The sequence below is a fragment of the Paenibacillus sp. M2 genome, from assembly GCF_046713495.1.
Classification (GTDB): domain Bacteria; phylum Bacillota; class Bacilli; order Paenibacillales; family Paenibacillaceae; genus Paenibacillus; species Paenibacillus amylolyticus_B.
Genome location: NZ_CP169648.1, coordinates 6,103,208 through 6,218,550 on the forward strand (window position 1 = coordinate 6,103,208; position 115,343 = coordinate 6,218,550).

Here is a 115,343-nt window from a genome sequence, read left to right on the forward strand (position 1 = left end):
TACCAATGACCGCCATAATGCCATCCATCAGGAACCCAAAGAGTCTGCCTGCTGAACGCGAAGCCCCTCTGGACCACCCCTGCAATAATGAAGCAGCCACAATCAGCAACAGCATAATCGTGATGCCATTCAATTCCTTCAGGCTGTCCAGCCAATTCTGCAGCACGTACCGATTCCCCCTTTACTACGATGCTGGTGCTGTTTTGTTCTCCTGTGCCTGTTCGACAAACGTACGTATAGTTTCATTGTCGAGTTTCCATTCGCCAAGTGAAATTCCGCGGAAGGTCACATCAACTTTATCCGATTGAGTTCTACCCTTAATCTCCACATTGGGACTTGTGATGGTGAACGCTCCATCCTGTCCTTTGACGTATTTCGCTTTGGAAGCCTCCTTGAGCATCATGCTGGTTGCTTCCTTCTTCAATGTGTCCATCGTGCTGGATTGTACGTCTGTCACTGTCTGTTTGATCTGATCAATGGAGATGCCGCTGTATATCAGTAGAGCCGCAATAATGATGATGGCAATCGCCCATTTCAATACGGTTTTGACCACATTCAGAACAAAGAACAATATGATCAATGCAACCACGATCACCAGCCAGTTCTGCATCACAAACTCTTTGATTACTTCTATGTTCATGACTACACCTTCCGTATTAGAATTCATTCGTAACACTCCCGAATATTATACATGATTTCCGAAGCTGCTGTCAGCTAAGCCCTCCCCCTTAAAAATAAACGGTCTAAGTTCGTCCCGCCGGGCGTACAAGTAGTACCATGAGGTTCTGCCGGGCGAACGGGGAACACGTTCAAGACCTGTAGTTTGAACATGCATCGCTTAACAAGGAGGGGCTTATGTGAAAACGGCCATCTGGCTATACCTGTTTTTGTTCCTTGCCGTATTTGATTTGCACGCCCAGTATCCCATTCTGACCCCTTTTGCCATCTCGCTGGGAGCCGCCCCTACTTTCATTGGCTGGATGATGGGTATCTATTCCTTAACGCATCTTCCTGGCAATCTGATTGCTGGAACACAAATCGATAAACATGGCAGTCGCCGCTACATTGTATTCAGTCTGCTCGGTGCAGGATTCATCCTGCTCCTGCAAGCCTATGTCCAAACACCATGGCAACTGCTTGCTCTGCGTTCCATCAGTGGGTTTGTACTGGCCTTCCTGTCTCCTGCATGTCTCGCCCTGCTTGCACAGTTATCCAGTGATCCGGTGAAACAGGGGAAGTATATGTCGGGTCACGGGGTAGTGCATACACTCGCGTCTGTGGTATCACCAGCAGCCGGTGCGATCATTGTGGGTTCCATGGGATTCTCTGCTACCTTCTCAGGCTTGGGTTACTTGCTCATTCTTACAGGTGTGATTGCTTTCATGACGATGCCCCGTGGCATCGTCAAGCAGCATGAGAGAGTGACTGAACCTGCCAAACCTGACGTTTCACCAGCAGATGCCACAAGTGCATTCCTGCCGGTGTCCTGGCGATACTTTGCCTTGCCTCTGGTGATTGCCTGTGCTCAAGGGATTCTCTTCTTCGAATTACCCCTGCGGGGCGGAGGACAATCGTCCATCATGTCTACCGGACTGCTGTTCTCTATAATCAGTATTGGGGCACTCTTCACCCTCAGCATGTTATTTCTCAACCGGTATTCCCCCAAACTGCGTCTGGTTGCGGGCGTGCTGTTAATGTCCTTGTCTTTTTTTGTGATGGCAGCCATTCCGCAAGTTCCCTTGTCCACTGTATTATTTGTACTTGGGATGTCCAAAGGCATCATCTTTCCAGCTATGGCAACCCTATTTATCCGGCTGAGCGGAGGAAGCAAGTTGGGCCGCATTTTCTCGCTGCAATCCATTGCCACCTCCATCGGCTCTTTCATCGGCCCCATCACAGCCGGCCAACTTCGTGTCGGGTTGTCACCCTATTTCATCGCGTTTCTTTTGTTAATGATTGGTATGCTACTGCTTCCATACTATACATCCAGACGCGAAGCATCCCTCACCGATCCCAAAAGTATATTAAATTAGGCCTGTATCAAGCTCTTCTTCCCTACCGTTATGACAGCAATTAGGCCTGTATTTTCATTAGCTTTGCATCATTCCCCCATTTACAGCTAAACTATATAAAATGGACTAACGTTTTACACGTTAATAAAAGCTAACTGGGAAATCTATCTTTTACAATCACTGAAGGTTTTATCTTATTGAAGATCATTAAGGTTGAACAATTAGCCAAAAGTAGTGAAGGGGACGGAATCGATTTTGAAGAAGCGGTAGCGTTCGCCTTTGTCTCCAAATATTAACTTTATAAAAGTAAATCAGAAATATATGGAGACAACAGCGATCGGAAGAACGATCCGTAACCGGAACGGCCACTGCTAGCTATTACTGACCTAATGATGCACATGAGATAAGATTTCAGAGAATTGTCTTGATAGGTTGTTCTATTCAGTTAGCAAACGTGTAAAGAAAGGAGTCCATTTTATATAATCAGTCGATTTTCGCTGCAACATTTCCCGGGGAATGTCGACATAAGCTCTCGAACAAGAGGTGAATATCATGCCTATTCATGTCATTGTGGAAGGTAAGAATGACCGAAGCAAACTGAAACGTTTGGTTGGACCCGAAATCAACATTCTATGTACGTTTGGAACGCTTAATTCACTTAAGCTGGAGACATTGCGCAAACAAGTCGGATATGATGAAGTTTATTTATTTATGGATAATGACAGTTCCGGCAAAAAAATTAGAGGTGTGCTTCGGGATGCTTTCCCGGATGCAGTACAGATGTATACACGACGAGGATATGCGGGTGTGGAAGGAACACCTGATGAGTACATCATTGCCCAGCTGGAGAAAGCCGGGTTAGAGACATACATCCAATACCCTGAACATCCTTCCTTTTAAAATGAAATACCAAAAGGCTGCCTTTGGGTTGATATCCAACCTGAAGGCAGCCTTTTCAGTATGATGATCAGATGATTATTCCTTGATCAGATTGCGAATATCCTCGGCAATGACAGCAGGCACAACGTCCTCTGTATTAAATGCGTTATATACCTTGCGCAGCTGGTTATTCTGATCCACCAGACCTATCATGTTCATATGGGCAAAATCATCCTTACTCTCCCCATCGATTAGGATCTGGAATGAATCCCTGGCCAACTGTTTGGTTTTGTCCATATCCCCTCGCAAGAAGTACCATCCGGAATAATCCGCGTGGAAGCGGTCCGCAAACGTCTTAATCTTCTCTCTTGTATCGACTTTCGGGTCGAATGAAATGGATACAAATGAGACATCTTTACCGAAGGTGTCGTCCTCTTTCAACAGATCCTGCACCTGAGATAACGTAAACGTCGTAATCGGGCAGACATCCGGACAACTGGTGAAATAAAAGTAGAACAATCGGACTTTCCCTTGAGTATCCTCCAGTGATACCGTACTGCCATCTACATTTTCCATGGAAAAGGATTGGATTTCACGAATCTCGGGTAATTTTTCCTTACTGGCAAATACGGTGCCCCACATTAGATACACAGCCATTATCAGTGCGAGCCCGAGCAGCATCCATGTCCATTTGTACTTTTTCAGCATCTTCCTCATCCCTTCTGTATCTTCTCTTATGAATACGCATACATATGTGAACCGAAAATCACGTTTGTCTCGCTTCATCCATCTACTGTGACATATGTATTCAAAGAAACCTACTTATTATGAGATTCTATATTATTGTAACGGTTAAAAGGAACAATGCCCATAAATTATTTTAGTGTTGTATATCATTCGAATAGTATCGTACGTTCTCTGGCGCTTTTTCTCACTGTATCCGATATAAAGTTTATCATAGGAACTGCCAAAATAGTTTGACAAACTACGTACATTTATTGGGTATGTCACAGGAAATTGTCATAACTTTGAAATTAGGGATGTTTTGCATCCTGACAGACGGATATTATACACTATATATGGGTATCACCTAGATAGAGAAGTAATATGCCTTAGAACGATACACCACACAAAGGAGACGTTTATGGATACCTCTACACATTTTGTCATGGGGATTGGTTTAGCCGGTCTGGCTTATGTCGACCCTGTTGTCGCGGCTAGTCCCATGCTTGCAGCTGCGGTAATGGTTGGCACGATCGCCGGTTCCCAGGCCCCTGACATCGATACTGCGTTACGTCTCAAAAGCAATTCGCTTTACATTCGGAATCATCGGGGCTTGTCACACTCTCTGCCATTTCTCCTGTTATGGGTTTTGCTCATCACAGGCGTCATTGCACTGATATTCCCTGGTGTCCCTATTGGACACGTTGCCACCTGGACAGCTGTGGCCGTAGGCTTTCACGTATTCACCGATCTGTTCAACACCTATGGAACCCAAGCCGCCCGGCCTTTCACGGAACGCTGGATCGCCTGGAACATCATTCATATTTTTGATCCGTTTCTATTCACTACACATGTCATAGCTATCTTGTTATGGGCCTTTGATCTGATCGCCCCTGCACCACTCTTCGTTACGTTGTATAGTTTGACCGGTTTATATTATATATGGCGAACGATTGCTCGTGCACAAGCAGTCAGAAAAGTTAGACGTCTCGACAACAGCCCAGAGCAGGCAAGATACATCGTCATTCCAACGATATCCTGGAACCGCTGGCATGTGGTTAAACGAGTTGAGGACGGCAGTTATGTGATCGGTAAAATGGATGGTTCTAATCTGGTATGGAGTCTGCACGCTTCGTCTTCTACTCATGCGGCCGTTGCTGCTTCACGCAAATCACCGGAAGTCAGTGCCTTCCTCTATTTCACCTCCTATGCGGTGGCAGAGGTTGAAGAACTGCCTGCCGGTTACAAGGTCCGTTGGGCAGATGTACGTTATCGACACCGAAAACAATATCCATTTGTCGCTGTAATTGTGATGGATCGGAATTTTGAGACGATTGATACGTATGTAGGCTGGTTAAGCGATGAGAAAATGGATAAAAAACTTTTATCTGCACGCCCTTGACGAAGTGAGCATGGCAAGGCACAATCAGACATAGGAACTGATACGCGAGAAAGCCCGGAGCGTTTCCGCTCCGGGCTTTCTGTTTATCCTGTTTTGTTGCTGTTGGTTAAAATAAATTATTTGCCAGACCCAGCCAGAGACTGCTCAGCGATTTGTACCAGACGTTTGGTGATATATCCACCCAAAGATCCTGTTTCACGGGAAGTGTAGTTACCATAGTAACCGTCTTGTGGGATAGTTACACCCAGTTCCTGTGCAGCCTCGATTTTCAATTGTTGCAGTGCTGAATTTGCCTGAGGTACCACCAAGTTGTTAGAACGAGATCCTTGAGCCATATTTATAATCTCCCTTCAATCTGTGTCTGTAATGTAATTGCAAGCTTGCAAGATTATTATGGCTCGTAGGCTACAGGTTATACGGAGTTTTACTAAATTTGTAGATGGAGGTTTTTCCCAATGAGTAAAGGCTTGTCTTTATGGTTCGCATTCTCTTCGATTATTTTGTTAACGGTTTCAGCAATTATGATCTCCTACTCCGGTTGGTTTGCTGCACTACTGTTTGTCCTGTCCATTGCCAACATTGGCTGGGGATTTGTGATTCGCGCCAAAAAAGAACGTCAGGAAGTTCGCTCGGCTGCTTCAGAGCCCACTTCTTGAGCAGGTCATTTGATAGTTCAATAATGAACGCACAAATAAAGAGGAGTCCTTCAATAGGGCTCCTCTTTATTCATGTTAACTATTCATTGCGTGAAATGATTATATTGTTCAGGACTAATGTTTACGTCTCGGGACAAATCCCATACGTTCTTTCACTGCATCCAACGTTTGAGCTGCAACTTCTTCTGCACGGCGGGCTGACGTATCCAGAACATCCGCCAATTCGCCAGACTCGCGAATCTCATTATAACGTTGTTGCAGGGGTTCAATAACAGACACAACCACTTCAGCCAGTTCTTTTTTGAACGGACCGTACATCGTGCCTTCATAACGCTCAGCTACTTCCTTAAGCGTCATACCCGCACATTCCGCGTAGATACTCATCAGGTTGCTGACTTCCGGTTTGTTTGCCGGATCATAGACGACTTCACGTCCCGAATCTGTAGTGGCTCGACTGATTTTTTTGCGAATCACATCTGGCGGATCCAGCAGGGCAATATAACTGCCAGCGTTAGGGTTACTTTTGCTCATTTTCGAAGAGGCATCATCAAGTGACATTACCCGTGCACCTACCTGTGGGATATACGGATCTGGAATGGTGAAGTACTCCCCATAACGGTGGTTAAAACGTCCTGCCAGATCACGTGTCAGTTCCAGATGTTGCTTCTGATCCTCACCTACGGGTACAAGGTCAGCATTGTATAACAAAATATCAGCCGCCATTAATGATGGATACACAAACAGTCCAGCACCAACGGAATCTTTACCGGATGATTTATCCTTAAACTGAGTCATGCGTTCAAGCTCACCCATGGAGGTCAGCGTTGTCATCAACCAGCCCAATTCCGCGTGCTGCGGTACATGGGATTGCAGAAATACGTTAGATTTCGACGGATCAATACCTGCTGCAATAAACAGCGCAGCTACCGCTTCCGACTGTTCACGCAATGCTGCTGGCTCCTGAGCCACGGTGATGGCATGAAGATCAACCACCATGAAATGACATTGATAGTCATGCTGGAGTTTTACAAAATTTTTGATTGCACCAATATAGTTGCCCAATGTGAGCTTACCGCTTGGCTGAATACCTGAAAGTACTGTTTTCATTACACATAACGCCTCCCTGATTGTATATAAAAAACTCCTGCCATTCTCTGCGAACGCAAAAAGGCCCCACATCCGCAAGGGACGTGAGACCGTGGTGCCACCCTTATTCGCTTTTCTTCTATTGCTCCTGACCCTGAATCAAGTCAAGCCGAAGAAATGCCTTCATTGTTCCGTAACGTGGATTAAACGGCAGACTCTAGTGGGGCAAGCCCATCTCCGGCTTAACCTGTTCAAACCTACACTCAAGGGTCCATTCGGTACAGAGCTCACACCGGTTCACATCAACCACCGGCTTTCTGAAGAGGATTCTCTTGGCCTACTTATCCCTGTCATCGATTTCATGTCATTCAATTCTAATAAATGCTTTCAGAGTTCCATCTTAATGCGCACAGGCGCGAATGTCAAAATGAGTTGAACTTTTTTACCCGAGACATCAAAATCTGTTATGATGGAATTGCTTATCCTGTTGTCTGCTTCACACGAAATAGCGCAGGAAATAGCTGGCATGTACACAACGACACGCCTGCAGCAGTAGCTTCATCATAACTGCTTGCAGACAGATTTCAAGTGGGAAAAGGAGCATCGATATGAAACAAGTGACCAAAGGCCAATGGAATGGTTACGACACGTATATCCTACATAGCCGTGAATTGGAAATCACCCTGCTGCCGCGTCTTGGAAATAATATTATTTCTATTCGTGATTTAGTGCAGGACAGAGATGTCGTTCGCCGTCCGGATGAAGACGATCTTGCCTTTTATCTGCAGAAGCCGTACCATTTTGGCGTTCCTCTCCTGATACCACCAGGCCGCATTCATCGTGGACAATTCGAATATGAAGGCGTTCATTACCAGTTCGATCAGAACACGGCGAATGACAACCATATTCACGGTCTCCACCGTACCCAATCCTGGTGTGTCAGTGACATTGAGGAAGATGAAGACGGCTGTGCAATTACGACTGAATTACTGACCGAAAATGAAGAGCATTGGATGGCTCAATTCCCGATTCCCCTGAAACTTGAGATGACGTTCAGTCTGCAAAACGCTGTATTTAGCCAGCGTCTGCGAGTCACCAATCTGAGCTCAACACCTGCTCCTTTTGGGATGGGATATCATACATGGTTTTTGTTAGACGGCAAACCTGCCGACTGGACACTGCAACTGCCTGTTTCCGGAATATACGGACAGAATGAAGAACAATTACCGACAGGTGAACTGGAATCTCTGGGTGAATGGTCTGCTCTGAACGAAGGCATCAATTTGCAGGGACGTAACTGGGATACCCTGTTGAAAGCTACCGAAGCTGAACCGGCTACGGCTTACTTACGCAGGCAAGATGGATATACATTGAAATATTCAGCAGATGAAGCATTTTTCAAACATTGGGTTCTCTTTACCAAAGGTGAATCCGATCAGTTTTTGTGCATTGAACCGTACACTTGGCTACCAGATGCACCTAATTTGGCTTTATCGGATGAACAAACCGGGTTGATTCGCTTGGAACCGGAACAGCCTGTTGAGTTATTTACACGTATTGAGGTTATATCTCCTACAGAAGACTAAGCAAGCTGATCACTCTCTATACTGCTTTTAAGCATATCACCAACTATTTTGATATCCAAATACAACTTGCCGACCCGAATTGGGTCGGCTTTTTTATGTGTCCTGTGCACTGATAGTTATCCATATTTTCCCTTACGCCATATCATGTATATTTCCGTATTCTCTAACCATACTAACATCACCAACCCATAAGGAGGTGACACATATGTACGGAGGTCAAAACCAAGGTAGCGGTAGCCGCTCCAACAACCTGGTCGTTCCCCAAGCAACAGCAGCATTGCAACAATTGAAAATGGAAGCTGCACAAGAGCTGGGTGTAACTATTCCACAAGATGGTTACTACGGTAACTATACTTCCCGTGAGACAGGTTCTCTGGGTGGATACATCACTAAACGTCTGGTGCAAATCGCTGAGCAGCAATTATCGGGTCGTTCGTAAGCTCGTAATTATTGCTTAAGCTAAGCAGGATCCAAAAGCGGCCTTCTTCGGAAGTGCCGCTTTCTCTTGTGCAACGAATTATGAGGTCGACTCCATATCTGAATCCTTGTATGTATTGGTTCTAGGGTAACGAATCATGAGGCTCGCCATATTGTAATTAGACTCCATCGTTGCATCTACCAAAATCATACCTTGTCTTACTGTGAAGTCGTATGATATCTCGCCATGCGTCCAATTGCGTTTGAATTTCAACGTCTCCAGTGCCATTGCCCGGAAAGAAGTTCTCTGGGTTTCGTTTAGCCCCTCTTCCTCCACATCCATCTGCCCATCTCGTCCAGCTATCGGATTATGTCGAATACCGAATTTCCCAATTACGTTGTTTCGTATTTGCACAAAAACCACCCCTGAATCTAACCCTGATAACTCATGATCAAGTTCTTTGAACACCAGATCCAACTGTCTCGCTAATGAAAGCTCATCAATTTTCATATTAACACTCTCCTTATATGCTTATAGTCCTATACATCAAGGACTTACGACTCATTATATGACATCATATGTGATCATTCAACAAATAACGGCAAAGTTGGGTATTTCTAACTATGATTTGCACAATTAATTGCCATTCGACTCCCTTAAACTGAGCTTTTTCTTTCATTTGCGACAAAATATTTAAACCTTAAAAATTTAGATCGCGAACAAAAAGAGGCTGCAATCCTGTGTCTGTTAACAGGGGATTGCAGCCTCTTTCATATATATTCAACCTATTTTTCGGTCGCCGTCATCTGTAGAAACTGCTCAATATCGGCAATAACCAAGTCCGCAGCATTTTGCCAGAATTCCGGTTGTGTCAGGTCCGTACCCAGATGTTTCTGGGCAAGTTCTTCGACCGTCATACGCCCTGTATCCCGCAGCAAATCATCATATTTATCTGCAAATGCTGTACCTTCCTGCTGCGCTCTTGCATAGATTCCCGCACTGAACATATACCCAAACGTGTATGGGAAATTATAGAATGGCACACCAGTCAGATAGAAATGCAGTTTGGATGCCCAGAAATGAGGATGATCTGATGCAAGTGCACCGCAGAACGCTTCCTGCTGAGCATCCACCATTAATTTGGATAGTTCATCCGCGTTAACCAGACCTTTTTTGCGTTGTTCATAGAATCGATTCTCAAACAGGAACCGGGCATGGATATTCATAAAGAAAGCCACACTTCGCTGTATCTTATCTTCCAACAACGCCAGCTTCTCTTGCTCATCTGTTGCCGCCTGCACCAGGGCATCTGCTACAATCAATTCAGCAAACGTGGACGCTGTCTCAGCCACATTCATCGCGTAACGTTGATTCAACGCAGGCAACTCTTCCATAATGTGTTGATGATATCCATGACCAAGTTCATGCGCAAGAGTCGACACATTAGATGGTGTCCCGGAGAAGGTCATGAAAATTCGGGTTGCTTTGCTAAGTGGCAAAGACGTACAGAATCCGCCTGGACGTTTGCCAGGACGGTCTTCTGCTTCGATCCAGCGTTTCTCAAAAGCCATCTCTGCAAACGAGGAAAGTTTAGGACTGAACTTGGCAAACTGTTCAACAATATTGATGGCTGCCTCATCGTAAGTGATTTTGCCACTCGATTTACCTACAGGTGCATCTACGTCACTCCAGCTGAGCTTGTCTACCCCCAGCAGTTCTGCCTTGCGCTCCAGATATTGAACAAGCGCAGGTTTTGCACCATTAATCACATTCCACATCGTATCCAGTGTCTGACGTGACATCCGGTTGATGGCCAGAGGTTCTTTGAGGATATCATCCCAGCCACGTTTCTCATATAACTTCAGACGGAATCCCGCGAGGTGGTTCAGTGTATCTGCACAGAAATCTTCGACATCGGTCCAAGCCTGCTCCCAGTTTGCGAATACCGTCTCGCGTACATTCCGATCACTATCGCTCAGCTTGTTGGCAGCCTGTCCTGCGGATAACATCACTTTTTCCCCATCTTGCTCAAATGGAATGTTTACCTTGCTGACAATCGTGTTATAGAATTTGCCCCAACCATGATAACCATCCACACCCAGATCCAGAGCAAGACCTTCCAGTTCCGGCGACAACTTCTCACGTGCCAGCGTGCGACTCTCGTTCAGTACAAATGCCAGCGGCTGAATATCTTCCCGAGCAATCCAAGCGTCCCACACCGAATCTGATGTCTGACTGAGTGTATTATCGAACTTCGATTTGCTGCCGTTCAGCATCGCTGCAATAGAACTGATGGCGCCTTGAAGTTGCGTTGCCTTTTTGTCCTTCTGGTTTTGCGATGAGAGACAGGATACAAACGCAGAACCTTCCGATATGCGGATATAACAGCTTTGCAGCAGTTCCAAAATCGGATCAAATGCTGCCGTCTCTTCTATTGAAGTCGGTGCAGGTGTTTCGTTCAACAGATGTTGCAGTTTACGTACATCCTCTTCCAGTTCAATAAGATACGAAGCGAATGATTCGGAGGAAGAACCTCCACTAAAAATGGACTCCAGGTCCCATACGGGGTGTAATGGCGTTTTCATTTAATAAGGCACCTCTCTCTATAAATTGGATGGTTAGGATTGAATTAAAAACTGGTTTTATGCGTGTCATATCTCTATACTAGAGAAATAGCTACAGAGGTTGTTCAAAAAGTCCACTTTTGATTACGAATCATGCCTAACGGCATTATCAGCATCGAATATGAAATTCAGCCGAAATAAGCGGATGCTTACGAAGGTTGTTTCCTTTGGAAACAATGTAGTTGCTCACGTAGTTCTCCTACGCTCCGCTACTCCATTTCTAGCTTCATTCCATCTTCTCGGTACTGAAAACCAGTCTTTTTGAACAAGTATTTATAGTAACTTTCAGGAGGTAATTGTATGAAACCTTTACAAGTATCGGCTGATACAGCCGTCAAATTAGCAGAATCCTTAGGCGTACCTTTGGAGCACCTGATGCACATGCCCCAACATATCCTGATGCAGAAGATTGCGGAACTTGCCAAACAAGAAGCCTCCAAACCTTCCGAACCAGAAGGCGAACAAGAATGATTCCGTTTGAGAACAGCTGGCCTTACGATATTGTGATGGGAGACATCTATGTACAGCAATGTCCCTACTGTCATGCAAGCAACGTGCTGCTCCCCCTCAAACCCAAAGAGCTTGTGCTCATTCGCGAAGGCAAAAAGAAATTACTCGTCTTTCCCTGCTGTAATACAAGCATGACCGTGATCGACAACGACAGTGATTATTTGTTATCCAGCCGTCCTGTCCGTAACTAATGTAGATCAACCTAGAGGGGGCTGCGCTTCGCAGCCTCTTTGTCTGTTTCCAGCATCTCTTCAGGGAGTTCCAATTTACTTGAAATCATCTGCTCACGCAGCACGGCCCACTGTTCCCTTGAAGCACGAATCATGGCCGCATCTGTGATCCGCTTGTCATGAATGACCTTGCTAAACCATTGCACTGCTTCATTAAACCGTCCTACCCTGCGGTTCAATTCCCCGAGCAAATACAACAGTTTGGCTTCATTGCCACCCGTTCCTTCACGTTCGAACACCTTCACATAGGCTTCAAGGCTAAATTCAAGGAAACGATGTTCCTGTGTATGGTCCTCCATATAACGATACAACCAAGCTATATGATGCAACAGACCAGCGACGACACGATCTTTCTCCTGGATAACCTGTGCGCACAGCAAGGCAAGCTTGTACGTAGCCAACGCCTGTTCCAGTGTTCGTGCTCCGCTATAATCACGTTTAACCCAGCGGTTACCGATATGTTCCTTAAAAGCCTTGCGCTGAGCATCATTTAAATGCTCCGTTGCGTTCTCCGTCGTGGCAAACCCGCACTGCGGACAGATGCGAACCACATAAAAATCTGGATTCTCCAGCTTGTAGTACGCACAAAAATCCGAATCCGTCCGGTAGGGCCTTTTCAAACTTGGTCTTACCCGTGAGGTTTCATACTCGGTTTCGCAATAATGGCAGGTCACTTTCACCTTATACAGCGGCTCTAATTCCAATCTCTTCCATCCCTCTCCCGTATGCTTATAATCATATTCGGAACTACGGTGTATTCACAAAGTGATGTGCAGGCCCGGATAAACGCTGCAGGATAAACGAATGCAAGGGCTCCTCCACACCAATCTGTGTTAAGGCTTGATCCATACATGCAAGCCAAGCCTCAGCCCGTTCAACCGTCACTTCAAAATGCATATGACGCGCACGCATCATTGGATGTCCAAATGCCTCGGAAAACAGCCCTGGTCCTCCGAAAAACTGAGACAAAAACATATACTGCTTGTCGATGACCGGCTGAATATCTTCCGGGAAAAGCGGAGCCAGCTGCTCATTCTGCTGAACGATCGGATAGAAAGCCTCGACCAGTGCGCGAACACCTTTCTCACCGCCAAGATTGTCATAAATACTCAAACTGGGATTCATTCGTCTGATTCCCCTTTCTAATGTCGAATTTTGCCATATATTACACGTTCCGTGAACATTGTGAAAACAGTAACAATATCCAGGCCACAGAAGCCTTTATCTCCATTCTATCAAAAAAAACCAAAAAGTCCTATATAACATGAAATCATCAGGACATGTAACCTGCCATCTGTATATAGGACCTTATTCAAAACGTATCACAAAAAAAGCGCCAACCGCTTGGGTTGGCGCACTAGATATTTCATTAATAACTCCGCCAGTCCTCTTCCTCAGAGCGTACCAGCGAGGCACGTATCACATATACAAAAGCACAGACCAGGATTCCGGTGACAAGACTCATGATCATCACTCCATCCGAATTGAATTCCACCTTGGAGACAATTAGGTGACGTTCAGGCGTTTTTCTCATTTTAGCACACATTAATCAAAAACACAGCCACTTTTGCAAGCGCTTTCTACGTATAATTTTGTACTGTTTGTTCACTTTTTTTCATATATTGATGGCAATAACACCACAGACTTCCGCACACCGACCATTCCAAATATAAAGGAGAAGAATTCATGGCTGCTTCACAACGACTCACCCATGTCCTGGTCACACTCGCTCTCCTGATCCTTTGTGTGTTAATGGTCTTGTATCCAGCGGAAACCTGGCATGCAGGTGTACGCGGACTGTCCATCTGGTGGGACGTATTGTTTCCCTCCCTTTTTCCTTTTTTGGTGCTGTCCGAGCTGCTGCTCGGCTTTGGCATTGTTCATTTTCTGGGCACATTGCTGAATCCACTGATGCGTCCATTGTTTCGTGTTCCCGGAAGCGGTGGTTTTGTATTTGCCGTGAGCTGTGCATCCGGTTATCCTACAGGAGCGAAACTGACCGCCCAGTTATGGGAACAAAAGCTGGTTACCCGGGAAGAAGGAGAACGGCTCGTTGCCTTCACTACATCATCCGATCCGATCTTTATGATTGGAGCCGTATCGGTTGGGTTCTTTCATAATGTCGCCATTGCTCCAGTATTGGTTGCGAGCCATTACGCTGCAGCTTTTCTCGTGGGCATGCTCATGCGTTTTCACGGGGGTACAGCAAAAGGCTCACACCCAGACAGTTCTTCTGGATCTCCATCGGAGGGGATACCTAGAAACAGACTGGTCCGGGCCATCTATGCGATGCATGAAGCAAGAAAAGCTGACGGACGGGCATTCGGTGAACTGCTGCGCCAGGCAGTCTCCTCATCCCTTCGCCTTATTATTATCGTAGGAGGGCTGGTTGTATTCTTCTCGGTCATGATGGAGCTGCTTGTCCAGACTGGTTGGCTTGGCGGTTTATACGGCATAACCGAACAATTGTTACGACATAGCGGACTGCCTCCATCCTTATCTCCTAGCTTGGTCGGTGGACTGTTTGAAGTAACGCTGGGGAACAAAGAGGCTGGGAGTGCCGGGGCATCCATCCCACTCGTCTATAAAGTAGCAGCAGCAGCCTTTGTTCTCTCCTGGGGCGGATTATCAGTCCATGCACAGATTATGAGTGTTCTTAGCAACACACCCATGAGATACGGTCCATTTCTATTTGCCAGAGCGATTCATGCGCTAATCGCACCTGTGCTGGTCCTGCTCTTATGGACACCCATGATGGGGCGATCCTCTTCACCCGTTCTCATGGAGCCCGGTTTCTTCCCATCGTTATCAACGTATACACCGGACTGGGGACTGATTTTCTTATCAGGAATGATTGTTTTTGTAAGCCTCATCGTGTTGTTGTTATTCCTAGCGGTATTAAGTTCCATTCTCAAGCCTAGACGACATGCCAAAAAATAAGTCAACGATTCATCTATATTTAACTGAATATGCGCCCAAACGTTGTGTTCTTCCGCGGAATTGATTATCATCGGTAGTATAATGACCACAAAGGAGCTTTCATCTTGAGATATTATGTTCAAGACCGCGGAGACCAGTTATCGATTGATCTCAGTCAGCAGTTTCATGCGCTGGCGAAGGAAGAAGGGTTCAAGCTGGATGCAGAATCGCCGGAGATTGTTATCTCCATCGGGGGCGATGGTACGATGCTGCAGGCATTTCACAATTTCATCGACCGTATTCCGGATATTGCTTTTGTTGGGGTTCATACAGGCCATCTCGGCTTTTACGCCGATTGGAAGAAGGAAGAATTACGGGAGTTAGTCAGGCTGATGAGTGGCAAAGGAGATCCGGAGCGTCTCAAACCACGCATTGTACAATACCCGCTATTGGAGCTTGAGATCCGGAAAAAGTCGGGGAATTCCTCTTACATCGCCCTTAATGAATTTACGTTAAAAGGTGTAGACGGTACAGTCGTGGCCCAGGTCGATATTAACGATGTGACATTTGAGATGTTCCGTGGGGATGGCATCTGTGTATCCACGCCATCAGGCAGCACGGCATACAACAAGGCCCTTGGCGGTGCCATGGTTCATCCAACCATTGAGGCCATTCAGATTGCTGAGATTGCATCGATTAATAACCGGGTCTATCGGACACTTGGTTCACCGGTTATTTTGCCCAAGCATCATCATTGTGATATTTTCTCCCGCAAGGATCAGCGGTTATTGATGACGATTGATCATGTAAATGTGATGGTGGAGGATCTGATCTCCGTCCGTTGTCAGGTATCCAGTCATAAGGTCAGTTTCGCACGTTTCCGCCCTTACCCATTCTGGAACCGGGTTCGCACGGCATTTCTTGACTAAAATAACACACCAAAAAAGCGGTCCTTCTCAGGAACCGCTTTTTGCTTTGGCTTGAGGTTGATCTTTGCTCTTCTGAAGCACAAAGTACGCACAGCCAAAGTTACAATATTCATTGATATAATCGACCATACTGGCGATTGTAGAATCCTTCGTCGCTTTTGGATGGTTATCACGGTAAAAACCTTTTAACCTTAACTGGCTATAACCCCAGTCTCCGATAATATAATCATAACGCTCCAGCACTTCACTGTAACGGTCACGGAAGACCTCTGGATTCCAGCCCTCTTTGTGGTTCTGGACGATTTCATAATTTTTGCCGCCGATCTGTACAATGACCGGTTCTTTGGGCTTTTCTTCAACTGACTCAACAACCGGTTCCTGGATCTGTTCCTGAAGTTGCTCCTGAATCTGTTCTGTGTTTTTTTCTTCTTCCAATCCGGTATCCTCCATCACGCGTGTGTTGCCGCCTGTTCAGCATGTTTGGTAGCCGATTTCACCTGTTCATGCGCATGGTAGGAGCTGCGTACCATCGGGCCAGATTCGACGTGGCTGAACCCACGTTTTAATCCTTCCTGTTTCAATGCAGCGAACTCCTCTGGCGGATAATACTTTTCAACATACAGATGTTTCTCCGAAGGCTGCAAATATTGACCTATCGTCATAATATCACAGTTCACCGCACGAAGATCATCCATTGTTGATAAAATTTCATTATATTCCTCACCTACACCAAGCATAATGCTTGATTTCGTAGGGATGTTAGGTTGCATTTCTTTGGCACGAGCAAGCAATTCCAGTGAACGTTTATATTTCGCCTTGGCACGCACTTTGTCTGACAACCGCTCAACCGTCTCAATATTGTGATTCAGAATGTCCGGTTTGGCATCCATTACAATCTGCAAAGATTCCAGATCGCCCAGAAAATCTGGAATGAGTACTTCAACGCTGCACAATGGCAACCGTCGCCGTACGGCCTTCACCGTCTCTGCAAAGATCGTAGCTCCCCCGTCTTTCAGGTCATCACGGGCTACACTTGTAATTACGCAGTGTTGCAGATTCATCTGCTCTGCTGCTTCCGCCACACGTTCTGGTTCCTGCAAATCAAGCTCCGTTGGCAAGCCTGTATTCACCGCGCAAAAACGGCATGCCCTTGTGCAAATATCGCCCAAAATCATAAAAGTGGCCGTTCGATTGGCCCAGCATTCATAAATATTCGGACACCGCGCTTCCTCACATACCGTATGCAGCGTTTTGGAACGCATCATCGTTTTCATTTCCTGATAGTTATCGCCGGTTGTCAATTTGATCCGAATCCAATCCGGCTTCGGTTCTTTAACACGTTTAGCCAATGCATAAACCTTCTTTCTACTGAAGTTAGGCTGTTGCTCGGAACATATTATACCATGAAAGCGCTGGAAAAACCCCCATTTGTCACATCTTGTGCATTCATGCTCGATATGGACAATTTGTATAATTGGATTCCCCCCAAGAGCTTACATGGATAAAATGAGAACTTTTGAAGAACGCTAACCCTTAGCTTGGTTCATCGGGTACCTTGTATTATTCTAATGGAAAGGGGCTGCTTCCCAGTGCAACAACGCTTGACCTTCAGGCACACGTACCGCTTTTGGATCAAAACATTACTTGCAGGTACTCTGCTTCTCCCATTCTTGCCTGTTGAAGTTTACAGTGAACCCGCCCAGGCCACTCCCAAATCACAGGCTGCCGAGTTAAAACCCGCAGAAATTTTCGCTGCACGTCGCCATTTATATGAAACCATCGGTCAGATGACCCAGATTCCCTGGTACAGGCTTGCTGCCATTGATCAGTATGAACGGACGATTACTCGTGCACATCCAAAGGATCGCAAGCATCCGGAGCGGCTTACGGGTATCTTCATGACCCCTCCGGCCTGGAGAGGATGGCTAAATCCCGATGAGACGGATCAACATCCGGAATCCATTCTTTTTTTCAAAGGATATGGACGTGATGGTTCAGGAGACGGTATAGCGGATGCCAACAATGATCAGGATGTGCTGTACAGCATGGCTTCTGTTATTCAGGGTTACGGGAACAAACAAGAGGACTTCAACATTGCCTTGTGGGAATATTATCACAACTCCCGTGCTGTGCAACGAATACAGCAATTCGCGAAGTTATATGAGCATTTTGACAATCTGGATCTATTCGGACATGCCTTTCCGGTCCCGCTCGGAACCAACTACTCCTATCGCAGTACCTGGGGGACAAAAAGAAGCTGGGGCGGTTATCGCATTCATGAGGGAACAGATATTTTCGCTCCGCATGGCCTGCCTGTGCGCAGTACCTGTTACGGGGTCGTGGAAATCAAAGGCTGGAATCCGTTTGGTGGCTGGCGCATCGGAATTCGGGATTTGAACAATCATTATCACTATTACGCTCATCTTTCGGGTTTTGACAAAAGTGCACGCATCGGTGAAGTGGTAATCCCCGGTCAGGTTGTAGGTTGGGTTGGCAGTTCGGGTTACGGGAAACCCGGGACACAGGGCAAATTCCCTCCACATCTGCACTATGGGATCTACCGGGACAGCGGACTGCACGAATGGTCGTTTGATCCTTATCCACAGCTGAAACATTGGGAACAGGATGAACGCAAACAAAAGAGCAAGAAAAGCAAGTGAGACGAGAATATGCACGATCAGCAAAGCGAAAAAGGGACCTCTTTAATTGAGGCCCCTTTCTTTGCTTTACAATTCTAATTTGTGTGTATCATGGGTGCGCGTCCTTATTGAGCTGCAACCCCCCATTCACATCAGGCAGATCATCCGGCTCAATTTCAAGTTCATTCCCTTGCAAAGGGTCTGACGGCGTCTGTTGCTGGTTCTGGCTAGGGGGATTCGTAGTTACTCCATTACCGCTTGATACACCTGTATGACCTGATGGCAGCGCAATAGCTGGGGCATTACTGCCGTTACTACCCACTGGCTTGCCCTGATTATCGTAATAATACATTGGCACATCTCCGACAACCAAAAGGTAGGAAATCGGGATTTCCGTATCGACCGTTTCGGGTTCCATGTCGAAGGGCACCACGACCGCGACCTCAGCAATAATGTGAATGTACACTTCCACCAAAATCATGTTAATACCCGCATTCTGTTGACGGGTGTTCAGATCCACTTTGACAGCACCTTGGGGCTCAATACGAACCGGTATACTCGGGCCAAATGAAGCCAACACCGGACTGCCGAGCGCCTGACCCAGTGGGATTTTTTCTTTTAACATGTGTACATTTTGCAGCGTGGATTGCACAATATTCATCGTACTTGCGGTGATCCGCATATGCTCATTGTAGTTCAGCATGAAACCGGACACCTTCCCGGCGGTATCCGTCTTCCAGTCAATCAGTCCTTCGTTGGTTTTGCCATCGGCAACCTGTGCTGTAATCGCCTTGTTGATCGCTTCGGTCGCAATCTGCTTCACTCTGATCTTGGCCAAGTGCATGATGGGGGGCTTCATCTTTTTATCCACATAAGCAAAGCCCTGCATCAAACAAAACGCGGTGACCAATAAAATGATCAACCACATTTTGCGCTTGCCGCTTGGCGGCTTACGGCGTCTCCGGCTTCGCCATTTTCTTCTCATCATCGAAGTGTCCCTCCCCTACGGGATGAGCTATAGGCTATATGTTAACCTTATGCACCGTTGTCCCAAAAAAGAAGGACAGTACGTGTACACTCTATAGAAAGTAACAACAACATAATAAACAGAGATAAAAAAACCTTTCGCCTGCAGATTACTCTGCAAGACGAAAGGCTTTATGTTCAGACCACCCAAAGATTCAGGCATGTCTATCCTTTTATTTCGGAACAGATTCCCAGTCTTTCAGGAAACGTTCAATCCCGCTGTCCGTCAGTGGGTGTTTCCAAAGTGTCGGCAGAAGCGAACCCGGAATGGTGGCAATATGCGCACCGGAAAGGGCTGCATCCTCTACATGTTTGATATTGCGAATGCTTGCTGCGATAATCTCGGAAGGCAGATCATACATGTCCAGAATCAGACGCAGATCACGAATCAATTTCATACCATCCACAGCAATATCATCCAAGCGACCAACGAATGGACTGATGTAGGTTGCACCGGCTTTCGCCGCCATCAGGCCCTGTGCTGCGGAGAAAATCAGCGTAACATTGGTTTTGATCCCTTTTTGCGTCAACTCATGACAAGCATACAGCCCATCTTCGGTCATCGGCAATTTAATGACTACATTCGGTGCCCATTCTGCAATTTCATAAGCTTCCTTCAACATATCCTCGGCTTTGAGACCGATGACTTCAGCACTGACCGGGCCTTTAACAACGCCACAGATCTCCTGAATGACTTCTTTAAATACGCGACCTTCTTTGGCAATCAAAGACGGGTTAGTCGTGACTCCATCCACCAGACCCAGACGTTCGATCCGTTTGATTTCTTCCACATTCCCGGTATCCAAGAAAAATTTCATGATATGTTCCCTCCACTTGATGAATTCGTAAACACGATATAAGTCATTACCCGATTCTCATCATATGTTAACAGTTATATATAAAATTAATTTTTCTCTACAGCGTGACCGCCAAATTCATTACGCAATGCTGCTACCACTTTACCTGTGAATGTGTCTGTCTCCAGGGAACGATAACGCATCAGCAAGGACAACGCGATAACCGGTGTAGCGGTTTGAAGGTCAAATGCCGTTTCTACTGTCCAGCGTCCTTCGCCGGAAGAGTGCATTACACCTTTAATCTCATCGAGGTTTGCATCTTTGGAGAAGGCACGTTCTGTCAGCTCCATCAACCAAGAGCGGATAACGGAACCGTTGTTCCATACACGTGCTACTTGTTCGAAGTCGAAATCAAATCCACTTTTCTCCAATACGTCAAAACCTTCACCGATGGATGCCATCATACCGTACTCGATACCATTGTGAACCATTTTGAGGAAGTGACCGCTGCCCGCTTTACCAGCATACAGGTAGCCGTTCTCTACGGAAGTATCTTTGAATGCCGGTTCAACGATTGCCCAAGCTTCCGGGTCCCCACCGATCATATAACATGCTCCATTACGTGCGCCTTCCATACCGCCAGATGTACCTGCATCCATGTAGTGAATGCCTTTGGTTTTCATCTCTTCATAGCGACGGATGGATTCTTTGTAGTGGGAGTTACCCGCTTCAATGATGATGTCACCTTTGGACAACAATGGGCTAACTTCAGCCAGTACAGCATCTACCACGTTGTGAGGAACCATGATCCACAATACACGTGGGGATTCGAGCGAAGCCACCATCTCTGCGTATGAAGATACGCCTTCAGCGCCGTATTCTTTCATTTCATTTACTGCTTCAGCGTTCAGGTCAAAAGCAACCACTTCGTGTTTGTGGTCAATCAAGTTTCTACCTAGGTTCAATCCCATTTTTCCTAATCCGACGAGTCCAAGTTTCATTTTAAAATCCTCCTGTTATGAACAATGTTTAAATTTTATTTGCGCTCAAATATTAATTAAGGTTTGCTTTATGCAGCAACCGTTCCGGTGATGGATCGTTCTTATGATCGCTGTTGTATCCAAATTTTTTTAACTATTTTTCTTATAGTTAAAATTCGGATACAAAGGCGAACGCTTCGCTTCTTCAGAATCGATTCCATCCCCTACACTACGGCACTACACCAAAAGTTAATTAATTTGAACACCTCTATATTAAAAAATTTTCACTGCCCTTCCGGCAAACATAACCGGAAGGGCTTATGCAAAATTGGAACGGTATAATTCATAAAAAATGAGATCTGTATACATCATAAAAGCTACTTCATCTATATCAGCATTTTGCATCATTTCGATCAACTCGCTTCCGAATACAAGTTCTAGAAGACGAAAAGAACCATTTCGTTTCATATCCTGTTTACTTGAAAGACGGTCTTTGGATTTGTGCAAAATGTTCATTGGTAAACACAATGGATTGCACTTTTGTGTTCTCAGATGATTACTCTGTTGTTACACTTACCACCAACGGTAGCCATCTTCGGCTGTCAGGCGATCTGCTGACTCTGGTCCATGCGAACCTGCACTGTACGTATCCAGTGGCACGTTGCCCGCTTCGAATGCTTCCTGAATCGGTTGCACCCATTGCCATGCCAGCTCCACTTCATTCCAGTGAGCAAAGAAGGTGGAATCTCCACGCATCGCATCAAAGATCAGATTCTCATAAGCTTCAGGGATGTTACGTTTACCCGAGTTGAAGGTCATATGCATTGGTTCCACTTCACCATGGTTCAATGGATTCTTCGCATTTAATTGAAGCGAGATGCTTTCTCCCGGACCAATTTCAATCGTCAGCAGGTTAGGTTCCGTTGTATTTTCGGATTCATGACCGGTCTTCAGTGGAGCCTTGAACTCAACAACGATTCGAGTGGATTTCTCAGCCAGGCGTTTACCTGTACGGATATAAAATGGAACCTCACTCCAGAACGGATCATCGATCCACAGTCTTGCGGCAACATAGGTCTCATTCTGCGATCCGGCAGGGATGCCAGGCTCGTCCAGATATCCAACAACCGAAGTGCCTTGCAGCTCACCTGCGGCATATTGCGCACGAACGACTTCAGAAGCGACGTTTTCTTTCGTCAAAGGTCGAAGTGCTTCAGCAATTTTTTGCTTTTTGAATTGAATTTCTTCCGGTGTGCAACGTTTTGGCAAATGCAAACCAATCATCATCAGCAACTGAAGCATATGGTTTTGGAACATGTCACGAAGCGCACCACTTTGGTCGTAATACGCCGCACGTTCTTCAACACCCACCGTCTCACTTGCCGTAATCTGAACATTGGCAATATAACGGTTAGACCACAACGCTTGAATTACCGGATTTGCATAGGTGAGCGTCTCAATATTTTGAACCATTGGTTTACCAAGGAAATGGTCAATACGGTAAATCTCTTCTTCCGCAAACGTATTGCTCAGTTTTTCGTTCAGATCACGAGCGGATTGCAGGTCGTGTCCGAAAGGTTTTTCGATAATCAGTTTCTTCCAGCCTTTGGTGTTACCCAGGCCACTTTCTTGTATGTTTAATGCGATTGGCTCAAAGAATTCCGGTGCCACCGACATGTAGAACATGCGGTTTTCGGGAATGTTAAGCTCTTGTTCACGCTGTTGAACCAGTTCCAACAGTTTGGTGTAATCTTCAAGCTTCGTATTATTTAAAGAACAATAACGGAAAGCTCCAATGAAATCCCGAACCTGAGATGCTTCTTCCGGCGTCTGACGTGAGAATTCATGCAGTGACTTTTCAACATTCGCCTGAAAGTCCGTATCCGACAATTCACGTCGTCCCAATCCGATAACAGAGAAGGATTCCGGCATTTTCTCATCCATGTACAAGTTATATAATGCAGGGTAAATCTTGCGTTTGGCTAAATCGCCTGTTGCCCCGAACAGGACAAATGTCATTGCATCCATTGGAGTGCCTCCTGTGATCTGTGCAGTATAGTATATGATGTTGCAAAATGTTCAAATCCAAGCATGACAAAAGACGGAATAAGTGGGTGTGTTCCCCGCCTTGCCTCCGTTTATATAACACACCTGAATTTAACCATGGAACATTCCTTCTCTCCACAACCTGTATTTAGGTTATAAATTGTAACCTTTTGAATTAACGTTACCCATATTACACCTGTCGTCACAATTCGTCAATAATCGTGTCGAACCTGTGAACTCCAGTGTTTATAGGCTTTTTATTTGATGATAACGCTTTATGTGGTAAGATTAAGAACAATTGGTATGTGACATTTTACACATATGGCCTGTGGACAAGTAGGTTACAATAAGTATACTAATGATATTACAGGCAATACTAAACCGAAGGAGCACAATCATGAGCGATGATGAGAATGCCAAGCAAATATGCACAAAAGTGGAACAATCTTATCAGATCATTGGCCGAAAATGGGTAGCCCTCATTATTCATGCATTGATGGAGGAGCCCAAACGCTTCAGTGAGATTCACGCTTATATCCCTGACTTGAGTAAACGCGTGTTAAATGAGCGAATGAAGGAATTGGAGGAAGAAGGACTCGTGGTTCGCCATGTGGTCACGGAACGTCCAGTTCGGACTGAATATATGTTGTCACGAAAAGGTACGGAACTGGGGAGAGCGCTAAGCGCCGTGGAACGTTGGGCTGATAAGTGGCTGTAATATTTTGAGGAATCATTATGGTTTATTTAGCTTAAAGGTAACGCCCATAATCCCGGAGGTGGAGTATCGCATTTAGCAACTGGCTAGTGCAATCCACATTCGGGATTTTTTTACTTCAAACGGTAAATACTAATTGTGTATAGAGACGTAATAACGCTATTTTTTTATAATTCAAAATAATGCTTACTGCACCGTTCAAATTGTTGTCGATACTGAATTGGGATCGTCCCAGCAGTTTTGCGAAATAACTGGATGAAATACGGTCCATTTGGAAACCGGCGCGTCTGCCCCTCCTCTTCCACCCAAAGTGATGTTGTCTCAAGGAGTAAGTAGTCCTGCTTCAACCTCTGGATTGTGATGTAGTTCGATGTTGCTATCTATCTCTTGATGAAAAACGCAGGAAGCATACGATTTGGACAGGTGAACATCTGCCGCCATCTGGTCCAATCTCATCTCATCTTCGAAATGCTCTTCAATCCAGCGCATCATCTTCTCCAAGTGTCTAAAATGACGTGAACCCGCTAACCGTGAAAGCGCTACATTTGCACCCTCTTTCTGTTGATCCAATCCCTGATTATGGAGATTATTATCTTGAAGCGATTGCGAATTAAATGGATGGAAAAACCGGGGGGATTAATTTTTATGGTGATGTAGGTGTAATCGACCTAGTACAAAAAAGATGCCGATCACACTGTGATGTGAGGGGGCATCTTTTTCACGTAAAATACTACGAATCCAACTTCCTCCCGAGTGTAATACTCGAATCCTCGAAGTTTTCCACCGTCGTCTTTTTTTCATAAAAGTGTACGGCATGTTGCATAATTCCTTCTCTTGTGTAAAACGCGTCTTCGGCCTCTAGTGGAAAAACAACCTTTTCTCCCGTACTTGCCGACCTATAGATACCCACAATCAGTTCTAGTGTATTCCGACCACTTTGGCCATCCACCAGAAGGGGAGATCCTGTCTCAATAGCATTTAACACATTCTCAACTTGCCCAGCGTGACCGACATGAGTAACATCCGGTAATTCGTCAGCGAGCCTCTGGATCTGTTCTTCCAACTCTCGATTTGATTCCGGAAATCCGTTATTTCGCGCGGTAGAAGCAACCACTTTCCAAGGTGCAGATACTCGGGCTTCCTTCCCCTGAAAAATTAACTGCTGCTCCTCTCCGTGATGTACGACGGAACTGGTAATCATACCAAGCGCCCCTTCCTGAAATCGAAGCATTGCCATGGATATATCCTCAACTTCGGCATTATCATGTGCGGTATTCGCCATCATGGCCTGCAATTCCACTGGAGGTCCCATCATCCAAAGCATGGCATCAATATGATGTACCGCATGATTGAGGGTACAGCCTCCGCCTTCTTTTTCCCATGTCCCACGCCACCACAGATCATAATAATTGTGACCCCGCCACCAGAACGAATCAACCTGCACATGGGCGATGGGGCCCATCCTTTTACTGTCCAGCACACCTTTCAGCTTCATCATCGGCGTTGTAAACCGATTCTGTGCTACTACGGATAGTAACTTGCCACTTTCTTGCGCTGCTCTCAACATCAGATCCGCTTCCTCCAAGGATGAGGCCATCGGTTTTTCAACCAACACATGCACACCTGCTTGCATGAAATCACACGCAATTGAAGCATGTGTATACGGCGGCGTACAGACTGATACCAGATCAATATTTTGGGCAAGTAACTCTGTGTAATCCGTAACGGCTTGTGCACCTTCCAGTCCATATTCGTTAATTCGCTTCTCTGCCTTATCCACGTACATATCGACCACAGCAACAATCTGACATCGCTCAGGGAACGCCAAATATGCTGAGATATGTGCTCCACTAATTGCACCTGCTCCGATAATCGCTACTTTTAACATCGTTGCATACCTCCCTTATTCCCTTCACAATACACAATAATAAAGCGCTTTTATGCGTTCATCTTGTGCTAAAATAAAACTATCTTGCGCATGATAAGGGAGGCATTCATGAAGTCCATCTTTCTGGGAGAACAATTTAATCTGGTCTGTCGTCGTACATCCAACACTACGTCTCGCGAAGTGTTCCATGCTCATTCGCAGCTGGAGATAACCTATATTCACGAAGGATATGGGCAGTTGATAACCGAAGGTCAGGTTTTCTCCCTTGAACCCGGTATGCTCATGATTTTTCGACCTTTTCAATTGCATCACATCCAGATTCAAGTATCCAGACAGCAGCCTTTCATTCGAAATGTACTCATGGTTGAACTTGATCTACTGAAGGCACATTGGCCCCAATTTATCGTTACTCACGACTTCATACAGGATCTGCTGGAAGAGCAATCCCCCATTCAGCCCATCCGGCTTGCTGCCACATCCCCACTCGTTCAACGAATGGAACAATATGCAGATACGTCTCCAGGTCTGCTTCCTCATGAAATAGAGGAGGATACACGCCTTTTTTTATTGGATCTGCTCGCACAACTTCGCTATCTGTGGCAGGACGGGCAGCAACACCGCTCCCAAGATGTACTCTCATCCAGTGCAAACGTTCTTCCCCCTCATGCCGAAGCCATCATGCAATGGATTGAGCAGCATTACCAGGAGCCTTTTCGTTTGGAGCATATCGCAGATACACTTCATTTATCTCCCTATCATCTATCTCATGTATTTAAAAAAGCGACTGGCACCACCATCGTTGCTTATGCTCAAGCTACCCGCATTCGTCATGCCTGTGTGCTGCTCACTCGGTCCTCCCTTTCCGTTCCCGAAATCGGTCACCGTGTTGGTATGACCAGCCCCTCCTACTTTTGCAAAGTATTCCGTACTGCCACAGGCTCTACACCGCATCAATATCGGCTGAAGATGCAGGGGAGGAAGTAAAAAAAGAGCGAGAGGAATTGGATCTCCTCTCGCTGCTAAAAACAATACTATTTTAAATCTACATACATTGTATATCCACTTGTAAGGCTTAATTTAAATTGTCCAGGTTGTAAATCACTTGTATCGAATTCGAAAATTTCTCCTTCAAAACGTTGTGGTATAACTAATTTCATACCATGGCCATCAGTGACTTCCTTATCAAAATTTGCATATGAACCATAAGTATCCCTATAAACTAAATATGCTGTATCCCCACCATAATTAACTGTGAATTTAATTACAGTTCCTACTGGGACTTGAATAGTTGATTTAGTCGGATAATCTACAAAAACTGGACGAGTGAATGAAACAAATTTAGATGACGTGAATACTTCGTTTCTGTACACGCTGTCTGTTGTTGAAACTGCACCTTCTAATATTCTAAAATAAGTACTTTTCCCTAAGTTCATCTGTTTAGGGTTTATTTTGATTTCATTGTATCTTATTGAAACCACATCTTCTGGATCCAGAGAAACGAATACAGGTGTTTGAGAGTTCGTAGATACCTGAATATGATCTCTTAGACTGCCAAGTTCGGATTCCATAATCATACGATTAAAAAAAATTGAGTACGTTTCTATGCTATCACTCCAGCTTCCCCTCATACTTGATCCGTTTTGAACTAAACGTTGATTTGGGCCATCCAATACTGTCACATATTGAGTTTGAGAACTCTTATCTTGTGAATCAAGAACGAAAATTCTAAGTTGTCCATATTTTGTGATTAGCGTTTCGGTTTGGATTTCAGTTCTCTCGTTTGCAACGATAGGAAGCTTCATAGCTGCGCCAGCATTAACTGCTTCTTCAAGGAGGATAAGATTACTTCCATCAATATTTTGAGTAGTCACATATGCATAACCACTTCGGGGACTGTATAAATATACTGATTCCGTTACTGTTATTGTGGTTGACTCTACACCGAGCAAGAAGAATGAACCACCCTCATAACTACCGTATTCATTGCCCGGTAAAGGAGTAGTTGGTGTAGTTCCTCCGCCATTGCCCGTACCCGGATTTACAGGAGTTGTACTACCACCGCTTCCTCCTGATGAGCCTGAGGATGATCCTTCACTGGCTGATGGAGCAGGCGTAACTGGAGGTGTAACTGAAGTCACGGGTTTATTTGTCCCACCAATTTGTACCGTTGTATCAGCAGGTATGCTCTCTCCCAAGTTAACCTTATTTGGTGCTTTCTCCATGGTCACGCCTACAGCGTTAACTGTAGCCTGCTCAATGGTTCCTGTCCCTAGCATTCTTACAGCTGCATTAAGAATAGCTGATATAATTTTGGCTTCCTGATTAGTCTCAACCGTAGTCCCTGATGCAGAATCGTCAACGTTCAGTTGATTAATCGTACCCGATGGAATTTGAATGTTAATGCTTTTGGCAACCACATTAACCGTTTCGAAATTACCTTTAAGGTATACTCTTGATTTTTCTGGAAGTGCCTCGGACAACGTCAGTTTGTCGATCTTTGCCCCCATGTCAGACTCAATGTTGGCCGCCGTTTGAACAGTGATTTCCTGAACCTCTGTTTTTCCTGTTGCAACCAAGCGCACAGTACCATCCTGTTTATTCACAATAACCGTCAACAGGACCGAATCTTCCAGATGTACGCTATTTTCACCTCCACCATATACATATGTTTTTCCCTGCACAGTTACGTTTTTAAGGAACACATCTCCATCACCGACAGCTTTACTAATGATCAAATCACCTGTAATATTCATATTTTGAAGTGTAACGCCTGATGTACCTATCACTACACTGCCAGATATCTCTTCCCTTTTTTCTGTAGATCCATAGGTTCCTTCTTGCCCATACCAACTGCCATATGTACTAAAAGCTCGATCCAAAATCTGTACTGCTTCAGCTCTAGTAATTGCCTTGTTCGGCATAAAATTGCCGTTACTATAACCAACGATAATCTTTTTGTCAGCTGCTCCACTTACTGCTTCTTTACTCCAACTTTGGATATCCTTATCATCGGCAAAATTAGACTCCCCACTTCCCTGCAGTTGCAGTATCCGTGAGATCGTAGCTGCTGCTTCTTGCCTTGTCACTGAACCAGTCGGCCGAAATGAGTGATCTGCATATCCTTGGATATATCCGGCTTGTACTCCTTTAGCAATATCTTGAGCATACCAACCCGATGATGTTACATCTGAAAAATTAGCATTGCTGACCTCTTCATACTGGAAAATTCGGTTAATCATCGCGACCCACTCAGCACGCGTAACTTCTCCTTTGGGCAAAAACGTATTCCGTTCATTTCCTTGGACGATTCCACGGTCAGCCCACTTTTCAATTACTTCCTGAGCCCAGTTGCCCTCCACGTCTTTGAAAGAATGTTGAGCTGTTTTTAAGGATGATTCATTCCCAATCCATCCGTCTTTGGTTACTTCAGCCTGTACTGATGTAGTAGCCATACCACTAAATAACAATACTCCTGATAAAAATAGACTTCCCCACTTTTTCACGTCGCAATTTCGCCTCCATTGGTTTTAATTCCATAGACCTACTACTTTAGTATCATAAGCCTCTTAAAAAGGTATCACAGAATTTCATAACTAACAATATTTTCATTCATTTGTATACTTTATTTTTTAAACCAATAAAAAAGATCTTCACTTAACTAAAAACATTTAAAGTACTTATTATGTCTTTCTCATCAACCTCCTTTCTTTTCTATTTCCGCACATCGCAATAAAGAATAATCATAAACTCATGATTATCCTTTATTGCCTAACTCAACGCACATTGAGCTCCAATCGTTTCAAATAGGGAATTAGACGTCTCTCTAGCTGCCTCAAATCATCCTTTTGCTCCGCTGACAAGCGTTCCTCATGGATGCTTCCATCCTTGTCCAATATCATCGCTTCATACTTCTTCATTTGTTCATAGACAGACTTAAACTCACGATATTGTTCCTTGGTAAATGTCTTCTCAGCCCGTTCCAACTGCTCCGTCCAGAATTGTTGCTCGTCCATCAATTTTTTGGAAGACCCTTCACTCACAGCTTCCAGCTTCTCGAAAAACGGTTCCAGCTCAGCTACAAGAAGGTTATATTGTTCCTGCTCCTCTGTACTCCACTGCTCAGGATGCATGTTGCCTTGAGAATCGGCATACTTCACGGCCATTTGCCCCATTTTCTTCAGCAGGGCCATGTATTGAATAAATTCTCCTTCACTGAAATGCGTCTTGGCCGTCTGCAGTTTCGCTTCCAACCTCATATAATCCTCAGCTGTTCCCCCCATAGCAGCGATATTTTCCTGTGAACCATATATTCCGTCTGCGAGATAGGTGTACCCTGCGTAGGCTCCGGTGGGGATAATGAGTACAACAGCCAATAGCCCAGTGACCAGCCATCTTTTTTTATTTCTTCTAATGTGAGAATCACTTCGAATACCATCCATCATTTTATGTTTAATTCTCGCAGGAACGGACCATTCTTTAGTCTCTTCCTGGTAGGCTGTCCGCAACTGTTCATCGAGTTTCATGCAAATCCTCCACCTTTCCCCGCAACCTTGGATTCATCTTCTCTTTTTGTCTCAACTTTGCCAGTGCCGCATGTATACGCGATTTCACGGTTCCAAGTGGAATCTCCAATATGCCAGCAATCTCCTCTTGCGTGTATTCGTTCAAATAATGAAGTGTAACCACCTGCTGCAGCTTGTACGGCAAACGGCGCACCTGTTGCAGCAAAGGACGATTTGCCAGTTTGTTGATCAGATCAGTGGAAAAATCATATTCCATTCCCACGTCAGATTTTTCGAGCCGCTTGCCAAACCGAAACTGCATCAATCTTTTGCGTCGATAACTCTGAACCTGTCGCATCGTCACCCCCATCAACCAGGGACGAAAAGCACGCTCCGTATCATATCGCGCCAATGATCGATATGCCTGAATGTAAATCTCCTGTACTACATCCTCCGCGTCAGACTTATCCTTGATGAGAAATCGCACAGTGTGATATATCCTCGTCACTGTTTTCTCATATAATTCTCCATATGCTTCTTCATGCCCCGCCCGTATTAACGTTACAAGTTCTATGTACTCATCTTGCTCACTCATTATCCATCCCCCTCCTCCTTACACTATATATTGGCATGCCAGCATCATATCGTTCGATTTATTTATTGAATGAGTAGGTACGGCTGAATCTGATACAAAAATGTCCTCTGGTGTTTATCATGATATAATATACCTAATTTTGATATAATTGGAGGTTCTGCATCTGAGTTATAAGATCCCCTTTGGTCTTTTGATATTATCTATATCGATCGTCTGATTTATAATCTCCAGAACAAACCTTGAGCCCTACCCCACGGGATACAGACTTGTTGGGATCTTGGTTATCTTATCATCTCTTTTTCTTTCGAAAGCGGTTATAAGGGAGTAACTTAGCAGGGGTGGTCACTACTGTAATGAAACTTTTCAGCAAATTGTACTCAGAATATCTCCTGATTCCACGACCTTTACGTTTGTTGTTTTTGTGGGGGTGGATTGTTTTGTTTTTTATTGCTGGTGCCAAACTCAGATGGTTCTACTTCCTACAATAAACTGATTTTAAAGAAGTCTACTCCCCTGGGACATCAAAAAGAGCTGAGTCGTCATTATGACATCTCGGCTCTTCTTTGATGCTCATCCAATTCCTTGCATATAAAGATATAGGTATTCAACTCGAGCTCGCTCATACGTTCCTTTTGGAGACAAACTTTATTTGATATTCAGAAATCACTTGATCACCGCTCCTGAATTGTTCTACCTGTTCAAGTCTTGCCATTAATTTGGCAAGGCTTTTTTCTCTTAAACGTAAGTTATTTGGCCTTGCTTATGTATTCTTTAGATTTTCTTCAGAATTATGCTCATTAATTCCTTAGTTTTTTTCATTAAGATTGCTATATCGACAAGAGAGGAGGCAAAACAATGATCAGTAATACGATCTTAGAGCTACTACATCAGTATGGATATCTGATTTTTTATTTTGCCTTCTCATTAGGGCCTTTCGGAATTCCAATTCCAAATGAAATCACGATTATCAGCGGTGCCATTTTGAGCCACACAGGAGTTATCAATTCATGGATCACATATTTCTGTATTTTATCAGGACTATTAACGGCCATTACCTTTGCCTATTTTGCAGGGAAGTTATTTGGAACCAAGATAAAACACAGATTTCAACATCATAAACACTTCGTCAAGGCTGAACTCATCCTGAATAAGAGTGGCAATTGGGCGATGTGCATCGGTTTGTTCATTCCAATCGTGCGGTATGTTCTCCCTTTGGTCATTGGGCTGAGCGGCGTCCAGTATAGAAAATTTGCTATTATCTCCTATTCCAGTGCTTTGTTATGGACCATAACGTATTTTACAGCGGGAATTTACTTCGGCGGCCCCATACTATCGACGCTTCATTTATTACATTTCTAACTGGTTTGGATAACATAACATCACATTATGGAGGAACCCCTATGAATTCCAATGAACCTGTTTTATTTTTGAAAAGCTTTCTGCAAAGCCCTAAACATGTCGGCAGTATCATACCCAGTTCCCGGTTTCTCGCCAGCAAAATGGTGAAGCAAGCCTCTTGGCTAGAGGCAAAAGCAGTCGCCGAGCTTGGATCGGGTACAGGTCCTATCACTCGCTATATTCATCAACAAGTACAGGATTCCACCAAAGTCCTATTGTTTGAGATGAACGAAACGATGAGGAATACTCTTAAGATGGCATACCCGGAGTTCTCTTGTTATCCAGACGCCGCTCGATTGGTAGAATCTATGAATCAAGAGGGCGTTCAGCAACTCGATTACATTTTTAGCGGGTTGCCCTTCTTCAACTTTGAGCCTGAATTAAGAAATACGTTGGTAGAGCAGATCCATAAGGCACTAAAACCCGGAGGATTATTCATCGCCTTTCAATATTCACTTCAAATGAAAAAATTATTATCCGAACACTTTATCATCGAAAAAATAGAATTAGTGCCTTTGAATATCCCACCTGCGTTCGTTTATGTCTGTCGCAAAAAGGAAACAATTTAAACATTCCTGGCTATCGTTTACACTGATGTTATCCTAATTTTTAAGGAGTGTTGAATCATGAGTACCATTCTTGTTGTTGATGATGAACCCGATATCCGTGATGTCATTCATGTCTATTTACGTAACGAAGGATATCAGGTCATTGAAGCAGCCAATGGTGAGGAAGCGCTAAATATTATCAATACAACATCGGTTCAACTCGTTATTCTGGATGTTATGATGCCCATTATGGATGGAATCAAAGCCTGCTTCAAAATAAGAGAAGTATCACCCACTCCCATTATTATGTTATCCGCCAAGGAAGAAGACATTGATAAAATCACGGGCCTAACTACCGGGGCCGACGATTACATGGTCAAACCGTTTAATCCGTTAGAATTACTGGCTCGCGTTAAGGCTCAGCTCCGACGTCAAACACTCATTGGCAAAGCTGAATTTGATTCACTTCTCCTGATTAAAGACCTTGTCGTTGATACGAGTAAACATTCTGTTAAGCTCAAAGATAATGACATTTCACTTACACCACTGGAGTTTTCCATTCTGGTGCTGCTCGCCAGCCATCCTGGACAAGTATTTAGCTCCGAGAAAATTTACGAAACCGTATGGAAAGAACCTTACGGGTATTCGGATAATACGGTGATGGTTCATATTCGTAACCTGCGAGAGAAATTGGAAGCAAATCCGCGCGAACCTCAGTACATTAAAACGGTATGGGGAGTGGGATATAAAATTGATTAAACCATTACCACATTTTAAAAAAAAGATACAGATTAACATCCTATATCAAATGTTGATCAGTTTATTGATTTCATTTGTTGGCTCTGTGGGTGTAAATAATATGTTGATCATAGCTGCCGCAGAAATTAGTGAAAGATTTAATTGGCCTTCACTTCTTCACATTTTTCCTTATGTTTTAACACCAATCTTCATCGTAATTTTCACGTTAATTTTTTTGTTTTCCACACGAAAAATTGTGAGAGATCTCATTACATTAGAGAAAGGGCTTCAATTCATATCCGAAGGAAATCTGAATTACAGGGTGCCCGTTAATCGACAAGATGAACTTGGGCGAGTCGCTTCCAACATTAATCACATGACTGAACAGTTACAGATGCAGATCATCAAGGAGCGCGAACTGGAGCAATCCAAGATGGACATGATCACTGGCATCTCACATGACCTGCGTACACCGCTTACCAGCATAATTGGTTATATTGAGCTTCTCAAATCAGAATCATTTCAAGACAAAGCAGAGTATGATCGTTTCATCCAGAACACCCATAACAAAGCAACGCATTTAAAGAAGCTGCTTGATGATTTATTTGAATACACACGTCTTAACGCAGTGAATACCCAATTGAATTTGAAAAAGGTTGACCTACGTCAGCTATTGGATCAATTGTTGTTTGAATTCGAACCTTTAGCTCAGGAACATGGGATTCGTATTGAAAAAAAACTTGGTGAGGCTCCGATTATGGTCTCTCTGGATAGTGATAAGATTGCACGAGCCATCGACAATCTCCTCATGAATGCACTGAAGTATTCCTTTAAACCGGGCACAATTCATGTTCGAATGAGTGTGCAGCCTAATCACGTTACCATTGAAGTAGAGAATAAAGGCATGCCTCTAACGATAGAACAAAAGAACAGACTGTTTGATCGCTTTTATAAGGTGGATTATTCGAGGAATAGCGAAGGCATTCAATCAGGATCTGGTCTGGGACTTTCTATTGCGAGAAACATTGCGGAGTTACATCAGGGGATTCTAACACTAGAACATACGCGTAACGTATTTATATTCCAACTAAGCTTGCCTTCTAACATCCAGTGAAACATCAATAGCATTGATAATGGAGGAAACCGCAATGAAAACATCTGAACCACTCCTTTTTCTGCAAGGATTCCTGAAGAACCCCAAACGAGTAGGCAGTGTCCTCCCCAGTTCCAAATTTCTAGCCTGTAAAATCGTCCAGTCTGTACCATGGGATGAGGTTAGAACCATCGCTGAACTGGGGCCAGGAACAGGAGCCATCACACGTCTCATGAGAGCACAATTACCGAAATCGGCAACCGTGTTTTTATTTGAAAGGGACCCCAAAATGAGAAGTAATCTGAAGAACACATATCCTGAATTCATGTTCCATTCGAATGCATCTTATCTATCAAAAAGGATCAATCAAGAACATGTTCATCAGTTGGATAGCATCATTTGCGGACTGCCCTTTTTTAATTTTTCCAGAGAAATGAGACAAAACATCCTGTCACAGATCCATACAGCGCTACGACCTGGAGGCACATTAGTTTTATACCAGTACTCTCTTCATATGAGGAAACACTTAGCTGAGTTATTTGAGATGGAGAAAATTCAATTTGTGCCTTTCAACTTTCCTCCTGTTTTTGTGTATGTTTGTCGTAAAAGACAAGATGAAGGACACACTCTATAAATGTTTAATGTCCTGTTTTGTCCTGTGAGGATCTAATCATGCGGGTCATCATCTTGCGCGGCAACAACCGCGGCATAAACGCGATGAATCGGTTTCGAGCACCAGGCATAATTAACGTCTTGCCACGCAAAAAACCTCGATACCCTTCTTCGGCCACCTGTCCCGCTTCCATGATTGGGCCCTGCAACATCTTCGAGACACCCATACCCGAACGATCCACAAATCCGGTAGATGTCAGACCTGGACACAGTGCTGTCACCGTAACACCAGTACCGTTTACTTCATTCTCCAAAGCTTCAGTGAACGATAGCACGTATGCCTTTGTTGCATAATATACCGACATCATCGGTCCAGGGAAAAAACCTACCAACGAAGCCACATTCATCACACCGCCGTGTCCACGTTGTATCATATCCGGCAAGAATAGCTTGGTCATGACGGTTAAAGCCTTGATATTCACGTCAATCATATTAACTTCTTGTTCCATATCCGTTTCCATAAACGTACCAAACAGACCGAAACCTGCATTGTTGACAAGATAGTCAACAACAATGCCCTTTTCCTTCAGCTCATGATAAATCTCCTGTGGTACCCCAGGTGCCGCTACATCTTTGGCAATAACCGTTGCCTGAATGCCATACTTTTTCTGATACTCCTGAGCTAGATCCTGTATTTTACCCTCGCTTCGTGCTACCAGCACAATATGATGTCCACCTTTGGCAAATCGATCTGCTAACTCTTTACCGATCCCGCCCGATACCCCTGTGATTAGAACTGTCTTTCTCATATCGTTACCTGCCTCTCTTTTCTATAAAATATGTTTCATCTGGAAGATCAATTAGAATGAACATTCTATAATGGTGAAAAAATAGACTACTTCAGTATGAGATCCATAGATAGTGTCGATATACGAAGAAGTTTTTCCTTTGTCGTTGAAGTCTTGGCCATCACCCTTAGCCCAACCCCTACATTATGCAGATATTCCGCCAATACCTCGGCGTTGTACTCCGTTGTGAATTCACCTTCTTGCTGTCCCCACACCATAATGTCCTTGATTAGTTTCTCCGTATTTGCAAACATCTCCGTTGATCGGTTGTTCATGTCTTCATCGCGTGACGCCAATTCTACCGTCGAATTAACAATGAAGCAGCCTGATGCTGGAGATTCCTCTCCATGCATTAAAGAACAAAATATAAACTGAAGTGCTTCCGTTGCCGTTTTGGAACGCTTTACGCCTGCTGCAAGGGCAGAGCTGATTTTGTGATCATACAGATCTACTGACTTCAGAAACAAGGTATGTTTATCGCCAAATGTGTCATACAAGCTTTTACGATGAATTCCCATATGATTAACCAGCTCCGTCATAGACGTCTTCTCATAGCCTTTTTCCCAAAAAAGTCTCATCGCTTTATCCAGTACAACAGACTCATCGAACTCTTTGCTTCTCGCCATTAGCTTCCCTCCTGTTCAGAAAACGAACATTGAATAACATACGTATGATCTTAACGAGCCTTTAAAAGGTAAGAATGATTTTGCCCTGGGAGTGACCCGTTGATACTTTGATCAATGCCTTTTCAATGTCCTCAAACGTATACGTAGAATCGATCGAAGGTTTAATGTCTTCTTTTTCCACAAGAGCTGTGATTTCTTGCAATTGAACTCCACTGGAGTGCACGAATAAAAAACGATATTCATTTTGATTCTTACGCGCTAAAGAATCCAGGCGTGCACCTACGAGACCGAATAATGCTCTTTTCCACAACGGGAATTGACTGTCCACTGCAAAGCGATAATTGGGTCCTGCCTTCAAAGAGACTAACTTGCCCTGTGGTTTCAAAATGCTAAGTTCGGCTTTGATCTCATCCGCACCCAAGGTGTCGATCACATAATCGATATCGGACAGAATGTCAGCATAATGTTGAGTTTTATAATCAATGAATTGATCTGCTCCAATAGATAGTGCACGTGCTCTGCCTCTTTCGCTTCCGCTTGTAATCACTGTTAATCCCATGGACTTGGCAATCGGGATAGCCATCGAACCGAAACCGCCGGTTCCACCAGGAATGAACAACTTTTTATTCGGTTCAGCTCGGAGTACATCATGCAATGCTTGATACGCGGTCAGGGCAGTAAGAGGTACTGCAGCAGCTTCGATAAAAGACAGATTTTCAGGCATAACGGATAAAGCATCCTCATGTACAGATGCATATTCAGCAAAAGCACCAATTTTATTCAGAGGTAACCTTGTGTAGACCGAATCGCCCACTTTAAAATTCAAAACATCATCACCAACAGCTTCAATGACACCTGATAATTCATTGCCTAAAGTTAGAGGTAACGAATAGTCAGCAATCATCCGAACACTGCCATTCATATTCAAGATATCCAGCGGATTTACACCCGCTGCTTTTACTCTGACAAGGACCTCATGGCTCTGAATCTGAGGTATCTCGATATTATTGATTTCCACTTGGATTTTTTTGGAGTATTTCTGTATTTGAGCTGCTTTCATCATTTATCCTCTTCCTTTGCTTATAAACTATATAAGTTGAACTAAAGATTATTTACACTGACACTACGATGACAGAACAACCCTCCAATCGCTGTTATCCCCAGATTTTTTTGATCCCCTTTCTAAAGGGAAAATCCGGTGATAAAGGCGAGGTGTATGCTTCCGAAGTAGCTTTCTTTCAGAAAGCTTGTAGCTTCGCTTTTTCAGGTTCTTTCTGTCCTCTACGTTATCGTGTAAATGATTCGTTCAACTTATGTAGGAACATGGCGAACAAGGTTCAGTTGTACGCCATGCTCCATGGTTGGTGCTAGTGTTGCCCCTCTTGTGACTTCAATTCATCCAACGTAGGATAATCTGTGTACCCTTTACTTCCTGAACCAAAGAAGGTTGCAGGATCTGCTTCATTCAGTGATGCACCTTGTTGAAGACGTTCCACCAAATCCGGATTGGCCAAAGACCATACACCAATCGGTACCAGATCAGCGAGACCACGATCTAGATCTGCACTGAGATCTTCTAACGTTCTTCCGGCCCGGTTGACCAACAATGGATTCTGCCAAATTGAACGAATGTCTTGCAGCAGGTCCTCGTCTCCAAGATGCATGATGTGAAGGTACGCCAGATCCAATTGAGCTAATTCTTTTACAAGGTAGCGATAGAGTTCAGGACCTTGTTCACCATCCTGAATACCGCCCAGTGGTGTCCCAGGCGAAATTCGGAAGCCAGTTCGTTCTGCACCTATTTCCTCCACGATGGCTTTCGTTACTTCAATCGCAAAGCGAGCACGATTTTCAATAGACCTGCCATACTCATCTGTCCGTGTATTTGAATTTTCTCCCAAGAATTGATTGATCAAGTATCCGTTGGCCCCATGAATCTCAATGCCATCCGCCCCTGCTTCGATCGCTGCGGCAGCTGCTTTTCGGAAATCGGCAATGGTCGTTTGAATATCCTCCTGACTCAATTCCCGGGGAACGGGGATATCCTGCATCCCTGTAGCCGTAAACATTTCTACACCCGGTGCGATTGCAGATGGAGCAACCGGTTGGCGATGATGCGGGGTATTATCCGGATGTGACATGCGACCTGCATGCATTAATTGGATATAAACATATCCGCCAGCTTCATGCACCGCATCCGTTACCTTTTTCCATCCTTCAATATGCTTATCGGTGTAGATGCCAGGTGACCACAAGTATCCCTGTCCATCATCGGAAGGTTGTGTACCTTCCGTAATCAGAAGTCCCATCGTCGCACGCTGAGCATAATAAAGTGCCGCCAACTCTCCAGGTGTACCATCTTCTTGCGCCCGACTGCGTGTCATAGGGGCCATCGCTAGTCGATGAGGCAATTCCATGTTGCCAACCTTTGTTTTACTCCATATCTTTTTCAATTGGATGTACTCCTCTTCTTATTTGAAATTTGGTGAAGGATGTATTGGTGGATGCTTCTGAATTAACCTAGTTCTGAAATCACCGGGTAGATTGCACCTGTCAGTTGGAAATCATAGTTCTGGTCTACAATCCCCACAACCACATCGTTGCGATCATACAGATCGATCATGAAGCCTGCCATTTCTTTAGCAGTATGATATTTGGACATATTCGCTTTGTAATCAAATCCTTCAGCATCTATTGATTTTTGAACAAATTCTGTTTCCGTGATCGCTGGTGCCAGGATCTTCGCTTTTAGTTTTGCACCTTTCAGATCCAGTTCACTGGCAAGACCTTCGGTGAAGGCACTTACGTAGTATTTTGATGCAGAGTAAGCAACACTGCCTACAGCAATGGCATATCCAAGTGCGGATGAGACGTTAATCAATTGTGTCCCTTCGACATTCGCATAATCTCGCACATACAGTGTAGAAAGGATGGTCAACGATTCGATGTTAACACGCAGCATGGTCTCCACTTTATCCAAATTCTGTTCAGCAATGAACGAGCCTTCTCCAAGCCCTGCATTGTTGATCCAAGTCTCAATTTCATATTCCTTCAAATCGTTATATAGCGTGTACGCCTCTGCGCTAACAGACAGGTCACTTGTGTGAACGATAACACTCACATTAGGATCGATACCCTGAATAGTCGATTTAAGCTCTTCAAGCTTATCTAATCTTCTAGCTACCAAAATCAAGTGTTTGCCCCGTGCTGCAAATGCCAATGCCGTTTCATATCCAATCCCTGAACTTGCTCCTGTAATTACGGTGTATTTCATCTCATTCTCTCCCTCATATTCTTTAAATTAGTGTAATTTCAGTTTTGAGAACGATCGTTCTTTATTGTGCAAAAAAAACAGTTAGAACTAACTTGCTGTTAGCATATCATTTCTAGAACGAACAGTAAAGAATTATTTGTTTAAAGAATCTGCTTCGAACGCACTCACATGAGAATTAAAAAAGACTGGAATTGGTTTAATCAATCTTCAACCAGTATCCAGTCTTCATACATTTTTCACAAAATGTGAGCTATATTACTACCTATCTCATCCGCTGTCTCATGGCCTCAAACAACAGAATCGTTGCCGCCATTGCCGCGTTAAGCGACTCTGCCTGTCCCTGCATCGGGATCGTAATCGCATCATCCACCAAACTTGCCGTAGCGTCCGAGATACCCTTGCCTTCGTTACCAATGACAAGCCATACCGACTGCGTAAAATCATAACTATAACATGAATGCTCTGCCTGCAAAGAAGTACTTACCAGCTTCACGCCCGCTGCCTTCGCTTCGGGAAGCAAGGATTCCAACTGGCCCTCCACAATAGGCAAATGAAACAATGACCCCATCGTCGAACGAATCGTCTTCGGGTTATATACATCAGCACAGCCCGCGCCAAGTACGACCCCAGCTGCACCAGCTGCATCCGCACTACGAATAATGGTTCCTACATTCCCTGGGTCTTGCACTCCGTCCAGCACCACAACAAGCCCGCGCGCTCCGGCAATCAGGCTTTCCAGCGGCTCACTGCCTTTACGCACAATTGCGAATACAGGCTGCGGTGTCATCGTATCCGTACATTTGGCGATAACCGCTGGAGATACACTGACCCACTCCACACGCTGTAGCGGATTCTCAAGTCCGGCGAGTTCGCTAGGTACGCCTTGCTCTCCGTCGTACACAATACACTCCAGATCTGCTCCTGCGCGCAACGCTTCCTGTACCAGATGAATGCCCTCAATGATATATTTATGTTGACGGGTACGATGCTTTTTCTCCAGCAGCTGTGCCCATTCTTTTACACGTGTATTTTGCGGTGATACAATATCCATCTTTCCATCCTTCCCATCTGCATCCATCACTTCGGATATGCAAGCTCCATTTTCGTCAAATGATCCTTGTGACCTACAATGATCAGCACATCTCCAGCTTCGATCCGGTCCTCCGCGTACGGCGAGATGTTCATTGAATTCCCACTGCGGATCGCCATCACATTACAACCAAAACGTGCACGAATGTTTAATTCCATCAGGTTTTTGCCGATCATCTGCTCGGAAGCTCTCATCTCCAGAATGCTATAATCCTCAGACAATTCGATGTAATCCAGTATATTAGGTGAGGTCAGATGATGGGCTACGCGCAGTCCCATATCCCGCTCAGGATAGATGACTTTATCCGCCCCAATCTTCTGCAATACCTTACCATGAAGCTCATTTTGAGCTTTTACGATCAGCACCGGTACACCCATATCTTTCAATATCAATGTTGTCAGAATACTCGCTTGTATATCTTCACCAATTGCCACAACGACAACGTCGAAATTTCGTATGCCCAGCGCACGCAGCGCTTCTTCATCTGTTGAATCTGCCGATACCGCATGGGTCACCACATTGGACATTTCCTGAGTCCGCTGCTCGTCCGCATCAATTGCCAGCACATCGAATCCCATACCGCTCAGTGCATTGGCAACACTTGATCCGAACCGTCCCATGCCAATTACGGCATACTGTTTCTTGGCCATTAGGGTCTTAACCTCCCGCTGCACTTCAGCATGACGCATCATTACGGATACCCATGCTAACGTAAATAATCCTTCGTAGTATACCACAAAGCCTGATAAACTTGAATGCGCTCGCGCTTCCCAGGGAACAGTATTAGAGCAGCCGAATATACGAGGAGGGAATTGCGATGCCCATTACATTAAGTCTGCGTGAAGCGATTGTTCATAAAGTTCATGACAAGAGTGATGATCAGCTCCGGGAGATGATTGAAGGTTCAGTGGATGGACCGGAAGCTGCATTACCTGGACTTGGCGCCATTTTCGAGATGATCTGGAAGAACACAGAACCTGCCAAGCAGGAAGAACTCATTCAAATCGCGCAGGAGCATCTGCACACCATTCCCGTTCAACCGCTTCGTTAATCGAAGCACTGAAGGGTAAGGTAACCATCAAACCGTTTGTTCTGTCTGCAAAAGAAAGCTTTCCCTTATTCGGCTGGTTATACCCGCCTCCAAGTAAGGTGTATAGCAATAGATCCCTCCGCCAATTGGCGGAGGGATCTTATTTATAACAAGATCTATCTCATCACATGAACTTGTCGCGTTTAACTAACCTTTTAACAATATCCACGAAAGACTTCCGCCTTCACTTAAGGCGCAGTCTCCAGGAATTGAGCTGTAGGATTTTTATCCATAGCCGTTCTCATGGCATACTCATTTTCGAAGAGCACTACATAATTCCCTTTTTTATCTTTTACAAGCGCAGAGTTAATCCGGAATTTGCTTGGGTCCAGATTCTCGTCCACAATCCAGCGAGCGAACTGATAAGGCATGCGCTGCAATTGCACGTCTACCCCATACTCACCTTTCATTCGGTATTCAAATACCTCGAACTGAAGTTGACCAATTACGCCGAGGATCGTCTCGTCGAAACTTGCCGTCTGGAACACCTGAATGGTTCCTTCCTCCGTCAACTGATCAATTCCTTTTTGGTACTGTTTATGTTTCAATGCATTTTTCACAGTAACTTTGGCGAAAATCTCTGGCGAGAACGTTGGCAACTCCTCAAAGACAACCTCGCTGCCTTGGCTCAGTGAATCGCCAATCCGGAAGATACCCGGATCGAACAAACCGATAATATCGCCAGCATATGCCTCTTCGACAATATCCCGGTCTTGTGCCAGGAATTGCTGTGGCTGTGACAGCTTGATTTCTTTGCCCACACGAGTATGCTTTACACTCATTCCACGTTGGAACTTGCCTGACACAATACGCAGGAACGCAATACGATCCCGGTGTGCCGGGTTCATGTTTGCTTGAATCTTGAACACATAACCGCTGAATTTTTCATTCGTTGGCTGAATCTCTCCTGCCGTACTGCGACGTGGTTCAGGCTTTGGTGCCAGTTCCAGGAAGTTCTCCAGGAAAGTCTGTACGCCGAAATTGTTGATCGCACTACCGAAGAAAATAGGGGTCAATTCGCCGCGTTGAACTTTCTCCATATCGAATTGGTCGCCCGCAATATCCAGCAACTCCAGATCCTGACACAATTGATCATGCAGGTATTCTCCTGCCATCTCACGGATAATCGGATCTTTGTAGCCATCTACCTTTTGCACTTTAATCGTCGAGTGATCGTCCCCTTGGAACAACTCCACCTGATTTTTCATCCGGTCATAGACACCGCACAGCTCGCGACCTGTACCAATAGGCCAGTTCATCGGAACCGAACGAATACCCAGTACATTTTCAAGTTCTTCCATCAGATCAAATGGGCTTTTACCCTCACGGTCGAGTTTGTTGATAAACGTAAAAATTGGAATGCCACGCTTCGCACATACCTGAAACAACTTGATCGTTTGTGCCTCGACACCTTTTGCCACGTCAATCAACATTACTGCGCTATCGGCAGCCGTGAGTGTACGATACGTATCTTCACTGAAGTCCTGGTGACCCGGTGTATCCAAAATGTTGACGCGATGATCCAGATAATCAAATTGCATTACGGAAGAGGTAACCGAGATTCCCCGTTGTTTCTCAATTTCCATCCAGTCACTTGTTGCGTGTTTGCTGGCTTTCCGAGCCTTTACCGTTCCCGCAAGGCGAATCGCGCCCCCGAACAGCAACAGTTTCTCGGTTAATGTCGTTTTACCCGCATCCGGGTGAGAGATAATGGCAAACGTCCGGCGTTTGTCCACTTCCTGTTGAAGAATTTCATTTGCAGTTTTGCTCATAGGTTTAATCCCTTTCGTCCGTTCATTCACGTTAATCCGGCATGGCCGGTCCATCATTCAATCTTTATGCAATCCGGCGAGGCCGGTTGATTGTACACTGATCATTTTACATACGATGTATTTACACACTAGATTAATTTTACACATTTACAATGGAGTTCATCCTCCTCAAATCTGTGCTTTCATGCATACCGTGAACTGCTTCTTAACCCAACTCTCCTATTGTACCATAATCTGTACCGAAAATAACCGATTACTACAGCAGATTCTTCTCTTTTCACTTGCAAAAAAAAAGCACCCTTCAGCCATTTCCATGGCATCCAGGCACTCCTCATTCATTTTTATTTATCGGATTTAGAAAATCAATGCATCCAGCGCGTATTGTCCGCCACCCGTAAGGGCCAGCGCTACACCAATCACCAGAATCGCAAGATTATATTCGAATCCGTTCTGTGTGGACCAGTATCCGTTCGCTCCATGGACTTTCACAATGGCAATGACCATCGTCAATGCAATCAGAATGCCACCTACCGGTGTGAGCAGACCCAGCGCCAGCAGCAATCCGCCACCGAATTCCGCGAGTCCAGCCAGTAACGCCACCAATGCACCGGGCTTCATGCCCATCGATTCAAACCAGCCGCCTGTACCCTTGATCCCGTACCCTCCGAACCAACCAAACAGCTTTTGAGCCCCGTGCGCCATGAACGACAATCCAATCACCAAACGAATCAACAACAACCCTACATCCAACATCATTTTCTTTTTCCTCCATTCGATATATACAAAATAGTATTCTTAGATTAAAGATATTATGCACATTTTTTCTTCATGATTCTCTGTGACGCAAACCCCTTCAACTGGTTTACATTTTATCTCATGAATGATAACTTATCCGAAACGTTTGCCCGAATAAAGTTTGTCATTTGCGTAACTCTTTAACTCATGTGTTGAGTATAAGTTACATACTTACTTTTTGTCAACAACTTAATTTAAATTACTTATTTCCTTATGATGGATACCTCCCCTTTCCCCGCGAAAAAAAGCCTGGAGACACCGCAAAATTTGCGATTTCCCCAGACTCAGTCATGTTGTGTATGTTGTTATTACCATTGTTAATGCCCTTACCCTACCCTAACCATTCACTTGCCAGATCACGCTGTCCTCGTCCTGACCATTCACCGGCCACCAGTGGAATCCGTCCTGATCCAGCAGCTTATCTGTCGCTTCTGGCCCCCATGTTCCAGCAGGGTACGTATGAAGTTCTCCCTGATTCTGTCCCCAGGCTGCTGCGATCCGATCCACAAAAGACCAGGCTGTTGCCACTTCATCCCAACGGGTAAAGTACGTAGAATCCCCCTCTGCCGCATCGTGCAGCAGACGTTCATACGCTTCAGGCGAGTTGATTCCTATCATGCAGCTCTGGCAGAAATCCATTGCGAGTGGCTGAATCTCGGAATCCGAGCCTGGTTTCTTGGCATTGATTTTGATATATATGCCTTCCATTGGATTTACCCGAATGACTAGCAGATTCGGTTCCAATTTATACTTTTTCCCAAGGTACACGTTGTTTGGCATCGACTTGAACTCCACTACGATCTCGGTCGTTTTCACCGGAAGACGCTTGCCTGTCCGAATGTAGAATGGAACACCCGCCCAGCGGAAATTATCCACGAATACACGTGCTGCAAAATAAGTCTCCGTATTCGACTGCGGATCAACCTTGTCTTCCTGGCGATACCCCGGAAGCTGCTTGCCACGGTACTCCCCTTCGGCATACTGTCCCCGCACGACATTGTTGCTCACTTCCTCATCCGAAGTAAAGGCCCGCAATGAACGCAATACCTTCACCTTCTCATCCCGAATGTCTTCCGGGAATAGGCGACTCGGCGGCTCCATCGCAATCATCGTTAACATCTGAAGCATATGATTCTGCCCCATGTCACGCAGTGCACCGGAGTGATCATAATAACCACCACGTTCTTCTACGCCGACGGTCTCACCAAGCGTAATCTGAACGTTGGCAATATGTTTGTTGTTCCAGAGCGGTTCAAAAAATGCATTTCCGAAGCGGATCACTTCGATATTTTGCACCATTTCCTTGCCCAGATAATGATCAATCCGATAGATTTCCTCTTCACGGAATACCTCACGAATCTGCTCATTCAGATGTTCGGCCGATTGCAGATCATAACCAAATGGTTTTTCGATCACCAAACGGTTCCAACCCTGACTTTCCAGCATACCGCCGTCCCGCAAACTGTACGAGACACTGCCAAACAGCTCAGGTGCCAGTGCCAGATAGAACAGCCGGTTCCCCGGCGTGTTAAACTTTGATTCCAGATGCTCCGTCTGCGCACGCAGCTCTTTGAATCCGTCCACATTATTGATATCCAGTGCTTTGTATTCAAAATGATCGACAAAAGCGTTCCACTCATCAGGTTCCCCCGCTGGATAACGGCAGAACTCTTTAATGGATTCATAGATGTCTTCCCGGAATTCTTCTGGGGACCTCGGACGACGTGCTACGCCAATAACCGCAAAGTCTTCGGCAAGCTTGCCTTCACGGTAAAGACTGTAGATAGCCGGAAACAGCTTCCGGCGGGCCAAATCACCCGTTGCTCCAAAAATGAAAAATACTGCGCCTGGTGTCTGTACTTCATCTTGCAATTGTTTTTCAACCATGGGCTCCTCTTTCTTCCGGGAAGATAACCTTCACGCTCTCCCCGAGCTATGTAATGGTGTTATATATGCACGACATACAACTGTCAATTACCAGCAAGTTCCTTCTTGGATGTGATGCCATTTTAGCATATCAACTGAATGGATGCACTATTTCAAACTCATTTTTCTGATAAAGATTCTCAATATTGGGTCCTAATTCATGAAAAATTCATCCTTAATATTCAATCGTAATCACCGGAAACCCCACTGTAATTCGATTGTCGACCTCGTCACCAACCTGGTGAACTGCTAGTTGCATATTCAACATATGCGAGCCACTCTTGATCGACAGGGGCAGCTCAACCGCCTCATAAGAGACACTTGCGCTGGCTACATCCGTATAACGTTCAACAGAGGTGATATCCACCTTTGTAGACAGCTGTTCTTCGATCAGTTCCAGTTGCTGACTCGCATCATGTGCAGTAGCAGTAACTGCTGTACCTTGCACGGACATATTCCAGGTTGCCTTCATCCCTGAGTCTACAAGCAGTTGATCCACCTGTTCATGTACTGTCATTAATGCCTTCCGATCCGTGTGTGCATCCCCAGAAATTTGTACGATGGCGTAGTAGCCGTTATCTCCAGTCTCGACGACATTGACCAACATGCCTATGCTACTATTAGCTGTACCTACAACCACCTCACTGCGATACACATCATGGCCCGTCTGGCGTACCTGCATCGGTGATTCAAGTCCCAAGTGACTTGCTAGTAACACGGCCTGTGCTTGTGCATCTCCCTTGCCTTCTCCTTGCCATTTAATCACCAGACGATCCACATTATCAATTACACTGTCAGCAGTATAGATTAGCTGTTCCAGTTGGGCTGCTTTCGGTTCGTTCTTCTCTGCGTATACCTGTGCCACACCAATAAGAATAATAATAGCCATTGCCAATATACCTGCTGTCATCCAACGATTTAACATTTGAATCCCCCGTTCATTCTTGCATTCTATGAATCTATCAACAGCATGCCCCATTCCCACATTAGCCATACTTCTTCTGAACACAGCAAAAAAAGCCCCACCCGCCACTTGCATGGCAGATCAGAGCTTTCCATTCATACTTATAAAGGTTGTTCAAAAAGTCCGCTTTTGATTACGAAGGGTGCCTAGCGGCATCCTCAACATCATTATGGAATTCAGCCGAAATAAGTAGGGGCTTACGAAGAATGTTTCCTTCGGAAACATTGCGGTTGCTCACGTAGCTCGATCTACGCTCCGCTACTCCATTTCTAGCTTTATCCCATCTTCTTGGTACTGAAAACCGACCTTTTTGAACACGCACTTATATATAAATCATCTCTTATCTATAACTTCCGCACATTAATGCACGGTTATTTGGCTTAATGATGTTAACGCATATGATTCTTGTTATTACTCTGCAAGTCCGTTTTTATAAGCATAGATCGCAGCCTGTGTACGGTCGTCTACGCCTAATTTTGCCAGTAGGTTTGTAACATGGAACTTGACTGTTTTGATACCAATGATCAGATCATCAGCGATGTCCTGATTCGATTTGCCTTTAGCCAGCAACCGGAGCACATCCATTTCACGGTCCGTCAATTCATCATGCAGAGGAGCTGCTGCCTGTGGCTGCCGGAATCGATTCATCATTTTCGAAGCGACCTGTGACTCCAGAACGGATTGCCCGCGAGCGGCTGCGCGAATCGCATCTGCCACTTCATTGGCTCTTGATGTTTTCAACAGATAACTGAATGCACCTGCTTCAATGACAGGGTACATTTTTTCATCATCCAGGTAACTGGTCAATACAATGACTTTGCACTCTGGATACATTTTAAGTACCTGACGAGTAGCCTCAATGCCATCCATGCCTTCCATAACCAGGTCCATCAGAACAACATCAGGCTTATACTCCTGTGCAAGCCGAATGCCTTCCTCTCCACTACCTGCTTCACCAACAACTTCAATTCCATCTTCGGTATCCAGTACCGCTGCAAGACCAATACGTACCATCTCATGATCATCCACGAGCAATACTTTGATCGACGTTTCCGTCTCCGTTTCGACTTCCGGTTCCATTGACATGTTCTTCCTCACTTTCATCGTTCATCAAAGGTATCGTAATCTCAATCCGCGTTCCCTTACCAGGCGCTGTTACAAATTGTATAGCCCCGCCAATCTCCGTAACACGTTCACGCATGTTAGCCAGACCGTAGGAAGCTTGTTTATTCTCATCCAGATCGAAGCCTTGCCCATCATCACGAATCAATACCCGGATCGCATCAGTACGGCGCTGGATCCGTATCTCCATTTTTTCCGCTTTTGCATGCCGTAACGTATTGGACATAGCCTCCTGAACGATTCGAAACAGATGATTCTCGATGCCTTTGATCAGTTCAATGTCTTCGTCCATTTCGAGCACAATGTCCATAGGTACTTTTGTTTTCAGTTCCATCACCAGATCACGTAGACCTTGTTCGAGATGTTTACCCTCCAGATAAACTGGCCGCAGATGTAACAGTAACGCACGCATCTCGGACTGAGCTACCGAAGCCATTTCCTCAATCAAAGCCACCTGCCGCTGAGCACGTTCAAAATCCTTCTCCATCTTCCGTCCAACGGCCGTTGCTGTCATGGATATCGCGAACAATTGCTGCGATACCGCATCATGCAGTTCCCGTGCCAAACGCTGCCGCTCTTCCACAATAGCCGTAATTCTGGATTGTTCAGCAAGCTGTGCATTATGAGTAGACAATCGCTGGAGCGAAGATACCTGATCTTCCCACTTTTTGCCGATTCGTCCGAGTTGCTCACTTAGACGACCCACATCATCATCGCCCAGATCAGGTACAGTGCGTGATAGAGAGCCCTTCTCCCACAGTAGAAGTGTTTCCCGCAGCAGTTCGAGCCGGCGTTTAACGCGGTAACTCTGATAGAACCCAAAGACCGCACCAATCCCAATCAGAAGTAGCAATAGAGCCAGCCCGGATTGAATCAGATGCCGCCAGCCTGCAAACGGAGCAAGATAACCATATGTATACAATACATACAAAATAACAGCGAGCACAATGAAAACCAGGAGGATCCCTTCACCCATACTTCGGGTTACCATGTCGGTATGTCGTTTTGTCTTCATCGGGGTCTCCTCCTTCTCTTCATCTATTTTACTACGGATTACTGATACTTAGGTCGCCAACAATATAAGAAATGACAAATTTTGCTTTATGTTCACTGGATTCATATCCAGGCGTTCTCCATACTAATTTGTTCATCATGCCGCTATCTTGTTCTCCAAGAAGATTAATCCGGCCGAAAAGAACCGATGCTTCAATCTCCACACCATAATCTTCTGGTAGTGTAAGGCGAACATTACCCATAACTCCTTGCAGCAGCACAATTGTTTGTTTCTCCTCCGGAATCGAAAGAGATAGATCCGCGTTAACCTCACCTATAGCATGCCACAGACTCATACTGCGTAACGTCCAGGATGATTGATCCCAGTAGTAACGAGCCATGAAATTCTGTTTCTTCATAACGCCTTCGTCCAGATGAATCTTTTTGTTTTTCGAATAAAAGTAAGCTAAAGAAGCAAGTACAATCAAAAATACAATCATTAAATTATCCAGCAATAACAGTGCCGCACCAATGCCAAGATACCGATGACCTTTGCGGGTATCCCCATTGCGGACTTGAAGCATTCCAACCGTTAACAGAATCAGTGCGGCAGCGGTCAGGAAGTTAATATTGTCATTCAATAACATCATTGTGCCAATAATCATAATGACAACTGCAAGCCATTTACTCTTTTGATTCATCCCCGCCGCACCTCCTCTGTAAGTTAATCTCTCTTTATTCAACGGAAAAGCCATATCAGGCACTGAAGTCCTGTATGGCTTAACTTTTGTTCTACCAACCGTACATTATACACGATTTATAGAATATCATATTGTCCACTAAGCGAACAGTTATTCTTTTGAAGTTCCGTTCGCTTCATTCTTGGAACCATTGCCCATTTTGTTTTTGAGGGCTTGTAATTGCTGATCCACTTTGAATTGTTTTTCCACATCTACAGGATTCGTGTACGTGGATGATGTGTTGCGATAAGGTGCACGAGCTACGTCAGCTTCAGCTTCCAGCTGCATGATTTTCTCCTCCATGCGGTGGAATCCAAGTGATGCGCCGCCACTTTCGATCGAATGCAAGCTGTTGATGGAAGACATTTGTTTTTTAGCTTTTGCCATTTGTGCACGGGATACAAGTTCATTACGTTTGTTACGCATTTTGTAGAACTCATCTTTCATGTCATGCAACTGTTGCAACAGATCTTTTGCTTGTGCTTCGGACTGTGCATGCAGTTCGCTGTACTCCGTAATTTTTTGATCAAAGTAGATTTTCTCTTCCAACAATTTGCGTGCCACTTCTTCCTGACCGTTAGACAGAGCAGCTTCTGCTTGGGACTCACGTTGTACCGAAGTACGCTCCGCTTCATCCAAACGTTGTTTCATGCGGCGCTCATTTGCCATTTGTTTAGCAACAGTTACCTCTGCCTCATGAATCTCAGCCTCCATATCACGCAAGTACTGGTTCAACATTACAATCGGGTCTTCTACCTTATCCAACATATCATTTACCGATGCTTTCGTCATATCCTTAATCCGTTTAAATACTCCCATTTTACTTTTCTCCCTTCTCGTAACGAGATAATTTTTGGCGAAGCTCTTCAACTTCTTTTTTCAGTGCTTTTTTCTCGATATCTTTCATCATGGAATCAAGTTCACTTTCTTGTGGTGCACCTGCTCCGTAGGCGTTGTTGTCATAAGAACGGGGACCAGATTGAGGTCTGCCGTTGAATCCAGGGCCGGGACCGAAGTTACCAGGACCTTGCTGGTTGTGATTATTTTGAAAAGGACCTCTCGGTGGCTGATGATCATAGTTGTTGTATCCTCTGCCAGGACCAGGACCTGGGCCCTGACCGTAGCCATATGGATCATAAGGCGGATACGGTTCTTTTGGTACCACCAGTGCTGCAATAAAGTATATTAACAACGACGTGCCGCCAGTTACGAAGATACTGATAACAAAGATGATACGCAGCAGGGTGGAATCCATTCCGATGGTTTCGGAAATTCCACCGCACAAGCCGGTTAACATCCGGTCACGCGTTGAGCGGTATAATTTGCTCATGTTCTTGCTCCTTTCGTTTACTTGTATCCTCTTACGTTGGGATCATAAGCATATGGATCAACGTGGTTGGATTCCTTGGGTACCACCAATGCAGCGATGAAGTAGATCAACAATGAAGTACCTCCCGTAGCAAAAATACTGATGAAGAAAATGATACGTAGCAGCGTGGTGCTCAATCCGAGATTTTCAGAAATGCCGCCGATCAAACCTGTTAGCATTCGATTACGCGCCGAGCGGTATAATTTATTCATGTGACTACTCCTTTCTGTCATTGTTCAATTTCTGTCTTAAGCGCTCCAGTTCCTTATCCAGCGTGGAGGATGACATGCTTCCAGTTACTCCTGAACCATCTTGACCCATCCGCCGGATATCCCGGAGACTTTGTGCTTCATATTCGAGATCTGAGACTTGGTCATCCAGTCGGTTAAACATACGAGGTACATTCTGACCGTTGTGATTCCCTCTCTGGTTCATACGTTGTTGTAACTGAATCGTCTGCATACGAGCGTAGTAATATTGGCGTTTGCTGTATACATTCTGATATTCAACTTTCAACTGGTCGATCTGTTCATCCAGCTCCTGTAATGCCGCATAACTTTGTGCATACAATTCATTGTACTGTTCCATTTTTTCCTCGTGGAGGATTTTCTCCTGCAAGGCCAGCTTAGCGAGATGTTCTTCTCCTGCTTTGAGAGCCATGGAAGCCTGTTCTTCGCGTTTGTTCACCATACCTGCTGCCTGATCGGCTTGTTGTTTCATTTGTCTGGTATGACTTGCATATTGATGACGAAGTTTCTCGGCTTCACCGATGTCTTGGCGGGTCGAGACCAGAAACTGATCAATCAGTTTGACTGGGTCCTGACTTTGCTCCAAATGTTCGTTCAGATTGGCTACGGTAATATCCCGCATTCGACGAAATACACTCATTATGTTCTGTCCCTCCTTTTCATAATCGTGAAAGCTTAGTACCGACCACGACGACTGCGGTTATTGCTTAGCATTGAGATACCAAAGATGATTAACCCGATCGCGATGATCGGTCCGATCAACCATGCCAGTTTACCCATCAGTGAGATGATACCGATGATGAGAACAATCCAGCCAAGCATCACATTCCCTCGTTTGACTCCGTAGTATCCCAGTGCAATCATCAGGACCGGAATCAGATAACCCATTAAGTGTCCAAGAAGTGGAGTTAACTTTCCGAAGAGGAGTAGTGCACCCAGCGCAATCAATACAATCGCCCAGCCATTTCCCTTATTCAATCTCATAATTGTTGTTCACCGCCCTTTCCATTCGTTTGTTTTAATGTTGAGTCATTTGTTCGTTTGTTTCTTGTTTTTTTGTTTCCGTGTTTCTTGTTTAACCTTATGTCCTTATTCTAGGGGATTCTGCGACTTTTCAAAACAGACCGTGGACGGTTTTTCATCCTAGACTCAGGTCGGGGATCTAGTTGGACCTTTGACTGTCCCTGTATAAGACCAACGTTCCACCTAAGCTGAATAACACTCCAGATACCTTCTATTCCCCGTATTCAGGCTACCCTTTAGCCGATATCGACCTGTAGAGAGAATAATGTCCATGTCTCTATTTACGTTCACACTGCAATTTCGTTCCTCATGATTCCGTATTGGATAGTCAGTCCAAGCCGTTTCTCTAGCCTTTTCTGCAAAGTCATCTATCAGCAATCTCTTATCTCTACTTCTATATCCCCCTGTGAAATTACTTATTTATCCAAATAAACAAAATTTAGATTGTTCTATATGTAAGCGTTTACTAAAATAGAAAGTGTTACTATTTCTAATGTCAGGGGTGGAACTGAAACTGTGCGACCAATCAGCTATCTCCATAAAATGATCATCTTCGGAATCCTGTTAAGCACCCTGCCCATTTTGTTAACGGGAATTGCCGCATTTATCTATTCATCAAACCAAACAGAGCTGCATCGTACACAGGCCAACAGACAGTTGCTGGAACAAATGCAATCCAACGTAGAGCACAAACTCGCTACAGTCAGTTATATGCTTGATCAGGCCGTTCGCTCTCCAGTAACCCTTCGTTCCCTGTCTGCTTCTTCTTCACTAGAAGGGAAAGGACCTTTGCTTGCCGACAAGCTACAGAGCGAATTTCAGAATATGAGGTCATGGGAGCCATTGCTGGATATTACCCTGGTGAATCAATCCCAGAATTGGCTTATTGATCATGCCGGATTATATCGTAATACCGATTTTCCGCTGGCTCTTCCCATGAAGGAATTGATATCGGATACGTTAATTTCTGGATGGCAGCTCTCCCCTTCATCGGTGTTCAGCAATGATGAGCGTTCACCCGGTACAGGCTGTATTTATCATATTGCCCTAGCGAGGTCTATTCCCAATCTGAATACGTCTTCTGATGCTGCTCTGATTGCGGGAATCCCTGCATGCTCTTTGCAAAATACACGAGGAGAAGCATCCTTAGGAAATGCTGCCTCAGGACTGATCATTATGAATCGGGAACAACGTATCTTGGTCCATCCCGATCCTGTATACATTGGACAACCGCTGTCTGCCATTGGATTACAGGATCGTGATACAGAAGCCAACATAACCAAACTATCACCCATCACATTTTCAACAGGTTTTGAAAACCGAGAAGTGAAGATCGACGATACACATTATACTCTGACGTATAGCCCTTCTACCTTAAAAGGATGGACTTATGTTCTAATCTCACCTACCAATATTCTGACACAAGAATATATCGATATCGGATTACACACCTTGTATATCAGTATCTTCTTACTTTTACTTTCATTATTACTCGCCTGGCTAGGCTCCAAGCGAATGCATGTCCCGATTCGTAAACTTTTAACCCAACTTGGTGACAACCACCTGTCCAAAGAAGGAAACACGGTAGCTCAGCAATCACCACCATTTTCTGATGAGTTCGAACAAATCAGGGCAGGGGTCTCACAATTATCTGCCTCTCGGTCCCAATTAGAGAACACACTTAATGTGCATCTGTTGCAGATTCGCAATCATTTTATGATGAATCTGTTCCAGGGTAAGATCCCTGTTCATACTCTTCATGACACCTTGCATGAATATGGCTACACACATCAGGTTCGGGAATGGCAACAAATTGCTGTTATTACACTACAGGCCGACCTTGTTAATCATACAAAATATAGAGCTAGTGATCGTGACCTCTTATTATTCGCTATTCAAAATATATTGGAGGAAACGGTTCTGCATAACCAACAATTGCTTCCCATTGTGCTGGATCATACGGTAGTCACGGTGATTGGGACCGTTGAACAGGATCAGTTTATTTTTTCACAGAAGCTATATGTATTAACAGACCAGTTACAACAACAGATGGATAGGATTCTAGCTCTTCAAGTCAGTATAGGATTCAGCCAGCCGCACAGCTCTTTATATCACATCCCTCAAGCTTATACAGAAGCCATGGAAGCATTGAGGCATCGGATGAAGCTGGGAACAGGCATTATTTTTCAATATGAGAACATAGATCATTATGCTCCCACTTGGTCCATGACCTACCCGGAATCATTGGAATATTCGTTGATCCAAGCTATTCAAAGCGCGGACGAAGTTCAGTCCTCTGCTCTTCTGAAACAACTGCTTGAAGTGATCTTTGGTATGGAGGTTACACCCGAGGAGTATGAGGTGGCTCTTACGAGGCTACTCACGCATATTTTGCAAATGACTCAGGAATCCGGCATACGACTCGGACAGTTCTCCCAAGGTCGTGGCTCGATGTTTCATGAACTTCATGGTTTGCAGTACGCTGCTGAAGTTGAGGAGTGGTTTAACCATCAAGTCATCTTGCCCGTCATTCAGGTTTTTAAAGCGAGACAATATGCCCAGTATCAGCATATATCTGAGAAAATGATTGCCATGATTCATCAAGATTATGATAAGGATCTGACGCTTGAGGAATGTGCTGTTAAGCTTCACTACAATGCCAACTACTTAAGTAGTGTTTTCCGCAAAGAGACAGGTTGTGCATTTAGTGAATATCTGACCAAGTACCGATTTAATATCGCTAAAAAATGGCTGGACGAAAGTGAGCTAACCGTTAAAGATATCGCAGCACGACTTCGGTACAACAATCCGCAAAATTTTATCCGATCATTCCGTAAATGGGAAGGAATCACCCCCGGCCAGTATCGGGAGCGTAAGCAGAAAGCAGAAGTGTCGAACAGAAATTAGACAAGGAGCACGATAGTAAGTCGTACTCCTTCGGCCAGCTTGGACACCGCTCCATATAGCTCCCCGAACAGGGCTCGGACCTGTGACAACTCGATTAACCGTCGAGTGCTCTACCAACTGAGAGATCCGGGAATGTACTTCAGAGATCATTCTCTGAAAACAAGGTCTGTGTTTTGTTTTTCGTTGTCTCGAACATCTCTAAATAAACGAGGGTCTGGTTCAAAGCGATCGACAAATTAGTGGCTTCAAAAAGAGGGAGCACATAACCTGCTCCCTTCACTTACAACTTTACTTCTACAATCTTAACATCATATGTTTCAACCGTTCATCTCTTTGCGCAGTGTTGTGATGCTTCCTAGTGTCATCTTAGACGTTAGACTACATTGTCCATCTCAATTCCTTATTATCAGTACACTTGCCAAGCGTATGCGATTTATCGCTTATCCTTAGTACGAACTGTTTTCATATTTGGCTGTTCAAGTTGAATTAGAATTTTACCAAACCTTGCTCCACGTGAGAAGGTCACCGTACTATCCTTGTACGTATCGCTAATGTACTTCTCAGCCAATCTGAGGGAATCTTCATCCGATGGTAACTCATACGTATTAAGCCATTCTGGCAGCTTCTCGATAATCTCTTCCACCGGTACTTCAAATGAGTTAACTTCTCTCGTAATGATCATCGTATAAGAATACCCCTTCAAATACAGCAACTGTTGGATATACCCCATATCACCGGTCTTGTATGAAGAAGTTACTCCCAGTACATCCTTAAGTTCATCCATTAGTGTGTGTTCCTTCTGTCCCGCCATAGTACTTATATACACATACTTCCGGGCACAATTGATCGCCTGCTCAATCGTTTCCCAATCCGACATTGCCGGACACATGGATGCAAATGCAAAGTCATATTTCTTCTCCCAGCCTTTATCCTGAATAGAGATTTCCTCATATCGTTCTTTTACGATTTCTATTTTGGATTCCAGAGCAGGAGGTATCGTCTCTTTCATAAGGGAGACAAGCAACTCAGAAGGCTCAACTGCGGTCACACTTGCCCCCTTTTCCGCAAAAGGAATGGTAAATATGCCTGAGGCCGCTCCAATGTCCAAAATGGATAACCCTGCGAATTCCACACCCTGGTTTTCAATCCAGCCCATAATGCGTTCAGAACGCTGCTTTCCTTCTTCGGTAAACGACTGTGCATGATAATCCCTGGCCCACCGCTCAAATGCTTCTTCTGTATTAAAGGGAGTGCTTTTCTTCTCATATTTTGAAATTCTCGGGCGGTTCTTCCATGCCTCTTCCCATACAGAAAGATCAAATAACAGATCAGTATCCGATTCATTTTTTCCATTAGTCACTCTACTTCACTCCTCTATATTAAAGACTTTACTTATCTACAATATACTTAATGTAATCATGCGTCAATCTTTATTAACGTCCATCTTTTCTTATTCTACATTTTCTTACTGCGCATAAATCGTTTCACATAAAATAAAATAGCCCTACACATTGCATAAGCAACATGTAGGGCTATTCAATATACCGGCGAGAGGACTCGAACCTCCACGGTTTCCCACTCGATTTTGAGTCGAGCGCGTCTGCCATTCCGCCACGCCGGCAAATGCTGGAGGCGCCACCCAGATTCGAACTGGGGATAAAGCTTTTGCAGAGCTGTGCCTTACCACTTGGCTATGGCGCCATATTTTGGAGCGGACGACGGGAATCGAACCCGCGACCCTCGCCTTGGCAAGGCGATGCTCTACCGCTGAGCCACGTCCGCATAATGGCTGGGGATATAGGATTTGAACCTATGCATGACGGAGTCAAAGTCCGTTGCCTTACCGCTTGGCTAATCCCCAATAAAAAATGAAAAAACAAAGGGGCGATCGAGGGGAATTGAACCCCCGAATGCCGGATCCACAAACCGGTGCGTTAACCACTTCGCCACGATCGCCACAAAAGGTTATTTTCTAAAAGTTAATTGGCAGGGGCAGCAGGAATTGAACCCACACCAACGGTTTTGGAGACCGTTGTTCTACCTTTAAACTATGCCCCTAAAAACTGGTGGAGGATGATGGATTCGAACCACCGAACCCGTACGGGAGCAGATTTACAGTCTGATGCGTTTGGCCACTTCGCTAATCCTCCAGGATTACATGGTGCCGGCGAGAGGACTTGAACCCCCAACCTACTGATTACAAGTCAGTTGCTCTACCAGTTGAGCTACACCGGCATATTAAATTGTTTTAAAAATGGTGGCTCGGGACGGAATCGAACCGCCGACACGAGGATTTTCAGTCCTCTGCTCTACCGACTGAGCTACCGAGCCATAATAAAGTCTAATCTTAATTCCTTACACTTTATATAGGGCATCAGTGCCATACAGCAGATGTAGTGAACAGTTTGCCTCATGTAAAGATTAAATGGCGGAACCGACGGGATTCGAACCCGCGATCTCCTGCGTGACAGGCAGGCATGTTAGGCCAACTACACCACGGTTCCAGATCACTTTCTCAAAGGAAAGTATAATTGCGGGGGCAGGATTTGAACCTGCGGCCTTCGGGTTATGAGCCCGACGAGCTACCGGGCTGCTCCACCCCGCGTCGTTATAAAGTTTATATGGTGGAGGCTGAGGGGATCGAACCCCCGACCCTCTGCTTGTAAGGCAGATGCTCTCCCAGCTGAGCTAAGCCTCCGAACAACACATTTATGATCATACCATAATTTTGTTGTAAAAATCAACTTCTTTTTTGAGAAGTTATTATGACCCGTAGGGGATTCGAACCCCTGTTACCTCCGTGAAAGGGAGGTGTCTTAACCCCTTGACCAACGGGCCTTAATATTATGGCGGAGAGAGAGGGATTCGAACCCTCGAGACGCTTGTGACGCCTACACGATTTCCAATCGTGCTCCTTCGGCCAGCTCGGACACCTCTCCATATGGCTCCCCGAACAGGGCTCGAACCTGTGACAACTCGATTAACAGTCGAGTGCTCTACCAACTGAGCTATCAGGGAATATGCTTCAGAGATCGTTCTCTGAAAACTAGATTCGAAACGAAACACGCGAATTATCACTTGCTATTGGATAAGCCCTCGACCGATTAGTACTGGTCAGCTCCATGCATTGCTGCACTTCCACCCCCAGCCTATCTACCTCGTCGTCTTCAAGGGGTCTTACATACTGGGAAATCTCATCTTGAGGGGGGCTTCACGCTTAGATGCTTTCAGCGTTTATCCCGTCCGTACATAGCTACCCAGCGGTGCTCCTGGCGGAACAACTGGTACACCAGCGGTACGTCCATCCCGGTCCTCTCGTACTAAGGACAGCTCCTCTCAAATTTCCTACGCCCACGACAGATAGGGACCGAACTGTCTCACGACGTTCTGAACCCAGCTCGCGTACCGCTTTAATGGGCGAACAGCCCAACCCTTGGGACCTACTTCAGCCCCAGGATGCGATGAGCCGACATCGAGGTGCCAAACCTCCCCGTCGATGTGGACTCTTGGGGGAGATAAGCCTGTTATCCCCAGGGTAGCTTTTATCCGTTGAGCGATGGCCCTTCCATGCGGTACCACCGGATCACTAAGCCCGACTTTCGTCCCTGCTCGACTTGTAGGTCTCGCAGTCAAGCTCCCTTATGCCTTTGCACTCTTCGAATGATTTCCAACCATTCTGAGGGAACCTTTGGGCGCCTCCGTTACTCTTTAGGAGGCGACCGCCCCAGTCAAACTGCCCACCTGACACTGTCCCCGCACCGGATTACGGTACCAGGTTAGAACCTAGATACGATCAGGGTGGTATCCCAACGTTGCCTCCACACAAGCTGGCGCTCATGCTTCAAAGGCTCCCACCTATCCTGTACAGATCGTACCCAAATTCAATATCAAGCTGCAGTAAAGCTCCATGGGGTCTTTCCGTCTTGTCGCGGGTAACCTGCATCTTCACAGGTATTAAAATTTCACCGGATCTCTCGTTGAGACAGCGCCCAAGTCGTTACGCCATTCGTGCGGGTCAGAATTTACCTGACAAGGAATTTCGCTACCTTAGGACCGTTATAGTTACGGCCGCCGTTTACTGGGGCTTCGGTTCACAGCTTCGGGATTACTCCCTAACCACTCCCCTTAACCTTCCAGCACCGGGCAGGCGTCAGCCCGTATACTTCGCCTTACGGCTTCGCACAGACCTGTGTTTTTGCTAAACAGTCGCTTGGGCCTTTTCACTGCGGCCCCCTCGTGCTATTCACACTACCGGGGCACCCCTTCTCCCGAAGTTACGGGGTCATTTTGCCGAGTTCCTTAACGAGAGTTCTTCCGCGCGCCTTAGAATACTCTTCTCGCCTACCTGTGTCGGTTTGCGGTACGGGCACCTTCACCTGGCTAGAGGCTTTTCTTGGCAGTGTGAGATCATGACCTTCGCTACTATAATTTTCGCTCCCCATCACAGCTCAGCCTTACAATGTGCGGATTTGCCTACACATCAGCCTTACTGCTTAGACGGACATCCATCAGTCCGCGTCACTACCCTACTGCGTCCCCCCATTGCTCATAACGGCTTACGGTGGTACAGGAATTTCGACCTGTTGTCCTTCGACTACGCCTTTCGGCCTCGCCTTAGGTCCCGACTTACCCTGAGCGGACGAGCCTTCCTCAGGAACCCTTAGGCTTTCGGCGGATCAGATTCTCACTGATCTTTTCGTTACTCATACCGGCATTCTCACTTGTATAATGTCCAGCGCTCCTTACGGTACACCTTCAACCCTTATACAACGCTCCCCTACCCCTGATGCAAAGCATCAAGCCATAGCTTCGGTGGTGTGTTTAGCCCCGTTACATTTTCGGCGCAGAGTCACTCGACCAGTGAGCTATTACGCACTCTTTCAATGGTGGCTGCTTCTAAGCCAACATCCTGGTTGTCTGTGCAACTCCACATCCTTTCCCACTTAACACACACTTGGGGACCTTAGCTGATGGTCTGGGCTGTTTCCCTTTTGACAATGGATCTTAGCACTCACTGTCTGACTCCCGGAAGTAAGTCTATGGCATTCGGAGTTTGACTGAGCTTGGTAACCCTTGCGGGCCCCGCACCCAATCAGTGCTCTACCTCCACGACTCTGTTTTCCGAGGCTAGCCCTAAAGCTATTTCGGGGAGAACCAGCTATCTCCGAGTTCGATTGGAATTTCTCCGCTACCCCCACCTCATCCCCGCATTTTTCAACATGCGTGGGTTCGGGCCTCCAGTGCGTGTTACCGCACCTTCACCCTGGACAGGGGTAGATCACCCGGTTTCGGGTCTACGTCCACGTACTATGTCGCCCTATTCAGACTCGCTTTCGCTGCGGCTCCGGCTCTTCACCTTAACCTTGCACGGGAACGTAACTCGCCGGTTCATTCTACAAAAGGCACGCCATCACCCCTAAAACGGGCTCTGACTTTTTGTAAGCACACGGTTTCAGGTTCTATTTCACTCCCCTTCCGGGGTGCTTTTCACCTTTCCCTCACGGTACTGCTTCACTATCGGTCGCTAGGAAGTATTTAGCCTTGGCAGATGGTCCTGCCGGATTCATACGGGGTTTCACGTGCCCCGCACTACTCGGGATCCGTCTCGGAGGGAACAGACTTTCAACTACAGGGCTTTTACCTTCTTTGGCGGGCCTTTCCAGACCTCTTCGCTTAACCGGTTCCTTTGTAACTCCATGTGAGACGTCCCACAACCCCAAAGAGCAAGCTCTCTGGTTTGGGCTTCTCCGCGTTCGCTCGCCGCTACTGACGGAATCACTATTGTTTTCTCTTCCTCAGGGTACTTAGATGTTTCAGTTCCCCTGGTATGCCTCTACACAACCTATGTATTCAGTTGTGAGTAACTGGAAATTACCCCAGCTGGGTTTCCCCATTCGGACACCCCCGGATCAAAGCTTGCTTACAGCTCCCCGAGGCAGTTTCGTTGTTCGCCACGTCCTTCATCGGCTCCTAGCGCCTAGGCATCCTCCGTGTGCTCTTAGTAGCTTAACCAGTTTGCTCCGGTTTTGGCTGCTCGCTTCCCTTGTTTTGGACTACGTCCAAAGCCAAAAGTCACTCCCATCCAATACCATCGCAAAAGCAATTAAGTACCAATTTATTAAACTTGTTTAACACAAGTTTAGCTAAAAAGGAATGTTCTAATTCGCGTTTGTTTCGTTTCGATATCTAGTTTTCAAAGAACAAGCTCCATGCAAAAGCAAGCTGTTTGAGAGTTTGAGCTCTCAAAACCGAACAACGAGTGAGTTAAAAGCTTTACGAAGTAAAGCTCGCTTCGGAAGCATGCTTCCTGAAGACTTATATTTGAATGTTTCCGTTGCAGGAAACGATTCTCCATAGAAAGGAGGTGATCCAGCCGCACCTTCCGATACGGCTACCTTGTTACGACTTCACCCCAATCATCTATCCCACCTTCGGCGGCTGGCTCCTTGCGGTTACCCCACCGACTTCGGGTGTTATAAACTCTCGTGGTGTGACGGGCGGTGTGTACAAGACCCGGGAACGTATTCACCGCGGCATGCTGATCCGCGATTACTAGCAATTCCGACTTCATGCAGGCGAGTTGCAGCCTGCAATCCGAACTGAGACCGGCTTTGTTGGGATTGGCTCCATCTCGCGATTTCGCAGCCCGTTGTACCGGCCATTGTAGTACGTGTGTAGCCCAGGTCATAAGGGGCATGATGATTTGACGTCATCCCCACCTTCCTCCGGTTTGTCACCGGCAGTCTATCTAGAGTGCCCACCCGAAGTGCTGGCAACTAAATATAAGGGTTGCGCTCGTTGCGGGACTTAACCCAACATCTCACGACACGAGCTGACGACAACCATGCACCACCTGTCTCCTCTGTCCCGAAGGAAAGGTACATCTCTGTACCGGTCAGAGGGATGTCAAGACCTGGTAAGGTTCTTCGCGTTGCTTCGAATTAAACCACATACTCCACTGCTTGTGCGGGTCCCCGTCAATTCCTTTGAGTTTCAGTCTTGCGACCGTACTCCCCAGGCGGAGTGCTTAATGTGTTAACTTCGGCACCAAGGGTATCGAAACCCCTAACACCTAGCACTCATCGTTTACGGCGTGGACTACCAGGGTATCTAATCCTGTTTGCTCCCCACGCTTTCGCGCCTCAGCGTCAGTTACAGCCCAGAGAGTCGCCTTCGCCACTGGTGTTCCTCCACATATCTACGCATTTCACCGCTACACGTGGAATTCCACTCTCCTCTTCTGCACTCAAGTCACCCAGTTTCCAGTGCGATCCGGGGTTGAGCCCCGGGATTAAACACCAGACTTAAATGACCGCCTGCGCGCGCTTTACGCCCAATAATTCCGGACAACGCTTGCCCCCTACGTATTACCGCGGCTGCTGGCACGTAGTTAGCCGGGGCTTTCTTCTCAGGTACCGTCACCTTGAGAGCAGTTACTCTCCCAAGCGTTCTTCCCTGGCAACAGAGCTTTACGATCCGAAAACCTTCATCACTCACGCGGCATTGCTCCGTCAGGCTTTCGCCCATTGCGGAAGATTCCCTACTGCTGCCTCCCGTAGGAGTCTGGGCCGTGTCTCAGTCCCAGTGTGGCCGATCACCCTCTCAGGTCGGCTACGCATCGTCGCCTTGGTGAGCCGTTACCTCACCAACTAGCTAATGCGCCGCAGGCCCATCCCCAAGTGACAGATTGCTCCGTCTTTCCAGTTCTCTTCAGGCGAAGAAAACAATTATTCGGTATTAGCTACCGTTTCCGGTAGTTGTCCCAAACTTGAGGGCAGGTTGCCTACGTGTTACTCACCCGTCCGCCGCTAAGTATCAAGGAAGCAAGCTTCCTATCAACTCCGCTCGACTTGCATGTATTAGGCATGCCGCCAGCGTTCGTCCTGAGCCAGGATCAAACTCTCCAATAAAGTATTGAAAAGAGCGATAAGCTCATTTTGAATCTGACGAGATTAAAAATCTCATTTGTGCTCCAGTCGATCCAAGCCAAGGCTCGTTTCAAACTTTCGCGTTCATTCTGCAAGCAGAATGTTTACTCACTCGTTGTTCAGTTTTCAAAGATCAAACACGGTTTGTTTCACTTCATTTTCGTCTCAACCAAGTTTCGGCGGCGACTTAAATAATGTAACACATTTCGTTTGTTTTCGTCAAGAACTTTTTTTAATTTCTTTTTTGAAGCTTTAGTTCTTCACTTTTCCTCTGAAGAATTTATCGTTTGTTGACGATAATCTCGTTTGAGGAACGAAATATAATGTATCATATATCATGAATGAGAGTCAACATCTTTTTATAAATTATTAAACAAACAAAAAAGGAAGGTTTCCCCTCCCTTATGTGATCAATATAACGTCAGGCTTCGGGAGGAGGTTATGCCTCTATCCAATACCGAATCTCCCGGCCCTCTCCTCCGATCGATGGCCATCCTGCCGATTCTTTTACAATAGAACGAAAGACCAGCTTACGTATAACCAATGGCAGATCTTCTCGAACAAATCTTAACTGCGGATGATGAACAAGTTCATTCATGCTCCACGGCTCCTTGCGACTTCTTAACACACGCAGCAGCAGTTCTGAGCATTCACTCATTTTGGACATTACGGAAAACTCACAGGCAAGCAGGACAAGCTCTACTCGCTGCTCCAGCGTCTCCGAGCTTACGGTAAGCTCTTGATATAGTTTCCATAAAGCGCGATCCAGATTCTGCACATGTGTCCAGACGGCATGATCCGGGTATATCCCCTGTTCAATCAATACAATTCTTGCCCAGTTCCCCAGAGCCTCTAATACATTGTAGTAGGCGTCTACAACATGGCCTTCCTGAATATGACGTTTGGCCTCCACATACATTCTCAAAAAACTGGTGAATTCATGAAGCAGCTTCTGCTCACGCAATTCTGCCCCAAAGGTAGACAGTTCTTCTCGCAAATCACTTAATGCGCTGTCCGCTTCCCAGATAATCTCACCTTCAATTAGACACTGGGTGAGATTATTATGATTTCCGGTAACTACACTACTCTTTAATTCATGACGGCTTGCATAGATCATCTGATAACGAAGATCACCATATCTGTAATGTCCCACTGCCGACTTCAATTGATCATCATTATGAACAACAAGTACTAATAATTCGAAATCTTGAATTAGGGAGCCGTGGAATCGCTCTCCCGGGTGGGAATAAGCGATAGCCCCAACTGCCCCTGTCTCTTCCGACTGTTCGGACAAAAAAGCAAGGTTCTTTAATTCCACGATTCCCTCCATACATTTCATGGCAGATAAGCGCCAAGTCAGTTATAATGTAATTCTACATCCAGACTGAAGTTTCCTTCTTTTCCAGGTCCGATACTACTCATACGATAGGAGCATTTTTCATGATTTTTAAATCAGCAAAAATTAATGCTTTTCGCACTTGGGGATTACTACTGACCATGCTAGGTATGGGCCTAATGATACTCGGAACAGCCGGGATTGTTTTCTGGGGACATGCAGGCAAGGTATTCGCAGCTGTAGGGCTCGTCATCGGACTGATTGCCATGATGGCCAGTCTAGCCATTTATTTCTGGGCGGGTATGCTCTCCACCAGTGCAGTACAAGTCGACTGTCCGGAATGCGGGAAGTTAACCAAAATGCTTGGCAAAACGGATCGGTGTATGTTCTGTCATACCATCCTCACCCTGGACCCTAATAAGGCCAACATGACCAGTCAGCAACTGAAAGCGCCTTCTACAACAGTTCCCCCCACCGATGGTTAGCACGATATGATCTCCAACTGCTAAATGTCTTTTACCTTAATTTCATTGAAGAACAAAAAAGGCCCGGTATGTTTACCGGACCTTTTTGGATTTGGCTTATAAGTGAGCCCTTATTGCTGTTATCAATAGCTAAAATATGAAGTTAAGTTATAAGTTCTAAGACCAATAAAACGGTAGACTGCACGTATGATGGTATCCAATGATAAACTTTGAACTTAGTGAAAATAAATTGGAGCAAGCAGACACTCTGAGTTCGAATAATTTATTTCTGGTAACCGGCCTGCTTTAATACCTCCCATGCAGAAGCATTAGCAAAACTCCGATTCCATGCTGCTACTCCGCCCAGTTTCAACGAAGCAATCAAATCCACCCGCGCCTGAAGGGACACGGCATCTTCGATCCATATTTTCTTGGTAGCTCCGTCTTCCTTATATTCCACATAGTTCTGTCCACTTGCCTGATCCAGTTCAGGTTTGAGTTTCTTCTCTTGGATCAGCTCCACAATGGCATTCATGCCCACCGCTTTGGAAGACACTTTAACCTCACCCTGATCATTCGTCTCTTCCGTCCAGATCCGGGTATAGAGCGGAACTGCCATGATCAACTTGTTAGAAGGGACTTCATCCTCCTCAAGTATGCGTCTCATGGAAGCCTCGGTCCAAGGCAGAGATGCTACCGAACCTGCCTTGGGACTGGCCGCCCAATGTTCATCATAAGCCATCACCATAACATAGTCTGCAAAAGAACTTAATGCACGGCGATCCAGAAAGGCAGACCACATCTCACTGTTTGACTTCGGTGTTACATCAATTGATAACATCAATCCATGTATACGTGCCATCGCCTTGATCTCGCGCACAAATTGCGTAATGTTAGGCCCGTCATCTGTATACACGTTCTCAAAGTCGATGTTAATACCATCCAGTTGATACGTCTGCGCATACTCTAACATCTGCTCAATAATATGAGTGCGTGTCTCGTAAGAAGCTACTGCTTCTTTTGTAACGTCCGGGTCAAAGCTGTTATCCATGAGTCCCCATACTTCCATACCCGAACGGTGAGCCCAGTTCACATAAGCTTGGTTTCCCTTGCTTTTCACCGTGCCCTGTCCATCCGTAATATGAAACCATGTGGGGCTGACCACATTCACACCAGGCATTTTAACGATAGAGCCCACATCAGGCTGACGATTGTACACGGCTTCCCAAACCAGATTTACAGGTTTATTCTGCCACTTCTTCTCTGCTGCAGTCAGCGTATACTTAGGCAAGTCCACCTTCTTTTTCTCGGTGAGGACAATATAATCATTATCTACATATCCGGCATATCCATTATCAAGTTGAACAAAACTCTGTTTATCACCCGTCTGCCATACACGTATCCGTGCATCCTTTTCCATATCGGCAATGATTGGTGAGGATTCTCCCCCACGTTTATATAACGGCACGGTCTTGTCCGCTTTGGATGATAATGTATCAATCTCTGCATACTGTATCATGTCTCCACCACGCATCAGCAGCACAGCACCTGTTACTGAATCTTCCTGTACGGTTATGCCATATACTTCTTTCAAAGGTTTGAGCGGAATATAGGCTTCTCCGTCCTTAACCTCCGGCTTAACTGTCATAGGATAATCTTTGTGATTAAGTTCTGCTTGTGTGCTTCCATCTTTCATATGAAGGACTCGCTGAGGAGAGGCAATAATGATATCTCCCGATTCTGATTCATAACGTATGCCTGCATCAATCGCTTCTTGCAGAACATCTATAGGCAACTTGAGTTGATCTCCTGTACCCAGAGCGTCTCCATCCATCAGTTGCCCATCTACAAAAATAGGCTGGCTTCTTCCTACCCAGTCGGGGTCTTCATGGGTCTGGTTCAACCATACATTCGTTATAAGCCAGTAAGCCCCCCCGGCGATCAGACAAGCCCCGAGAAAACCGGGCCAAAATGAACGTCGCTTCTGACGTGTATATCTGCTTTTTCTACCCAAACGTCTACCTCCGTTAATTATGCTGATCATAAGGATGTGCGCATAAGTTGTTATAAAGATGAGCATATTGCATAATCGCTAAAAAAAAAACGTGAAGAATCCATACTGAATTCTGCACGTTAATATTGTAATTCAACTCTCTTAATCCCTGCAACTTTTGCAAACGCCATATACTTCCAATCGGTGACCGTGTACTTCGAATCCTGTACTAGACTCCGCCTGAAGCTCTACACTTTTGAGTGAAGGATAGCTGAAGTCTTCAATCTTGCCGCATTGATCACAGATAACATGATAATGATCCGTCACATTGGCATCGAAGCGACTTGAATTATCTCCGTATGTCAATTCCCGGACCATGCCAGCTTCCAGAAACATCTTCAAATTATTATATACCGTTGCCACGCTCATACTGGGAAATTGGGGTTCAAGGGCTCGGTAAATTTCATCGGCTGTCGGATGCCCCATGGATTCCATCAGATAGTTCAATATGGCATGACGCTGGGGTGTAATACGGACACCGGTCGTTTTCAGATGCTCCAACGCATGTTGGACACGTGTTGCCATAAAACCCACCGCCTTACCTTTCATTCTCTGGTGAAGAGTAAGTTACTGTCTCCTCGCTCAGAGTTGATTCCCGGCCATTAAGAACGACAATCCATCTTTCATGCCGTGTAATCTTGCCAGTGTACATTTATTGTACGGCGATTACAAGTTTATTGTCAACGCGGCAGTCAAGGAACCTCTGTAGAATCCTGCTGGGAATTTGGTCCGTCCTCGGTAGTCTGTTCCAGATTCTCAGCCGTATCTTCAGAATCAGGTGTAACTGTTTCAGGCGTAGATACAGCCGGGTTGCTCTGAATGGTGAGATCACTGTTGCCTTCAATTTTCACCCTGTACTCGCCTTCACCGAGCTGGCCTTCTATGGTTTTATTCTGTACTTTGAACGGTAAATCCGTACTTAGATCTCCATAACTGCTGGAACCCGCAAGACTGTAGTCTCCACGATCAGGAAGTAATACGTTAATGGCTCCCACCGCACTGTACACATCCCAGTCCCCTCCGACTTTGGTAGATACGATGTTAATACTGCCATTAAGCGATTGGGCTTTGATTCCCAGATTGGCTCCATCCAGCGTAATATTGCCGTTGCGTGTCTCTGCGATGAATTCACCAACGGAGTCGGCAATACTGATACTTCCCACTTGTGTAGCAAGATCTACATCGCCGGAAATACCGCGAGCCTTCATATCTCCACGGTTACTGTCCAGATCGACATTACCAATGGCATTGGCTACAATGACATCCCCGTTCAACGTTTTCCCGGAGATATCTCCAACAGCATTGGTAATCCGGATACGTCCGTTACCCGTTTCGGCCAGTATGGTACTAATGGCTTCCGGACGGTTTAATAATATCGCTCCATTGGACGTTCGAATATCCAGATTAAAACGACGATCATCCGGGATCGTAATGGTAAGATTCATCCGTGGCTGCGTTTTTTCATTGTCTCCATACGTCTTGCCTGTAGCTTTGATATAAATTACTTTTGTACCATCGGCCTCTACAAAAGAGGCTGCTGCAACGGCCTTTGCCTGTACTTCCGTCGTCTGATCTACCCAGATCACCGTCCGTACTTCAATCTCATCCGTATCTCCGCGTTGTACCGAGATATCTCCATTGACACCTTCAACCACCAGGTCTGACGTATCCATGCGAACAGGTACACGAATCGTGCCCTTATCCTCCATATATCCTGCCGCTTGACTGTAGTCCATGGATGCCGCTCCGAGATTTAGACTCACTCTATTCCATAAGTGCATGTAGTGATCCTGCTCGGTGACGATAAATACGGAAGCTGCCAAAATCAGTGAGGTTAGAATGCCTTTGGCATCGGGTCTGAAACGTACTTTGATTTGCTCATCAGGATTGCTCGGGTTATCCGATTGCACCTTGCTTCTTCTGCGTGTCCACAGGAACAGCACAATATATTCAACACCTAAAACAACGAGCAAAAATGGCCACCAGTCCACCATCTCATATACGTAGTCAGTTCCCCACCGTTTATCCAAAATCAACAGCACACCGACCGCTATGATTAAGGCGGCAGCCGTATAGCGGCCAACCCGGACTTTACGGTTCATCACGTTCCCTCCTTGTATCGTTTCCACTACATTTTTTTCTTGTTCAACATCACCCAGAATTCACGACCAAACAGAAGCAAACCGCCTACGATCATGAGAACCGCAAATGAATATCCGCCGTACATGGCGAGAAGCTCTTGAAACCAACGTGGTTTGCGGAAAAACAGCACCATCAAAGACCCTCCCACAATCAGAAGTAATCCAAACGATATGCCTCTCTCCCAAACCATCATTGCATCTCTTGTAGAACGTTCATTAGTTATCGGCTTGTCCGAAGTTGCCTGGGTCACTGCTCTACGTCTGCGCATCATGACCCAATCTGCAGATTGCAACACATCATATACATTGTAAAAGTAAATAACCGGAATACACAAAGCCAGTAAGATGAGCAATGGCACATTGATCTGTATACCAATAGATGAGAAGTACAACACTGCTGACAGATCAAGCAAAACAAGCAGCATAAAGGTCAAACCTCTCATGTACAATCTCAGATAAATATGACCCAGGCCAGGAATAATGGCACTCAGTAATCCCGCGATAAACTTGTGAGTCCGATTTCTGACCGGTTTGGCCTGGACTGAACGGGTCTTTTTGTTCAATTGACGTCTCCGTTTCATAACATACTCCTCTCTTCTGATCTGACCTTCCGCTCTTCATGCATTTGGTTAGATAGTACCCTAAAGAGCAAGGAGAGTAACTGGAAGAAATATGGATATGACCAAAAACCCTCCGGCACTACTGGCCTGGGGAGGGTTGTAATTCATTTATTCGATCGACACCTTGGTAACGTGTTCCCATTGTCTTAACTTGGATACCAAGCCTACCGTTTGGAAATCATGCGGTACCTGAACATGTAACACAATCTCAATTTTACGTTCAACCGAGACCATCTCTGCATAAGCCAAGTCTTGTTCATTCACGGTAATTTTACGAATTTTGATCTTTTCCTGCTCCATACATGAAGACAGTTGTTCGAGAAAACCGGGTTCTGACAAGGTATGAAGTGTAACAACATGCAGTTTGTTCCCTCGTAAATACCTTAGCTCTAATTTGTTAAATACCCAGAGATTAAGTAATACCAGAACGGTGGATACGATAGAGGCAAAAAAGAATCCCGCACCTGCTGCGAGCCCAATGGCTGCAACAACCCAGATTGAAGCTGCTGTAGTCAGTCCGGTAATGGATTTTCCCGTGAAGAGAATTGTCCCTGCTCCCAGGAATCCGACACCAGTAATTACAGCAGTAGCCAGACGGGCTGGATCGATCCTTACATTTAATTCATTAGCAAAATCTTTAAAGCCATAAACAGACAACATCATAATCAGTGCGGAACCAAGACATACCAGGATATGGGTACGCAAACCGGCAGCATGATTGGACCGTTCCCGCTCCAGGCCTACGAGCCCTCCAAGCAGCATAGCCAGCAATAATCGTAATAAAATGTGCCACTCATCAATGAACCAGGGATCGCCCAAAGTCGGTATTCCTCCTCAAGTTGTTAATATTATTAAAGTTTATTCTTGTGAAAAGTCGTTAATTCCACTCCAGGTGCAATCTGTGTGACTTCCACGGGATTAAAACCAAATTTGGTGTACAGATTCACTGCGGGTTGATTCAGCGTTCCTGTGGAGACGATATAACGCGGAAGATCCGCATGCTGTTCCAACACATAGGTCATCAAAGATGCCGCAATTCCCTTGCGAAAGTGATCCGGGTGCACCATCATTCGTGTAATGGTCAGTGTATTCTCCTCTTCCTCTGCTACAGCGACAGCCCCGATAAGCTCTCCGTCATCATGGATACAACCATAAAAACTCTCTCCACAATCCCGAAGTGTCTCCATCGTATCCATCAAAGGAGGAATCTCCTGAAATCCGATGATTTCGGCTTCCAATCGATAAGCTACATGTTGTAGTCTCCATAACTGTCCCAACGTCTCCAGATCACTCAGTGACAATGGTTGAATGTTCATATCTGTTCCCCCGTCCAAAATACATTTGTATCTATCAATACCAAAAAGAGGCTGTCACAGGGACGAGCCTCTTTCTGTCCGGCCTCACCGGAAGGATTAGCGGTTCAGTACATCTGCAAGCAGTTGGTTGGCTAGAGCGGGATTCGCCTTGCCTTTACTTTCTTTCATAACCTGACCAACAAGGAAGCCAATGGCTTTTTGTTTACCAGCTTTATAGTCTTCCACGGATTGAGGGTTATTTGCTACAACCTGCTCAACGATGGCAAGAATGGCGCCTTCATCACTAATCTGCACAAGACCCTTCTCTTCAACGATCTGCTGTGGAAGCTTGCCGCTCTCCAGCATTTCCTTGAATACCGTTTTGGCGATTTTGCTGTTAATGGTGCCCTTCTCCAGCAGTCCGATCATCTCGCCCAAACCTTGACCTGTCAGTGGGACCTGAGTCACCTCAAGATTGCTCGTATTCAGGTAACCCAGCAAGTCGCCCATGATCCAGTTGGATACGGATTTGGCATCCTGAGTGAATTTCAAGCTATCTTCGAAAAGATCAGCTATAGCCTTGGATGAAGTAATAACCTCTGCATCATAACTAGGCAATCCGTAATCAGCCGTGTAACGAGCCTTACGCTCGTCTGGAAGCTCAGGTATGGTAGCTCTGATCCGCTCTTTCCAGGCTTCATCGATATGCAGCTTCACCAGATCAGGGTCCGGGAAATAACGATAGTCATGCGCCTGTTCCTTGCCACGCATCGACAGTGTTTTCCCTTGAGCTTCGTCCCAGCGACGCGTCTCCTGAACCACTTCACCGCCATCATCCAGAATCTCAGCCTGACGATATTGTTCATATTCCAGACCACGTTGAACACCACGGAAGGAGTTCATGTTTTTCAGCTCAGCTCTTGTTCCCAGCTTCTCCTGTCCATGTGGGCGCAAACTGATGTTAGCGTCACAACGCAGTGATCCTTCCTCCATCTTCACGTCCGATACATCACAGTACTGCATGATCGCGCGCAATTTTTCAAGATACGCACGTGCCTCTTCCGGAGAAGAAATCTCAGGTTCAGATACAATCTCCACCAGTGGAGTACCCACACGGTTGAAATCCACCAAAGACGCGTATCCGCCATCGATATGTGTAAGCTTCCCTGCATCTTCTTCCAAGTGAAGACGTGTGATGCCAATTCGTTTCGTTTCACCATTCACTTCGATATCAATCCAGCCGTTCTCACCGATCGGTTGATCAAATTGCGAAATTTGATAGGCTTTTGGTGAGTCGGGGTAAAAGTAGTTTTTACGGTCAAACTTGCTGACATCAGCAATCGTACAATTGAGGGCCATCGCTGCCTTCATGGCGTAGTCTACCGCCTGACGATTCAGTACAGGCAGTACGCCCGGATGTCCGAGACAGACCGGGCAGGTATGCGTATTCGGCGGAGCTCCAAAAGCTGTGGAGCAGCCGCAGAAGATTTTGGAGTTGGTATGCAACTCCACGTGGACTTCAAGTCCAACGACCGTTTCATATTTAGATGCGGACATTTCTATATTCCTCCGTTCCGGGCAGTCTACAGCTGCGGACGCTGCTTGTGGAATTCTGTATTTTGTTCAAACGCATGCGCTACACGCAATACGGTTGTTTCATCAAAGGCTTTTCCGATAATCTGCAGGCCAACAGGCAATCCATCCGAGAATCCACATGGAATGCTAACAGCAGGTACACCAGCCAGATTGACTGGAATAGTCAAAATATCATTCAGATACATCGTAAGTGGATCATCCACCTGTGAACCGAGTTTGAACGCCGTAGTTGGCGCCGTTGGTCCGATAATCACATCATATTTGGCAAATACATTGTCGAAATCCTGCTTGATCAATGTACGTACTTTCTGTGCTTTCAGATAATAGGCATCATAGTAACCCGAGCTGAGTGCATACGTTCCGAGCATGATACGTCGTTTCACTTCGGGACCAAAGCCTTGACTGCGGGACTGATGATACAGATCCAGCAGGTTATCCGGATTGTCTGCACGCACTCCATAACGCACGCCATCAAATCGAGCCAGGTTTGAAGAAGCCTCTGAAGATGCCAACAGGTAATACGTAGCCACCGCATATTCGGTATGCGGAAGGGATACTTCTTCCCATGTTGCCCCGAGTCCTTCAAGAACTTTTAATGCAGACAAAACCGTTTCTTTCACTTGTGGATCGACGCCTTCACCGATGTATTCCTTCGGAACAGCAATGCGAAGCCCTTTGACATCACCTGTCAGTCCGCTCAAATAATCCGGGATCTCTACTTTTGCAGATGTCGAATCTTTGGCGTCATATCCGGCAATAGCTTGCAACACATAAGCAGAATCTTCAACATTTTTCGTCAAAGGTCCAATCTGATCCAAAGATGATGCAAATGCTACCAATCCAAAGCGGGAAACAAGTCCGTACGTTGGCTTCAATCCAACAACACCGCAATACGAAGCAGGTTGTCTGATGGAACCACCTGTGTCTGATCCGAGCGTGAAGTATGCTTCTCCCGCAGCTACAGCTGCTGCCGAACCACCGCTGGAGCCTCCTGGAACACGATCAAGTGCCCATGGATTACGTACAGGGGAGAAACTTGAATTTTCATTGGAGCCGCCCATGGCGAATTCGTCCATGTTGAGTTTACCAATAGTTACGGTGTCCGCAGCTTTCAATTTCTCAACAACTGTCGCGTCATACACCGGGTCGAAATTACGAAGGAATTGGCTGCCACACGTCGTGCGCAGTCCGTTTGTAACGATGTTATCCTTAATACCTACAGGCAGACCAAAAAGCAAACCTTTCTCCTCGCCGCTAACCAGACGGTCATCCAGTTGACGTGCACGAGCGCGTGCTTGTTCTTCATCCAGTGCCAAATATGCTTTAACTTTATCATCATGCGCGCCAATGTTCTGATACGCCTGATCCACCAGATCGCTGACCGACAGCTCTTTGGCATGCAGCTTGTTATGTAACTCAGGCAACGATTGTTCAAATAAACTCACAGTTTTTGTCCTCCTTCCGGTTATCCGTTATTCCATTACAGCAGGCACTTTAAACTGCCCGTCTTCTTCTTCCGGTGCATTGCGCATCACCTGTTCAATCGACAGGCTTTCTTTGGTCTCATCTTCACGCATAACATTGCTTACGTGCAGAACGTGAGTGGTGGGTTCGATGTCTTCCGTATCCAGCTCATTCAGCTTTTCTGCATATTTTAAAATCGCGTTCAGCTGACCTGTCAGGGTCTGTTCTTCTTCAGCAGTCAAGTTGAGCCGGGCCAGCTTGGCCACATGCTGAACGTCATTATTCGAAATACTCATTAGCGGATGCCTCCTTCATTCGTTCTAATTCCCGAAACGACCTGAAACGAATCGCTCGTTTAACGGGCTAAAGTCTCAAGATAACTTTTTTCATTATAGGTGAGATAGTTCGACAATTCAATGCAAATGACCTGACGGGCTTCCAGGAAGCTAAAATCAAACTTATAAAATAAAAAAGAGCCGGCATCAGCCGACTCTTAAAATTCTAGATCCATGCACGCAGATTAACCTGCTTTATAAAATCCGCCTGTGACATAACATCGTTCGCGGTTTCCTCTTCCTCTTCCACAGCTTGAAAATCTCCATTCATCAAATGATGAAACAGCTTCTCATTGTGTGTCGCAAGGGCGTAATCTATCAACGCTTCTCGCTCGACCCGCTCAGCTTCCTGCTTCAGCAGAACCTCTTCCAGATCGACGTCGCCGGATGGAACAAAAAAGTTCCGGTTCACCTGCGGCACTCGAAGCACGTAATCGAACGCATTGTCCGGATTCCGGTCATAAGCGATGATGAAACCATATTCCCCCACAGGAAGATTCTGCTCAAACGCATCCGCGACGATGACAACCTTCTCTCCTAATCGCAGCATCGTCTAACCTCCTGGTAGTCTATCATTAATATTTATTTGTATAGTCTACTAGAAAAGAATAACGATGTCTAGGAATACTAGAATTAAACAACATATTTGTGCAAAATCTTTTTTTCCATTTTTAAAATGATGTTATTTCGGATTTCGTGCACCTGGCTTGCGCTGTGATCGAATTACGACAAACCAATATATTATCAGCGGCGTGGGAAATCCGGTGATCCCCCATAATCCCCATAACCAAGGGAAACGTCCACGTCTGCGTGCGTCCTGAAAGATCCATGTGCCCTGAACCAGGAGAAAAATGCCAAGCAATATAAGCCATAGTGGAGAAATTTCATCCAATGAATAATGCATTTTATTCATGACGAACCTCCTTCCGGCGCCGTCCGGCCCAGATCACAGCCAAAATCACCGCAACAGCTGTACCAAGAGCCTGGATACCTAAATATAGAGCTGGAGCAGATACGAACAATAATGTACCGAACACAATGGCAAGCAATCCAACCAACCAGAAACATATCATCTCGATCCAATTGGCTCGACGTCTAATCTGTCTCCGTCCCCTGACTTGGGCTTCAAGTGCACCCAAAGAAGGAATACTTGTAGGCTCAAATGCATCATCCAGCACTTTCATGTGTTGTTGCAATCGTTCTACAACTTCTTGTTCTTGTGCATCATCTGATCTGCTCATCTTTATTCCAGCTCCTTTCTTAACTGACGGAGACCATAAGCTGTGCGTGACTTCACCGTTCCCGCAGGAATACCAAGCATTTCCCCGATCTCGTCATACCCGTATCCATAATAATGCTTCAGTAGCACTGCAACACGATGTTCGGGTGTCAGTCTTGTCATCGCATCCATGACATCTGTCCATTCTTCATTTCGAGTCTCAAGCTGCCAGCGGAATCGACGTACAGCCTGATCCCGGATGAGAGCAAGCCAGTTCTGTTCTCTCTTCTTACGTCTTATCTTATCGATATAGATCCGGGTCGCAATGGTGATCATCCATGATGAAAAGGCAGACGTGCCGTCATATCGATGGATATTTTCCATACAACGAATCATCGTATCCTGCACCGTCTCTTCTGCGAGGTTAGCGTCCATTGTCACTTTGACAAGATACTTATACACAAACGTGTAGTGACGTTGCAACAACGCTGCGAGTGCGCTATCGTCTCCCGATACTGCTCTGCGTACTTCTTCGAGTTCAGCTGCCTTTATCATGAAAATCACCTGCTTTCCGTTCAATCTGGAGTTAATACGACTGACTCTGCAAAAACGTTCAATGAAATTAAAAAAAATTAAAACCCGACAATTTCCCGGGCAATCAGACTTGATTCCGGTAATCTTGCAGCTTGTCGAACCACGGTTGGTTACGGGCTCCGTTTCTTAAAACACGGCTTGTCCATATATTCTGCTGAGACTTCATCATTTCATTGGCCACGCTAGGGTTATGTATTAAAGCTTGCTCAGTACCCGTTTCTCTTTTCCCACTTTCCAATATGCGACGGTTTTCTTCAATGATCGAATAATCGACACGCTGATTCAACGGAATAACTCTTGGTTTCTCCACTTTGATATTCCCCACTCTCTCATGATCTATATAAGTTGAACTAAAGATTATTTACATTGACACTACGATGACAGAATAACCTTCCAATCGCTGTTATCCCCAGATTTTTTGATTCCCTTTTCCGAAGGGGAAAATCCGGAGATAGCTTATGCTTCCGATGCAGCTTTCTTTCAGAAAGCTTTTAGGCGAACGCTTCGCTTTTTCAGGTTTTTTCTGTCCTCTCCGTTATTGTGTAAATGATTAGTTCAACTTATATACTGTTTTCTTGAATTTTGTTATTTCTAAATCAATCTGTACTTGCTTCTAACTTGCTATTGGTCTCAAACTGGCTTGTGATAAAGCGCATCTTGCATCTCTATGTAGCATAAAAAAGGCTAATTCTGTGTTAAAAAGGGGCTGAAAACAAAAAAAAGAACGCAAACCGGGTATAGACCACAGTCTGCGTGCTTCGCGAGGTTGGGTGTTTCTTGGTAATGCTTCAGTTAGATGATGCCTTAACGCTTGTAACAACTAATTGCTATTCTAATGAAAAAGTTGTCACTTGTCCAGACTTTCTTCACATATCATGTCGGATTATCTTGCGGACACGTAAGGATTGTTCTGTTTCTCATAACCAATGGTCGTTTTGGGACCATGACCCGGATATACTTTAACCTCATCAGCAAAGGTGTAAAGCTTGTTCTGGATTGAATCAATCAGATCCCGTTCACGCCCTCCTGTCAGGTCCGTTCTGCCCACACCCATGCGGAACAGCACATCACCGGCAAACAGGTCGTTATCACAAAGCAAACTTACACTGCCTGGGGAATGTCCAGGTGTATGGAACACTTTAAACGTTTGACCAATCAGATTCAGCTTCTGCCCTTCGTCCATGGCATATTCAGCAGGATCTGTCGAAAGGGGTGGTGTCGCCTGCGGCCAATTCAAAGATCCATTTAATTTCGGGGTGGTGAGCCAGTCACTCTCCAAGTCATGAAGATAAACGGGACATCCCTTCAATTTACGGATCTCATCTACCCCGCCCATATGATCAAAGTGAGCATGAGTGAGGAGAATGGCTTCGATCTCCAAGTCTTGGATCGCTTTAAGCAGCGGCCCTGGATTCATGCCTGGATCGATAATGACGGCTTTGCCCGGATCATCTCCTTGTAGAAGATACGCATTGGTCTGAAGCGGGCCTAGTGTAAACGTACGAATGTTAAGCATATCGGCTTAGTAACCCGAAATCAGTTCACGCAGCTCACGGATAATGGCCGCATGTGACTCCGTTCCTTCCCCATAACGTTTACCAATCTCTTGACGCGCTACAGCCAAATTTTCTTGATAATCTGCTGCCTCACGATCCGGATTAAGGCGTTTGAATTCAATCATGACTTCCTGTACATGCTGCGGACGAGGTCCCCACTGACCTAACACATGACCACCTGTATCTGCAAAAATAACGACTGGCACGGAACGGCCACCCATCGTCAGGAACTCATCCATCACTTCCGGGTGGTTCTCCATAATCAGAACTTCAGTTGGAATTCCTGAGATTTCAAGCGCCTGGAACACAACCGGAATATTACGGACAACATCCCCGCACCAGTCAGCTGCCAGAATTAACACACGCAGATCATCGCGATGGTTCAGACTCTCAAAAAACTCACGATCCTCTTCGTTCGACCAAGTAAAGCTATCATAATTGGCCTGGAATTCACTTTGGTTCTTGGTCATACTCTCGATAAAATCCTTCGGTGGCAGACCTTTACCGAATTTGTGAGACAAGTTGGGTTTACCCATGACTAGACACTTCCTTTCTTTTTACGAGCATTCATCCATTTAATAAGTACATAAACGATCATAAGGGCGAGAGCGACAAGCAAAATAGGCATAACATATGGTGCCGCTTTCTCATCAATATGCTTCCATTGATCTCCAAGAATCATCCCTAAATATATAAACAATGCAGTCCAAGGTATAACAGCGAGTGTAGTAAGCAAGATGAATTTACCTGTGTGCATTTTCGTGATGCCAGCCGGGATGGAGATTGCATGTCTTACCACCGGAACAAAACGCGCTGTAAAAATGACACCTGTACCATACTTGCGAAACCACTCCTCGGAATGGTCGATGTGTTTTTTCTGGATGAGTATGTATTTACCGTAGCGTTCAAGTACAGGTCTGCCGCCATAACGGCCAATCCAGTAAATAAATAACTGGGCAATCACACCGCCCACCGTACCAAAAATCATAGCACCGAAGAAGTTGATATTACCTTGTGAAACGAGAAAACCTCCATACGCCAGCACAATTTCGCTTGGGATAACTTCCAACATTAATCCAAGCATGATTCCAAAGTAGCCAAGACTTTGAATCCAATCGAACAATTGGCCAACAAGGTTATGAATAAAGTCCATCTCAACCCTCTTTCTCCATCCTGATTGGCGGTGCCCCTCCGCACCATGGATGTTCGTCCCTATTTTATCACAGGGCTGTGGACGTTGCTACTTCACAAGGTTGGGATAGTGTCCCGTTCGTAGCAGTCCGCATATGGTATGGGGAGAGGAGCGTGAGAAGATGTCACACAAGTCAATACCCGGTTCTCCGCCGGTCAAACATACGCAATCCGGTCAAAACCTTCCTTCCGCCAGAGGGATTCGCCGGGCATGCAGCAAGGAATTGTACCGGACAGCCAAAAGGCTAAAAGTATATGTCTCTCCCGAACGGATGAAGCAGGCGGAAGAATATTATTACGGTAAGGTGATTGCTAATCTGCTCTGGATTGGGGAGAATCGCGACAACCGCAAGAAATTATGTGAGTGGTGGAACACGGATGTCAGTGCAGAGATCGCCGCGATGTGGGAAGTAGATGTTGAACCATTAAAAGATGCGTTTCAGCATGCATTTGGCGGTTATCGTCTGTAGGAATGGAGAAATGAAAAGCTTCGATCTCGGTGGAATTCGGTGGCACCTCTGGCTTGCGGTTGGAGCAGAGCATGGAGCCGACCACCACGGGGAGCATGAACATAAACTGGGATTATGAACATAAACACCGAGTAATTTTTCATGCTCAAGCCCACGAGTGGTAACGAACCTGAGGTGTTTTATTCAAGGATTTGAAGCACTCTTAGAAATCTAAGGAATCTGAGACACGTTATATCGGAATTTTTGGACTTTTATAGGGTTTTTGTTAGGGAATTTCCGGAAATAACGTGTCTGATGTTCCTTACAATTTAAAGGAGGAGGTAAAGGACAAATAAGACGCCCTGTGTTCCTTAGAAAAGGGTATACCCATCCGCCAGGAGCAACGAGCTTGGACCCTCAGACTTTTCAGACGCTGACATCCATCAGTCATTCAAGGGCTCCGCTTGGTCAACTCTTGAGTAAATGGAGGAGAAAAAGCTGAAGCAAGCCTGCGCAGGTTCTCTCCATAGCCTGGAGCATGTTCTTCCAGTACAAAACGACGATCATTGCGAACGTTTCCTGCTTCCACTTCCTCAGCCAGCAGTTGATACCGTTCATACATCTGGACACCAGCGGCGGCAGTCTGTTGGGCTCGATCTCTATATCCTACCTTCCATTCCCGCCGCGCTGCCTGCTCCATCCAATACAAAGCCGTGGATTGGCCAATGCCATCATACCGATTCAATGCGATCGCTTGTTCAAAATATTCTCCAGCCTGCTGTCCTTCGCCGAATTGGGCTGCCAATCGTCCCAGTTCAATGTAAATCTGAGGATGCATCGGGGAATGGGACAAGCTGTTCAAAAGGAGTGATTCTGCTTCTCGTCCCGGGAGAGATCGTGCAAGGGATATCACGATATCGGTTCGATTCGGATTCGATTGAAAAGCAGCCATAAGATGCACCTTCTGTGCTGGAGTGCCATCCGGTTCAGACATCGCCTGACGGTACTGCACTTCTGCTACGGCATATCGGGAGGTCAGCCAGACTGTTCCACCAAGCCAGAAAAGGATGATCATCACTGTGGATACCCTTATTAGCTGAGCAGTTACTCGCTGAAGAATATGAAAGAAGGAGCGCATCGGGACAGATAATGGACGGGATTGGGTTGGTAAATATCGCAAGCAAAGAGATTTGGATCTGGATTTATATCTCGATTTAGATCCCGATTTGGATCTGATGGGAGTGTATTTCACTGTTACGCCGGATCGCTGGACCCCCTCTGTTTCCGTCTTCAATGCAGTTGCCCAAGCACCAAGCCAGATGAAAAGCATCCAAAATACTGTAAAGCTCCAGTCAAAGTCCATCGCCCCATGCAGGCCAAAAACAAGCACGGATGGAAAGAGCTGCGATGCAAAATGAAAGATGCTTCGCAGGGTGAGGAGAAACCACCCTGCGACAAGCAGGATGCCGATCATGCCCGTGTCCAGGGCGAGATCGAGCAAGCTGTTGTGGACCTCGCCTCCAACATAAGGCGAGGATTGAATGGCGCGAAACATGTTGCGCCATGTATCTCCCCCGTGGCCGAGCCATGCGGCCTCGGTCCACAGCTGGAGGGCGTCCCGCCACATCTGTAGGCGGGACACCCCAGTGCCGACACCCGCCGCGAGGCGCTCGGCGGTGGAGGCCACGGCCATCAGTGCGGCGGCGGCTCCCGCCAGCACAATGGCCGTCAGGGCAGCGGTACGCGGAGCCTTAGCGGCGCCGCTGTGCCATAGACGGCACAGCAGCAGCGTGCCGAGCAGCGCAGCTGCCCATGCCCCGGCGAGTGCCAGCAGGCCGGGCACGGGTGCAGGCGCCAGCTGGGCAGCAGCCAGCTGGCGGTACAGCCAGGCTGCGCACGCCAGTGGCGCGGCCGTGGCCAGCAGCAGCGGCAGGCGGGCACCGCGCCGCTGCAAAGCAAAGGCGGCGACCGCGGCGCAGCCGGTCGCCAGCCAAGCGCCGCGCGACTCGCTCAGCAGGAGCGCGGCTTGCGCGGGCATGAGCGGCAGCACTGCCGCGATGAGTCGCCCGGCCCGTACAGGCCGAGCTATGACTCGCGCGGCGGCTGTCAGCCGCTCCAATGCGTACATGCCAACAACGGCACCGTACGCATTCGGGTACTGCAATAGTCCGCCGAGCCTTGCTCCGGCGGAACTGATCTCGGGGTCAGCAGTCCGCATCACCCCGAAGGGCAGCGGCAATATCCCGCACACGGCAAGGATGCCACTTAGCACAAGTAAGCCGCCTGCCATCTGCCAACCGGAGGCTAACCAACGTGCACCATTCGTGCGCGCAGCCAATATTGCGGTGAGCAGAGTAAACATCGCAAGCAGGCTCCACCGTAGCATTTCATCCATGCTGCCCTGTTTACTCACCGAGCCTGCCCATGCATGTAGCCCAAAACATGTCATCATCCCCAGCGGCCACAATACCCGCCACATCCCTGGAAATCGGAATATTTTCTCAACGATTCGTTCGAGTCTCCCCCGATCCTGTACCAATGACATAGGTATTCGTTCACTCGTCTTCTGTGGACGAATACCTACAAGGAAAAGCAAAAACATAATCAAAGTGCTTCCTGCTGCGATCAGAATAACAGGGTACAGATCAGCCGAATAGTACAGTCCCCGACTCAGACATCCTGCAAGCAGCAAGACAATGGAGAGTATGCCCAACCCAACAGTCCACCCAGATCCTGAATAACGTTTACACCTCAAACTTTGAGAAAAATAACCTGACCCCTCGGTTTGAATAACTCCATTTAATTGATATGTATCATCTTTTTTATACGTAACATCTTTGTTGTATGTATCTTGCCTATTATATGTACTGTCTCTACTGCCCCTAATGTCCCCATTACATAAGTCCCTGTTATCTACATATTCTGTATCATTTGCGTGGTGAGACTGTTCAAGCACCTGTTCCATCATTTTCTCATTCGCCGCATACCCTCGTTTATACCTTACAACTCCCTTATCTATTGCCCTATTCTTCATCTTTATCCCCCTCCTTCCACCGCTCCATATGTCCATATGCATAACAAAAAGACAGAAGATCCCGATAACGGGTCCTTCTGTCTGATAAATACCTGACAGTTATGATGTTGCTTGCTACAACGTATGTGCATAATATTGAACTTTACATTCAGGGACCCTAATTGCAGTATGTCCCTGGATTGGCATTGGCACACTCAGCAAATGTCGCAATTTGCGGAATTTTGAACGGTTTCTTTGCTCGATTTTGATTTCCCGTCGGCCTGCTTGCCATCGCCAGGAAGCAAATCGGCACAAGCCCGCTCCAAATATGGATCGGCATGAATGAAATCACGGAAAGCCGTATATTCATTCCACATCTCCGTCACTTCGCCGGCCTGACCACGAACAGCACGGATCAATATGTTTTTAGGCGTATTCTCCATATCGATGAATTCAAGCAATTGTGTCTTGTATCCCATCAGATCAAGCAACTTGGCACGAATCCCATCCGTAGCCAGAGCGGAAAAACGTTCCTTGAGGATACCATGGGACAATAACGGATTCATCACGGAAGCCTCTACTTGATCAAACAGTTCATGCTGACAGCAAGGAACAGACAGAATCACAGAAGCCCCCCAACGAACTGCTTTCTCCAAAGCAGCATCGGTAGCTGTGTCACAGGCATGAAGCGTGACAACCATATCCACTTCATTTAATTCATCGTAGTCCGCGATGTCTCCAACCAGAAACTTCAAATCACCATAATGCAATCGATTAGCCAGATCATTACAGTGTTCAATGACATCTGCCTTTAAGTCCAACCCAATAATCTTGAGTGAACGACGTTGTTGCACAGACAGATAATGATATAACGCAAAAGTCAGATAAGACTTGCCGCAACCAAAGTCAACGATGGTCAGTGGACGTCCTTCCGGAAGATGGGGAATGACATCCTGCACCATTTCGAGGAAACGGTTGATCTGTCTGAACTTGTCATACTTGCGGGCCAGCACACGACCTTCTTCGTTCATAATACCAAGTTCAACGAGGAACGATACGGGTACTCCCTCTTCCAATACATATTGCTTCTTGCGATTATGCGACAGATCCACCGCAGTTTTGGAAGCAGATTTAGTCAGAATCGATACTTTATATTTTTTGCTGATCAAAATTTGATAGTCTGCCTCGGTCGTACAGAGCAGGCCTTGACGAAACGTCTCTTCACATAACAAAGTCATGCGCTCAGCCGCTTCAGCCGGAGTCAAATTCTCGTGCAGCACTTTGTTGTTATAATGGAATGCAAATTGATAATGCAGCTGATTCTTCAGTGTCACCGGCTTGACTTGCACTTTGGTATACGAGACATTGTCCCGTCTGCGCAGCTGGCTCCAGGTCGCTGTAATCAGCGAATTCTGTTCAAAGATGTCTTGTATAAGCTTTCGCAATGAATCCACGGGGTACATCTCACTTTCGGTTTGGTTTGGTCAACCGTTACCATACCACAATTCCGTTCCCTCTCCAAGTAAAGGCATGTAACAGGCCTTGATCCTATCCATATTTAGGAGCTCATCTCTTGACGACTTAGTTCAGCTAATCCTTCTTCAACTTCGTTACGTGGCAAACCGCCCTGCTCCAGCTGTTCATCCGTGAGTTGGCTCAACCTTTCGTAGAACGCCTGTACATCATTTCGGTAGCTCACCGGGAATTCAGCACCAAGATGTAGCAATCTGTACCAACTGTTCTCTGCCTGGTCATAACGCCCTTGTTGTTCACGATACAGGGCAAGCTGTCTTTCGGTTCGAGCAGGGAGTTCATATTCTTTCGTAAGCCCCAACACACCCTCAACCCGTTCCGGTGCGTCTAATAACTTGGGATTAGCGCCATGATTCAATGCATACAGGTAAAAATGAATTGACCTCATCAATCGAATGACAGCATCATCCTCTGCGTCCATTCTCTCCTGATCATCGATGCCTTCCACTTTGGCCTTCTCTTGATAAATATAGGCCTCTTCTTCAATCAGCCTGGCGGCATGCTGCAGATTGTCCACTTCAATCATTCCGCGAAAACGGAACATTTCAATAACATCCTCTGCTGGCAACGAGTTCAATAGCGATAAGTTCAACCCAAATTGCCTGCGCATCATCTCATCCAGTTCAGACAATGCCTCGGTGTGCTTACGTTGCTGTTTGAGCGTGAACACTTTGCCAATTGCTTCAGTCATTTCCTCCATCATGCGGAGCAGATAATCTTTTCTGAACATGCTGTATGCCCCCTCATCATTCGACCCTATACATCCTATCGTTCCTTTATATTTATTTTAATTCATGCCATGACAAAAAGCCAAAAACAAGACACACGCGTCTAAGCTCTGTCCATGAACACACTAAACCCCTGCCTATCCAAAAGGGACATTGCAGGGGTTAAGTTGAAATGGAACTGGATACCCCTCCTCCACAAGAGGTTGAATCATCCAGAAACCAAACTATATTTTAATAAAATCAACATAAATCACTTCATCAATTACTTCGATAATCCAGCCATAAATTGTTTAATGACCTGAATTAACTCTTCAGGAGCTTCATACATGCTCATATGACCTGCACCCGCAATTACGGCTTGCACGATATGTGGCTTGTCACTTGTAAATGTACGTTCTGGCGGGATAACAGCATCCTTCTCTCCCGCTACCAGCAATACAGGTAAAGGTGTGGCGGACAACACATCGCGGCGATCCGGGCGTTCACGCATAGCAAGCGCAGCACCAACAGCACCTTGAGGGGCAGTCTGGTAACCAATTTCCTTCACACGTGTTACGTGCTTAGATAACGATTCCACATGTTCCGGTGCAAACAGCCCGGGAACCAGTCCATCTACAAAATTCACGATACCTTCGGTTTGAATGGTGGAAACGGCACGAAGGCGTTTCTCTTTGGCTTCTTCACTGTCCGGGCAGGCTGTCGAATGAATCAGACCAAATCCATTCAAACGCTCCGGGTGACGTTGCGCAATCGAGAGCGCAATGTATCCACCCATCGAGTGTCCCAAAAGGACCGCTTTTTCCACATTCAACTCATCCATCAACTGTAATACATCGTTGCCCATCTGTTCGATGGTATAACTTCCTACAGGTGCATCTGTTTTTCCGTGTCCACGCAGATCAGGTACGATACAGCGATAGCTTCGTGCCAGTTCAGGTACGACCTCATCCCAATATGATGAACTGCCACAGTATCCGTGGAGCAAAATGAGTGCTTCTCCCTTACCTTGTTCGGCATAACAAATCGTCGTTCCATCACACATCACTTTTTCCATATGAATCCCTCTCTCTGCGCGAATTAAATAATTCAGGTTGTATATTATTAAGCCTACATCTCATGAATGAAACGTTTGTCTCCATTTCCATGCTTCAATTGCGGCGTCTGCAATCGTTCGGGACATCTCCATGACCAAGTGGAGCGAGGTCATCTGCAAAATGGAATAGGGCCTTGGTCCATTGGCATTAACCACAGCTGCTACACTGTATTGTCCGACAGGGGGTAGCTTGCCTCCAACCGATTGAGCTGGAATGAGTGGGTTATTCGAGAGATAATATGTACCTACGGCATTCTTGGGACCCAGACACGCATCAATCGCTATGATGGCATGGTGTACAGGAATAAGTACCAATTTCTTCTCCAGCGTATCTGCATCACAAGGGGAAGGCAGCGTGCCTATCACGTTACCTATTCCATTCTCTTGCAGTATACTTCCGGTCAGTGGACCCAGAGCATCCCCAGTGGAACGATCAGTACCGATGCAGACAAACGTGATTTCATCTGGAGCGTGAAGTTGAACGATGTTTTTGAAAAATAAGACCAGATTCTCTGCAGGCACGCCTTTGCGGACTTCTCTTCCTTGATGGCGAACCATTTCTCGCTTATACGCTGCCAAGCTGTATTCCCTCCAGTACACTCAGGTTTCCATGAAAACCGGTTGTTGTATCCATCATTGTAACCGATGCTTGGTTTCCCCGCAAAAGCATTGGCCTGAGCACTTCCAATCATGATACAATAACAAGAGTTTCCGATACGGAAGGGATGAATTTAACGATGGATTTAACACAAGCAACAGCAGCCAATATGGAATATATGATTGAAGCGATCAAAACCAAACTTCGTATGGCGAGCGGTGCCGCCATGCAAGCTTCTTCATTCCCACTTGAGAAATATGAAGATCTGTTTGACCTGTATGAAATGATTTTGAGCAAGGAACATCTCAGTATTTCTGAAGTGGAAGCTGTCGCTTCGGAACTGGGTAATCTTCGTAAATCTTAGTAAAAAAAGGACCTGTTTCCACATCACCGTGGGAACAGGTCCTTTTTCACATGTTTATATTTCCAGACTCTTTTAAGGAATACATCCTTAAGGCAGGTCAACCAAAACAAATTCGGCAGGTTCACTGTCTGTGCTCGTGATTTGCAGATCACAGCTTTTGCGAATTCGTGCGGCATCGCCCGGCTTGAGGTTGAAGTTACCATCCGAACAATGAATCTCTACATGCCCACTGATCAGAAAAAGATGTGTCCGTCGATCTTCGTGTTGCGGGTACATCAACTTTTTCCCGGACTCCAAATGGGAGAGGTAACAGGTTACATCCTGGGAAATAGGCAATGCGCCTTCGCTTCCCTCTCCCCCTTGCCCGGATACAATCGGACATAGACGATTCAAGTGCTCCTGCGGCTCTATTCTCCGATTCATATAGGAAGGTTTCAGCATACGCTCCGATGGCAAAAACCACATCTGGAGGAAACGTACCGGTTCATCCGCTGACGGATTGGTCTCGGAGTGTTCCACTCCCGTCCCCGCACTCATCACCTGGACCGTACCCGGTTCAAGCAATTGTTCTGTTCCCATACTATCCGTATGTTTGAGTGTGCCCGAAATGACATAACTGACAAGTTCAAGATCATGATGTGGATGTTTCTTAAAGCCTTCTTGCGGCATCAGCGTGTTTTCATTATGAGCCAACAGACAGCCAAAATGGGCGTTGCTTGGATCATCATAATCCGCAAACGAAAAGCTAAATTCACTGTGTATCCAACCTCGATCCGACGTGTGCCTTTCTTCCGATGTCACCACTTTAATCATGTTCATCCACCTCCAAGGGTTTAGAGCTGCCACATTACCGCGGCAGTCCATGCGTGTATATGAATTGTATAGATGAATACCAGTTGGTATGTCATCTTTACCCGAGGTCCGGCAACTCTAATCACGCCCCTTCTTAAGGTTATACGCTATCTTCAAGTGAGTGGAGAATGAACTCACTATCTGCATGACCTACAACGGTACCCGCATCATTTCGGATGTCCGAAGGGAACACTTCAGCCAATCGTGCAATGGTTCTCTCATTGGAATAACCAATCTGTCTTAGGATGGATTGGGTGATGAAAGCCCACTCTTCCTCGGAACCATCAAGCACCTTGAAGGTGATTCCCAGTCTTTCTTTTTTCAGACCAAATCCGAATACCCCCTTGAATCCACCCTTCGCTACAATGTTATCGTCTTCCAGCAGCACTGAATCTACACGCTCCGTGCCACCTACCATCAACGGATGTTCATTCATAGCTGATGTTATGGTCTCTACAGCTGTTCTTGTGGAAGGATCAGCGATAAGATCCGGACAAGCGAGCTTCAGATAAGCGTTCGACAATGCCGACAACGGCAAAGAAAATACCGGAAAGCCGCAGCCATCCGTCCCAAGCTCAATCTCTTTTTCCTCAATACCTGCCAGGTCGGCAAAGGTTTCAAGAATTTCTCGTTGTACCGGATGATCCGGTTCAGCGTAACTACCCAGGTCAACCTGCTTCATCTGACTGTACCCTAGAATTCCCAGATGTTTTCCGGAGCAGTTGTGTAAGATGCGCCGTTTCTCTCCTTGTCCACGTAACCATTGATTACGGCTTTCTTCATTAAGCGGATAGCTTGGTGCACAGATTAAGCATTCTTCTCCCAATCCGATCTTACCAGATAACTGCTCCAGCACCCGAATGTGTTCCGGTTCTGAACGATGCGAAGAGGACATAATGGCAATCTCCTGTGCGGATAGGCCATAGTGACTGGCAATTCCTGCCCGAATACCTGGAATGGCTTGAAAAGGTTTGGCAGATGAGCGAGTGAACGCTCTAAAATGAGGGTCACCAGCCGAGTATACAATTCGGCCATACTCATCCGTAATACTTATGTGTCCGTAATGGGCGCATTCCATAACGCCTGCACGGTATTCTTTAATTAACAAGGCACTCTCCATGCGAGTTCTCTCCTTTGTGCTCCCGATTTCATCTCTGCTTTGCGTCACGACGCCGCATGGGATATCTTAAATAGTATAGTACAAAAGCGACGTTTTTACAGTTTTTTCGACAGGCGTTTCGGGTATAGCTTTATCATCTATGTTCATCTACTACAATAACTGAAGGAGAAACTCATTATGCCGCGCAAAACGTATTCACCAGCCTCATTCAGTTCAAATTCCGGTACGTTATTACGTCCACTCCTCAACTGGAGTTTGGCTGGTCTGGCCCTCAGCGCATCGGTTGTATTCATCCTGGCAGGTCTGGGTGCCTGGTTGGGTGCTGATGTTATTATTCGTCTGGATGATCAAATTCAGCAATTATTTTATCTGAATTCAGATTCACGTCTTCATCTATTCCCTTACACTGCATTCATAACCGCACTGGGTTCTTTCAAAATCTCTGCTGTAGCCGCAGGAGGTTTCGCTCTTCTTTTCTTCATGCAACGCAGTCCCAGGTTTGTTGTATATGGATATGCGCTCACGGGAAGTTTTGCCATGATGTGGATTCTGAACACGTTATTGAAGGAATTCTTCAGACGAAGCAGACCTGAACTGGATCATCTGTTGGTCGTTCACGGGTACAGCTTTCCCAGCGGACATGCCATGATCTCCATGGGCTTTTACGGCATGCTCTTTGTAATCTGGGCCTTGGAACGACAACAACATAAATATTCCGGTGTGTGCCTTCCTGTTCTATGTGGTATTAGTTTTATTTTCTTGATCGGCCTTAGCCGGATCATGTTGGGTGTTCATTATCCTACGGATGTATTTACTGGATTTTCTGCTGGATTGGCATGGATCTTCTGCATGGTTAAGGGCATTAAACAAAGCCGCTAAAGAATGAATTCCTCTGATTTCCAGTTCATTCATCCTCATCTTTATTGTTTCACAGGGTTGCACGAGGTTTATATACGAAGTAAGCAAACGCGAACAGACAACATCCTACATCAAGTTTAAAGGAGGCGGTTGTTATGTGGGGCATCATTATCAGCATTGTGATGGCTGTCATCATCGGTTTGATCGGAGATGCACTTGCCGGTCACAACATGCCTGGAGGCATAATCGGTGCAATGATTGCAGGATTTGCCGGAGCCTGGCTGGGAGCACTTTTGCTTGGTAACTGGGGACCCGTTATCGGTAACTTTGCCATCATCCCTGCCATCATTGGTACAGCGCTCTTTGTTTTCTTGCTGGGGCTTGTGTCCAGACTGCTAAGACAGGCTGCCTGATTCGGGCAACAAGGTGTTCGTTGTTTCGTATTTGTTTCTTAAATTGAAGAAGGAGTGATTAGACATGAATAAAGCAGAAGAGCAATATCCTGTACAGACGGGTTCAACTTTCGCAAAAGGCATTTTCATCGGGGGTTTGCTGGGAGCTGCAGCAGCACTACTCTTTGCGCCTAAACCGGGACGTGAATTGCGTGGTGACCTTTCCGAGAAAGTGGGCATCGTTACTGACCGCACCAAAGAAGTGGCAACTGTTGTAAGTGACAAAGCCACTGAACTGGCTAAAACGGTCTCTTCCAAAACTTCCGATATTGCAAAAACGGTAAATCAAGGCCGCAATGATGTAATGGACTCTGTGAGAAAAGCGTCCGCTGATGTGGCTAACGAAGCATCCCGTGCATCTGATGAAGTGGCTGCCGCTTCCGTTGAAGCGAAGGAAGATGCACGTAAAGAACTTAACTCGACTAGCCTGTAAGGCGATACAGATCGAGTGACCAATAGCCAGCTGCACTCCAGCTGGCTATTTTTTATCCAATGAGAGTTGAGGAGGACAAATAATATGAGTAAAGTTACAATCAACGGTAATACTCCAATTACAGGAGGAACACCAGCACAGCAGTATGATACAAGCGAGCATCCTTTTGAATTGCGTCATGAGGTAAAGCGATTAAACACCCGTTTGGACCAGATTGCGGACAGTCTGGAGAGAGCACAGATCAAGGATATTATTGAGAATTATAGCAGTCCCAAAAAGCGGATTATTACCAATTTCACAGCGGGCATGGCACGAGGTCTCGGTCTGACTGTGGGTACCTTTGTTGTTCTCGGTTTGCTGGCATTCATTCTCAGCCAATTTGTGAATATGCCTATTGTGGGCCAATATATCGCTGACTTGCTTGGTTATATTGAAGATTACAAAAACTAAGAGGACTAACCAATAGTAGGCTATCCCTTACGTTTTTCCGTAGCTCCTTTTTTCTCTATCTCTTCAGCTGAAGGCTGTGAGGATTTCACTTTGAGCAGATCTCCTGTCCAGCCTTTCATCATCAGCCATACATACATGCTGATCATGCTTAAGATAATGACAACAAGGACCAGTACAACTCCCCATGATTTGTCGATAAAGGGCAGGTTCTCAAAGTTCATCCCCCATATCGCACCAGCTGCCGTGGCGGGTATGAACACAGCAGTGACAATGGTCAACGTCTTCATGATCTCATTGCCACGTACACCGGAGATCGCATTATCAATGGAGATTAACGTATCAATCTCTTTCTCGTAGTGACTAAACAAACGTTCCATTCGCTCTACTCGATGTTGGAGCTGCTTGAAATATCGATTTTCATTTATTTCATCAAGGTAAGCCTCATGTGAAGCAGCCATCAGTTCCGAGTAAGGGATGAACAGATTACTCCAATACAATAATTCAAATCGAGCGGCGAGAATCTGGTCCATCAAGGTGCGTGCATTGCGAGATTCCATCTTCCGTTCCAGATCACGCAGGTTCATCTCAAAATGATCCATTCCCACATGGTAGTAATGCAGTATAGCTCGAAAGAGTACAAACATCCCGTCCCTGGCCTCACTACATTGCTGTAACATATGGGCACGTTCATCCGTCTTCATAATACCTCGTGTATTGTCATCCATATTCAAGGTAACCAGGTTATTACGATCGACATAAAAGAACATCTGATTATCTTTTCTTTTGTCATCTCTCTCATTCTTGATCGCATACAACAATGAACCAAATATGACTGGTTCTTTACCATTCACGAAACGGACGGACAAATAATTCGATTCTACTTCCGGAATTTTATAAAGCCAATACCGCATATCCGGAAACGCCTCTGTCAGCTCTTCCAAAGCATCGTTCATACTATCGGTGTCAGGTGCAACCCAATCCCACCATTGCCAATTATTTGAGCAAGATAACTTGTCACGGCGAGCTTCCAACTTGATTTGGTTCACAATCACTTTATCCACTCCTGCACTCATGTTCTTCATTGAATACCCATCTTTTTGATCCCAAAAAGGACACGTATGCATTTCAGCGCAATGACGTGTCCTTCTTTATGCCGTACTCAACAACATCAGGGTTCCATTTTTCATAACATTGAAGCATTAGACATGATCTGTTTCAATTTCTCTGTAGCTCGCTTCTGAATACGAGATACGCTCATCTGTGAAACACCAAGCTTCTGGGCAATTGCCCGCTGAGATTGGCCATCCTGAAAGGCTAGAATAAGTACCTGCTGCTCTTGTTCCTTCAATTGTCCCAATGCCTGTTGCAAGTCCATCCGTTTTTCGACCGAATCATAGTCATTAACATCCGCACTGATCAGTTCACCCAATGTAGCTGCACTGTCATCCTGAGATAAAGGAGAATCCAGTGACACATAGTGATAACATTCCCGACCAGCCAAGACTTCAATCGTCTCTTCTGCAGTCAAATCAAGGTATTCAGCAATTTCGTTCACACCGGGTGAGCGCTCCAGCTTCACGGTTAACTCATCAATGGCATGTTGCACAAGTGCTCCCTTTTCCTTAATCCTCCGGGGCACCTGAATATACCAGGATTTGTCTCGCAAGTAGTTCTTCATATGACCGATCATGCTCTTCATGGCATAAGGTTCAAACGGAATACCCAGGTTGATATCGTATTGCTTAAGCAAACGAATCAAGGCCATCTGCCCGGTCTGATACAAGTCTTCGTATAGATCGGGGCGATTCCGAGCAATTTTACCTGCTGCCATCTTAACCATCGGTTCATATTTACGGATGAGAACTGTTGCAATTTCATTATCTTGGGTCTGCTGGTATTCCCAGATCAAACCTATAGCTTCAGACATGGACTCTGGGGGAGTCACTTTTTCATTCATACTTTCTCCTCACTTCTTGCAAGACGTTTTACGAGTACTACTTTCGTACCTTTGCCCGTCTCACTTTCCACACTGACATCGTCCATCAAGGCTTGCATCAGGTAGAACCCAAGTCCGCCAATCTGCGCTTCTGTCAGTTCTTTGTCGTGAAGACCAGCACGTGACACAGCAGGATTCATGTTCTCGAAGCTGGCACCTTCGTCCTTAACAGTAATGGACAATGTTTCGCCTTCGACTTCGAATACAACTTCAACCATGCCGCCTTCGTGTGAGTAAGCATACAGTACAGAGTTGTTACAGGCCTCGGATACAGCAACTTTCATATCCTCAATGTCTTCATAAGAAAATCCCATTTTGGATGCTACTCCATAAAGATTAAGTCTTACAATATCAACGTAATCAGCTGTCGCCGGTAAATTAAGGGTGACTCTTTGAACTTCTGCATTCATTCCTTTTTCGATCCTTTCCTATTGGGAATTCTTCTGTGTGACAAAGAATTTGGCGATGCCCGTCATGTCAAAAAGTTTCTGGATTTGCGCAGGAACTTCCTGTACTTCAAAGCGAGCTTCCATTCCATGTCTGGCCTTCAGAACAGATAACAGGATACCAATCCCTGTACTATCGATATACTTCAATTCTTTCATGTTGATCACAAGATCCTGTTCCTTGTTATCCACCAGCGGCTCCATCACCAAGCGGAAGTCAGGAGCAACCGACAAATCCAGTTCGCCAGTCAGATACACCGTGCACACGCCGTCCTGTGTTTCAGTTCTTGCATTGAATTTTTCGTTTTTGTTTGTATTCATTAGACATCTCTCTCCTGATCAATGGTTTCCTTACCTAATAACCCAACTTCCGCACGAGTGAAACAAAAAGAAGTTTGGAAAATATTTCAATTGGCCTGATTCATGGCTGAAGGGCTTGGGTCTAACATTTGTCGTTGTTTCTGAAACTGGGCTATTTTCTGTTTTACATTACCCATTTTCACCGGTTTACTAATATAATCATCCATGCCGGCAGCAATACAGCGCTGTTGAATACCTTCCATCACGTTAGCAGTCATGGCTATAATGATTGGCTGATTAGACTGGGACAGACTCTCTCGAATCCGCCGTGTACATTCCAAACCGTCCATCACAGGCATCTGCAGATCCATAAACACATAGTCATAGGGATACCGGCTACCGTTTACCATATCGAGTGCGCTCTGCCCATCTTCAGCAATGTCTGAGAGCAACCCCAGCTTACCAAGCATAATCGCCATCAACTTCTGGTTAATAGGATGATCATCCACAATTAATACCGTAGGATATTTATTCTCATTTTTCACATCCGTTGGTTTCTCTTCCCCGTTCCTCTGGACCAGTTCAGTTTCTACATAACGTTTCGCCTGAATTGTAAATACAAACGTCGCTCCCCGTTGCTCTGTTGTATCCAGATAGATCTGTCCACCCATCATTTCAACCAGAGTCTTGCATATTGCCAGTCCTAAGCCAGTTCCACCGTATTTACGTGTCATGGATGTATCCAGCTGGGAAAACGGCTGGAACAGGCGATCAACTTTGTCTGAAGCGATACCTATCCCTGTATCTTTAACAGCAAACTCCAATGACATTTGTCCGTCTTTTTCTTCATTCACTGACACGATCAGATATACTCCACCCTGGTCAGTAAATTTGATCGCATTTGCAATTAGATTCAAGAGAACCTGACGCAGCCTTGCCATATCTCCATAGATTAATTCAGGTACAGAATCTTCCAGGAAATAATCCAATTCCAGATTCTTTTTGCCTGCTTCTGCAGCAAACAGTCCCAAAACTTCCCGAATACAGGAGGCAATTTCAAAAGGATGCTCTTCAAGTTCCATTTTGCCGGATTCCATCTTGGTGAAATCAAGAATGTCATTGATGACCGTGACAAGTGCATCCGCGCTACGACGAACGATGTCTGCATATTCCTTCTGATCTTCCCTCAGTTCCGTCTCCATCAGCAGATCAACCATGCCGATAACTCCGTTCATCGGTGTACGAATCTCATGACTCATCATTGCCAGGAACTCGGTCTTTGCATTGGCTGCAATTTCTGCTTCTTCCTTGGCCTGAATGAGTTGTTGGTTCATCTTCTCCAGTTCCTGTGTCTTCTGGTGAAGAAGCATGGTCTGTGTCTTCAAACGTTTATTGGTGATAAACATCTCTACAAAACCCTCGATTTTGGATTTCAAAATCTGAGGAATAAATGGCTTAACCATGTAATCAATAGCCCCGGCTGAATACCCGGCAAACAAGTGCTCCGCTTCTCTGCTATTGGCAGAGATGAATATAATCGGCACATCCTTGGACTTGTCCCGTGCCTTAATTAACTTTGCTGTCTCAATTCCGTCCATTCCAGGCATCTGCACATCGAGAACGATAACCGCAAATTCGTCTTTTAGCAGACAGCGGAGTGCCTCTTCTCCGGAAGTTGCCTTAACGAGTTTATATTGTTCCGATTCCAGAACTGCTTCAAGAGCAAGCAAGTTCTCAGGGCGGTCATCTACCAATAATATGTGGATTGGTTCATTGAGCCCCATGGCTAACCCTAACCCCCTATTTGATCTTCCGGTATATTTTTTCGGTCCGGTCTAACGGCTCATAGGTATCACTGAACTCTGTAAAATGTATAGATTCTTTTGACCCCAGAACCAGAATACCAAAGTGGCTCAAGCTCTCATGAAACAGCCCATGCACATGGTTCCGCAGTTCATCATTAAAATAAATCATGACATTACGGCAAAAGATAACATTAAACTCGTTAAATGACCGGTCTGTTGCCAGGTTATGCTCGGCGAAAATGATGTTCTTCCTTAGAAAAGGATGAAATATCACCGAATTGTATTTCGCTGTATAGTACTCGGAGAAGGCTCTGGTACCCCCTGCCTCCAAATAATTTGTAGTAAATAGTTTCATTTTCTCAATGCCATATACGCCTTCTTTGGCCTGTTGCAAAGAGCGATCATTCATATCCGTTGCGTAGATTCTTGCCTTGTCATACAGTCCTTCCTCATGCAACATAATTGCCATGGAATAAACTTCCTCTCCCGTAGAACATCCCGCATGCCAAATTCGGATATACGGGTAGGTTCTCAGAATAGGAATAATCTGTTCCCGAAACATTCGGAAAAGCGAAGGATCTCGAAACATTTCCGTTACAGGGATGGATAAGTTCTGTACAAAACGGTCAAACGCGGAACGGTCATGAAGCACACGCTCCTGCAAGCCGGATATGCTCTTAACACCTTCAGCATGTGCATGATGCCAGATTCTTCGTTTCAGGGATGGCAATGCATAGTTTCTAAAATCATATCCATATAAACGGTGCATGCCTTCCAACAGCAACTCAATCTCGATCAGCTCTCGCTCTTCATCTTGCGGCATGCGGACCAAATCTGCCCCTGTCTCGGTTGGTTCCCACGGTGTCATAACTTCTCTCCACTTCTTCATTTGTTACTTGCGTATTCGTCGTATTGTCTTTCATTACCCAAACAATGAACATACGAATAATGAACTTACGAATACAGCCATACGCGCATTAAGGATAACAATTGATCTGTCTGGATCGGTTTTTTCACATAATCAGATGCCCCAGCCTCAATACATTTACCGCGATCCTCTTTCATCGCTTTGGCCGTAAGCGCAATAATCGGCAACTTTTCAAACTGCGGGATCTGTCTGATTCGTGTCATTGCTTCATAACCGTCCATCTCTGGCATCATCATATCCATCAGTACCAGATCAAATTCCGGATTTTTGTCCAAAATCTCCAAAGCCTCTCGGCCGTTCTCAGCAAACGTCACATCCATCCGATAGCCTTCAAGAACACTTGAAAGGGCAAATACGTTACGAATATCGTCATCTACAAGCAATATTTTCTTGCCTTCAAACAACGTTTCTTTGTTGTGTAGTTTCTGTAAGATTCGACGCTTGTCTTCCGGCAAATTGGCTTCTACCCGATGCAGGAACAAAGTCGTCTCATCCAGCAGACGTTCCGGTGACTTGACATCTTTGATAATGATGGATTCCGCATATTTGCGCAGCTTCATTTCTTCCTTGGAATCCAGTTCTTTGCCTGTATAAATTATAATCGGCAGATCGTTCAGATATTCATCATCGCGAATCTGGTCGAGCAACTCAAACCCGGTCATATCCGTTAACATTAGATCCAGTACCATGCAGTCATAACGCTGGCTGTGTAATTCATTCAATGCCTCACTACCTGTCGATACAGCGGTGATTGCAACATCATCATGACCAATCAATTCAATAATGGCTTTACGCTGAATTTCATCATCTTCGACGATCAACAGTCGTTTTAATTGATTCTCAGTATAAGATTTGATATGCGAGAATGCTTTATCCAGTGAATCCTTGCTCGAAGGTTTTTTCAGATACGCAATGGCGCCCATCATCAGACCTTGCTTCATATCATCAATAACTGAAATCACATGAACCGGAATGTGACGTGTTGCCGAACTGCTCTTCAGCTCGCCCAGAATGGTCCAACCATCCATCACCGGCAATTGAATATCCAGGATAATGGCATCCGGCAGATATTGACGTGCCATTTCAAGTCCTTTATCACCTTGAAGGGCAACAAGTGCTTTGAATCCTCTTCCTCTCGCCATATCCATCAAAATATGTGCAAAGTTCACATCGTCCTCAATGATGAGAAGGATTTTGTCACCTTCCATAAGATTCTTCCGATCATCTTCGATCTGCGTGACATCTGGAGTATGGGTAGGAGAAAGATCTGTACCCACGCTACGCTCCGGATCAGGAGAGAGAATGGACTGATGACTTGAAAGCATGGTCCGTGTTTCGATGGACTGTTCATAAAGATCCTCTGAGGATACAGCCGCTTCTCTTGAAGCACCTTCCTCTGCCAAGGCTTCCTCTTCATGATTATCCGGCAGGTATAAGGTAAAGCAGCTACCTTCGCCTTCGGATGATTCCACCTGTATTGCGCCACCAAGCAAACGTGCCAGTTCCCTGCTAATGGACAATCCCAGGCCAGTTCCACCGTATTTCCGACTTGTAGTCCCATCCACTTGCTGGAATGCTTCAAAGATCAGATCCGTTTTATCCGATGGAATGCCAATACCCGTATCTTTCACACTGAATCCGAGATATTCCTGATTGGTGTTCATATAACCCGGCAGCTCTTCCGGTTTCATCCGTCGTCCAATCAGACTAACCGAACCTCGATTGGTGAACTTAAATGCGTTCGACAACAAATTCCGTAAAATCTGTTTGACGCGATGACTGTCGGTGTACACCCATTCCGGTAGATCGCTGTCGAAATCGATATTCAAGTTCAGTTCCTTTTTATTCGCCATCGGTCCGAAGTTCTGCTGAACAAAGCTGGTCAGCTCTTCCATTCGAACTGTCTCATAATTGATATCCATCTTACCTGCGTCCACCTTGGACAGATCCAGAATCTCATCAATCATCTTCAGCAGATCCGCGCCCGACATGTAGATGGTTTGAGCATATTCCTGCTGTTTGTCAGTCAGATTTCCACCTTTGTTCTCCGACAATAGCTGGGACAAAATGAGCAGACTGTTCAATGGTGTACGGAGTTCATGTGACATATTCGCTAAAAATTCGGACTTGTACTTGCTTGTCATCGACAGCTGTGTAGCTTGCTGTTCCAATTGTGTCTTCGTTTTCTCAATTTCGTCATTTTTCTCTTCAACTTCACGCACTTGCTCTTCAAGCGCCCGCGTCTTGGCAATGAGTTCCGTATTAAAATGTTCCAGTTCTTCCTGCTGACGCTGCAGCAATTCCTCGGATCGTTTAAGCGCCTCTGTCTGCTCCTCCAGGTTCTCATTGGAACGACGGAGTTCTTCTTGCTGTGTCTGCAATTCTTCCGATTGAACCTGCAGTTCCTCAGTCAGTGCCTGGGATTCGCGCAGCAGCTCCTCCACACGCAAACGACGTCGAACGTTGTTCAAAATTACGCCCAGGTTCATAATCAGTTGTGTGAACAACTGCTTGTGAAGTTCATTGAAACCTTCAAAGGAAGCCACTTCAACTACACCAATCAGTTCATCTTCAAACACGACAGGATAGATCATGATACCCGCAGCACGTGTTGAGCCTGATGCTGAACCAATATGCACATAATCTTCAGGCGTATTTTCCAGAATAATCGGTGTCATATCCAGCGCGGCTTGACCAATCAGGCCTTCACCGATGCGATACATTTCTTTACCAACATCTTCGTTCTCTTCAAATGCGTATGCACCGTAACGTCTCAGTTCGTCGGGATGTTTCTCCTCATCGATCAGATAGACGACACCCAACTGAGCGCCAAGCACAGGTGTGAACTCACTGATAAACATCTGTGAGATTTGGCGAATGGAGCCAATCCCCCGAAGCAGCTCCGGAACTCTTGCGATGTTCGAACTCATCCAGTTTTGATCCTGCTGAGCCTGTACATAAGCCCTCTCGATTTCCAGTTTTTCTTCCAGATCACTGGATACATCTTTGAACACACTGGCAATCTGACCAATCTCATCGGTTGATTTGACCTGTATGCGCCGAATGGTTCGGTAACGCCCTTTACCAAAGCTGGTAATCATCATAGATACCGTGTTCAGCCCCCGCGTAATACTCGGCAGCACCCACATAATGACACCCAATGCCAGCAACAACCCCGCAATCATGATACTTATCGTGATCTGTACGGCTCTCGTATACGCTGCATTAGCGTTTTTGATCTCGGCATCAATCTCTTGGTCCTGATAACGGGAAAGAGCATTCAAACTATCCACAGCTTCTTTTTGCACCGCGAGTCCTGTTGAATTGCGGTAGTTATTCGCATCTTCCACCCGGTTTTGGGACATCAGGCTAACCTGCCTAGTTGCATAGTTGTTATAAGCCTCCCATGCCGTGTTGACACGATCCACCAGCTGATGTTCAGGTGCACTGTCTGCCCTTTTTCTCACTTCCTCGAGGTTACGATCGCCACGCTCTTTCATCGCTTTCAAATCCCCATCTGCTGCCCCAATGGAGTTGGTTGGGTTTAATAACAAGTTAGCCAGCACTTTGGCAATGTCATTAACCTCTCCGCGGGCAGCTGAGGTGAACCTTACTTTGAGATAACGTTCCTGATACATCTGATCAATCTGCTTATTGCTACTGTTCAGGCGTTCATAACTCACAAATGTGAGTACGATCAGAATAGCCATCAGAGCGGTAAAACCAATCAGCAGTTTATTCCTGATCTTCATTCATCCCCCTCCCCTTTATCCAAAGTAATCCAGACCAGACATTTATCATCATCCCGCTCCTGGGGAATTTCGTCGTCAAAAAACATCGCCTGCATGGCAGCTTCATTCCACTGATGTGAACCTGTCAGTTTTTCGATCAGGAATTCATGTTGTTCTTCCTGCCCGCCCTGAACAGCTTCCAATAATCCATCCGTATAAAGTGCAATATGCCCGTCACCCTCGTAATGGATCGTTTGTGGTTCAATATCCATCTTGTCAAATAAACCCACAGGACAGCAGACGCTGTCAAATGTGGTGACACTGCCATCGTTTCGGAAAAATAAAGCAGGTGGATGCCCTGCATTAACATAATCAATGCGCTTCATCCGTGTATCAACGACCAGATAAATTGCCGTGAAATAATACTGCACCAATTGTTTTTCCAGATGGAGCTGGTTAAAACGACGGTTCAACTCCTGAATGACCTTCTCTGGATCCACATAAGTGGTAACCGTATCTTTCAACACAGAAGCGATAAACATGGTAAACAGGGATGAAGATATCCCATGTCCCATCATGTCGAGCAGCAGTACTCCGTAACGGCCTTCCCCAAGGGGGTACCAAGAATAGAGATCACCGGCAAGCTCAAAGGATGGTTTATAGATGGCATGCACTTGGAACAGCGGGTCCCTAATTGCCGGACTTAAAACCGCATTTTGGACCATCGCTGCCAACTTGAGCTCATCCTGAATACGTTGATCACGCTCTTTGTGCCAATCCTTCTCCTGTTTCAAACGAAGTGCGAGTCGAATTCTCGCCATCAGTTCGACTTTATTAATCGGTTTGGTCACATAGTCAGATGCACCAGCATCCAATGCTTCGGCAAGTTTCTTGGAATCTCCGATGGCAGTCACCATAATAATCGGTATATCCTTCAGATTCTCAAATTTCTGCACAATACTGCAGGCTTCGATACCGTCCATCTCGGGCATCATCATATCTAGCAAAATTAGATCAATATCCGACGGTCTTGGACGAACTTCGTTGCTTTCCTCCCCAATTCCCAACACTTCAAACATTTCCATGGCGGAACTCGCCGTTACAATGTCACGATAGTTCTCTTTTTTCAGAATTTCTCGAATGATAATGACATTCGTCGGATTGTCGTCAACAATAAGTATTCTCATTGATATCTCCTTATCTGTGGCGTCCGGGTTTGTCGATTCTTATTAAGTAAAAACGAACGTTAATTATACAAATTTTTCATACAAAACGGCAGTAGACATAATAATTCCTAGTATAACTATAATCGTAAAATCAAAAAAACTCTATCAGTAAATGGCACCATCACGGGTAATGTTCACCGCTTTTCGCCCTGTTTTTGCAGCGTCCTGATCCCGCTTCCAAACTTGCAAAAACATAGATAAGGAATGGGGAAAGCCCCATTCCTTATCTATGTTTTTGATTAAGCATTTTACATAAATGATTCAGAAGCTTGTCCATGTTCAGCAAACTTCAACTTATCGGGTTAATCTTTCTTTTTAGCAATAACGAGCACTTTACCTTTGTCGAGTTCACTCTCGTAGAAGTCCGCTTCGGCTTCGGTAAAGCCCATCGAAACAATTTTGGCCCGGAGTTCATCACCACGTGAGCGGAACAGATTCGCCAAGGAATCAAATACGCCTTCTTCCTTTATGCCAATTTCTTTGGCATCTGCTGTATCTGCAATTCGATCTGTACGATCCTTCTCATGGGCGAGAACAAAGATTTGATCAGCAAGGTATCCGGTAATCTGCAATTCTTTCACCGCTTCTACCGCCTGAACTCCGTTTTCTACCACTTTTGCATAAGCTTGCTCATTGGTTGAATTCATCGTTTCCACTCTCCTCTGATTTAATCTTCTGTATCGAGCTACTTAATATATAACCATACTATATGGGGTTGAAACGATTCGGTAATAACCAATCCTAGGAAACTGTGTCATCAAAAAGATCAATGCCTTCAATCTGCTGAGAGCCTGACTTCATATATACTTTCAGAGCCTGGTCTCCACGCAGAAACACTTCTCCGTCCTCTGCCACATAATAAGGTTTCCCGAGAGCATGATGGATCGCTTCAATATTCATCTCGATTCTCTTTCCGTTTAACATGATGTGATTCTCAGATGCATCGATATGCACATATTGAATGACATCCGTATCTTCACACAAACCAACCTTTACATCATGAAAGTGATATTCAGGACACCCCAGATAAGGATCTTCCTGCTTATGCCCCGGCTGGCCCTTCTTGGCCAACAAATCATCCATGGTGTCATCCAGAGAAATGCCATTCAGAGTCCGAAAATGCTGGAAAGTCTCGGATCGATCAACAGCCAGAGTTACCTCTGACGCCTTCTCTTCCATTGCCGTCCATTGCATATCGTGAGCAGCGGGTACCGCTGCCGGTTGAACGGAAAAGGGAGAAATTACGCTAAACATCACAAGCAGTAGTTTCATCATGATTCTCACCCTTTCATCAGGTTCATCACCGCTCTGAAGGCTTCTTTATGGTTACAAAGCGGTCATGTTACTTGCGCATCCGTTGCCATACATTCGCTGCAACATCAATATACTTCATCCAGTTTTTCCCGCCCTTAGCTTCACCATTATATGTAGCTTCATAGGATTGCAGGGTACGGTCCGTTGATGTAGCAGGCGGTGCGGTTACATGAACCGCTTCAGCATGTTTGGTCTGTTCAGCGTTGTTACGTTTGGTCTGAAATTTCGCCATCAGCGTTGTGGAGACTTGTTTGGCTGCTGCCGTCACTTCATTCAACACTTCACCCAGATTCTCAACAGATTCCATAACAGGATCAATTTTTTTCATTTTGTGCTGTACATCCACCGTAATATCATTGGCATGTCTTACCGTCTGCTTCACTTCATAACTAAGTTCATCAATGGTTTTCTGTACCTCCTGCAATGTCTGTGAGACATTGTCCAAAGACCCCTGAGCGGATTTCAAGGTACGAATTAAAAAGAAAACCAGTACTGCAAATGCCACTGCAATCAGGGCCACGCTAATTTGATAGATCATAGAAGAACCTCTCTTTCCATATGTGCATCAGTTTGTTATTGCTATAGTTACCCGGCGATTTCCCGGACGAAACAATATTATATATCCCTTCATATATGCCTTCGCTTGGAAAAAAAACCAATGTTTCAAGTGGTTAGCACTCGGTTAAAGTTAGACTACACAAGGCGGTGAGGTGAACACAACTCACTGCACAATCAATTATACGAAAGGATGAATACTTATGTTGAAATGGTCTGTATTATTTCTAATTATTGCACTGGTAGCAGGTATTTTTGGATTCTTCGGTATTGTTGAAGCAGCTGCTTCAATCGCGAAAGTACTCTTCTTCATCTTTGTTGTACTGTTCGTAATCTCCCTGATTACGGGACGCAGCCGAATGCGATAACCTCAGGCTCTGATATGACTGAGTCTTACTAAACGAATACATACAAAAGCCGATCGTGCTACCAAGCCGATTGGCTTTTGTGCGTTCAGGCATAGTTCAACTTTTCTATACTATGTATTGCACTCCCTTCTGCTTTATTCCAATCCGCTCTCGTATGAATCCCAAAAAAACAGGACCTTATTGAGATAGCCAACCCGGTTTTATCCCACCGAAGTATGATATTTACAGGCTTGCTATATACCCATATATGCGTCAGTTGACACTGGAGGATCCAAGAAAATATTGTTATAATTTGTGATTCATAAGGGTGCTTGCTTGGTTACTTGTAATCAGGACAACATTTTACATACCTACCGAGGAGGAAAAGAAAATGAAAAAAATCGTAAGTTTTGCTGCTGCTTTAACATTGATGGGTTCGATGGCTGCCGCTGCGGGTGCGGAGGAAGCGGTTACTGGAACGGTGACTCCGGAAAAAGGAACAGAAGCTACAACAACGACAACAACTCCGGCTGTTGAAGTGAACAAACCTGCTGTAGAAACAGTAGAAGGTACTACTGAGACAGTAACCGGTGCTACCTACAGCACTAATGGTAATAATCCTTCTCCTACAACAGATAAGTTATTTGACGAACCAGTTGTAAAACCAGGCGATGAAGTACTGATGCCTACAATGTTGCTGAACCTTCTGGAGCGCACTTGGTTCTATGATGCACCTAACGGTAAACCAATCGGTGCGTTAGGCTCCCAAGTCATCGATACAACAGGTGAAGTGGTTGACGGATTCGATGGCGGCGAGTGGGTGCAAGTGTACACGTGGAAAGGCAAAGCGTGGATCCACGTTGCCATTAAGTAACATCGTATATTCGTTCTAACGATAAGTAAAGAGGACAGCACGCACAATCGCGGCTGTCCTCTTTTGATTTTCCAAGATGTTCACTCCCTGTTCAAGGATTCCTTGTGACTTCTTCCGTCTTTGGTTCCACATGTACATGTACATGCATGATGTTATGCGATCGCTTCAACCGCTCTTCAACACGGTCACAGATCCGATGGCCTTCAATCAAGCTTAGGCCTCCGTCCACTTCAATGACTACATCCACAAGTACATGACTGCCATGCACACGTGCCTTCACATCCTTGATCATCTCAACACCGGGAACGCGTGCTACCGAGGATCTGAGATCCGTCAGTTCCTTCTGGTCAAATCCATCGGTAAGACGATGTGTAGAATCCCGGAAAATCTCCCAAGCCGTTTTGCAGATCAACAGACCTACAGCAATGGCAGCTACTTTATCCAGCCATGGAAGTCCGAACTGCGCACCTATAATTCCAATTGCAGCGCCTATGCTGACCCAGGCATCCGAACGATTATCTTTCGCCGCAGCCATCAGAGCCTGACTATTAATTTGTTTAGCCAGACGGTGATTGTAACGATACACGCCTAACATCACCACAGCACAGACTACAGCCACCGCTGCCGCCCACAGGTTTGGAGCAACAAAGGCTCCTTCATACCAGGAGCGAACGGCTTCAACCAATACTTGCAGCCCAACCATAGCCATAATAAATGAAGCCACCAAGGCAGCAACAGTCTCCGCTCTGAAATGACCATAGGCATGATCCGAATCAGGTGGTTTCTGGGAGATCCGAAGCCCGATCAATACAGCAACGGATGCCACAATATCCGTAAGGTTATTAAAACCATCGGCCAACAAGGCGCTGGAAGCAAATAAATAACCACAGATCAGCTTAAAGGCGGACAAGACGAGATAGGCTGCGATACTAACCCAAGCCCCTCGCTCCCCTTTTCGAATTTCTTCATAAGCGTTCAAACCGGGCGACACCCCTTTTAACGTTTCGTATTACGGTTTTTTCATGTTAACAAATGTGGAGCGTGTGGGTCTACAGAAACAGTGTTGCCAGGCTCCATTGCTGTAGGCAAGCCGAAACAAAGTTGCCAGACGGCAGGGCTGTAGTTAATGAGAAAAAATGTTGGCCTGGGTAAAACCAAAGGTTTTGAGCATTTTATCAGGTTGCCCTTGTAGGGCTTTTGTAAAACGTATAAAATAGGTACATCCCGTCCAATCTGGACGGCTCACTGTAAGACCGGGAGGGAAATAACGATGAGCGAAAATAACGAACCGAAAAAGGTCAGTTTGCAGGATGCTATACGCCAAAAGCTGGCGCAAAAGAAAGAGCAAGCAAATTCCGGTAACCAATCCAGCGCCTACTTTGAAGGCGGACCTAAAGCGATGAAGAGTCAAAACAACAAGAAGCCTAACAACCAGCGTCGCCGTACTGGTGGATCTTAGGTCTTAAAGCCGCAGAGAAACCCATTGAATGACAAAAAGAACCGCAAGCCCTCTTCACAGAGGCTTGCGGTTCTTTGGTGTTCCTATAATAATGTGCTGCAGATGATGCTTCGTTTAAGCTTCTACCGGATACATTTTATTGCGCAGTTCTTTGATTTCATCACTTTCCAGATATTCGTCATAGCTCATTTGGCGATCAATGATGCCATTCGGCGTAATTTCGATAATCCGGTTAGCAATGGTTTGAATGAACTGATGGTCATGGGATGTGAACAGCATGGTGCCGTCAAAATCAATCATACCATTGTTCAGCGCTGTAATGGATTCGAGATCCAAGTGATTCGTAGGCTCATCCAGAATCAATGCGTTAGCACCAGTCTGCATCATTTTCGCCAGCATACAGCGAACTTTCTCGCCCCCGGAGAGTACGCTTGCCTTTTTCAAGGATTCCTCACCTGAAAACAACATACGTCCCAAGAATCCACGCAGATACGTTTCATCCTGATCTTTGGAATATTGACGGAGCCAATCCACAAGAGTCATGTCTACACCGTCAAAATATTTGGAGTTGTCTTTCGGGAAATAAGCTTGAGTTGTAGTTACACCCCATGTAAATTCGCCGCTATCCAATTCCGTTTCACCCATAAGAATATCAAACAAAAGTGACTTGGCATTTCCGTTCGGGCCAACAAATGCAATTTTATCCCCTTTGTTCACGACAAAGCTGATATCATTCAGCATGTTTACACCATCAATGGATTTGCTGATACGATCTACGGTCAACAATTGTTTACCGGCTTCACGCTCAGGTTTGAAGTTGATAAACGGATATTTACGGTTCGATGGACGAAGGTCATCCAGCGTGATTTTGTCGAGTTGTTTCTTCCGGGAAGTTGCCTGTTTCGATTTCGAGGCATTTGCAGAGAAACGTTGAATAAAGGCTTGAAGCTCTTTGATCTTCTCTTCTTTTTTCTTGTTAGCATCACGTTGCAACGCAAGTGCCAACTGGCTGGATTCATACCAGAAGTCATAGTTACCTACGTATAACTGAATTTTACCAAAGTCGATATCCGCAATGTGCGTACATACTTTGTTCAGGAAGTGACGGTCATGGGATACTACAATAACAGTACCTTCATAGTCCATCAAGAAGTTCTCAAGCCATTGAATGGATTCGAGATCCAAGTGGTTGGTAGGCTCATCGAGCAACAGGTTGTTTGGACGACCAAACAATGCTTGTGCAAGCAGGACACGAACTTTTTCATTACCACTTAGTTCATTCATTTTCTTATCGTGCATGTCACGGTCGATACCCAGACCGATCAAGAGTGCCGCTGCATCAGGCTCAGCATCCCAGCCATTCAACTCGGCAAATTCACCCTCAAGTTCACCCGCACGCAGGCCGTCTTCTTCTGTGAAGTCCGCTTTGGCATACAGCGTATCTTTTTCTTTCATAATGGCATAGAGACGACTATGACCCATAATTACCGTTTCGAGAACCGGATACTCATCATATTCAAAGTGGTTTTGCTTCAAAACGGCCATACGTTCGCCCGGGGTGATGTGCACCTCTCCCGAGTTTGATTCAATTTCACCGGACAAAATTTTCAAGAATGTTGATTTACCGGCTCCATTGGCGCCGATGAGGCCGTAACAGTTTCCTGGTGTGAATTTGATATTTACATCTTCAAAAAGTGCACGTTTTCCGTAGCGGAGCGTGATGCCGCTTGTACTGATCATTAAGCATACCATCCTTTATTGGTTAATCTGCATACTGCATGAATAGCAAGTTGCGTAAATCATGGATTCAATATCCCGATGCCTATTCTGGCACCATATTATAACACAAAAAAGCGGCAAATTCGAAAATTGGCCGCTTTTTACTTATTAAAGATTTGGTAAATGTACTGTTCATGCAGGCATATCCCTACATTAACATATTTAGCTCACTTTTGTTAGTCCCGTTTACCTTCCTCGTGGTGAATGCGGAGTGTTTCACCATGACCAAGCACCCGAATCCGCTCTTTACCAATGCCTAGCCGTTCACGTTCAACTTCCAGCCGATCCAGCGCTTCCTTGGGCGTATCATCCGCCAGCTTGAATGTGCCGTAATGCATTGGCACCATGAGCTGTGAGCCGGATTCAACGAACCCCTGCAGCGCTTCTTCAGGTGTCACATGCTGAGAAGTCATGAACCACTCCGGATCGTAGGCACCGATGGGCATCAGGGTAACACCAATGTCAAAGCGCTCTCCAATCGTTTTGAAACCCTGGAAGTAACCTGTATCACCCACAAAATACAACACAGGCGGACCGCCTGATGCTTTGGATGTTTCATTCTTCCCTGATTCCGTGGATGATTCATCCTGACTGCTCGCTGTTGCAGCACTTTCCGCTGCTGAAGTCGTCGCCGCATGGTTCTTTTCCAACACATAACCGCCCCAGTGGGACGTATTGGTATCAAACAGTGTTCGGCGCGTCCAGTGCTGTGCAGGCACAAAAGTTATTTTGACTCCGCCAAGTGTCATATGATCCCACCATTTCATCTCCTGGCATCGATGGAATCCTTTGCGAATCATCTTGCGCTTCAGACCATCGGGTACGATCAGCAACGTCTTGGCTGTAATCAGCTTACGCAAGGAAGCCAGATGCAGATGATCATAGTGGGAATGGGATATCAGAATGACATCCAACGGTGGAATATCCTGAATCGGAATGCCGGGGGCACCGAGCCTTCGTTGAAATCCCATTTTTTCGGCCCACACCGGGTCAGTCACGATGTTCAATCCATAATATTGAATGAAAAACGTGGAGTGACCAATCCAGGTAATACTTGTGTCATCCCGGTTGGCATGCAGATAATCCAGTTCAGGCGGGTGTTTGGGCACGGTGTAGGAGTAGTCCTTCACTTTATTGCGCCGTTGCTCCCTCCATTGCTTGAATTCCTTCAGCGTTTTGTCCGTACTTACATTATCGATATTGTTATAACGGATTTTCGGCATGAAAGGGCCCTCCTCCCTTCCTCATTTCTTAACAAGAGATTACCCCAAACGGGAATGGACGTACCAACCAATCAATCCTTTGGGTTCTTATATACGGCCAAATATACAAACAGAAAGACAATAGCAGCCGCAATGATCAGTGGAGGGGCGTACATAATGGTGAATGTCTCAAAAAAGCTTAATCCGGTTATACCGGGTATCCCCGTGACTCCCTCAGTAGATAGTGGATCCAGCAAGGGAGTCATGTGTAAAAACATGTTTGGGTGCATGAACAGACTCATCCTTTCTTTTTACCAGAATTACCGCGCACATAATTGGCATCAAACAGGAACAGCTTCATAATCAGCACAAGCGAAGGAATGAGCACGAGTAGCCCCAGACTAAACGCTGTAATGAGCGCAATCCCCATCGTACGATTCGTAAAGCTGTCGTAAATATTGATGTAAGGATACAGAATGTACGGAAGGTGGGATCGCCCATAACCATACCAGGCAAAGGCAAACTGAAGCATGACAGCGACAAAGCACCAACCTAGATATTTACTTTTCCACACCAGCGACACGGCAATGACAAAACAAATAAACGAAGCGATGAACATCCACGAAATATTCACCATCTGCTCAAAGTGTGCGGGATTCTGTTTGTTAATCTGCAGAAAAGCCAGAAAGCTCGCAAAAATGGTAGGCAAACTCCAGAGCAGCGCGTACTCTCGAAGCACCTCATATGCCGGCTCATCCCCCGCCCGCTTCGCATAATAGGAAAGAAACATCGCCGAGATGTAGAGCACACTAACCAATGCAAGCAAAACAACCGACCAGGTATAGGGATTCGTCAGAAATTCACGCCAGCGAAAAAACACCTGATCGCCCACCTGCTCAATGATCCCGCCTTCGGATATTGCCAAAATGGTGGAGAATACCGCCGGAATCAGCAATCCCGTCGCCCCGTACAATGCCATATAGATCCGGCTGTTCTGCCCATGGTTGCCATAGGTATTGTAGGCGTAATATACGCCCCGGATCGCAAGCAGTACAATAGCCAGTGAACCCGGAACCAGCAAGGCAGTCCCGTAATAGAAGGCGCTGTCCGGATAAAAGCCGACCAATCCGACCACAAAAAAGATCAGAAACACATTCGTCACTTCCCACACGGGAGACAGGTAGCGCTGAATGATGTTATGAATTTTGTTCTCGTGCCCAGTCAAAATGCTGTAAAAGCTGAAGAACCCGGCCCCAAAATCAATCGAAGCGACGATCAGGTAACCGAACAAAAATGTCCACAATATCGCGATGCCTGCAATTTCGAAACTCAATGCACGATCCCTCCTTCAAGCCCCAGAGACTCCAGTTCCTTCTCTGCTTCCTTGTTGCGGAACAGCTTGCTGAGCACCCGAATGCACGAGAAACACAGGATCAGATACAGCAAGATGAACAACACCAGCATCCATCCTACCGAAGTTGACGTCGTAGCCGCTTCCGCCACCTTCATATACCCACGTAAGATCCAAGGCTGTCTGCCAACTTCAGCGAACATCCACCCCAGCTCGATGGCAATCATGGCCAGAGGCCCCAGCAAGACAATGCCAAGCAGCAGCCATTTGGGATATGGCTTGCGCCCTGGTAACCACCGCCGCAGTACATATAACACAGGAATCATCAGGATGATCACTCCGGTTGTGACCTTCAGGTCGAACATATAATGAATGGACAACGGTGGTCTTAGATCCGCCGGAAATTCTTCTAGACCCTTCACTTCCGTATCGGGACGATTACCCGCCAAAATGCTAAGAGCATAGGGAATCTCAATGGCGTATTTCACCTCATTGTTCTCATCCAAAATCCCCCCATAGACGAGCGGTGCCTCTTTCATCGTCTTGAAATGCCATTCTGCGGCAGCCAGCTTCTCCGGCTGATATTTCGCGAGAAATTTACCGGAGGAATCTCCGATCATGACGGTGCTAATCGCAAATACGAGTGCAGATACCGTCGTGAGTTTCAGTGCTTTTTTGTAATACACATGATCCCGTCCCCGAAGCAAACTGAAGGCGGCTATCCCCGCCAGAATACCTGCACTCAAGGTGTAGGATGAAGCGAGTACATGGGACACTTTGGTTGGCGTTGCCGGATTCAACATGGCAGCAATCGGATGAATGTCCTTCATAATGCCATTAATCAGGGTGAATCCCTGAGGCTGGTTCATGAAGGAGTTCACCGTTGTAATGAAAATCGCAGATGCGGATGAGCCGAGAGCTACCGGAATCAACAGCAGCATATGCGTATATTTCTTTTTGAAACGATCCCACGTATAGAGGTAAATTCCAAGAAAGATCGCCTCGATAAAAAAGGCAAACGTCTCCATGAACAGCGGCAGGGCGATTGCCTGACCCGCTACCCGCATAAACATCGGCCACAGCAGACTGAGCTGTAATCCGATCGAGGTGCCTGTAACGACGCCCACGGCAACGGTGATGACAAAACCTCGCGCCCACCGGCGTGCCAGCAAGGTGTAATGCATATCATTGGTTCGGAGTCCTCGCCACTCGGCCAAGGCAATCATAAGTGGAACACCTACACCGATAGAGGCAAAAATAATGTGCACAAACAAGGTAAGGCCGGTTAGTATCCGGCTGAGCAAAACAGGGTCCAGGGATGACATGGTTACACTCCTCTTTCACATAATCGTTATGTACGACAGCAGTTACTCTGCTTGAACATGTATCTCAATAACTCATAATTCGGATGATGCTCTTCACAACGGCATACAGCACAACCACAGCTGCAACCAGACAGACGATGATGAGTGTTTTCTCTTGTTTACGGAACATATACCTGCCGTCCTCCTTTTGCATGGGATGCAAATTATGGCTCTATAGACAGTTTGCAAAAGAAGTTGTTTTTTTATCCGGGGAAATTGAAAAACAAAAAAAGCCTTTCCCCTTATCGCGCTCACGCGCTGAAGGGCAAAGGCTCTATTCGTAGGTCTCGTACATAATTATTATTCATGAAAAAGTGAAATACATTTCTTCATTCTTCATTAAGCAAGCTCACACCAATACGTCCTGCTTGGGCAGTCGAACTTTGAACGTGCTTCCTTTGTCCGGTGCAGATATAAAGGTCAGCGTACCCTTATGGTCCTCTACAATTTTACGGGAAATGTACAACCCAATTCCTGTTCCACCAATCTGCCGATGATCCGAATTATCGACCCGATAGAATTTGTTGAACAACATGTCCTTCTCTTGCTCCGCAATACCTATTCCATAATCACGCACATCAAGACATAACCATTCCTCTTCTTCCCATAACGTAACATCAATACGATCTGCTCCCGGCGAATACTTAACTGCATTGCCCACCAGATTATGCAGAACCTGAACCATCCTGTTCTGGTCAGCATAAGCAAAAAAGTCTCCATTAAACGTATGCACGTAGATACGTTGGGCAGACTTCATATTCCACTGTTCGGCAACCCCTTCTACCAACTCAACCAGCGGTACATACGTCATGTGGTAAGTCATACCTTCGTTGTCTAGCCGCTGAATATCAAGTACATCATCGAGCAAACTGCTCAGCCGCTTGCCCTCCGAAGAGATGGTCTGCATGAATTCCCGCTGCTGAGCTGCCGGAAGGTCATACATCATCATTAATTCCACATAACCCATAATGGTGGCTACAGGCGTTCGAAGCTCATGAGATACCACACTGATCAGCTCATTTTTCATCCGATCCAGCCGTTCTTCTCCTGTCCGGTCACGGAACACCAGCAGAAATCCATGGTTTTTACCCGGGACATCCATCTGCTTCATGTACAAGGAAAATACACTTTTATCCACATTATTAAATATAAATTCGGTCTCGATAAACGCTGTTTCTCCATTCAGGAATGCTCTCGTCTGTTCCATCAGATTGAAGTTGTCCGTTAATACCATCGTATCTATCGCTTGCGCCAAATCCTCAATGGATCTGCCCATAAAATCACCCAAACCAAACATCTCTTCTATCCTTCGGTTGACGATGGTTATGGTCCCTGATCGATCAGACATCACGAGCCCTTCTCGTACGGATTCAATAAATTGCTCACTGATATCTCGCTGTTCCTGAATGGCAATCTTCTCATTGAACAACTCCGAGTTCAGCTTCTCCAGCGCAAGGGCATGACGTACACGATCTTCTTCTGCTCTGGTCCGCTCTGTAATATCCTTAATAAACAGGTTGTATAATGTCTCATTTTTGCCCAACTGGATCTCAACAATTTTGTACTCGATCGGAAAAACGGAACCATCCCGTCGGATACCTGAAATTTCTTCAACGATGGTGTATCTTTTACCTTCAACATATTCAAATCGCTCCAGCAAATTCTTGATCTCCTTGCAGCTGGCCCCTTGAAAAAGAGATGGTGCTTCCTTGTGCAGGATCACTTCTTCCCGACGCAATCCAAACATTCTTTCAGCCTCCGGATTAAACTCAACGATCAGCCCATTGGAATCCACTGCGATAATCGCATCAATAGAGGATTCAATAATGGCACGTTTGACCTCTTCACTGTTCTTGAGTTCCTTGGTACGCTCAATAACCCTGTCCTCCAGCGTTAACTTGTCGTGACGAATCTGTTCGAATTGTTCCAGCAGTACATCGGCCATTTTGCGCAAATTACCAATCAGGATCTGTACTTCGGTTACATGGCTGGTTGGCCACTCCATCTTCCCATTTCGAAACAACAGCCTCGGAAGAGAGCCTGTCATCCTGGTCAGTCTTAACAGCGGGCTAACAACCTTACTGCTGAGAGGAGCCGCTACGATCATGGAAGCCACGATGATGATGAACAGGGATTGCAGCGTGGTCAGATAAATGGATTCGATTCGGGGGTAATACTTGGACGAGTCGGTCACAATGAATACCCGATATGGTGTTAACCTTGTCATTTCTGCTTCATAGATAAAGGAGGCTTGTTTCCAGTGATTCAATACATCGCTGTAATGGATATTTGCGGAACTTAGCAGAAAGAGGTTATCCCTTGATTTCAGAAGACGGAATCTGTCCATGTCCAGGTAATCGCCCGCCTGAAGTGTATTCAATCCAGAAGCGACGACTGTATCATTCCGATCCAGCAGAATTACATTCACGCCTAGTAGATGATGATAACGCGCCATATTCTGATCCATATTCTCAGAGGTAACATACTCTTCATCAATGTCCTGAACAACCGCAGTCGCTGCATATTTCATATCACGTAATATGGCATCATTCATTTGACCCAATTGTCTGCGGCTATCTGCGGATAACAGTAA

114 protein-coding genes, 16 tRNA genes, 2 rRNA genes and 1 other annotated feature (2 of these 133 running past the window's edge) are annotated in these 115,343 nt (G+C 45.7%); of the genes, 30 read left to right on the plus strand and 102 right to left on the minus strand.

Annotated features, from left to right (window positions below; translation table 11 throughout):
- A protein-coding gene (locus tag ACETMN_RS27895) for a transglutaminase domain-containing protein (RefSeq protein WP_091020794.1) crosses the window boundary here: on the minus strand, positions 1-166 show its beginning. It extends 980 nt beyond the left edge of the window; 166 of the gene's 1,146 nt are visible here — the first part of the coding sequence; its start codon is at positions 164-166; the stop codon falls past the left edge of the window.
- 18 nt (positions 167-184) lie between these two features.
- A complete protein-coding gene (locus ACETMN_RS27900; protein WP_174806458.1) occupies positions 185-667 on the minus strand; it encodes an ATPase in 483 nt (160 codons plus the stop codon).
- Between the two features lie 190 nt (positions 668-857).
- Between ACETMN_RS27900 and ACETMN_RS27905 the strand changes: the two genes are divergently transcribed.
- The gene (locus ACETMN_RS27905; RefSeq protein ID WP_091020793.1) at positions 858-2,033 is read left to right on the plus strand and encodes an MFS transporter; all 1,176 of its coding nucleotides are present in this window, start codon (positions 858-860) and stop codon (positions 2,031-2,033) included.
- Between the two features lie 531 nt (positions 2,034-2,564).
- Positions 2,565-2,912, plus strand: a complete 348-nt coding sequence (locus ACETMN_RS27910) for a toprim domain-containing protein (RefSeq protein ID WP_192135859.1) — start codon at positions 2,565-2,567, stop codon at positions 2,910-2,912.
- A 75-nt stretch (positions 2,913-2,987) separates the two neighbouring features.
- Here the strand turns inward: ACETMN_RS27910 and ACETMN_RS27915 are convergent, their stop codons facing one another.
- Positions 2,988-3,599 carry an SCO family protein gene (locus ACETMN_RS27915; RefSeq protein WP_341073924.1) on the minus strand — a complete coding sequence of 204 codons (612 nt, stop codon included), beginning with the start codon at positions 3,597-3,599 and terminating at the stop codon, positions 2,988-2,990.
- A 436-nt stretch (positions 3,600-4,035) separates the two neighbouring features.
- Between ACETMN_RS27915 and ACETMN_RS27920 the strand changes: the two genes are divergently transcribed.
- Positions 4,036-5,016 carry a metal-dependent hydrolase gene (locus ACETMN_RS27920; protein ID WP_036605731.1) on the plus strand — a complete coding sequence of 327 codons (981 nt, stop codon included), beginning with the start codon at positions 4,036-4,038 and terminating at the stop codon, positions 5,014-5,016.
- A 116-nt stretch (positions 5,017-5,132) separates the two neighbouring features.
- Here the strand turns inward: ACETMN_RS27920 and ACETMN_RS27925 are convergent, their stop codons facing one another.
- Entirely contained in the window at positions 5,133-5,351 is a 219-nt protein-coding gene (locus ACETMN_RS27925) for an alpha/beta-type small acid-soluble spore protein (RefSeq protein WP_017692386.1), read from the minus strand.
- 120 nt (positions 5,352-5,471) lie between these two features.
- Between ACETMN_RS27925 and ACETMN_RS27930 the strand changes: the two genes are divergently transcribed.
- A complete protein-coding gene (locus ACETMN_RS27930; RefSeq protein ID WP_017692385.1) occupies positions 5,472-5,672 on the plus strand; it encodes a hypothetical protein in 201 nt (66 codons plus the stop codon).
- A 114-nt stretch (positions 5,673-5,786) separates the two neighbouring features.
- On the opposite strand, the gene trpS is transcribed toward ACETMN_RS27930, so the two are convergent.
- Positions 5,787-6,779: a tryptophan--tRNA ligase gene (gene trpS / locus ACETMN_RS27935; protein WP_411735427.1), complete on the minus strand. Its 993-nt coding sequence runs from the start codon at positions 6,777-6,779 to the stop codon at positions 5,787-5,789.
- A 74-nt stretch (positions 6,780-6,853) separates the two neighbouring features.
- Positions 6,854-7,121: a binding site (T-box leader), on the minus strand.
- Between the two features lie 245 nt (positions 7,122-7,366).
- On the opposite strand from trpS, the gene ACETMN_RS27940 reads away from it, so the two are divergent.
- Together ACETMN_RS27940 and ACETMN_RS27945 are read left to right on the plus strand one after the other, a co-directional pair.
- Complete coding sequence (locus ACETMN_RS27940; RefSeq protein WP_411735428.1) at positions 7,367-8,344, plus strand: aldose 1-epimerase; 978 nt, start codon at positions 7,367-7,369, stop codon at positions 8,342-8,344.
- A gap of 205 nt (positions 8,345-8,549) precedes the next feature.
- Positions 8,550-8,783, plus strand: coding sequence for an alpha/beta-type small acid-soluble spore protein (locus tag ACETMN_RS27945; RefSeq protein WP_105601328.1), 234 nt, complete (start codon positions 8,550-8,552; stop codon positions 8,781-8,783).
- A 78-nt stretch (positions 8,784-8,861) separates the two neighbouring features.
- Here the strand turns inward: ACETMN_RS27945 and ACETMN_RS27950 are convergent, their stop codons facing one another.
- Entirely contained in the window at positions 8,862-9,272 is a 411-nt protein-coding gene (locus ACETMN_RS27950; RefSeq protein ID WP_091020790.1) for an O-methyltransferase, read from the minus strand.
- 275 nt (positions 9,273-9,547) lie between these two features.
- Positions 9,548-11,347: a M3 family oligoendopeptidase gene (locus ACETMN_RS27955; RefSeq protein ID WP_091020789.1), complete on the minus strand. Its 1,800-nt coding sequence runs from the start codon at positions 11,345-11,347 to the stop codon at positions 9,548-9,550.
- A 339-nt stretch (positions 11,348-11,686) separates the two neighbouring features.
- On the opposite strand from ACETMN_RS27955, the gene ACETMN_RS27960 reads away from it, so the two are divergent.
- On the plus strand, positions 11,687-11,857 hold the full coding sequence (locus ACETMN_RS27960; protein WP_091020788.1) for a YycC family protein: 171 nt from the start codon (positions 11,687-11,689) through the stop codon (positions 11,855-11,857).
- Positions 11,854-12,087, plus strand: a complete 234-nt coding sequence (locus ACETMN_RS27965) for a hypothetical protein (RefSeq protein ID WP_017692378.1) — start codon at positions 11,854-11,856, stop codon at positions 12,085-12,087. Before ACETMN_RS27960 ends, ACETMN_RS27965 begins: the two co-directional genes overlap by 4 nt.
- 11 nt (positions 12,088-12,098) lie before the next feature.
- Here ACETMN_RS27965 and ACETMN_RS27970 read toward each other — a convergent pair whose 3' ends face one another.
- From ACETMN_RS27970 to ACETMN_RS27980, 3 genes are all read right to left on the minus strand, one after another.
- Positions 12,099-12,830 (minus strand): DUF2225 domain-containing protein, encoded by a 732-nt coding sequence (locus ACETMN_RS27970; protein WP_091020787.1) that lies wholly within the window; start codon positions 12,828-12,830, stop codon positions 12,099-12,101.
- Between the two features lie 43 nt (positions 12,831-12,873).
- Complete coding sequence (locus ACETMN_RS27975; RefSeq protein WP_036605723.1) at positions 12,874-13,251, minus strand: globin; 378 nt, start codon at positions 13,249-13,251, stop codon at positions 12,874-12,876.
- A gap of 244 nt (positions 13,252-13,495) precedes the next feature.
- Positions 13,496-13,660 (minus strand): hypothetical protein, encoded by a 165-nt coding sequence (locus tag ACETMN_RS27980; protein ID WP_155984997.1) that lies wholly within the window; start codon positions 13,658-13,660, stop codon positions 13,496-13,498.
- A 152-nt stretch (positions 13,661-13,812) separates the two neighbouring features.
- Between ACETMN_RS27980 and ylbJ the strand changes: the two genes are divergently transcribed.
- Both ylbJ and ACETMN_RS27990 read left to right on the plus strand, forming a co-directional pair.
- Positions 13,813-15,066, plus strand: a complete 1,254-nt coding sequence (gene ylbJ, locus ACETMN_RS27985) for a sporulation integral membrane protein YlbJ (protein ID WP_091020786.1) — start codon at positions 13,813-13,815, stop codon at positions 15,064-15,066.
- A gap of 104 nt (positions 15,067-15,170) precedes the next feature.
- Positions 15,171-15,974, plus strand: a complete 804-nt coding sequence (locus ACETMN_RS27990; protein ID WP_036673293.1) for an NAD kinase — start codon at positions 15,171-15,173, stop codon at positions 15,972-15,974.
- Positions 15,975-16,001: 27 nt separating this feature from the next.
- On the opposite strand, the gene ACETMN_RS27995 is transcribed toward ACETMN_RS27990, so the two are convergent.
- A complete protein-coding gene (locus ACETMN_RS27995; protein ID WP_411735429.1) occupies positions 16,002-16,409 on the minus strand; it encodes a YutD family protein in 408 nt (135 codons plus the stop codon).
- Positions 16,410-16,423: 14 nt separating this feature from the next.
- On the minus strand, positions 16,424-17,323 hold the full coding sequence (gene lipA / locus ACETMN_RS28000; RefSeq protein ID WP_210109819.1) for a lipoyl synthase: 900 nt from the start codon (positions 17,321-17,323) through the stop codon (positions 16,424-16,426).
- A 240-nt stretch (positions 17,324-17,563) separates the two neighbouring features.
- On the opposite strand from lipA, the gene ACETMN_RS28005 reads away from it, so the two are divergent.
- Complete coding sequence (locus ACETMN_RS28005) at positions 17,564-18,634, plus strand: M23 family metallopeptidase (protein WP_105601337.1); 1,071 nt, start codon at positions 17,564-17,566, stop codon at positions 18,632-18,634.
- Between the two features lie 88 nt (positions 18,635-18,722).
- On the opposite strand, the gene yunB is transcribed toward ACETMN_RS28005, so the two are convergent.
- The 4 genes from yunB to zwf (ACETMN_RS28025) all read right to left on the minus strand — a co-directional run bounded on the left by yunB (position 18,723) and on the right by zwf (ACETMN_RS28025) (position 23,444).
- A complete protein-coding gene (gene yunB / locus ACETMN_RS28010) occupies positions 18,723-19,601 on the minus strand; it encodes a sporulation protein YunB (RefSeq protein WP_091020784.1) in 879 nt (292 codons plus the stop codon).
- Positions 19,602-19,812: 211 nt separating this feature from the next.
- Positions 19,813-20,457 carry a fructose-6-phosphate aldolase gene (gene fsa / locus ACETMN_RS28015; RefSeq protein WP_036605718.1) on the minus strand — a complete coding sequence of 215 codons (645 nt, stop codon included), beginning with the start codon at positions 20,455-20,457 and terminating at the stop codon, positions 19,813-19,815.
- A gap of 86 nt (positions 20,458-20,543) precedes the next feature.
- Entirely contained in the window at positions 20,544-21,437 is an 894-nt protein-coding gene (gene gnd / locus ACETMN_RS28020) for a phosphogluconate dehydrogenase (NAD(+)-dependent, decarboxylating) (RefSeq protein WP_062838007.1), read from the minus strand.
- 552 nt (positions 21,438-21,989) lie between these two features.
- Positions 21,990-23,444: a glucose-6-phosphate dehydrogenase gene (zwf, locus tag ACETMN_RS28025; RefSeq protein WP_411735430.1), complete on the minus strand. Its 1,455-nt coding sequence runs from the start codon at positions 23,442-23,444 to the stop codon at positions 21,990-21,992.
- Positions 23,445-23,859: 415 nt separating this feature from the next.
- Here zwf (ACETMN_RS28025) and ACETMN_RS28030 point away from each other — a divergent pair, with 415 nt between their 5' ends.
- Positions 23,860-24,180, plus strand: coding sequence for a winged helix-turn-helix transcriptional regulator (locus ACETMN_RS28030; protein WP_036605715.1), 321 nt, complete (start codon positions 23,860-23,862; stop codon positions 24,178-24,180).
- 318 nt (positions 24,181-24,498) lie between these two features.
- Here ACETMN_RS28030 and ACETMN_RS28035 read toward each other — a convergent pair whose 3' ends face one another.
- Both ACETMN_RS28035 and ACETMN_RS28040 read right to left on the minus strand, forming a co-directional pair.
- Entirely contained in the window at positions 24,499-24,747 is a 249-nt protein-coding gene (locus ACETMN_RS28035) for a helix-turn-helix domain-containing protein (protein WP_143786598.1), read from the minus strand.
- A 160-nt stretch (positions 24,748-24,907) separates the two neighbouring features.
- Positions 24,908-26,065: a Gfo/Idh/MocA family protein gene (locus ACETMN_RS28040; RefSeq protein ID WP_091020781.1), complete on the minus strand. Its 1,158-nt coding sequence runs from the start codon at positions 26,063-26,065 to the stop codon at positions 24,908-24,910.
- A 108-nt stretch (positions 26,066-26,173) separates the two neighbouring features.
- Between ACETMN_RS28040 and ACETMN_RS28045 the strand changes: the two genes are divergently transcribed.
- Positions 26,174-27,049: an AraC family transcriptional regulator gene (locus tag ACETMN_RS28045; RefSeq protein WP_179198691.1), complete on the plus strand. Its 876-nt coding sequence runs from the start codon at positions 26,174-26,176 to the stop codon at positions 27,047-27,049.
- Positions 27,050-27,096: 47 nt separating this feature from the next.
- Here ACETMN_RS28045 and ACETMN_RS28050 read toward each other — a convergent pair whose 3' ends face one another.
- From ACETMN_RS28050 to ACETMN_RS28060, 3 genes are all read right to left on the minus strand, one after another.
- Positions 27,097-29,568 (minus strand): S-layer homology domain-containing protein, encoded by a 2,472-nt coding sequence (locus ACETMN_RS28050; protein WP_143786596.1) that lies wholly within the window; start codon positions 29,566-29,568, stop codon positions 27,097-27,099.
- A gap of 270 nt (positions 29,569-29,838) precedes the next feature.
- The gene (locus ACETMN_RS28055; RefSeq protein ID WP_091020778.1) at positions 29,839-30,588 is read right to left on the minus strand and encodes a DUF3600 domain-containing protein; all 750 of its coding nucleotides are present in this window, start codon (positions 30,586-30,588) and stop codon (positions 29,839-29,841) included.
- Entirely contained in the window at positions 30,575-31,162 is a 588-nt protein-coding gene (locus ACETMN_RS28060) for a sigma-70 family RNA polymerase sigma factor (protein WP_091020777.1), read from the minus strand. The genes ACETMN_RS28055 and ACETMN_RS28060 overlap by 14 nt, the downstream gene beginning before the upstream one ends.
- Positions 31,163-32,017: 855 nt before the next feature.
- Here ACETMN_RS28060 and ACETMN_RS28065 point away from each other — a divergent pair.
- The 5 genes from ACETMN_RS28065 (at position 32,018) to ACETMN_RS28085 (ending at position 35,573) form a co-directional block, all read left to right on the plus strand.
- Positions 32,018-32,521: a DedA family protein gene (locus ACETMN_RS28065; protein ID WP_091020776.1), complete on the plus strand. Its 504-nt coding sequence runs from the start codon at positions 32,018-32,020 to the stop codon at positions 32,519-32,521.
- A gap of 41 nt (positions 32,522-32,562) precedes the next feature.
- Positions 32,563-33,129, plus strand: coding sequence for a class I SAM-dependent methyltransferase (locus tag ACETMN_RS28070; RefSeq protein WP_091020775.1), 567 nt, complete (start codon positions 32,563-32,565; stop codon positions 33,127-33,129).
- 57 nt (positions 33,130-33,186) lie between these two features.
- Entirely contained in the window at positions 33,187-33,867 is a 681-nt protein-coding gene (locus ACETMN_RS28075; protein WP_091020774.1) for a response regulator transcription factor, read from the plus strand.
- Positions 33,868-34,102: 235 nt separating this feature from the next.
- Positions 34,103-34,960 (plus strand): ATP-binding protein, encoded by an 858-nt coding sequence (locus ACETMN_RS28080; RefSeq protein WP_373419914.1) that lies wholly within the window; start codon positions 34,103-34,105, stop codon positions 34,958-34,960.
- Positions 34,961-34,994: 34 nt separating this feature from the next.
- A complete protein-coding gene (locus ACETMN_RS28085) occupies positions 34,995-35,573 on the plus strand; it encodes a class I SAM-dependent methyltransferase (RefSeq protein ID WP_179198690.1) in 579 nt (192 codons plus the stop codon).
- Positions 35,574-35,577: 4 nt separating this feature from the next.
- Here the strand turns inward: ACETMN_RS28085 and ACETMN_RS28090 are convergent, their stop codons facing one another.
- The 7 genes from ACETMN_RS28090 to ACETMN_RS28120 form a co-directional block, all read right to left on the minus strand.
- On the minus strand, positions 35,578-36,360 hold the full coding sequence (locus ACETMN_RS28090) for an SDR family NAD(P)-dependent oxidoreductase (protein ID WP_091020773.1): 783 nt from the start codon (positions 36,358-36,360) through the stop codon (positions 35,578-35,580).
- 86 nt (positions 36,361-36,446) lie between these two features.
- Complete coding sequence (locus ACETMN_RS28095) at positions 36,447-37,025, minus strand: TetR/AcrR family transcriptional regulator (protein WP_411735431.1); 579 nt, start codon at positions 37,023-37,025, stop codon at positions 36,447-36,449.
- A 61-nt stretch (positions 37,026-37,086) separates the two neighbouring features.
- Entirely contained in the window at positions 37,087-38,085 is a 999-nt protein-coding gene (locus ACETMN_RS28100) for an NADP-dependent oxidoreductase (protein WP_411735432.1), read from the minus strand.
- Between the two features lie 307 nt (positions 38,086-38,392).
- Positions 38,393-39,478, minus strand: a complete 1,086-nt coding sequence (locus ACETMN_RS28105; RefSeq protein WP_411735433.1) for an alkene reductase — start codon at positions 39,476-39,478, stop codon at positions 38,393-38,395.
- A gap of 62 nt (positions 39,479-39,540) precedes the next feature.
- Positions 39,541-40,299, minus strand: a complete 759-nt coding sequence (locus ACETMN_RS28110) for an SDR family NAD(P)-dependent oxidoreductase (RefSeq protein WP_091020770.1) — start codon at positions 40,297-40,299, stop codon at positions 39,541-39,543.
- Between the two features lie 262 nt (positions 40,300-40,561).
- Positions 40,562-41,350, minus strand: coding sequence for a TrmH family RNA methyltransferase (locus ACETMN_RS28115; protein ID WP_411735434.1), 789 nt, complete (start codon positions 41,348-41,350; stop codon positions 40,562-40,564).
- 26 nt (positions 41,351-41,376) lie between these two features.
- Positions 41,377-42,078, minus strand: a complete 702-nt coding sequence (locus tag ACETMN_RS28120) for a potassium channel family protein (protein WP_076211287.1) — start codon at positions 42,076-42,078, stop codon at positions 41,377-41,379.
- A gap of 128 nt (positions 42,079-42,206) precedes the next feature.
- Between ACETMN_RS28120 and sspI the strand changes: the two genes are divergently transcribed.
- A complete protein-coding gene (gene sspI, locus ACETMN_RS28125; RefSeq protein ID WP_036673259.1) occupies positions 42,207-42,440 on the plus strand; it encodes a small acid-soluble spore protein SspI in 234 nt (77 codons plus the stop codon).
- A 227-nt stretch (positions 42,441-42,667) separates the two neighbouring features.
- On the opposite strand, the gene ACETMN_RS28130 is transcribed toward sspI, so the two are convergent.
- The 12 genes from ACETMN_RS28130 to ACETMN_RS28185 form a co-directional block, all read right to left on the minus strand.
- Positions 42,668-44,251: a peptide chain release factor 3 gene (locus tag ACETMN_RS28130; RefSeq protein ID WP_411735435.1), complete on the minus strand. Its 1,584-nt coding sequence runs from the start codon at positions 44,249-44,251 to the stop codon at positions 42,668-42,670.
- Positions 44,252-44,605: 354 nt separating this feature from the next.
- Entirely contained in the window at positions 44,606-45,004 is a 399-nt protein-coding gene (locus tag ACETMN_RS28135) for a DoxX family protein (RefSeq protein ID WP_024634146.1), read from the minus strand.
- A 378-nt stretch (positions 45,005-45,382) separates the two neighbouring features.
- A complete protein-coding gene (gene zwf / locus ACETMN_RS28140; protein ID WP_091020931.1) occupies positions 45,383-46,933 on the minus strand; it encodes a glucose-6-phosphate dehydrogenase in 1,551 nt (516 codons plus the stop codon).
- 214 nt (positions 46,934-47,147) lie between these two features.
- Positions 47,148-47,897 carry a YwmB family TATA-box binding protein gene (locus ACETMN_RS28145; RefSeq protein ID WP_179198699.1) on the minus strand — a complete coding sequence of 250 codons (750 nt, stop codon included), beginning with the start codon at positions 47,895-47,897 and terminating at the stop codon, positions 47,148-47,150.
- 450 nt (positions 47,898-48,347) lie between these two features.
- Positions 48,348-49,016 carry a response regulator transcription factor gene (locus tag ACETMN_RS28150; protein ID WP_091020933.1) on the minus strand — a complete coding sequence of 223 codons (669 nt, stop codon included), beginning with the start codon at positions 49,014-49,016 and terminating at the stop codon, positions 48,348-48,350.
- Entirely contained in the window at positions 48,958-50,073 is a 1,116-nt protein-coding gene (locus ACETMN_RS28155) for a sensor histidine kinase (RefSeq protein WP_091020934.1), read from the minus strand. Before ACETMN_RS28155 ends, ACETMN_RS28150 begins: the two co-directional genes overlap by 59 nt.
- Positions 50,074-50,104: 31 nt before the next feature.
- The gene (gene liaF / locus ACETMN_RS28160; protein WP_091020935.1) at positions 50,105-50,752 is read right to left on the minus strand and encodes a cell wall-active antibiotics response protein LiaF; all 648 of its coding nucleotides are present in this window, start codon (positions 50,750-50,752) and stop codon (positions 50,105-50,107) included.
- Between the two features lie 150 nt (positions 50,753-50,902).
- On the minus strand, positions 50,903-51,610 hold the full coding sequence (locus ACETMN_RS28165; protein WP_017692315.1) for a PspA/IM30 family protein: 708 nt from the start codon (positions 51,608-51,610) through the stop codon (positions 50,903-50,905).
- A 1-nt stretch (position 51,611) separates the two neighbouring features.
- Complete coding sequence (locus ACETMN_RS28170; RefSeq protein ID WP_091020937.1) at positions 51,612-52,121, minus strand: PspC domain-containing protein; 510 nt, start codon at positions 52,119-52,121, stop codon at positions 51,612-51,614.
- A gap of 17 nt (positions 52,122-52,138) precedes the next feature.
- Positions 52,139-52,372: a PspC domain-containing protein gene (locus ACETMN_RS28175; protein ID WP_091020938.1), complete on the minus strand. Its 234-nt coding sequence runs from the start codon at positions 52,370-52,372 to the stop codon at positions 52,139-52,141.
- 4 nt (positions 52,373-52,376) lie between these two features.
- Entirely contained in the window at positions 52,377-53,048 is a 672-nt protein-coding gene (locus ACETMN_RS28180; RefSeq protein ID WP_062838036.1) for a PspA/IM30 family protein, read from the minus strand.
- 35 nt (positions 53,049-53,083) lie between these two features.
- On the minus strand, positions 53,084-53,392 hold the full coding sequence (locus tag ACETMN_RS28185) for a LiaF transmembrane domain-containing protein (RefSeq protein WP_017692311.1): 309 nt from the start codon (positions 53,390-53,392) through the stop codon (positions 53,084-53,086).
- Between the two features lie 582 nt (positions 53,393-53,974).
- Between ACETMN_RS28185 and ACETMN_RS28190 the strand changes: the two genes are divergently transcribed.
- On the plus strand, positions 53,975-56,338 hold the full coding sequence (locus tag ACETMN_RS28190) for a helix-turn-helix domain-containing protein (protein ID WP_411735436.1): 2,364 nt from the start codon (positions 53,975-53,977) through the stop codon (positions 56,336-56,338).
- Positions 56,339-56,397: 59 nt separating this feature from the next.
- Here the strand turns inward: ACETMN_RS28190 and ACETMN_RS28195 are convergent.
- From ACETMN_RS28195 to ACETMN_RS28290, 20 genes are all read right to left on the minus strand, one after another.
- A tRNA-Asn gene (locus tag ACETMN_RS28195) sits at positions 56,398-56,470 on the minus strand.
- A 301-nt stretch (positions 56,471-56,771) separates the two neighbouring features.
- Positions 56,772-57,698 (minus strand): class I SAM-dependent methyltransferase, encoded by a 927-nt coding sequence (locus ACETMN_RS28200; protein ID WP_091020941.1) that lies wholly within the window; start codon positions 57,696-57,698, stop codon positions 56,772-56,774.
- Between the two features lie 182 nt (positions 57,699-57,880).
- A tRNA-Leu gene (locus tag ACETMN_RS28205) sits at positions 57,881-57,959 on the minus strand.
- 6 nt (positions 57,960-57,965) lie between these two features.
- Positions 57,966-58,039, minus strand: a tRNA-Cys gene (locus tag ACETMN_RS28210).
- A 6-nt stretch (positions 58,040-58,045) separates the two neighbouring features.
- A tRNA-Gly gene (locus ACETMN_RS28215) sits at positions 58,046-58,120 on the minus strand.
- A 4-nt stretch (positions 58,121-58,124) separates the two neighbouring features.
- A tRNA-Gln gene (locus tag ACETMN_RS28220) sits at positions 58,125-58,199 on the minus strand.
- Positions 58,200-58,221: 22 nt separating this feature from the next.
- Positions 58,222-58,294, minus strand: a tRNA-His gene (locus ACETMN_RS28225).
- Positions 58,295-58,322: 28 nt separating this feature from the next.
- A tRNA-Trp gene (locus ACETMN_RS28230) sits at positions 58,323-58,396 on the minus strand.
- A 6-nt stretch (positions 58,397-58,402) separates the two neighbouring features.
- Positions 58,403-58,488: transfer RNA gene (locus tag ACETMN_RS28235), tRNA-Tyr, on the minus strand.
- A 9-nt stretch (positions 58,489-58,497) separates the two neighbouring features.
- Positions 58,498-58,573, minus strand: a tRNA-Thr gene (locus tag ACETMN_RS28240).
- A gap of 20 nt (positions 58,574-58,593) precedes the next feature.
- Positions 58,594-58,669: transfer RNA gene (locus ACETMN_RS28245), tRNA-Phe, on the minus strand.
- Between the two features lie 95 nt (positions 58,670-58,764).
- Positions 58,765-58,842 (minus strand) — tRNA-Asp (locus ACETMN_RS28250).
- 27 nt (positions 58,843-58,869) lie between these two features.
- Positions 58,870-58,943, minus strand: a tRNA-Met gene (locus ACETMN_RS28255).
- 17 nt (positions 58,944-58,960) lie between these two features.
- A tRNA-Val gene (locus tag ACETMN_RS28260) sits at positions 58,961-59,036 on the minus strand.
- Positions 59,037-59,104: 68 nt separating this feature from the next.
- Positions 59,105-59,176: transfer RNA gene (locus tag ACETMN_RS28265), tRNA-Glu, on the minus strand.
- 9 nt (positions 59,177-59,185) lie between these two features.
- Positions 59,186-59,277: transfer RNA gene (locus tag ACETMN_RS28270), tRNA-Ser, on the minus strand.
- 3 nt (positions 59,278-59,280) lie between these two features.
- Positions 59,281-59,356 (minus strand) — tRNA-Asn (locus ACETMN_RS28275).
- 66 nt (positions 59,357-59,422) lie between these two features.
- Positions 59,423-62,350, minus strand: a 23S ribosomal RNA gene (locus ACETMN_RS28280).
- A 345-nt stretch (positions 62,351-62,695) separates the two neighbouring features.
- A 16S ribosomal RNA gene (locus tag ACETMN_RS28285) occupies positions 62,696-64,248 on the minus strand.
- Together the 16S and 23S rRNA genes with 15 tRNA genes alongside form the textbook arrangement of a ribosomal RNA operon.
- Positions 64,249-64,705: 457 nt before the next feature.
- Complete coding sequence (locus ACETMN_RS28290) at positions 64,706-65,584, minus strand: nucleotidyltransferase-like protein (RefSeq protein ID WP_036607052.1); 879 nt, start codon at positions 65,582-65,584, stop codon at positions 64,706-64,708.
- 122 nt (positions 65,585-65,706) lie between these two features.
- On the opposite strand from ACETMN_RS28290, the gene ACETMN_RS28295 reads away from it, so the two are divergent.
- Positions 65,707-66,087, plus strand: coding sequence for a DUF2614 family zinc ribbon-containing protein (locus tag ACETMN_RS28295; protein WP_076319627.1), 381 nt, complete (start codon positions 65,707-65,709; stop codon positions 66,085-66,087).
- A 262-nt stretch (positions 66,088-66,349) separates the two neighbouring features.
- On the opposite strand, the gene ACETMN_RS28300 is transcribed toward ACETMN_RS28295, so the two are convergent.
- From ACETMN_RS28300 to ACETMN_RS28380, 17 genes are all read right to left on the minus strand, one after another.
- Positions 66,350-68,080, minus strand: a complete 1,731-nt coding sequence (locus ACETMN_RS28300) for a glycosyl hydrolase family 18 protein (RefSeq protein WP_411735437.1) — start codon at positions 68,078-68,080, stop codon at positions 66,350-66,352.
- A gap of 141 nt (positions 68,081-68,221) precedes the next feature.
- The gene (perR, locus tag ACETMN_RS28305; RefSeq protein ID WP_026081471.1) at positions 68,222-68,644 is read right to left on the minus strand and encodes a peroxide-responsive transcriptional repressor PerR; all 423 of its coding nucleotides are present in this window, start codon (positions 68,642-68,644) and stop codon (positions 68,222-68,224) included.
- A 167-nt stretch (positions 68,645-68,811) separates the two neighbouring features.
- Entirely contained in the window at positions 68,812-70,221 is a 1,410-nt protein-coding gene (locus tag ACETMN_RS28310; RefSeq protein WP_411735438.1) for a DUF4097 family beta strand repeat-containing protein, read from the minus strand.
- A gap of 26 nt (positions 70,222-70,247) precedes the next feature.
- Positions 70,248-70,841, minus strand: a complete 594-nt coding sequence (locus ACETMN_RS28315; RefSeq protein WP_074096431.1) for a hypothetical protein — start codon at positions 70,839-70,841, stop codon at positions 70,248-70,250.
- A gap of 147 nt (positions 70,842-70,988) precedes the next feature.
- Positions 70,989-71,699, minus strand: a complete 711-nt coding sequence (locus tag ACETMN_RS28320; protein ID WP_017692302.1) for an MgtC/SapB family protein — start codon at positions 71,697-71,699, stop codon at positions 70,989-70,991.
- Between the two features lie 32 nt (positions 71,700-71,731).
- Complete coding sequence (locus ACETMN_RS28325; RefSeq protein WP_036607041.1) at positions 71,732-72,196, minus strand: GNAT family N-acetyltransferase; 465 nt, start codon at positions 72,194-72,196, stop codon at positions 71,732-71,734.
- Between the two features lie 96 nt (positions 72,197-72,292).
- Complete coding sequence (gatB, locus tag ACETMN_RS28330; RefSeq protein ID WP_149846799.1) at positions 72,293-73,732, minus strand: Asp-tRNA(Asn)/Glu-tRNA(Gln) amidotransferase subunit GatB; 1,440 nt, start codon at positions 73,730-73,732, stop codon at positions 72,293-72,295.
- A 26-nt stretch (positions 73,733-73,758) separates the two neighbouring features.
- A complete protein-coding gene (gene gatA, locus ACETMN_RS28335; RefSeq protein WP_036667997.1) occupies positions 73,759-75,216 on the minus strand; it encodes an Asp-tRNA(Asn)/Glu-tRNA(Gln) amidotransferase subunit GatA in 1,458 nt (485 codons plus the stop codon).
- 27 nt (positions 75,217-75,243) lie between these two features.
- On the minus strand, positions 75,244-75,531 hold the full coding sequence (gatC, locus tag ACETMN_RS28340) for an Asp-tRNA(Asn)/Glu-tRNA(Gln) amidotransferase subunit GatC (RefSeq protein ID WP_036607033.1): 288 nt from the start codon (positions 75,529-75,531) through the stop codon (positions 75,244-75,246).
- Positions 75,532-75,736: 205 nt separating this feature from the next.
- Positions 75,737-76,120 carry a hypothetical protein gene (locus ACETMN_RS28345; RefSeq protein ID WP_024631336.1) on the minus strand — a complete coding sequence of 128 codons (384 nt, stop codon included), beginning with the start codon at positions 76,118-76,120 and terminating at the stop codon, positions 75,737-75,739.
- 132 nt (positions 76,121-76,252) lie between these two features.
- Positions 76,253-76,483, minus strand: a complete 231-nt coding sequence (locus tag ACETMN_RS28350; protein ID WP_179198630.1) for a hypothetical protein — start codon at positions 76,481-76,483, stop codon at positions 76,253-76,255.
- Positions 76,476-76,811, minus strand: coding sequence for a YxlC family protein (locus tag ACETMN_RS28355; RefSeq protein WP_149846802.1), 336 nt, complete (start codon positions 76,809-76,811; stop codon positions 76,476-76,478). Before ACETMN_RS28355 ends, ACETMN_RS28350 begins: the two co-directional genes overlap by 8 nt.
- A 2-nt stretch (positions 76,812-76,813) precedes the next feature.
- Positions 76,814-77,344: an RNA polymerase sigma factor SigY gene (gene sigY, locus ACETMN_RS28360; RefSeq protein ID WP_411735439.1), complete on the minus strand. Its 531-nt coding sequence runs from the start codon at positions 77,342-77,344 to the stop codon at positions 76,814-76,816.
- Between the two features lie 103 nt (positions 77,345-77,447).
- Entirely contained in the window at positions 77,448-77,693 is a 246-nt protein-coding gene (locus ACETMN_RS28365; protein ID WP_411735440.1) for a hypothetical protein, read from the minus strand.
- Between the two features lie 573 nt (positions 77,694-78,266).
- Entirely contained in the window at positions 78,267-78,899 is a 633-nt protein-coding gene (locus ACETMN_RS28370) for an MBL fold metallo-hydrolase (RefSeq protein WP_192136478.1), read from the minus strand.
- Positions 78,900-78,905: 6 nt separating this feature from the next.
- Entirely contained in the window at positions 78,906-79,475 is a 570-nt protein-coding gene (locus ACETMN_RS28375; protein WP_017692292.1) for a thioredoxin family protein, read from the minus strand.
- Positions 79,476-79,477: 2 nt separating this feature from the next.
- Entirely contained in the window at positions 79,478-80,092 is a 615-nt protein-coding gene (locus ACETMN_RS28380; protein WP_091019353.1) for a DedA family protein, read from the minus strand.
- A 160-nt stretch (positions 80,093-80,252) separates the two neighbouring features.
- Here ACETMN_RS28380 and ACETMN_RS28385 point away from each other — a divergent pair, with 160 nt between their 5' ends.
- The gene (locus tag ACETMN_RS28385; protein ID WP_091019351.1) at positions 80,253-80,600 is read left to right on the plus strand and encodes a dehydrogenase; all 348 of its coding nucleotides are present in this window, start codon (positions 80,253-80,255) and stop codon (positions 80,598-80,600) included.
- Positions 80,601-81,030: 430 nt separating this feature from the next.
- On the opposite strand, the gene ACETMN_RS28390 is transcribed toward ACETMN_RS28385, so the two are convergent.
- The 5 genes from ACETMN_RS28390 to yyaC all read right to left on the minus strand — a co-directional run bounded on the left by ACETMN_RS28390 (position 81,031) and on the right by yyaC (position 87,525).
- The gene (locus tag ACETMN_RS28390; protein ID WP_411735441.1) at positions 81,031-83,613 is read right to left on the minus strand and encodes an O-antigen ligase family protein; all 2,583 of its coding nucleotides are present in this window, start codon (positions 83,611-83,613) and stop codon (positions 81,031-81,033) included.
- A 194-nt stretch (positions 83,614-83,807) separates the two neighbouring features.
- Positions 83,808-85,055, minus strand: coding sequence for a class I SAM-dependent methyltransferase (locus tag ACETMN_RS28395; RefSeq protein ID WP_091019347.1), 1,248 nt, complete (start codon positions 85,053-85,055; stop codon positions 83,808-83,810).
- 95 nt (positions 85,056-85,150) lie between these two features.
- Positions 85,151-85,855 (minus strand): DUF6483 family protein, encoded by a 705-nt coding sequence (locus ACETMN_RS28400; protein ID WP_411735442.1) that lies wholly within the window; start codon positions 85,853-85,855, stop codon positions 85,151-85,153.
- A 260-nt stretch (positions 85,856-86,115) separates the two neighbouring features.
- The gene (locus ACETMN_RS28405; RefSeq protein ID WP_411735443.1) at positions 86,116-86,907 is read right to left on the minus strand and encodes an alpha/beta fold hydrolase; all 792 of its coding nucleotides are present in this window, start codon (positions 86,905-86,907) and stop codon (positions 86,116-86,118) included.
- A gap of 60 nt (positions 86,908-86,967) precedes the next feature.
- The gene (gene yyaC / locus ACETMN_RS28410) at positions 86,968-87,525 is read right to left on the minus strand and encodes a spore protease YyaC (protein WP_091019342.1); all 558 of its coding nucleotides are present in this window, start codon (positions 87,523-87,525) and stop codon (positions 86,968-86,970) included.
- A 158-nt stretch (positions 87,526-87,683) separates the two neighbouring features.
- Between yyaC and ACETMN_RS28415 the strand changes: the two genes are divergently transcribed.
- On the plus strand, positions 87,684-87,908 hold the full coding sequence (locus ACETMN_RS28415; protein ID WP_017692283.1) for a DUF1128 domain-containing protein: 225 nt from the start codon (positions 87,684-87,686) through the stop codon (positions 87,906-87,908).
- 87 nt (positions 87,909-87,995) lie between these two features.
- On the opposite strand, the gene ACETMN_RS28420 is transcribed toward ACETMN_RS28415, so the two are convergent.
- Positions 87,996-88,721, minus strand: a complete 726-nt coding sequence (locus tag ACETMN_RS28420) for a pirin family protein (protein WP_105601866.1) — start codon at positions 88,719-88,721, stop codon at positions 87,996-87,998.
- Positions 88,722-88,860: 139 nt separating this feature from the next.
- Entirely contained in the window at positions 88,861-89,880 is a 1,020-nt protein-coding gene (locus ACETMN_RS28425; RefSeq protein ID WP_091019339.1) for an asparaginase, read from the minus strand.
- Between the two features lie 177 nt (positions 89,881-90,057).
- Between ACETMN_RS28425 and ACETMN_RS28430 the strand changes: the two genes are divergently transcribed.
- The 4 genes from ACETMN_RS28430 (at position 90,058) to ACETMN_RS28445 (ending at position 92,073) form a co-directional block, all read left to right on the plus strand.
- Positions 90,058-90,759 (plus strand): phosphatase PAP2 family protein, encoded by a 702-nt coding sequence (locus tag ACETMN_RS28430; RefSeq protein ID WP_411735444.1) that lies wholly within the window; start codon positions 90,058-90,060, stop codon positions 90,757-90,759.
- A 134-nt stretch (positions 90,760-90,893) separates the two neighbouring features.
- Complete coding sequence (locus ACETMN_RS28435; RefSeq protein WP_017692278.1) at positions 90,894-91,151, plus strand: GlsB/YeaQ/YmgE family stress response membrane protein; 258 nt, start codon at positions 90,894-90,896, stop codon at positions 91,149-91,151.
- Between the two features lie 64 nt (positions 91,152-91,215).
- Positions 91,216-91,623, plus strand: coding sequence for a YtxH domain-containing protein (locus tag ACETMN_RS28440; RefSeq protein WP_076212649.1), 408 nt, complete (start codon positions 91,216-91,218; stop codon positions 91,621-91,623).
- Between the two features lie 84 nt (positions 91,624-91,707).
- Positions 91,708-92,073 (plus strand): DUF5665 domain-containing protein, encoded by a 366-nt coding sequence (locus ACETMN_RS28445; RefSeq protein WP_017692276.1) that lies wholly within the window; start codon positions 91,708-91,710, stop codon positions 92,071-92,073.
- Positions 92,074-92,093: 20 nt separating this feature from the next.
- Here the strand turns inward: ACETMN_RS28445 and ACETMN_RS28450 are convergent, their stop codons facing one another.
- The 11 genes from ACETMN_RS28450 to ACETMN_RS28500 form a co-directional block, all read right to left on the minus strand.
- Complete coding sequence (locus tag ACETMN_RS28450; RefSeq protein WP_373419889.1) at positions 92,094-93,146, minus strand: magnesium transporter CorA family protein; 1,053 nt, start codon at positions 93,144-93,146, stop codon at positions 92,094-92,096.
- 110 nt (positions 93,147-93,256) lie between these two features.
- A complete protein-coding gene (locus tag ACETMN_RS28455; RefSeq protein WP_047841571.1) occupies positions 93,257-94,030 on the minus strand; it encodes a sigma-70 family RNA polymerase sigma factor in 774 nt (257 codons plus the stop codon).
- Positions 94,027-94,479 (minus strand): anti-sigma B factor RsbW, encoded by a 453-nt coding sequence (gene rsbW / locus ACETMN_RS28460; protein ID WP_076212654.1) that lies wholly within the window; start codon positions 94,477-94,479, stop codon positions 94,027-94,029. Before rsbW ends, ACETMN_RS28455 begins: the two co-directional genes overlap by 4 nt.
- Positions 94,480-94,497: 18 nt before the next feature.
- Entirely contained in the window at positions 94,498-94,836 is a 339-nt protein-coding gene (locus ACETMN_RS28465) for an STAS domain-containing protein (RefSeq protein ID WP_036606989.1), read from the minus strand.
- Positions 94,837-94,922: 86 nt separating this feature from the next.
- Entirely contained in the window at positions 94,923-96,599 is a 1,677-nt protein-coding gene (locus ACETMN_RS28470) for a response regulator (RefSeq protein ID WP_091019334.1), read from the minus strand.
- Between the two features lie 16 nt (positions 96,600-96,615).
- Complete coding sequence (locus tag ACETMN_RS28475; RefSeq protein ID WP_074096446.1) at positions 96,616-97,488, minus strand: CheR family methyltransferase; 873 nt, start codon at positions 97,486-97,488, stop codon at positions 96,616-96,618.
- Positions 97,489-97,574: 86 nt separating this feature from the next.
- Positions 97,575-101,300, minus strand: a complete 3,726-nt coding sequence (locus tag ACETMN_RS28480) for a response regulator (RefSeq protein WP_091019333.1) — start codon at positions 101,298-101,300, stop codon at positions 97,575-97,577.
- Positions 101,297-102,466, minus strand: a complete 1,170-nt coding sequence (locus tag ACETMN_RS28485) for a fused response regulator/phosphatase (RefSeq protein WP_341073949.1) — start codon at positions 102,464-102,466, stop codon at positions 101,297-101,299. The genes ACETMN_RS28480 and ACETMN_RS28485 overlap by 4 nt, the downstream gene beginning before the upstream one ends.
- A gap of 341 nt (positions 102,467-102,807) precedes the next feature.
- Positions 102,808-103,152, minus strand: a complete 345-nt coding sequence (locus ACETMN_RS28490; RefSeq protein ID WP_017692267.1) for a general stress protein — start codon at positions 103,150-103,152, stop codon at positions 102,808-102,810.
- A 94-nt stretch (positions 103,153-103,246) separates the two neighbouring features.
- Positions 103,247-103,759 (minus strand): hypothetical protein, encoded by a 513-nt coding sequence (locus tag ACETMN_RS28495; protein WP_188310501.1) that lies wholly within the window; start codon positions 103,757-103,759, stop codon positions 103,247-103,249.
- A gap of 88 nt (positions 103,760-103,847) precedes the next feature.
- On the minus strand, positions 103,848-104,357 hold the full coding sequence (locus ACETMN_RS28500) for a DUF948 domain-containing protein (protein ID WP_036668007.1): 510 nt from the start codon (positions 104,355-104,357) through the stop codon (positions 103,848-103,850).
- 220 nt (positions 104,358-104,577) lie between these two features.
- Here ACETMN_RS28500 and ACETMN_RS28505 point away from each other — a divergent pair, with 220 nt between their 5' ends.
- Positions 104,578-104,742, plus strand: a complete 165-nt coding sequence (locus ACETMN_RS28505; RefSeq protein ID WP_017692264.1) for a DUF1328 domain-containing protein — start codon at positions 104,578-104,580, stop codon at positions 104,740-104,742.
- Between the two features lie 370 nt (positions 104,743-105,112).
- Positions 105,113-105,595: a hypothetical protein gene (locus tag ACETMN_RS28510; RefSeq protein ID WP_047841576.1), complete on the plus strand. Its 483-nt coding sequence runs from the start codon at positions 105,113-105,115 to the stop codon at positions 105,593-105,595.
- Positions 105,596-105,686: 91 nt separating this feature from the next.
- On the opposite strand, the gene ACETMN_RS28515 is transcribed toward ACETMN_RS28510, so the two are convergent.
- Positions 105,687-106,574, minus strand: coding sequence for a cation diffusion facilitator family transporter (locus ACETMN_RS28515; RefSeq protein ID WP_091019327.1), 888 nt, complete (start codon positions 106,572-106,574; stop codon positions 105,687-105,689).
- Between the two features lie 291 nt (positions 106,575-106,865).
- On the opposite strand from ACETMN_RS28515, the gene ACETMN_RS28520 reads away from it, so the two are divergent.
- Positions 106,866-107,054 carry a hypothetical protein gene (locus ACETMN_RS28520; protein ID WP_017692261.1) on the plus strand — a complete coding sequence of 63 codons (189 nt, stop codon included), beginning with the start codon at positions 106,866-106,868 and terminating at the stop codon, positions 107,052-107,054.
- A gap of 114 nt (positions 107,055-107,168) precedes the next feature.
- Here the strand turns inward: ACETMN_RS28520 and ACETMN_RS28525 are convergent, their stop codons facing one another.
- The 6 genes from ACETMN_RS28525 to ACETMN_RS28550 all read right to left on the minus strand — a co-directional run.
- Positions 107,169-108,794, minus strand: coding sequence for an ABC-F family ATP-binding cassette domain-containing protein (locus ACETMN_RS28525; protein WP_091019326.1), 1,626 nt, complete (start codon positions 108,792-108,794; stop codon positions 107,169-107,171).
- A gap of 215 nt (positions 108,795-109,009) precedes the next feature.
- Positions 109,010-110,056: an MBL fold metallo-hydrolase gene (locus ACETMN_RS28530; RefSeq protein ID WP_149846806.1), complete on the minus strand. Its 1,047-nt coding sequence runs from the start codon at positions 110,054-110,056 to the stop codon at positions 109,010-109,012.
- A gap of 71 nt (positions 110,057-110,127) precedes the next feature.
- Positions 110,128-110,313: a cytochrome bd oxidase small subunit CydS gene (gene cydS / locus ACETMN_RS28535; RefSeq protein ID WP_143786564.1), complete on the minus strand. Its 186-nt coding sequence runs from the start codon at positions 110,311-110,313 to the stop codon at positions 110,128-110,130.
- A gap of 20 nt (positions 110,314-110,333) precedes the next feature.
- Positions 110,334-111,368, minus strand: a complete 1,035-nt coding sequence (locus tag ACETMN_RS28540; RefSeq protein WP_076212671.1) for a cytochrome d ubiquinol oxidase subunit II — start codon at positions 111,366-111,368, stop codon at positions 110,334-110,336.
- The gene (locus tag ACETMN_RS28545) at positions 111,365-112,711 is read right to left on the minus strand and encodes a cytochrome ubiquinol oxidase subunit I (RefSeq protein ID WP_036606964.1); all 1,347 of its coding nucleotides are present in this window, start codon (positions 112,709-112,711) and stop codon (positions 111,365-111,367) included. The genes ACETMN_RS28540 and ACETMN_RS28545 overlap by 4 nt, the downstream gene beginning before the upstream one ends.
- Positions 112,712-113,099: 388 nt before the next feature.
- Positions 113,100-115,343 carry the 3' portion of a PAS domain-containing sensor histidine kinase gene (locus ACETMN_RS28550; protein WP_091019320.1) on the minus strand. 603 nt of this gene lie beyond the right edge of the window, so the window shows 2,244 of its 2,847 coding nt (coding positions 604-2,847); its start codon lies beyond the right edge, outside the window — the gene reads right to left on this strand; its stop codon occupies positions 113,100-113,102.

Bases quoted from the DNA above. Each gene is read 5' to 3' on its own strand.
- ACETMN_RS27900 (WP_174806458.1), bottom strand. From the start codon at position 667: ATGAATTCTAATACGGAAGGTGTAGTCATGAACATAGAAGTAATCAAA.
- ACETMN_RS27910 (WP_192135859.1), top strand. From the start codon at position 2,565: ATGCCTATTCATGTCATTGTGGAAGGTAAGAATGACCGAAGCAAACTG.
- ACETMN_RS27915 (WP_341073924.1), bottom strand. From the start codon at position 3,599: ATGCTGAAAAAGTACAAATGGACATGGATGCTGCTCGGGCTCGCACTG.
- ACETMN_RS27920 (WP_036605731.1), top strand. From the start codon at position 4,036: ATGGATACCTCTACACATTTTGTCATGGGGATTGGTTTAGCCGGTCTG.
- ACETMN_RS27925 (WP_017692386.1), bottom strand. From the start codon at position 5,351: ATGGCTCAAGGATCTCGTTCTAACAACTTGGTGGTACCTCAGGCAAAT.
- ACETMN_RS27930 (WP_017692385.1), top strand. From the start codon at position 5,472: ATGAGTAAAGGCTTGTCTTTATGGTTCGCATTCTCTTCGATTATTTTG.
- trpS (WP_411735427.1), bottom strand. From the start codon at position 6,779: ATGAAAACAGTACTTTCAGGTATTCAGCCAAGCGGTAAGCTCACATTG.
- ACETMN_RS27940 (WP_411735428.1), top strand. From the start codon at position 7,367: ATGAAACAAGTGACCAAAGGCCAATGGAATGGTTACGACACGTATATC.
- ACETMN_RS27945 (WP_105601328.1), top strand. From the start codon at position 8,550: ATGTACGGAGGTCAAAACCAAGGTAGCGGTAGCCGCTCCAACAACCTG.
- ACETMN_RS27950 (WP_091020790.1), bottom strand. From the start codon at position 9,272: ATGAAAATTGATGAGCTTTCATTAGCGAGACAGTTGGATCTGGTGTTC.
- ACETMN_RS27955 (WP_091020789.1), bottom strand. From the start codon at position 11,347: ATGAAAACGCCATTACACCCCGTATGGGACCTGGAGTCCATTTTTAGT.
- ACETMN_RS27960 (WP_091020788.1), top strand. From the start codon at position 11,687: ATGAAACCTTTACAAGTATCGGCTGATACAGCCGTCAAATTAGCAGAA.
- ACETMN_RS27965 (WP_017692378.1), top strand. From the start codon at position 11,854: ATGATTCCGTTTGAGAACAGCTGGCCTTACGATATTGTGATGGGAGAC.
- ACETMN_RS27975 (WP_036605723.1), bottom strand. From the start codon at position 13,251: ATGAATCCCAGTTTGAGTATTTATGACAATCTTGGCGGTGAGAAAGGT.
- ACETMN_RS27980 (WP_155984997.1), bottom strand. From the start codon at position 13,660: ATGAGAAAAACGCCTGAACGTCACCTAATTGTCTCCAAGGTGGAATTC.
- ylbJ (WP_091020786.1), top strand. From the start codon at position 13,813: ATGGCTGCTTCACAACGACTCACCCATGTCCTGGTCACACTCGCTCTC.
- yunB (WP_091020784.1), bottom strand. From the start codon at position 19,601: ATGATGAGAAGAAAATGGCGAAGCCGGAGACGCCGTAAGCCGCCAAGC.
- fsa (WP_036605718.1), bottom strand. From the start codon at position 20,457: ATGAAATTTTTCTTGGATACCGGGAATGTGGAAGAAATCAAACGGATC.
- gnd (WP_062838007.1), bottom strand. From the start codon at position 21,437: ATGAAACTTGGACTCGTCGGATTAGGAAAAATGGGATTGAACCTAGGT.
- zwf (WP_411735430.1), bottom strand. From the start codon at position 23,444: ATGGATGCAATGACATTTGTCCTGTTCGGGGCAACAGGCGATTTAGCC.
- ACETMN_RS28030 (WP_036605715.1), top strand. From the start codon at position 23,860: ATGAGCGATGATGAGAATGCCAAGCAAATATGCACAAAAGTGGAACAA.
- ACETMN_RS28040 (WP_091020781.1), bottom strand. From the start codon at position 26,065: ATGTTAAAAGTAGCGATTATCGGAGCAGGTGCAATTAGTGGAGCACAT.
- ACETMN_RS28045 (WP_179198691.1), top strand. From the start codon at position 26,174: ATGAAGTCCATCTTTCTGGGAGAACAATTTAATCTGGTCTGTCGTCGT.
- ACETMN_RS28055 (WP_091020778.1), bottom strand. From the start codon at position 30,588: ATGAAACTCGATGAACAGTTGCGGACAGCCTACCAGGAAGAGACTAAA.
- ACETMN_RS28060 (WP_091020777.1), bottom strand. From the start codon at position 31,162: ATGAGTGAGCAAGATGAGTACATAGAACTTGTAACGTTAATACGGGCG.
- ACETMN_RS28065 (WP_091020776.1), top strand. From the start codon at position 32,018: ATGATCAGTAATACGATCTTAGAGCTACTACATCAGTATGGATATCTG.
- ACETMN_RS28070 (WP_091020775.1), top strand. From the start codon at position 32,563: ATGAATTCCAATGAACCTGTTTTATTTTTGAAAAGCTTTCTGCAAAGC.
- ACETMN_RS28075 (WP_091020774.1), top strand. From the start codon at position 33,187: ATGAGTACCATTCTTGTTGTTGATGATGAACCCGATATCCGTGATGTC.
- ACETMN_RS28085 (WP_179198690.1), top strand. From the start codon at position 34,995: ATGAAAACATCTGAACCACTCCTTTTTCTGCAAGGATTCCTGAAGAAC.
- ACETMN_RS28090 (WP_091020773.1), bottom strand. From the start codon at position 36,360: ATGAGAAAGACAGTTCTAATCACAGGGGTATCGGGCGGGATCGGTAAA.
- ACETMN_RS28095 (WP_411735431.1), bottom strand. From the start codon at position 37,025: ATGGCGAGAAGCAAAGAGTTCGATGAGTCTGTTGTACTGGATAAAGCG.
- ACETMN_RS28100 (WP_411735432.1), bottom strand. From the start codon at position 38,085: ATGAAAGCAGCTCAAATACAGAAATACTCCAAAAAAATCCAAGTGGAA.
- ACETMN_RS28110 (WP_091020770.1), bottom strand. From the start codon at position 40,299: ATGAAATACACCGTAATTACAGGAGCAAGTTCAGGGATTGGATATGAA.
- ACETMN_RS28115 (WP_411735434.1), bottom strand. From the start codon at position 41,350: ATGGATATTGTATCACCGCAAAATACACGTGTAAAAGAATGGGCACAG.
- ACETMN_RS28120 (WP_076211287.1), bottom strand. From the start codon at position 42,078: ATGCGTCATGCTGAAGTGCAGCGGGAGGTTAAGACCCTAATGGCCAAG.
- sspI (WP_036673259.1), top strand. From the start codon at position 42,207: ATGCCCATTACATTAAGTCTGCGTGAAGCGATTGTTCATAAAGTTCAT.
- ACETMN_RS28130 (WP_411735435.1), bottom strand. From the start codon at position 44,251: ATGAGCAAAACTGCAAATGAAATTCTTCAACAGGAAGTGGACAAACGC.
- ACETMN_RS28135 (WP_024634146.1), bottom strand. From the start codon at position 45,004: ATGTTGGATGTAGGGTTGTTGTTGATTCGTTTGGTGATTGGATTGTCG.
- zwf (WP_091020931.1), bottom strand. From the start codon at position 46,933: ATGGTTGAAAAACAATTGCAAGATGAAGTACAGACACCAGGCGCAGTA.
- ACETMN_RS28145 (WP_179198699.1), bottom strand. From the start codon at position 47,897: ATGTTAAATCGTTGGATGACAGCAGGTATATTGGCAATGGCTATTATT.
- ACETMN_RS28150 (WP_091020933.1), bottom strand. From the start codon at position 49,016: ATGGAACCGGAAGTCGAAACGGAGACGGAAACGTCGATCAAAGTATTG.
- ACETMN_RS28155 (WP_091020934.1), bottom strand. From the start codon at position 50,073: ATGAAGACAAAACGACATACCGACATGGTAACCCGAAGTATGGGTGAA.
- liaF (WP_091020935.1), bottom strand. From the start codon at position 50,752: ATGAATCAAAAGAGTAAATGGCTTGCAGTTGTCATTATGATTATTGGC.
- ACETMN_RS28165 (WP_017692315.1), bottom strand. From the start codon at position 51,610: ATGGGAGTATTTAAACGGATTAAGGATATGACGAAAGCATCGGTAAAT.
- ACETMN_RS28170 (WP_091020937.1), bottom strand. From the start codon at position 52,121: ATGAGCAAATTATACCGCTCAACGCGTGACCGGATGTTAACCGGCTTG.
- ACETMN_RS28175 (WP_091020938.1), bottom strand. From the start codon at position 52,372: ATGAATAAATTATACCGCTCGGCGCGTAATCGAATGCTAACAGGTTTG.
- ACETMN_RS28180 (WP_062838036.1), bottom strand. From the start codon at position 53,048: ATGAGTGTATTTCGTCGAATGCGGGATATTACCGTAGCCAATCTGAAC.
- ACETMN_RS28185 (WP_017692311.1), bottom strand. From the start codon at position 53,392: ATGAGATTGAATAAGGGAAATGGCTGGGCGATTGTATTGATTGCGCTG.
- ACETMN_RS28190 (WP_411735436.1), top strand. From the start codon at position 53,975: ATGATCATCTTCGGAATCCTGTTAAGCACCCTGCCCATTTTGTTAACG.
- ACETMN_RS28295 (WP_076319627.1), top strand. From the start codon at position 65,707: ATGATTTTTAAATCAGCAAAAATTAATGCTTTTCGCACTTGGGGATTA.
- perR (WP_026081471.1), bottom strand. From the start codon at position 68,644: ATGGCAACACGTGTCCAACATGCGTTGGAGCATCTGAAAACGACCGGT.
- ACETMN_RS28310 (WP_411735438.1), bottom strand. From the start codon at position 70,221: ATGAACCGTAAAGTCCGGGTTGGCCGCTATACGGCTGCCGCCTTAATC.
- ACETMN_RS28315 (WP_074096431.1), bottom strand. From the start codon at position 70,841: ATGAAACGGAGACGTCAATTGAACAAAAAGACCCGTTCAGTCCAGGCC.
- ACETMN_RS28325 (WP_036607041.1), bottom strand. From the start codon at position 72,196: ATGAACATTCAACCATTGTCACTGAGTGATCTGGAGACGTTGGGACAG.
- gatB (WP_149846799.1), bottom strand. From the start codon at position 73,732: ATGTCCGCATCTAAATATGAAACGGTCGTTGGACTTGAAGTCCACGTG.
- gatC (WP_036607033.1), bottom strand. From the start codon at position 75,531: ATGAGTATTTCGAATAATGACGTTCAGCATGTGGCCAAGCTGGCCCGG.
- ACETMN_RS28345 (WP_024631336.1), bottom strand. From the start codon at position 76,120: ATGCTGCGATTAGGAGAGAAGGTTGTCATCGTCGCGGATGCGTTTGAG.
- ACETMN_RS28350 (WP_179198630.1), bottom strand. From the start codon at position 76,483: ATGAATAAAATGCATTATTCATTGGATGAAATTTCTCCACTATGGCTT.
- ACETMN_RS28355 (WP_149846802.1), bottom strand. From the start codon at position 76,811: ATGAGCAGATCAGATGATGCACAAGAACAAGAAGTTGTAGAACGATTG.
- sigY (WP_411735439.1), bottom strand. From the start codon at position 77,344: ATGATAAAGGCAGCTGAACTCGAAGAAGTACGCAGAGCAGTATCGGGA.
- ACETMN_RS28370 (WP_192136478.1), bottom strand. From the start codon at position 78,899: ATGCTTAACATTCGTACGTTTACACTAGGCCCGCTTCAGACCAATGCG.
- ACETMN_RS28375 (WP_017692292.1), bottom strand. From the start codon at position 79,475: ATGGGTAAACCCAACTTGTCTCACAAATTCGGTAAAGGTCTGCCACCG.
- ACETMN_RS28380 (WP_091019353.1), bottom strand. From the start codon at position 80,092: ATGGACTTTATTCATAACCTTGTTGGCCAATTGTTCGATTGGATTCAA.
- ACETMN_RS28385 (WP_091019351.1), top strand. From the start codon at position 80,253: ATGTCACACAAGTCAATACCCGGTTCTCCGCCGGTCAAACATACGCAA.
- ACETMN_RS28390 (WP_411735441.1), bottom strand. From the start codon at position 83,613: ATGAAGAATAGGGCAATAGATAAGGGAGTTGTAAGGTATAAACGAGGG.
- ACETMN_RS28395 (WP_091019347.1), bottom strand. From the start codon at position 85,055: ATGTACCCCGTGGATTCATTGCGAAAGCTTATACAAGACATCTTTGAA.
- ACETMN_RS28400 (WP_411735442.1), bottom strand. From the start codon at position 85,855: ATGTTCAGAAAAGATTATCTGCTCCGCATGATGGAGGAAATGACTGAA.
- ACETMN_RS28405 (WP_411735443.1), bottom strand. From the start codon at position 86,907: ATGGAAAAAGTGATGTGTGATGGAACGACGATTTGTTATGCCGAACAA.
- ACETMN_RS28415 (WP_017692283.1), top strand. From the start codon at position 87,684: ATGGATTTAACACAAGCAACAGCAGCCAATATGGAATATATGATTGAA.
- ACETMN_RS28420 (WP_105601866.1), bottom strand. From the start codon at position 88,721: ATGATTAAAGTGGTGACATCGGAAGAAAGGCACACGTCGGATCGAGGT.
- ACETMN_RS28425 (WP_091019339.1), bottom strand. From the start codon at position 89,880: ATGGAGAGTGCCTTGTTAATTAAAGAATACCGTGCAGGCGTTATGGAA.
- ACETMN_RS28430 (WP_411735444.1), top strand. From the start codon at position 90,058: ATGCCGCGCAAAACGTATTCACCAGCCTCATTCAGTTCAAATTCCGGT.
- ACETMN_RS28435 (WP_017692278.1), top strand. From the start codon at position 90,894: ATGTGGGGCATCATTATCAGCATTGTGATGGCTGTCATCATCGGTTTG.
- ACETMN_RS28440 (WP_076212649.1), top strand. From the start codon at position 91,216: ATGAATAAAGCAGAAGAGCAATATCCTGTACAGACGGGTTCAACTTTC.
- ACETMN_RS28445 (WP_017692276.1), top strand. From the start codon at position 91,708: ATGAGTAAAGTTACAATCAACGGTAATACTCCAATTACAGGAGGAACA.
- ACETMN_RS28450 (WP_373419889.1), bottom strand. From the start codon at position 93,146: ATGAGTGCAGGAGTGGATAAAGTGATTGTGAACCAAATCAAGTTGGAA.
- ACETMN_RS28455 (WP_047841571.1), bottom strand. From the start codon at position 94,030: ATGAATGAAAAAGTGACTCCCCCAGAGTCCATGTCTGAAGCTATAGGT.
- rsbW (WP_076212654.1), bottom strand. From the start codon at position 94,479: ATGAATGCAGAAGTTCAAAGAGTCACCCTTAATTTACCGGCGACAGCT.
- ACETMN_RS28465 (WP_036606989.1), bottom strand. From the start codon at position 94,836: ATGAATACAAACAAAAACGAAAAATTCAATGCAAGAACTGAAACACAG.
- ACETMN_RS28470 (WP_091019334.1), bottom strand. From the start codon at position 96,599: ATGGGGCTCAATGAACCAATCCACATATTATTGGTAGATGACCGCCCT.
- ACETMN_RS28475 (WP_074096446.1), bottom strand. From the start codon at position 97,488: ATGACACCGTGGGAACCAACCGAGACAGGGGCAGATTTGGTCCGCATG.
- ACETMN_RS28480 (WP_091019333.1), bottom strand. From the start codon at position 101,300: ATGAAGATCAGGAATAAACTGCTGATTGGTTTTACCGCTCTGATGGCT.
- ACETMN_RS28485 (WP_341073949.1), bottom strand. From the start codon at position 102,466: ATGAGAATACTTATTGTTGACGACAATCCGACGAATGTCATTATCATT.
- ACETMN_RS28490 (WP_017692267.1), bottom strand. From the start codon at position 103,152: ATGAATTCAACCAATGAGCAAGCTTATGCAAAAGTGGTAGAAAACGGA.
- ACETMN_RS28495 (WP_188310501.1), bottom strand. From the start codon at position 103,759: ATGTTTAGCGTAATTTCTCCCTTTTCCGTTCAACCGGCAGCGGTACCC.
- ACETMN_RS28500 (WP_036668007.1), bottom strand. From the start codon at position 104,357: ATGATCTATCAAATTAGCGTGGCCCTGATTGCAGTGGCATTTGCAGTA.
- ACETMN_RS28505 (WP_017692264.1), top strand. From the start codon at position 104,578: ATGTTGAAATGGTCTGTATTATTTCTAATTATTGCACTGGTAGCAGGT.
- ACETMN_RS28510 (WP_047841576.1), top strand. From the start codon at position 105,113: ATGAAAAAAATCGTAAGTTTTGCTGCTGCTTTAACATTGATGGGTTCG.
- ACETMN_RS28520 (WP_017692261.1), top strand. From the start codon at position 106,866: ATGAGCGAAAATAACGAACCGAAAAAGGTCAGTTTGCAGGATGCTATA.
- ACETMN_RS28525 (WP_091019326.1), bottom strand. From the start codon at position 108,794: ATGATCAGTACAAGCGGCATCACGCTCCGCTACGGAAAACGTGCACTT.
- ACETMN_RS28530 (WP_149846806.1), bottom strand. From the start codon at position 110,056: ATGCCGAAAATCCGTTATAACAATATCGATAATGTAAGTACGGACAAA.
- cydS (WP_143786564.1), bottom strand. From the start codon at position 110,313: ATGTTTTTACACATGACTCCCTTGCTGGATCCACTATCTACTGAGGGA.
- ACETMN_RS28545 (WP_036606964.1), bottom strand. From the start codon at position 112,711: ATGTCATCCCTGGACCCTGTTTTGCTCAGCCGGATACTAACCGGCCTT.